This is a genomic window from Microlunatus endophyticus (genome assembly GCF_014646195.1).
GTDB classification, from domain to species: Bacteria; Actinomycetota; Actinomycetes; order Propionibacteriales; family Propionibacteriaceae; genus Microlunatus; species Microlunatus endophyticus.
The window spans coordinates 114337-226417 of record NZ_BMMZ01000008.1 but is presented as its reverse complement, the minus strand read 5'-3'; the positions used below and the strand labels follow the sequence as shown (position 1 = coordinate 226417).

General features: G+C 67.4%; 112 protein-coding genes and 1 pseudogene (2 of these 113 running past the window's edge). 55 read left to right on the top strand and 58 right to left on the bottom strand.

Annotated elements, in window-relative coordinates; genetic code table 11:
- On the bottom strand, positions 1–1097 hold the 5' portion of the coding sequence (locus tag IEY07_RS16545) for an FAD-dependent oxidoreductase (RefSeq protein WP_188896487.1). 61 nt of this gene lie to the left of the window's left edge; the window shows 1097 of its 1158 coding nt (coding positions 1–1097); the start codon lies at positions 1095–1097; the stop codon falls past the left edge of the window.
- Positions 1098–1201: 104 nt separating this feature from the next.
- Between IEY07_RS16545 and IEY07_RS16540 the strand changes: the two genes are divergently transcribed.
- Together IEY07_RS16540 and IEY07_RS16535 are read left to right on the top strand one after the other, a co-directional pair.
- Positions 1202–1879, top strand: coding sequence for a TetR/AcrR family transcriptional regulator (locus tag IEY07_RS16540; RefSeq protein ID WP_188896486.1), 678 nt, complete (start codon positions 1202–1204; stop codon positions 1877–1879).
- A 10-nt stretch (positions 1880–1889) separates the two neighbouring features.
- Positions 1890–2372, top strand: coding sequence for a hypothetical protein (locus IEY07_RS16535; RefSeq protein WP_188896485.1), 483 nt, complete (start codon positions 1890–1892; stop codon positions 2370–2372).
- Between the two features lie 322 nt (positions 2373–2694).
- Here IEY07_RS16535 and IEY07_RS16530 read toward each other — a convergent pair whose 3' ends face one another.
- Entirely contained in the window at positions 2695–3069 is a 375-nt protein-coding gene (locus IEY07_RS16530) for a VOC family protein (RefSeq protein ID WP_188896484.1), read from the bottom strand.
- Between the two features lie 137 nt (positions 3070–3206).
- Entirely contained in the window at positions 3207–3671 is a 465-nt protein-coding gene (locus IEY07_RS16525; RefSeq protein WP_188896483.1) for an NUDIX domain-containing protein, read from the bottom strand.
- Between the two features lie 231 nt (positions 3672–3902).
- On the opposite strand from IEY07_RS16525, the gene IEY07_RS16520 reads away from it, so the two are divergent.
- The 4 genes from IEY07_RS16520 (at position 3903) to IEY07_RS16505 (ending at position 8159) form a co-directional block, all read left to right on the top strand.
- Positions 3903–4748 carry an alpha/beta fold hydrolase gene (locus IEY07_RS16520; RefSeq protein WP_268239233.1) on the top strand — a complete coding sequence of 282 codons (846 nt, stop codon included), beginning with the start codon at positions 3903–3905 and terminating at the stop codon, positions 4746–4748.
- 411 nt (positions 4749–5159) lie between these two features.
- Complete coding sequence (locus IEY07_RS16515) at positions 5160–6137, top strand: aldo/keto reductase (RefSeq protein WP_188896481.1); 978 nt, start codon at positions 5160–5162, stop codon at positions 6135–6137.
- A gap of 50 nt (positions 6138–6187) precedes the next feature.
- A complete protein-coding gene (locus tag IEY07_RS16510; protein ID WP_188896480.1) occupies positions 6188–6658 on the top strand; it encodes an NUDIX hydrolase in 471 nt (156 codons plus the stop codon).
- A 37-nt stretch (positions 6659–6695) separates the two neighbouring features.
- Complete coding sequence (locus tag IEY07_RS16505) at positions 6696–8159, top strand: amidase family protein (protein WP_188896479.1); 1464 nt, start codon at positions 6696–6698, stop codon at positions 8157–8159.
- Between the two features lie 27 nt (positions 8160–8186).
- On the opposite strand, the gene IEY07_RS16500 is transcribed toward IEY07_RS16505, so the two are convergent.
- The 13 genes from IEY07_RS16500 to IEY07_RS16440 all read right to left on the bottom strand — a co-directional run bounded on the left by IEY07_RS16500 (position 8187) and on the right by IEY07_RS16440 (position 23874).
- Positions 8187–8723: an NUDIX hydrolase gene (locus IEY07_RS16500; protein ID WP_229670186.1), complete on the bottom strand. Its 537-nt coding sequence runs from the start codon at positions 8721–8723 to the stop codon at positions 8187–8189.
- Between the two features lie 7 nt (positions 8724–8730).
- Complete coding sequence (locus IEY07_RS16495; RefSeq protein WP_188896478.1) at positions 8731–9129, bottom strand: ankyrin repeat domain-containing protein; 399 nt, start codon at positions 9127–9129, stop codon at positions 8731–8733.
- Positions 9130–9131: 2 nt separating this feature from the next.
- Entirely contained in the window at positions 9132–10643 is a 1512-nt protein-coding gene (gene lysS / locus IEY07_RS16490; protein ID WP_188896477.1) for a lysine--tRNA ligase, read from the bottom strand.
- Positions 10644–10676: 33 nt separating this feature from the next.
- Complete coding sequence (locus IEY07_RS16485) at positions 10677–11342, bottom strand: HAD family hydrolase (RefSeq protein WP_229670185.1); 666 nt, start codon at positions 11340–11342, stop codon at positions 10677–10679.
- Positions 11339–13387 (bottom strand): CDP-alcohol phosphatidyltransferase family protein, encoded by a 2049-nt coding sequence (locus tag IEY07_RS16480; RefSeq protein ID WP_188896476.1) that lies wholly within the window; start codon positions 13385–13387, stop codon positions 11339–11341. The genes IEY07_RS16485 and IEY07_RS16480 overlap by 4 nt, the downstream gene beginning before the upstream one ends.
- Before the next feature lie 99 nt (positions 13388–13486).
- Complete coding sequence (locus IEY07_RS16475) at positions 13487–14092, bottom strand: hypothetical protein (protein WP_188896475.1); 606 nt, start codon at positions 14090–14092, stop codon at positions 13487–13489.
- Entirely contained in the window at positions 14092–14460 is a 369-nt protein-coding gene (locus IEY07_RS16470; protein ID WP_188896474.1) for a hypothetical protein, read from the bottom strand. The genes IEY07_RS16475 and IEY07_RS16470 overlap by 1 nt, the downstream gene beginning before the upstream one ends.
- Positions 14450–18511 carry a type VII secretion protein EccCa gene (gene eccCa, locus IEY07_RS16465; protein ID WP_188896473.1) on the bottom strand — a complete coding sequence of 1354 codons (4062 nt, stop codon included), beginning with the start codon at positions 18509–18511 and terminating at the stop codon, positions 14450–14452. Before eccCa ends, IEY07_RS16470 begins: the two co-directional genes overlap by 11 nt.
- Positions 18508–19461, bottom strand: coding sequence for a hypothetical protein (locus IEY07_RS16460; RefSeq protein ID WP_188896472.1), 954 nt, complete (start codon positions 19459–19461; stop codon positions 18508–18510). The genes eccCa and IEY07_RS16460 overlap by 4 nt, the downstream gene beginning before the upstream one ends.
- Positions 19458–20780, bottom strand: a complete 1323-nt coding sequence (locus IEY07_RS16455; RefSeq protein WP_188896471.1) for an EsaB/YukD family protein — start codon at positions 20778–20780, stop codon at positions 19458–19460. The genes IEY07_RS16460 and IEY07_RS16455 overlap by 4 nt, the downstream gene beginning before the upstream one ends.
- The gene (locus tag IEY07_RS16450) at positions 20777–21709 is read right to left on the bottom strand and encodes a hypothetical protein (RefSeq protein WP_188896470.1); all 933 of its coding nucleotides are present in this window, start codon (positions 21707–21709) and stop codon (positions 20777–20779) included. Before IEY07_RS16450 ends, IEY07_RS16455 begins: the two co-directional genes overlap by 4 nt.
- Positions 21702–22895 (bottom strand): DUF6177 family protein, encoded by a 1194-nt coding sequence (locus IEY07_RS16445; protein ID WP_188896469.1) that lies wholly within the window; start codon positions 22893–22895, stop codon positions 21702–21704. The genes IEY07_RS16450 and IEY07_RS16445 overlap by 8 nt, the downstream gene beginning before the upstream one ends.
- Positions 22888–23874, bottom strand: a complete 987-nt coding sequence (locus tag IEY07_RS16440; RefSeq protein ID WP_188896468.1) for an RDD family protein — start codon at positions 23872–23874, stop codon at positions 22888–22890. Before IEY07_RS16440 ends, IEY07_RS16445 begins: the two co-directional genes overlap by 8 nt.
- 180 nt (positions 23875–24054) lie before the next feature.
- Here IEY07_RS16440 and IEY07_RS16435 point away from each other — a divergent pair, with 180 nt between their 5' ends.
- From IEY07_RS16435 to IEY07_RS16415, 5 genes are read left to right on the top strand one after another with little or no spacing between them, the layout of a single operon-like run.
- On the top strand, positions 24055–24384 hold the full coding sequence (locus IEY07_RS16435) for a hypothetical protein (RefSeq protein WP_188896504.1): 330 nt from the start codon (positions 24055–24057) through the stop codon (positions 24382–24384).
- A gap of 43 nt (positions 24385–24427) precedes the next feature.
- Positions 24428–24742, top strand: coding sequence for a pore-forming ESAT-6 family protein (locus tag IEY07_RS16430; protein ID WP_188896396.1), 315 nt, complete (start codon positions 24428–24430; stop codon positions 24740–24742).
- Positions 24743–24759: 17 nt separating this feature from the next.
- Positions 24760–25098 carry a DUF6507 family protein gene (locus IEY07_RS16425; protein ID WP_188896466.1) on the top strand — a complete coding sequence of 113 codons (339 nt, stop codon included), beginning with the start codon at positions 24760–24762 and terminating at the stop codon, positions 25096–25098.
- Positions 25099–25131: 33 nt separating this feature from the next.
- On the top strand, positions 25132–27183 hold the full coding sequence (locus IEY07_RS16420; protein ID WP_188896465.1) for a hypothetical protein: 2052 nt from the start codon (positions 25132–25134) through the stop codon (positions 27181–27183).
- Positions 27184–27213: 30 nt separating this feature from the next.
- Positions 27214–27858, top strand: coding sequence for a hypothetical protein (locus IEY07_RS16415; RefSeq protein WP_188896464.1), 645 nt, complete (start codon positions 27214–27216; stop codon positions 27856–27858).
- Positions 27859–27883: 25 nt separating this feature from the next.
- Here IEY07_RS16415 and IEY07_RS16410 read toward each other — a convergent pair whose 3' ends face one another.
- Positions 27884–28771, bottom strand: a complete 888-nt coding sequence (locus IEY07_RS16410) for a hypothetical protein (RefSeq protein WP_188896463.1) — start codon at positions 28769–28771, stop codon at positions 27884–27886.
- 130 nt (positions 28772–28901) lie between these two features.
- On the opposite strand from IEY07_RS16410, the gene IEY07_RS16405 reads away from it, so the two are divergent.
- From IEY07_RS16405 to IEY07_RS16370, 8 genes are all read left to right on the top strand, one after another.
- Entirely contained in the window at positions 28902–31001 is a 2100-nt protein-coding gene (locus tag IEY07_RS16405) for an ICP22 family protein (protein WP_188896462.1), read from the top strand.
- 24 nt (positions 31002–31025) lie between these two features.
- A complete protein-coding gene (locus IEY07_RS16400; protein ID WP_188896461.1) occupies positions 31026–31553 on the top strand; it encodes a hypothetical protein in 528 nt (175 codons plus the stop codon).
- A gap of 181 nt (positions 31554–31734) precedes the next feature.
- Positions 31735–32433: a TetR/AcrR family transcriptional regulator gene (locus IEY07_RS16395; RefSeq protein WP_268239230.1), complete on the top strand. Its 699-nt coding sequence runs from the start codon at positions 31735–31737 to the stop codon at positions 32431–32433.
- 10 nt (positions 32434–32443) lie between these two features.
- Complete coding sequence (locus IEY07_RS16390; RefSeq protein WP_188896459.1) at positions 32444–34186, top strand: ABC transporter ATP-binding protein; 1743 nt, start codon at positions 32444–32446, stop codon at positions 34184–34186.
- The gene (locus IEY07_RS16385) at positions 34183–36279 is read left to right on the top strand and encodes an ABC transporter ATP-binding protein (protein ID WP_188896458.1); all 2097 of its coding nucleotides are present in this window, start codon (positions 34183–34185) and stop codon (positions 36277–36279) included. The genes IEY07_RS16390 and IEY07_RS16385 overlap by 4 nt, the downstream gene beginning before the upstream one ends.
- Before the next feature lie 250 nt (positions 36280–36529).
- Positions 36530–36751, top strand: a complete 222-nt coding sequence (locus tag IEY07_RS16380; protein WP_188896457.1) for a hypothetical protein — start codon at positions 36530–36532, stop codon at positions 36749–36751.
- Between the two features lie 37 nt (positions 36752–36788).
- Positions 36789–37169 carry a YciI family protein gene (locus IEY07_RS16375; protein WP_188896456.1) on the top strand — a complete coding sequence of 127 codons (381 nt, stop codon included), beginning with the start codon at positions 36789–36791 and terminating at the stop codon, positions 37167–37169.
- Positions 37170–37186: 17 nt separating this feature from the next.
- Positions 37187–38422 (top strand): RNA polymerase sigma factor, encoded by a 1236-nt coding sequence (locus tag IEY07_RS16370; protein WP_229670184.1) that lies wholly within the window; start codon positions 37187–37189, stop codon positions 38420–38422.
- Here IEY07_RS16370 and IEY07_RS16365 read toward each other — a convergent pair.
- Genes IEY07_RS16365 through IEY07_RS16350 form a run of 4 tightly spaced genes read right to left on the bottom strand, consistent with a single transcriptional unit; the run spans position 38403 to position 43356 of the window.
- Complete coding sequence (locus IEY07_RS16365) at positions 38403–39539, bottom strand: pyridoxal-phosphate dependent enzyme (protein ID WP_188896455.1); 1137 nt, start codon at positions 39537–39539, stop codon at positions 38403–38405. The genes IEY07_RS16370 and IEY07_RS16365 overlap by 20 nt on opposite strands.
- Positions 39539–40435: an NAD-dependent epimerase/dehydratase family protein gene (locus IEY07_RS16360; protein WP_188896454.1), complete on the bottom strand. Its 897-nt coding sequence runs from the start codon at positions 40433–40435 to the stop codon at positions 39539–39541. Before IEY07_RS16360 ends, IEY07_RS16365 begins: the two co-directional genes overlap by 1 nt.
- 45 nt (positions 40436–40480) lie before the next feature.
- Complete coding sequence (locus IEY07_RS16355) at positions 40481–42754, bottom strand: glycoside hydrolase family 3 C-terminal domain-containing protein (protein ID WP_229670183.1); 2274 nt, start codon at positions 42752–42754, stop codon at positions 40481–40483.
- Between the two features lie 44 nt (positions 42755–42798).
- Entirely contained in the window at positions 42799–43356 is a 558-nt protein-coding gene (locus tag IEY07_RS16350; protein WP_188896452.1) for an alpha-ketoglutarate-dependent dioxygenase AlkB family protein, read from the bottom strand.
- Positions 43357–43463: 107 nt separating this feature from the next.
- On the opposite strand from IEY07_RS16350, the gene IEY07_RS16345 reads away from it, so the two are divergent.
- On the top strand, positions 43464–45077 hold the full coding sequence (locus IEY07_RS16345; protein WP_188896451.1) for a molybdopterin-dependent oxidoreductase: 1614 nt from the start codon (positions 43464–43466) through the stop codon (positions 45075–45077).
- A gap of 63 nt (positions 45078–45140) precedes the next feature.
- Here the strand turns inward: IEY07_RS16345 and IEY07_RS16340 are convergent, their stop codons facing one another.
- Entirely contained in the window at positions 45141–45353 is a 213-nt protein-coding gene (locus IEY07_RS16340; RefSeq protein WP_188896512.1) for a CsbD family protein, read from the bottom strand.
- Between the two features lie 227 nt (positions 45354–45580).
- On the opposite strand from IEY07_RS16340, the gene IEY07_RS16335 reads away from it, so the two are divergent.
- Both IEY07_RS16335 and IEY07_RS16330 read left to right on the top strand, forming a co-directional pair.
- Positions 45581–47536, top strand: a complete 1956-nt coding sequence (locus tag IEY07_RS16335; protein WP_188896450.1) for an elongation factor G — start codon at positions 45581–45583, stop codon at positions 47534–47536.
- Between the two features lie 10 nt (positions 47537–47546).
- Positions 47547–48329 (top strand): MgtC/SapB family protein, encoded by a 783-nt coding sequence (locus tag IEY07_RS16330; RefSeq protein ID WP_229670182.1) that lies wholly within the window; start codon positions 47547–47549, stop codon positions 48327–48329.
- 138 nt (positions 48330–48467) lie between these two features.
- Here IEY07_RS16330 and IEY07_RS16325 read toward each other — a convergent pair whose 3' ends face one another.
- The gene (locus IEY07_RS16325) at positions 48468–49625 is read right to left on the bottom strand and encodes a cation:proton antiporter (RefSeq protein WP_188896448.1); all 1158 of its coding nucleotides are present in this window, start codon (positions 49623–49625) and stop codon (positions 48468–48470) included.
- Positions 49626–49649: 24 nt separating this feature from the next.
- The gene (locus IEY07_RS16320) at positions 49650–50666 is read right to left on the bottom strand and encodes an NAD(P)-dependent oxidoreductase (RefSeq protein WP_188896447.1); all 1017 of its coding nucleotides are present in this window, start codon (positions 50664–50666) and stop codon (positions 49650–49652) included.
- A 129-nt stretch (positions 50667–50795) separates the two neighbouring features.
- Between IEY07_RS16320 and IEY07_RS24255 the strand changes: the two genes are divergently transcribed.
- On the top strand, positions 50796–51029 hold the full coding sequence (locus tag IEY07_RS24255; protein ID WP_229670181.1) for a cysteine hydrolase family protein: 234 nt from the start codon (positions 50796–50798) through the stop codon (positions 51027–51029).
- Entirely contained in the window at positions 50996–51223 is a 228-nt protein-coding gene (locus tag IEY07_RS24250; protein ID WP_308422953.1) for a cysteine hydrolase family protein, read from the top strand. The genes IEY07_RS24255 and IEY07_RS24250 overlap by 34 nt, the downstream gene beginning before the upstream one ends.
- A gap of 45 nt (positions 51224–51268) precedes the next feature.
- On the opposite strand, the gene IEY07_RS16310 is transcribed toward IEY07_RS24250, so the two are convergent.
- Positions 51269–52183, bottom strand: a complete 915-nt coding sequence (locus IEY07_RS16310; protein WP_188896446.1) for a M56 family metallopeptidase — start codon at positions 52181–52183, stop codon at positions 51269–51271.
- A 21-nt stretch (positions 52184–52204) separates the two neighbouring features.
- The gene (locus IEY07_RS16305; protein ID WP_308422951.1) at positions 52205–52591 is read right to left on the bottom strand and encodes a BlaI/MecI/CopY family transcriptional regulator; all 387 of its coding nucleotides are present in this window, start codon (positions 52589–52591) and stop codon (positions 52205–52207) included.
- Positions 52592–52781: 190 nt separating this feature from the next.
- Between IEY07_RS16305 and IEY07_RS16300 the strand changes: the two genes are divergently transcribed.
- Genes IEY07_RS16300 through cydC form a run of 4 tightly spaced genes read left to right on the top strand, consistent with a single transcriptional unit; the run spans position 52782 to position 58708 of the window.
- Complete coding sequence (locus tag IEY07_RS16300) at positions 52782–54275, top strand: cytochrome ubiquinol oxidase subunit I (protein WP_188896445.1); 1494 nt, start codon at positions 52782–52784, stop codon at positions 54273–54275.
- A gap of 18 nt (positions 54276–54293) precedes the next feature.
- Entirely contained in the window at positions 54294–55340 is a 1047-nt protein-coding gene (gene cydB / locus IEY07_RS16295) for a cytochrome d ubiquinol oxidase subunit II (protein WP_188896444.1), read from the top strand.
- A gap of 6 nt (positions 55341–55346) precedes the next feature.
- Positions 55347–57110 (top strand): thiol reductant ABC exporter subunit CydD, encoded by a 1764-nt coding sequence (gene cydD, locus IEY07_RS16290; RefSeq protein ID WP_188896443.1) that lies wholly within the window; start codon positions 55347–55349, stop codon positions 57108–57110.
- On the top strand, positions 57107–58708 hold the full coding sequence (cydC, locus tag IEY07_RS16285; RefSeq protein WP_188896442.1) for a thiol reductant ABC exporter subunit CydC: 1602 nt from the start codon (positions 57107–57109) through the stop codon (positions 58706–58708). The genes cydD and cydC overlap by 4 nt, the downstream gene beginning before the upstream one ends.
- Here the strand turns inward: cydC and map are convergent.
- On the bottom strand, positions 58692–59459 hold the full coding sequence (map, locus tag IEY07_RS16280) for a type I methionyl aminopeptidase (protein ID WP_188896441.1): 768 nt from the start codon (positions 59457–59459) through the stop codon (positions 58692–58694). The genes cydC and map overlap by 17 nt on opposite strands.
- Before the next feature lie 267 nt (positions 59460–59726).
- Between map and IEY07_RS16275 the strand changes: the two genes are divergently transcribed.
- The 3 genes from IEY07_RS16275 to IEY07_RS16265 all read left to right on the top strand — a co-directional run bounded on the left by IEY07_RS16275 (position 59727) and on the right by IEY07_RS16265 (position 61576).
- Positions 59727–60095: a VOC family protein gene (locus IEY07_RS16275; RefSeq protein WP_188896440.1), complete on the top strand. Its 369-nt coding sequence runs from the start codon at positions 59727–59729 to the stop codon at positions 60093–60095.
- A 6-nt stretch (positions 60096–60101) separates the two neighbouring features.
- Positions 60102–61271 (top strand): hypothetical protein, encoded by a 1170-nt coding sequence (locus tag IEY07_RS16270; RefSeq protein ID WP_188896439.1) that lies wholly within the window; start codon positions 60102–60104, stop codon positions 61269–61271.
- 110 nt (positions 61272–61381) lie between these two features.
- Positions 61382–61576 carry a hypothetical protein gene (locus IEY07_RS16265; RefSeq protein ID WP_188896516.1) on the top strand — a complete coding sequence of 65 codons (195 nt, stop codon included), beginning with the start codon at positions 61382–61384 and terminating at the stop codon, positions 61574–61576.
- A gap of 14 nt (positions 61577–61590) precedes the next feature.
- Here the strand turns inward: IEY07_RS16265 and IEY07_RS16260 are convergent, their stop codons facing one another.
- The 4 genes from IEY07_RS16260 to IEY07_RS16245 form a co-directional block, all read right to left on the bottom strand.
- Positions 61591–62652 carry an alcohol dehydrogenase catalytic domain-containing protein gene (locus tag IEY07_RS16260; protein ID WP_373288871.1) on the bottom strand — a complete coding sequence of 354 codons (1062 nt, stop codon included), beginning with the start codon at positions 62650–62652 and terminating at the stop codon, positions 61591–61593.
- A 105-nt stretch (positions 62653–62757) separates the two neighbouring features.
- A complete protein-coding gene (locus IEY07_RS16255) occupies positions 62758–63819 on the bottom strand; it encodes a branched-chain amino acid aminotransferase (protein ID WP_188896438.1) in 1062 nt (353 codons plus the stop codon).
- A 27-nt stretch (positions 63820–63846) separates the two neighbouring features.
- Positions 63847–64989, bottom strand: a complete 1143-nt coding sequence (locus tag IEY07_RS16250) for a L,D-transpeptidase family protein (protein ID WP_188896509.1) — start codon at positions 64987–64989, stop codon at positions 63847–63849.
- Positions 64990–65122: 133 nt separating this feature from the next.
- Entirely contained in the window at positions 65123–66421 is a 1299-nt protein-coding gene (locus IEY07_RS16245) for an MFS transporter (RefSeq protein ID WP_188896437.1), read from the bottom strand.
- A gap of 119 nt (positions 66422–66540) precedes the next feature.
- On the opposite strand from IEY07_RS16245, the gene IEY07_RS16240 reads away from it, so the two are divergent.
- On the top strand, positions 66541–67122 hold the full coding sequence (locus IEY07_RS16240; RefSeq protein ID WP_188896436.1) for an LOG family protein: 582 nt from the start codon (positions 66541–66543) through the stop codon (positions 67120–67122).
- Here the strand turns inward: IEY07_RS16240 and IEY07_RS16235 are convergent.
- The 3 genes from IEY07_RS16235 to IEY07_RS16225 are packed head-to-tail and all read right to left on the bottom strand — an operon-like array spanning position 67111 to position 69395.
- Positions 67111–68148: an AF_0692 family protein gene (locus tag IEY07_RS16235; protein ID WP_188896435.1), complete on the bottom strand. Its 1038-nt coding sequence runs from the start codon at positions 68146–68148 to the stop codon at positions 67111–67113. The two genes, IEY07_RS16240 and IEY07_RS16235, sit on opposite strands and share 12 nt — an antisense overlap.
- A gap of 3 nt (positions 68149–68151) precedes the next feature.
- On the bottom strand, positions 68152–68739 hold the full coding sequence (locus IEY07_RS16230) for a TetR/AcrR family transcriptional regulator (RefSeq protein ID WP_188896434.1): 588 nt from the start codon (positions 68737–68739) through the stop codon (positions 68152–68154).
- A gap of 41 nt (positions 68740–68780) precedes the next feature.
- Complete coding sequence (locus tag IEY07_RS16225) at positions 68781–69395, bottom strand: TetR/AcrR family transcriptional regulator (protein WP_188896433.1); 615 nt, start codon at positions 69393–69395, stop codon at positions 68781–68783.
- A gap of 128 nt (positions 69396–69523) precedes the next feature.
- Between IEY07_RS16225 and IEY07_RS16220 the strand changes: the two are divergent.
- Together IEY07_RS16220 and IEY07_RS16215 are read left to right on the top strand one after the other, a co-directional pair.
- Positions 69524–70276 (top strand): annotated as a pseudogene (locus tag IEY07_RS16220) (SDR family oxidoreductase).
- Between the two features lie 34 nt (positions 70277–70310).
- On the top strand, positions 70311–71636 hold the full coding sequence (locus IEY07_RS16215; RefSeq protein ID WP_188896432.1) for an MFS transporter: 1326 nt from the start codon (positions 70311–70313) through the stop codon (positions 71634–71636).
- A 30-nt stretch (positions 71637–71666) separates the two neighbouring features.
- Here the strand turns inward: IEY07_RS16215 and IEY07_RS16210 are convergent, their stop codons facing one another.
- The 3 genes from IEY07_RS16210 to IEY07_RS16200 form a co-directional block, all read right to left on the bottom strand.
- Positions 71667–72125 (bottom strand): DUF6069 family protein, encoded by a 459-nt coding sequence (locus IEY07_RS16210; protein WP_188896431.1) that lies wholly within the window; start codon positions 72123–72125, stop codon positions 71667–71669.
- A gap of 142 nt (positions 72126–72267) precedes the next feature.
- Positions 72268–73071 carry an SDR family NAD(P)-dependent oxidoreductase gene (locus IEY07_RS16205; RefSeq protein WP_188896430.1) on the bottom strand — a complete coding sequence of 268 codons (804 nt, stop codon included), beginning with the start codon at positions 73069–73071 and terminating at the stop codon, positions 72268–72270.
- Between the two features lie 2 nt (positions 73072–73073).
- Positions 73074–74540: an aldehyde dehydrogenase family protein gene (locus IEY07_RS16200; RefSeq protein WP_188896429.1), complete on the bottom strand. Its 1467-nt coding sequence runs from the start codon at positions 74538–74540 to the stop codon at positions 73074–73076.
- 258 nt (positions 74541–74798) lie between these two features.
- Here IEY07_RS16200 and IEY07_RS16195 point away from each other — a divergent pair, with 258 nt between their 5' ends.
- Positions 74799–76154, top strand: coding sequence for an MFS transporter (locus IEY07_RS16195; RefSeq protein ID WP_188896428.1), 1356 nt, complete (start codon positions 74799–74801; stop codon positions 76152–76154).
- 32 nt (positions 76155–76186) lie between these two features.
- Here IEY07_RS16195 and IEY07_RS16190 read toward each other — a convergent pair whose 3' ends face one another.
- Together IEY07_RS16190 and IEY07_RS16185 are read right to left on the bottom strand one after the other, a co-directional pair.
- Complete coding sequence (locus IEY07_RS16190) at positions 76187–77320, bottom strand: MerR family transcriptional regulator (protein WP_188896427.1); 1134 nt, start codon at positions 77318–77320, stop codon at positions 76187–76189.
- Between the two features lie 77 nt (positions 77321–77397).
- Complete coding sequence (locus IEY07_RS16185; protein WP_188896426.1) at positions 77398–78132, bottom strand: IclR family transcriptional regulator; 735 nt, start codon at positions 78130–78132, stop codon at positions 77398–77400.
- 146 nt (positions 78133–78278) lie between these two features.
- Here IEY07_RS16185 and IEY07_RS16180 point away from each other — a divergent pair, with 146 nt between their 5' ends.
- The gene (locus IEY07_RS16180; RefSeq protein WP_188896425.1) at positions 78279–79121 is read left to right on the top strand and encodes an RraA family protein; all 843 of its coding nucleotides are present in this window, start codon (positions 78279–78281) and stop codon (positions 79119–79121) included.
- 40 nt (positions 79122–79161) lie between these two features.
- Complete coding sequence (locus tag IEY07_RS16175; RefSeq protein WP_188896424.1) at positions 79162–80445, top strand: mandelate racemase/muconate lactonizing enzyme family protein; 1284 nt, start codon at positions 79162–79164, stop codon at positions 80443–80445.
- Positions 80446–80452: 7 nt separating this feature from the next.
- On the opposite strand, the gene IEY07_RS16170 is transcribed toward IEY07_RS16175, so the two are convergent.
- Both IEY07_RS16170 and IEY07_RS16165 read right to left on the bottom strand, forming a co-directional pair.
- Complete coding sequence (locus IEY07_RS16170) at positions 80453–80860, bottom strand: hypothetical protein (protein ID WP_188896423.1); 408 nt, start codon at positions 80858–80860, stop codon at positions 80453–80455.
- Between the two features lie 355 nt (positions 80861–81215).
- Entirely contained in the window at positions 81216–81413 is a 198-nt protein-coding gene (locus tag IEY07_RS16165; RefSeq protein WP_188896422.1) for a hypothetical protein, read from the bottom strand.
- A 34-nt stretch (positions 81414–81447) separates the two neighbouring features.
- Between IEY07_RS16165 and IEY07_RS16160 the strand changes: the two genes are divergently transcribed.
- Positions 81448–81693, top strand: a complete 246-nt coding sequence (locus IEY07_RS16160) for a hypothetical protein (protein WP_188896421.1) — start codon at positions 81448–81450, stop codon at positions 81691–81693.
- Between the two features lie 731 nt (positions 81694–82424).
- On the opposite strand, the gene IEY07_RS16155 is transcribed toward IEY07_RS16160, so the two are convergent.
- The 4 genes from IEY07_RS16155 to IEY07_RS16140 all read right to left on the bottom strand — a co-directional run bounded on the left by IEY07_RS16155 (position 82425) and on the right by IEY07_RS16140 (position 87039).
- A complete protein-coding gene (locus IEY07_RS16155) occupies positions 82425–82985 on the bottom strand; it encodes a hypothetical protein (protein WP_188896420.1) in 561 nt (186 codons plus the stop codon).
- Positions 82986–83387 (bottom strand): hypothetical protein, encoded by a 402-nt coding sequence (locus IEY07_RS16150; RefSeq protein ID WP_188896419.1) that lies wholly within the window; start codon positions 83385–83387, stop codon positions 82986–82988.
- A gap of 204 nt (positions 83388–83591) precedes the next feature.
- Positions 83592–84785, bottom strand: coding sequence for a mandelate racemase/muconate lactonizing enzyme family protein (locus tag IEY07_RS16145; protein WP_188896418.1), 1194 nt, complete (start codon positions 84783–84785; stop codon positions 83592–83594).
- Between the two features lie 145 nt (positions 84786–84930).
- The gene (locus IEY07_RS16140) at positions 84931–87039 is read right to left on the bottom strand and encodes a S53 family peptidase (protein ID WP_188896417.1); all 2109 of its coding nucleotides are present in this window, start codon (positions 87037–87039) and stop codon (positions 84931–84933) included.
- A 174-nt stretch (positions 87040–87213) separates the two neighbouring features.
- Between IEY07_RS16140 and IEY07_RS16135 the strand changes: the two genes are divergently transcribed.
- On the top strand, positions 87214–87711 hold the full coding sequence (locus IEY07_RS16135) for a GNAT family N-acetyltransferase (RefSeq protein WP_229670180.1): 498 nt from the start codon (positions 87214–87216) through the stop codon (positions 87709–87711).
- A 58-nt stretch (positions 87712–87769) separates the two neighbouring features.
- Positions 87770–88516 carry an SDR family oxidoreductase gene (locus IEY07_RS16130; RefSeq protein WP_188896415.1) on the top strand — a complete coding sequence of 249 codons (747 nt, stop codon included), beginning with the start codon at positions 87770–87772 and terminating at the stop codon, positions 88514–88516.
- 36 nt (positions 88517–88552) lie between these two features.
- Here the strand turns inward: IEY07_RS16130 and IEY07_RS16125 are convergent, their stop codons facing one another.
- Entirely contained in the window at positions 88553–89119 is a 567-nt protein-coding gene (locus IEY07_RS16125; protein ID WP_229670179.1) for a DinB family protein, read from the bottom strand.
- 57 nt (positions 89120–89176) lie between these two features.
- On the opposite strand from IEY07_RS16125, the gene IEY07_RS16120 reads away from it, so the two are divergent.
- Together IEY07_RS16120 and IEY07_RS16115 are read left to right on the top strand one after the other, a co-directional pair.
- Positions 89177–90160, top strand: a complete 984-nt coding sequence (locus IEY07_RS16120) for a helix-turn-helix transcriptional regulator (RefSeq protein WP_188896414.1) — start codon at positions 89177–89179, stop codon at positions 90158–90160.
- Between the two features lie 4 nt (positions 90161–90164).
- Positions 90165–91040 carry an LLM class flavin-dependent oxidoreductase gene (locus tag IEY07_RS16115; RefSeq protein ID WP_188896413.1) on the top strand — a complete coding sequence of 292 codons (876 nt, stop codon included), beginning with the start codon at positions 90165–90167 and terminating at the stop codon, positions 91038–91040.
- 65 nt (positions 91041–91105) lie between these two features.
- On the opposite strand, the gene IEY07_RS16110 is transcribed toward IEY07_RS16115, so the two are convergent.
- Complete coding sequence (locus IEY07_RS16110; RefSeq protein ID WP_188896412.1) at positions 91106–92026, bottom strand: RNA polymerase subunit sigma-70; 921 nt, start codon at positions 92024–92026, stop codon at positions 91106–91108.
- A gap of 105 nt (positions 92027–92131) precedes the next feature.
- Between IEY07_RS16110 and IEY07_RS16105 the strand changes: the two genes are divergently transcribed.
- Positions 92132–92485 carry a nuclear transport factor 2 family protein gene (locus IEY07_RS16105; protein ID WP_188896411.1) on the top strand — a complete coding sequence of 118 codons (354 nt, stop codon included), beginning with the start codon at positions 92132–92134 and terminating at the stop codon, positions 92483–92485.
- Here the strand turns inward: IEY07_RS16105 and IEY07_RS16100 are convergent.
- A complete protein-coding gene (locus tag IEY07_RS16100) occupies positions 92442–93269 on the bottom strand; it encodes an SGNH/GDSL hydrolase family protein (protein WP_188896410.1) in 828 nt (275 codons plus the stop codon). The genes IEY07_RS16105 and IEY07_RS16100 overlap by 44 nt on opposite strands.
- Positions 93270–93405: 136 nt before the next feature.
- Between IEY07_RS16100 and IEY07_RS16095 the strand changes: the two genes are divergently transcribed.
- The 3 genes from IEY07_RS16095 to IEY07_RS16085 all read left to right on the top strand — a co-directional run bounded on the left by IEY07_RS16095 (position 93406) and on the right by IEY07_RS16085 (position 97019).
- On the top strand, positions 93406–95094 hold the full coding sequence (locus tag IEY07_RS16095; protein ID WP_188896409.1) for a sodium:solute symporter family protein: 1689 nt from the start codon (positions 93406–93408) through the stop codon (positions 95092–95094).
- A gap of 16 nt (positions 95095–95110) precedes the next feature.
- Positions 95111–95506 (top strand): hypothetical protein, encoded by a 396-nt coding sequence (locus IEY07_RS16090; RefSeq protein WP_229670178.1) that lies wholly within the window; start codon positions 95111–95113, stop codon positions 95504–95506.
- A gap of 82 nt (positions 95507–95588) precedes the next feature.
- Positions 95589–97019: a sugar porter family MFS transporter gene (locus IEY07_RS16085; RefSeq protein WP_188896408.1), complete on the top strand. Its 1431-nt coding sequence runs from the start codon at positions 95589–95591 to the stop codon at positions 97017–97019.
- Here IEY07_RS16085 and IEY07_RS16080 read toward each other — a convergent pair.
- Positions 97007–97963 carry an aldo/keto reductase gene (locus IEY07_RS16080; RefSeq protein WP_188896407.1) on the bottom strand — a complete coding sequence of 319 codons (957 nt, stop codon included), beginning with the start codon at positions 97961–97963 and terminating at the stop codon, positions 97007–97009. The two genes, IEY07_RS16085 and IEY07_RS16080, sit on opposite strands and share 13 nt — an antisense overlap.
- A gap of 74 nt (positions 97964–98037) precedes the next feature.
- Here IEY07_RS16080 and IEY07_RS16075 point away from each other — a divergent pair, with 74 nt between their 5' ends.
- From IEY07_RS16075 to IEY07_RS16065, 3 genes are all read left to right on the top strand, one after another.
- Positions 98038–98649, top strand: a complete 612-nt coding sequence (locus IEY07_RS16075) for a TetR/AcrR family transcriptional regulator (RefSeq protein WP_229670177.1) — start codon at positions 98038–98040, stop codon at positions 98647–98649.
- Positions 98650–98870: 221 nt separating this feature from the next.
- A complete protein-coding gene (locus IEY07_RS16070) occupies positions 98871–99365 on the top strand; it encodes a DUF2087 domain-containing protein (RefSeq protein ID WP_188896405.1) in 495 nt (164 codons plus the stop codon).
- Positions 99366–99420: 55 nt separating this feature from the next.
- On the top strand, positions 99421–99744 hold the full coding sequence (locus tag IEY07_RS16065; RefSeq protein WP_188896404.1) for a DUF2087 domain-containing protein: 324 nt from the start codon (positions 99421–99423) through the stop codon (positions 99742–99744).
- Here the strand turns inward: IEY07_RS16065 and IEY07_RS16060 are convergent.
- Positions 99741–100322, bottom strand: a complete 582-nt coding sequence (locus tag IEY07_RS16060; protein WP_188896403.1) for an NADPH-dependent FMN reductase — start codon at positions 100320–100322, stop codon at positions 99741–99743. The genes IEY07_RS16065 and IEY07_RS16060 overlap by 4 nt on opposite strands.
- Before the next feature lie 149 nt (positions 100323–100471).
- On the opposite strand from IEY07_RS16060, the gene sigJ reads away from it, so the two are divergent.
- Both sigJ and IEY07_RS16050 read left to right on the top strand, forming a co-directional pair.
- Positions 100472–101431 (top strand): RNA polymerase sigma factor SigJ, encoded by a 960-nt coding sequence (gene sigJ, locus IEY07_RS16055; RefSeq protein WP_188896506.1) that lies wholly within the window; start codon positions 100472–100474, stop codon positions 101429–101431.
- A gap of 12 nt (positions 101432–101443) precedes the next feature.
- Positions 101444–101869, top strand: a complete 426-nt coding sequence (locus IEY07_RS16050; RefSeq protein ID WP_229670176.1) for a MarR family winged helix-turn-helix transcriptional regulator — start codon at positions 101444–101446, stop codon at positions 101867–101869.
- 12 nt (positions 101870–101881) lie between these two features.
- On the opposite strand, the gene IEY07_RS16045 is transcribed toward IEY07_RS16050, so the two are convergent.
- Positions 101882–102769 (bottom strand): SDR family oxidoreductase, encoded by an 888-nt coding sequence (locus tag IEY07_RS16045; protein ID WP_188896402.1) that lies wholly within the window; start codon positions 102767–102769, stop codon positions 101882–101884.
- 102 nt (positions 102770–102871) lie between these two features.
- Between IEY07_RS16045 and IEY07_RS16040 the strand changes: the two genes are divergently transcribed.
- The gene (locus tag IEY07_RS16040; RefSeq protein ID WP_188896401.1) at positions 102872–103432 is read left to right on the top strand and encodes a TetR/AcrR family transcriptional regulator; all 561 of its coding nucleotides are present in this window, start codon (positions 102872–102874) and stop codon (positions 103430–103432) included.
- A gap of 397 nt (positions 103433–103829) precedes the next feature.
- On the opposite strand, the gene IEY07_RS16035 is transcribed toward IEY07_RS16040, so the two are convergent.
- From IEY07_RS16035 to IEY07_RS16010, 6 genes are all read right to left on the bottom strand, one after another.
- Positions 103830–104588 carry a DUF6572 domain-containing protein gene (locus tag IEY07_RS16035; RefSeq protein ID WP_188896400.1) on the bottom strand — a complete coding sequence of 253 codons (759 nt, stop codon included), beginning with the start codon at positions 104586–104588 and terminating at the stop codon, positions 103830–103832.
- A gap of 80 nt (positions 104589–104668) precedes the next feature.
- Complete coding sequence (locus IEY07_RS16030; RefSeq protein WP_188896399.1) at positions 104669–105133, bottom strand: hypothetical protein; 465 nt, start codon at positions 105131–105133, stop codon at positions 104669–104671.
- Between the two features lie 250 nt (positions 105134–105383).
- Positions 105384–107291: an NERD domain-containing protein gene (locus IEY07_RS16025; RefSeq protein WP_188896398.1), complete on the bottom strand. Its 1908-nt coding sequence runs from the start codon at positions 107289–107291 to the stop codon at positions 105384–105386.
- A gap of 32 nt (positions 107292–107323) precedes the next feature.
- Positions 107324–107674, bottom strand: a complete 351-nt coding sequence (locus IEY07_RS16020) for a DUF6507 family protein (protein WP_188896397.1) — start codon at positions 107672–107674, stop codon at positions 107324–107326.
- A gap of 37 nt (positions 107675–107711) precedes the next feature.
- The gene (locus IEY07_RS16015) at positions 107712–108026 is read right to left on the bottom strand and encodes a pore-forming ESAT-6 family protein (protein WP_188896396.1); all 315 of its coding nucleotides are present in this window, start codon (positions 108024–108026) and stop codon (positions 107712–107714) included.
- 43 nt (positions 108027–108069) lie between these two features.
- Positions 108070–108414 (bottom strand): hypothetical protein, encoded by a 345-nt coding sequence (locus IEY07_RS16010; RefSeq protein ID WP_229670175.1) that lies wholly within the window; start codon positions 108412–108414, stop codon positions 108070–108072.
- Positions 108415–108674: 260 nt separating this feature from the next.
- Between IEY07_RS16010 and corA the strand changes: the two genes are divergently transcribed.
- The 3 genes from corA to IEY07_RS15995 all read left to right on the top strand — a co-directional run bounded on the left by corA (position 108675) and on the right by IEY07_RS15995 (position 111526).
- On the top strand, positions 108675–109634 hold the full coding sequence (gene corA, locus IEY07_RS16005) for a magnesium/cobalt transporter CorA (RefSeq protein ID WP_188896395.1): 960 nt from the start codon (positions 108675–108677) through the stop codon (positions 109632–109634).
- A 100-nt stretch (positions 109635–109734) separates the two neighbouring features.
- Complete coding sequence (locus tag IEY07_RS16000) at positions 109735–110865, top strand: esterase-like activity of phytase family protein (RefSeq protein ID WP_188896394.1); 1131 nt, start codon at positions 109735–109737, stop codon at positions 110863–110865.
- Between the two features lie 388 nt (positions 110866–111253).
- Positions 111254–111526 (top strand): hypothetical protein, encoded by a 273-nt coding sequence (locus IEY07_RS15995; protein WP_188896393.1) that lies wholly within the window; start codon positions 111254–111256, stop codon positions 111524–111526.
- Between the two features lie 74 nt (positions 111527–111600).
- Here the strand turns inward: IEY07_RS15995 and IEY07_RS15990 are convergent, their stop codons facing one another.
- On the bottom strand, positions 111601–112081 hold the final stretch of the coding sequence (locus IEY07_RS15990; RefSeq protein WP_188896392.1) for an aldo/keto reductase. It continues 566 nt past the right edge of the window; 481 of the gene's 1047 nt are visible here — the last part of the coding sequence; its start codon lies beyond the right edge, outside the window; its stop codon occupies positions 111601–111603.

The window sequence follows — 112081 nt, the reverse complement described above, 5'->3', positions numbered from 1 at the left end:
CTGGTGGGCGCGTGGTCGCCGAACAGGAGCTCTTGGTTGCGATCTGAGTCAGCCGCCATTTCCTCGCTCCTGGGGAACAGCGCCTGCTCGTACTCATAGAGGGCGGCTTCGGTGTCGTCGGGGTGGGCGGCGATAGCTTTGCCGAGTTCGGAGCTGTCGAACATGGCCAGGTTTGCACCCTCGCCAGCGAACGGTGACATCAGGTGCGCGGCGTCTCCGAGAAGCGTGACGCCGGGAACGCGGTCCCAGCGGATCCCTACTGGGAGGATGTTAATCGCGCGGAGCACGGGCGGGGTATCGGTATCGGTGACGAGCGCGGTCAGCTCAGGGGCCCAGCCATCGAACTCGGCGACTGTGCGAGCGATGACTTCGGTTTGGTCTGTGGCATCGAAGCTGCTGATCCAGTCGTCGGGCTTACGTAGGCCGACGTAGGTGTGGATCACATTTCCGGGCTCGCGTTGCGCCATGAGCCCGCGGCCGGGTTCGAGTGCTGTCATTGCCCCCTCGCCGACCACGGCGGCGGTGGGAGCGTGGCGGGCATCAACGTCGTGGAGGTAGGTTTCCACGAATGAAATGCCCGTGTAGTAGGGCTTGACGTCGGTGATGAGCGGACGAACCTTGGACCAGGCTCCGTCCGCTCCGATGAGAAGATCGATCGTGATGGTGTTGCCGTTGGCGAATTGCAGTTCGTGACGGCCGCCGCCGATAGGCCTGATGGCGGTGACCTTGTGACCCCACTTGATGGTGCCCTCTGGGAGCGATTCGAGCAGGATGCGCCGGAGATCACCACGGAGCACTTCGGGTCGGCTGCCGGTCCCGTCGTCGGGTTCCTCCAGCAGCGGTGTCACGTGACGATCCACAACACGGGATGCTTCGCCGCCGGCGTGGATGATGGTGTGGAACTGCTGGGTCAGGGCAGCTGCTTCGAGCGCGAGCTGGCCGTTGTATTCGTGCATGTCGAGTTGACCGCCCTGGGTGCGTGCCTGCGCGGAGGGCTCAGCCTCGAAGATCGTCGCTTCGATTCCGTTCAGGTGAAGGACGCGCGCAAGGGTTAGACCACCAAGGCCAGCACCAATGATTGCGATAGACGAAGACATGCCCTTCCCTTCTCTTCCCAGGACCGGATGCCAGACGCTAGATTCCCTGGTACGGCGTACCAGGGATTGTGGTACGCGGTACCAGGATGTGTCAAGGTTGAGGTATGGGAGATGCGAGTGTTGCAGAACCGTCTGAATCAAGAGCAGTCCCGCGGGACCGGATCGCAGCCGCTGCAGTCGAACTGCTAGATGCACACGGCGAGAGCGGGCTCACCTTCAGAGCATTGGCTCGCCGCCTCCAGACCGGTCCTGGTGTCATCCAATGGCATCTGGCGAACAAAGCCGGGTTGCTGCAGGCCGCAACAGCTGCCGTGCTCCCAGACGCCATGCTGGATGAGGATGCCGGCACACCTCGGGAGACAATTCGAGCGATCGCTGTCGACGTATACGACGCGATCGATGCTCATCCGTGGCTGGGTGCACAGTTAGCGAAGCCGCCGTGGCAAGACACAATGCTGCGCATCTTCGAGCACATCGGCCGGAGCATACAGGCGCTCACCCCGCAGTTCGCAGCGCAGTTCTCCGCCACATCGACGTTGCTGAACTACATCATCGGAGCCGGCAGCCAGCAGGCGCGCACCTCGCGGTCGGAGACGGCAACCACTGGACGAGCTGGCGCCCTGGCCGCGCTCAGTGCGCAATGGGAGTGCCTCAACCCGCAGGAATGGCCCTTCACCAGGAGCATGGCTACTCAACTCCGATCCCACGGTGACCGGGACGAATTTCTGGCAGGCGTTGACCTCATCCTCGATGGCCTCAACGCCACCCGGCGGGAAGAGTAGACGAGCGCAGATGTCCGTAGCGATTCGCTGGCTCGGATTCCTCGGCGCATGGTTGCTCGTCGCCGGCCCGCTCTACCAGGGCGTGTTGGAACTCCTCGAACAAGACGTAGACCGGGCCGGCCTACAATCCACGATCGAGGGGCTACAACCGCCCGGACCCCTGGACCGCAGGTGGTGGCTGCTGCCCCCAGTGATGATCGTCTTGCGCCGGAGGCGAGACGCCGAGTTCCACCAGCAGGTCCTCTCCCGCATGACGCCAGAACAGCTCGCAGAGCGATCGAGCCTGATCCAAAAAGCGACGGGTTGGTTCATCGTCGCCGCCGGTGCCCTGCTCCTGGCAACCAAGGAAACTTGGGAGCTTGCAGAACCGAACGAATGGCCCATCTGGGCATTCGTCGCCGCTCTCATCGTCATGGCCTGCCTCGCCGGAGGCTGCGCCCTCCTGGCCTTCACTCACCACCAGACCCTGCGCCGCACGCTCCCACCCGAGTGACGACGAGGCACCTGACGGCCCGGGCCGGGCATCGGGCAAGCGAACGAGACTGAAGCTGCGCAAGTCATCATCGATGACACGATCCCAGCACACGGCGAACACGCTCGTCATGCGAAGTTGTCGCCGTCCACATTCGACCACTCCATCAGGTTCTGCACTGCCCCTCAGAAGCTGTTCGCGATACAGCACGACAGGCGACCGCTGAGCAAGCTCCAAGCCATCTCGTTAGAGGTTCCAATACCAGCGGCCTCGCTGCTGCCCCATCCTCCGCCGGGCAGTTCTCGAGACCGTCCGTTCCCCCAGCTCCCAGAGGTACTGCTCGCTACTCCAAGCAGAGACAGATGGGATTGCCTTCAGGATCGATAACAACACGATGCTCGTTCGGTTGTGATTGAAGCTCAGCAACAACTGCACCGCACTCGACCGCCCATGCGACGGCAACATCAAGATCATCAACCGTGACGTCCAGATGCATCGTCGGAATTTGCTCGCCAGGCACCGTTGGCCAGACGGGCCGACGATGGTCGACCTGGTAGTCGAAGTTCAGCGCCGGCTCGATGACGCCTTCAGGAGGGCACACAAGGGCATAGCCCGCCTCGGCTGGTTCACCCTGTGCGGGTTCCTCTTCTCTGATGTAGGGCCAGCCCAGCAACCTGGAGTAAAAACGGCCCAGCTCCCGTGGGCGGGCAGCCATCATCGTGAGCGCTCCAACCCGCACCCTTGGGGCCATACTCGTCACCTCTCAACCCTCGCCACGTGACGCCGAGATCGACCATCGCCTGGCAACTGCCAACTGAGCTAGCGTGGCATCATCCTGCTCCGCCGAAGTCGCCGTCAGAACTCCACGAGCTCGTTGGCTGCAAGTGCTTCGAGGCCGCCACGGATTCGGTCAGCGCTCCCGTTTGGAGTGAACCGATCTAAGTCGTCGGGAGCAATGAAGGCGAGCCCGTGAAGCTCGTCCGGCGGGACGACGAACTGCCGGATTGTGTCGGCATCTACGACGCCACCGTCGTAGACAAGAATCATTGAGCCGTGCTCGTCGGCAGGAAGTGTGGGCGGCACCCACCGCATGGTCAGTAAACGGCCGATGGCCAGACGAACACCCAGCTCCTCGTGCACCTCGCGACCGCACCCGTCGCGGGGAGCCTCATTGGCTTCGACGGTGCCACCCGGCAGGATCATGCCGTCGCGATAGGTCGGATCGACCAGACACACGCTGCCCTGCTCGTCACGGATAAGCGCGCAAGCGGCAATCCGGCGTCGAGGCAAGCCCGCTAAATAGTCTGACTGCATTGCCATACCCCGATCTTCACACGAAGCAATGGTTAGGGTTGGCCTCCGTCTCGGGCGTCAACGCGATCGGTGCCGATCGGCTGACAAGTAGCTGGTGCACAAACTCGCACCGGCACCGGCACGAGATCACAACCACGGCCCTAGACGGTTCCCCGGCCACGGCCGATCGCTGTGTCAAATGGGACGTCGTGTGAGACGCGAGACGCTCCCGGGTGTGTGCCGCGAGCTGGTGGTGTGATGGCTCCAAGATGCTGGCGATCGTGGCTACGACCTGGCGAAGGAGATCTACCGGTGCAAAGTGGGCTGATCGCTCGTGACGGGGTCCGTTTGGCATGGCAACGTCGTGGTCAACCGCCGGGGAACAGCCCGACTGTGGTGTTGGCTCACGGTTTGACTGATGCCGCCAATACCTGGGGCGAGGTCGAGACCCGGTTAGCCACCTCCTTTGACGTGCTCAGCTACGACGCGCGCGGACACGGGCGGTCGGACCGAGCAGGCGACTATTCCGTTGCGGCGCATACCGCAGATTTGATTGAGCTCGTCCGGGCGTTGCATGTGCTGGATCCGGTGCTGATGGGCCATTCCATGGGCGGGGTGCACTCCGCTCTTGCCGCTGCCCAGCTGGCCCCGCGAGCAGTCGTCCTGGAGGAGCCCGCCTGGCCTGAGGTCGCCGACGACGGCACGAAGGACATCGCCGCGAGCCGCCGGTCGGTTGTCGAGATTGCCGACTTGACCGAGTCGCAGCGGGCGGACCGATGCCGAAATGAACACCCCACCTGGTCGGATCGCGACATCTCTGCATGGGTGGAGGCGCGGGGACAAGTCGACCCCGATGCCGTCAGCTGGTTCGATTCGTGGGCTATCACCAATCGGTGGCGCGAGCACATCAGTCAGCTCTGCTGTCCTGGCTTGTTGGTCACCGGGGACGTCAACCCGACCGTGACCACGACCGCGGCTGCCGAAGCGACCCGGCTATGGCCCAAAGTCCAAGTGCGCCGGATCCACGGCGCGGGACACAACGCGAGGCGAGATCAGTTCGAACCGTTCTGGCGGATCCTCGCAGACTTCCTCAAACAGCTCTGACAAGCGCCGGGAAACCATCCAGTCCGACAGACCCTGCCCACCCGTGAGAGATTCCCTGCCCGGTGATGGTTCCGCTTGTGAGACAACCTCAAGCGCCACGTCACGTGGGAATGCGGCCGCCCGATAGATCCGCCCGGCTTCCTGCCGGTCAACGGGCGACGTACGGGTCGTTCGTGATCTTCACAGCGAAGGACCCATGCGCCGGGATGCCGGATCATCTCGCCCCGCCGGTCGAGAATCGCAGATCGCACCCAACGCGATCACGCGGGTCGGCCTGCTCGTGCCGGCGCGTCACCGGCCGGACGCGTCCCAGCACCTGGCGGCGGCATTGCGGCGCACACCGATCGGGCGAAGGATGGAGAAAGATCCGCCCGGGAGGGCGGCGACGACGCGACTGAGGAGTGGCGAGATATGACGGTGGATGTGGTCCGACTCGGCGACAGTGGCTTGAAGGTTTCGGAGATCACCCTGGGATGTATGAGCTTCGGCGGTGGTTCCGGTCGTCACAACTGGGCGATCGACGAGGACGCGAGCCGGGTGATCATCAAGCAGGCCCTGGACGCCGGCATCACCACCTTCGACACCGCCAATGTGTATTCGACCGGGCGCTCGGAGGAGATCACCGGCAAGATCCTCGGTGAGCTCGCCTCCCGCGACGACATCGTGGTTGCCACGAAGGTGCACGGCGAGATGCGCCCCGGCCCGTACGGACACGGCCAGTCCCGCAAGGCGATCCTGGCGGAGATCGACAACAGCCTGCGCCGGCTCAACATGGATTACGTCGACCTCTACCAGATCCACCGCTACGACGCGGAGGTGCCGATGGAGGAGACGATGGAGGCGCTGCACGACGTCGTCAAAGCCGGCAAGGCCCGCTATATCGGCGCCTCGTCGATGTGGACCTGGCAGTTCCAGGCGTTGCAAGATGTCGCCGAGGTCAACGGCTGGACGCCGTTCATCTCGATGCAGAACCACTACAACCTGCTCTACCGCGAGGAAGAGCGGGAGATGATGCCCTACTGCGCCGCGACCGGCGTCGGCGTCATCCCGTGGAGCCCCCTGGCCGGCGGTCGGCTGGTCCGCGACTGGGGCGTACGCGGCACCGCCCGTTCCGAGAAGAGCGAGCGCCAGCCGTCACCGAACGACCCCGGTGACAAGTCCATCGTCGAGGCGGTCACCAAGATCGCCAAGGAGCGGGGTGTGCCACGCGCCGGCGTGGCGCTCGCCTGGATGCTGGCCAAGCCGTACGTCCACTCGCCGATCGTCGGCGCGACCAAGCCCGAGCAGTTCACCGAAGCGCTCACCAGTGTGGACATCACCCTCGATGATCATGAGATTGAGGAGCTGGAAGCGGCCTACACCCCCCACGAGATCCAGGGCCACCAGTAAGACCTATCCGCGGGACGGGCCGGGCTACCCAGCCCGTAGAGTTCTTGATCATGGCGGCCGGAGAGACCATCGTCGACGTTGTATCGGACGCGCCGTGGCTGCCCGCCGGAGGGCGAGCCGAGACCGTACGGAGCCGGATCGCCCCGATACCCGCAGGCCTGGTGCGGCTCCTCGTGCTCGACGGCAAGCGCATCTACTGCCAGCCTCGCTCCGACTCGGGGAAGATCGACCTCCCCACGGGCTCAGTGTCGGTCGACGATCCGGACGGGAGCCGGGCGGCGGCCGCGCTCGCGCAGCGGGTGTTCGGTGAGCCCGTCCATGTCACGCCGATCGGATTCGTCCGCAACATCGTCCCTACCGGCGCGGACGACTATCTCTGGCCGACACCGGTCGCCCACTTCACCGTCTGGACCGCTGCCGGCGAGCCGTGCATCCCGGGCACCTGGATCGACACCAGCCTCGCAGACAACCCGCTCGAGTCCCGGCACTGGTGGCCGCTCATCGACGAGCGACATCACTGACAACTGGAAGCCACATGTCCAAGCTAAGGAGTGCCGCGTGACCGACGGGACCGAACTCATCGACCGGGACGCCACCGATCTGGCCCGGATGCTCCGCGAGGAAGCGGTCAGTGCGACCGAGGTGATGCAGGCCCACTTGGAGCGGATCGAGCGGCTCAATCCGTACCTCAACGCGATTGTCGACCTGCAGTCCGAGCGGGCCCTGGAGGGCGCCAGGGCGCTGGATCACCACCATGATCAAAACGACCGCGGGCCGCTGTACGGACTCCCGACCGCGCACAAGGATCTCGTGCCGGCGCGCGGCTTCCGCTTCACCGAGGGCTCGCCGATCTTCGCGGACCGGATCGCCGACGAGGACGATCTGATAGTCACGCGGATGGCCGCCGCAGGCGCGATCGCGATCGGCAAGACCAATGTGCCGGAGTTCGGGCTGGGCTCGCACTCCTTCAATCCGGTCTACGGCGTGACTCGCAATCCGTACGATCTGAGCCGGACGGCGGGTGGCAGCAGTGGCGGCGCGGCCGCTGCGCTCGCGGCCCGGCTGCTGCCGATCGCCGACGGCAGCGACACCGGCGGATCGCTGCGCAACCCGGCCTCCTTCTGCAATGTCACGTCAATTCGTCCGTCACCCGGCACCGTGCCGTCCGGCCCGGGATCCTTCCCGTACGGCACGTTGGCAGTGAAAGGGCCGATGGGACGCAGCGTCGCGGACGTGGCGCTGCTGCTGTCGGTGCTGTCCGGCAGCGACGAGCGCAGTCCGCTGTCAGTCGGCCTGGATGCGACGGAGTTGATCAAGCCGACGGGCCGCGCGATCCGGGTCGCCTGGTCGGCCGACCTCAACGGACTCGCGACCGTCGATCCGGTGGTGATCACCTCACTCGAGCCGGTGATCACCGACATCGCGGAACGACTCGGGTGGCAGCTCGACGCAACGTGTCCTGATCTTGGTCCGGCTCTGGACTACTTCCGGGTGATCCGGGCAATGCAACTGGAGCAGGCGCTCGGACCGCTCGTCGACCAGCACCCGGACCTGATCAAGCCCGACGCGATCTGGAACGTCGAGATCGGACGACGGCTCCAAGGCCCGGAGATCGGCCGGGCCTTGCACCAGGCGGCCGAGATCCACCAGGCCATGACCGACTTCTTCCAGACCTACGACCTGCTGATCACGCCGACCTGCCAGGTGCCGCCGTTCCCGGTCGGGATCCGTTACCCGGATGAGATCGCGGGCACCACCATGCAGGACTACCTCGAGTGGATGCGGATCCCCTCGGCGATCACCGGAACCGCGTGTCCGGCGATGTCCTTGCCCGCCACCTTCACGCCGGAGGGGCTGCCGATCGGCCTGCAGGTGGTGGCGCCGTTCCGACGTGAGGGCCAACTGCTCGGCTACGCATCGCTGCTCGAGTCTGCCTTGCGCGATCGGACGCCCACACTGCTGGACGAGCCGGTCATCGACACCAACCAGCCCCCGCCGGACCCGTTCGAGCGGGTCGGGTGACCTGGGTCGATCGATCGGGAGACCGCTTCACCAGCCGTGGGTCATGATCGGCGGCACCGTGCCGTTGCCGTGCAACTGGGCGCGCAGCGCCATCAGCACTTGCAACTCGTGCGGCACCACCGGATCCGGTAGCGCATCCAGCGGGAACCAGTCGAGATCGGATGCCTTCTCCGGCTCCATGATCCGGGGCTTGCCCTTCCAATGCGTTGTGGTGAAGAAGAAGTCCACTCGTTCGTCCAGCCCGTCAGCCTGCCGATCGGCGCCGTGGTTGGTCCGGTGCAGGGTCGTCAGTCCCTTCAGATTGGACTCCTCGACCTCGATGCCGAGCTCTTCGAACGCCTCCCGGCAGGCCGCGCGGTGCACGGGCTCGCCCTCCTCGACGTGCCCCGCGGCACCGGTCGCCCAGTGCCCGTCGCGATAGCCGGTGTTGCTGCGCAGCTGCAGCAACACGTGATCATCCCGGCGAAGGATCAGATAGGCGGCCGGGACCACTCGGAAGCGGTCCTTGTTGACCTCCTCCCGGTGAACCGAGCTGAGTTGGTCTTTGCGCACCGTTGCGGCCACTTGGCACCTACCTTGTGATCTTGTTTCGGAGGATCTCCAACAATTCGGGACGGTCGAAGAAGGTCGCCGTGTCCCAGGCCGAGGGCGTACCGGCCCGCGGATCCGCGCCGTTGGCGACCAGCAGCCGTACGACGTCCTCGTAGCCCTTGAAGACCGCACCGGCCAGCGGGGTCTGGCCGCGGTCGTTCAGTGCATCGACGGTCGCACCATGATCGACCAGCACCCTGACCGCATGCGCATGGCCGTGGTAGGCCGCGAGCATCAGCAGCGTGTTCCCGCTGGCGTCGGTGAGGTTAGCCGGCATCCCGGCCTCGATGTGACCGGCCAGCCGATCGGCATCGCCGGCCCGTGCCAGGTCGAAGAGTTCGCGAGCGACCCCAGCCGGATCCGGTTGATCACCGACCATGATCAGGTCCCGGGCTTGAGCAACGGGAACAGGGTGGTCTCACGCAGACCGACATCGAAGAACAGCGCCAGCACCCGGTCGATCCCCAGGCCGACGCCGCCCATCGGCGGTGCGCCGAATTCCAGCGCATACAGGAAATCCTCGTCCAGCTGCATGGCCTCCGGGTCACCCTTGGCTGCTTCCAGCGATTGGGCGACCAGACGCTCACGCTGGATCACCGGGTCGATCAATTCGGAGAATCCGGTGCCACGCTCGACACCACCGATGATCAGGTCCCAGGCCTCGATCAGATTCGGATCACTGCGATGCGGCCGCGCCAACGGCTGGGCGATCGGTGGGTAGTCGCAGACGAAGGTCGGCTGCAGCAGTGTCGGCTCGACCAGTTCGCTGAACAACTCCATGACCAGCTTCTGGGCATCCCACTGCTGATCGAATTCAAGATCATTCGCCTCGGCGTACTTGATCAAGGTGTCCCGATCGGTCCGCGGCGTGACCTCCCCGCCGACCGCGGCCGAGACCGCCGGATAGACCGAGAGCCAGGTCCATTCGCCATCAAGATCGATCACGCCGTTCGGAGTCTCGATCTGGTGCCGACCCAGCGCATCGGCGCAGTCCAGGATGATCTGCTTGGTCAGCTCGGCGACTGTGGTCTGGTCACCCCACGCCTCGTAGAACTCCAGCATGGTGAATTCGGCGTTGTGGGTGTGGTCGATGCCTTCGTTACGGAAGATCCGGCCGATCTCGTACACCTTCTCCACCCCGCCGACGACCGCCCGCTTGAGAAAGAGCTCGAGCGCGATCCGCAACGTCATGTCGATGTCGAAGGCGTTCAAGTGGGTATTGAACGGGCGCGCGTGGGCGCCGCCGTGCACCAACTGCAGGACCGGCGTCTCGACCTCGACGAATCCCGCCCGGTGCAGGGTCTCCCGTACGCTCCGGGTGACGGTGGCTCGGTTGCGGACCATGTCGCGGGCCGCCTCGCGGATGGTCAGGTCGGCATACCGCTGCCGGACCCGGGTCTCGTCGGACAGCTCGGAATGCAGATTCGGCATCGGCCGCAGCGCCTTGGACGCCAGCTGCCAGTCGGTCGCCATCACCGACAGCTCGCCTCGCTTGGACGAGATCACCCGGCCGGTCACGAAGACGTAGTCGCCGAGGTCGACGTCGGCCTTCCAACGGGCCAGCGACTCCTCGCCCACCTCGGCCAGCGACAGCATCACCTGCAGCCGGGCGACCGAGGTCTCCTGGTCCAGCCCTTCCTGCAGGGTGGCGAAACACAGCTTGCCGGTATTGCGGATGAAGACCACGCGGCCGGTGACTCCGACGACCTCGTCGGTCTCCTCACCTGCCTCCAGGTGTCCCCAGCTGGCGCGCACCTGACGCAAGGTGTGGGTACGGGGAACCGAGACCGGATACGACTGCCGCCCCTCCGCGAGCAGCCGGTCACGCTTCTCCCGCCGGACCCGGCTCTGCTCGGGTACGTCGGTTCCGAAGTCGTCTGGCTGGTCGCTCACAGCGCGCTAGCTTATGCGAAGTCGCTTCCGGACTCAGTCCGGTTTCACCCGGACGCGGCCGGTCGCGGGGTCGGTGATCCACGTCAGACGGGACAGGTTGTCGACCACCAGGTCGGCCAGCAGTTCCTTCCGCGGGGTGGTCGTCACCACGGCGAGCGTCGCGCAGCCCGCGGCCCGGGCGGCCTGCAGCCCCTTCACCGCGTCCTCGACCACCAGGCAGTCCTGCGGCGGGTGGCCGAGCCGTTCGACGGCCTTCAGGTACGGGTCCGGTGCAGGCTTGCCGCGGGTCACGTCGTCGACGGTCACCAGCACCGCGGGCGGCGTCAGGCCCGCCGCGTCGAGCCGGGCACGGGCCAGCACTGCGGTGCACGAGGTGGCGATCCCGACCCGGTCGGCCGGCAGCGTACGGAAGGCTTCAGTCGCGCCGGGCAGCGGCAGGACGCCGTCCAGGTCGGACAGCTCGAGCTCGTTGATCCGGTCGATCGCCCACTGCTGGCGCTTCGGCGGCACCAACTCCCGGACCGTCGCCTCGGCCGGCACGCCGTGATAGCCGAGCAGCCGTTCCAGCGGGATGCCCAGTTCGCCGGCCCAGGTGGTCCAGGACCTGATCACTGCTGGGGTGGAGTCGATCAACGTGCCATCCATGTCGAACACCACGGCCGCGAAGTCGCGCTCGGTCACACTGGGCCCATCGGTCACGCCCCCCAGTCTTCCTCACCGGCCGTCGGGCCGCCCGGGCGGCGCCAGCGGATCGCGGTGGCCAGCACCGCCTCGGCCAGGGTCTCCAGGGCCACGGCCAGCAGGCCCCAGGTGATCACGCCGGGCGTCCCGGTCAGTTGCGCGAGGCTGAAGAGCACCCCGACGACCAGGATCCGGCCGTCGGCGCCGAGCAGCGACCGCGGTCCGGGCACCCCCTTGATCCGGATCGAATAGATCAACTCGTACCGGCGGTAGGCGATCGCCGCCAGTGCGACGAAGATCAACGAGCCGTCGATTCCCCGGACCAGGAGGCTGCCGATCACCGCCGACTCGCCGATCCAGACCAGCGGCAGCGCCAGCCAGCCGAGCCGATGGGTCACCGGGGTCCGCAGGACGCAGCCGACGATGACCACCGAGACGACCGCCCAGGCCCAGGCGATCGCCGGGCTGTCCAACCCGATGCTGGCGATCAGGCCGAGCCAGCTGATGATCAACGCCAGCAGCCCCGGCAGGAAGCCGACCCGGACCCGGCCGGCCAATCCGGCCAGCAGACCGAGGTCGAGCTGCTGGGCCAGGCTCGGGGTGGCGTACGGTCCGGCGGGCCGCAGCGCGCGCAGCAGCCGGCCGCCGACGGTCCACACCAGCGCGAACCCCGACACGGCGATGGCCGCGACCAGCACCCACAGCGGCCGCAGGGTGAGCAGTGCCAGTGACAGCACCAGATAGCGCTCGGCGATCGGCACGTGGGCGATCTTCCTGACCCAGAAGGCGATCCGGGCCGGTCGGGACGGTTGCGGCCGCAGGGTGGTCGGGGCTCCGTCGGCGGACCCGTCACCTGCTAGGGAGAGCGGGACCAGCGCCGGCCGGCCGACCCGCCCCGGCGCCTGGCGATCGGTGTAGGCGTAGTCCTCCAGATGCCGCGCGGTCACCACCACCATCGCGATCGCAGCCAGTAACCAACCGTAGTGGTGGTGGTCACGGACCGCGACCACCGCGACAGCTGCGAATGCCAGATATTCCTTGACCCGATCGCCGATCCCGTCGAGCCAACCGCCGAAATCCGAATACCGGCGGGTGAAGCGAGCCACCTCGCCGTCCATGCAGTCGATGATCAACGAGAGCTGCAGCAGCACCGCTGCGGCGATCCAGGCCGCCGGGCGGCCGGTGAAGATCAACAGACCGGCCAGGATCCCGATCGCGAGGCTGATCGCGGTGATCTGGTTCGGCGTCACCCGGGTGCGGAGCGCCAGCCAGGTGCCCAGCCGCGACAGCCGGCGTACGACTGCGGCCGAGTAGGCGCCGTCCCCGAGCCGGGACGCCGACCGCAGCCGCTGGCCCCAGCCCGTGGCGCCCAGGCCGTCCTGGCCGACACCTCGGCCGTCGCCGTTGCGGTCGCGGGACCAGCGGTAGTAGCCGAGCGGCTGTCCGACGACGGCCAGTCCACCGCGGACCAGCGCCAGCAGTGCCAGATCGAACGGGTCCTCGGAGTCAGCTGCAGACCCCTCGGCTGCAGACCCCTCGGCTGCGGCGCTGCGCCACAGCTCGGCCGCCCGGCAGCGGTCGGCCTCGCGGATCCGCAGCAGCCCGACGACGACCCGGTTCGGGTTGCCGGCCTGGTGGGCGGCGGTCCCGATCGACTCCACCGTCCGGTCGGCCGCGACCCGCGCCAGCGTCGCACGCTCCAGCCCGTACGCGTGCTGCCGGGGCGCCTCGATGTTGCGAGGGTCGGCGAGCAGGACCGCGGTCCGATCGCCGCGTGAGTCCAACAGGTCCAAGGTGGCCGGCAGGCCGAGGTCGAGTCCGCCGGCGATCACCACCAACGGGCCGTGGCCGTCCTCGGCCCGCTCCGCCAGCTGAGCAAGATCAGCAACCTGGTGCACCGCAGCCCCGGCACAGACCTGCCCGAGCGCCGTCTCCAGCTCCGTCCCGATCGCACCGGTCGCCACGCACTGGGCACCGGCGCCGTATCCCCGGACCGCTCGTGCGGCGGCGTTCCCGGGTGCGGGCCTGGCCTGCGAGTCGGACGAGCCGGACGAGTCGGACACCGGCGCATGGTATCCGGTGCGCCCCAGTCAGCGAGCGAGATCCGGTCAGCGAGCGAGATCCGGTCAGCGAGCGAGATCCAGTCAGCGAGCGAGATCCAGTCAGCGAGCGAGATCCGGGCGGACGACGGCGATCAGCCGGCGGACGGCCTGCCGCGTCGGCCGGGCCAGCCGGTTGTACGGGATCCGGCCGCCGGCCGCGAGTACGTCGTCGACGGGCAGCAGCACCTGGCCTCGGATGGCCGGCTGCGGATCGACGGTTCCCCGCTCGGTGGGGACAGACCGCCGTGGCCGCCGGCCGAAGGACTCGACCTGGACGACGACGACCTGCTGGCCACCGGTGTTGATCATCCGCAGGTGCTCGGCCGCCAGCGTCCGGCCTAGCGGGGTCGCCGCGGTGACCATGATCAAAGTCGTGCCGGGATCGGCCAGTTCGCCTGCCGCAGCGGCCACGTTGCGTCCCAGGTCGTGCAGCCGGAACCGGTGGTCGACCGCCGGCACCTCGTCGCCGCCGGGGATCCGGGGCCCCAGGCCCCCGCCGGTGTGGTCGATCAGGAACGGGGCGTTGCCGGCCTGTCGCAACTCGGCGAACAGCAGCGCGGCGACTGTCGTGGTGCCGACACCGCCGGCCGTTCCGGCGATCAGCAGTCGGCGCAGCCCGGGGATCGGGTCGGCCGAGCCGTAACTCACGGGGGTCGGAATACTCATCAGCCCTCCTCGGCGATGAACCGAGCTGAGATCGACGCGGCGATCCGCCGGGCCAACCGGGCGCCGGGTTCGCCGTACGGCCCCCAGGGCGCGGACGCCTCGGTCCACCACAGCGGGCCGTCCGGCGGGTGATCCAGCAGGTCCTGTTCGGAATCGGACTCCAGCAACTGCTCGGCCTGGCCGACGTCGTCCAGCCGCCGCGACGCCTCGATCGTGAGCACCGCGATGTCCTCGTCGTCGAGCAGCTGGACCGCCCAACCGCCGAAGAGCAGCCGCGGCCGCAGCCCGGGGTCGACCTCGCGCGCGGCGTCCAGCACCCGGGTCAGATCGGCCGGCTCGGCCGACAACATCCGATACTCACGAGGCATCGCGCTCCCCCTCCTGGCTCCGGGCACGGGCGTTGGCGACCTGGATCATTCGCGGCGGCTCACCGCGTCGGACCAGCCGGCCGCGCCCGGCCACCATCGGCTCGGCGTACAGGCCCGGCAGGATCGGTCCTTCGGCGCGTTCGCCGGACATCAGCAGGATGTTGCCGCCGGACTCCCGAAGGGTCTGCATCACGATCCCGTACATCGCCCGGCCGATGCCGGCGACCGGACGGCTCAGCAGCACGTGCAGCCGCAGGTCCCGGGCCGAGGCCAGGTACGGCATCAGCGGGTCGAGCGGATCGGTGCCGCCCGCGTCCAGGATGTCGAAATCGTCGGCCACCACCACGATCCGCGGGCCACGGCGCAGCGCAGTGGCCGCCTCCGCGGTCGGTCGCCCGTCCGGCCCGGTCTGGTTGGCCGCTGCCACCCGCTCGGACAGCTCCTGGGCGATCGCCGACGACAGTCCGTGCGCCAGGCCCGGTGTCGTCGCATGCCCGCCGAGATACTCGTCGGGCACCTCGGCCGCCACCTCGCCGCGCAGGTCCATCACCGCGATCACCAACTCCTCGGCGGTGTAGCGCTCCAGCAGCCCGCGGACCAGCTGCCGCAGCGCGGTGGTCTTGCCCGCGCCCGGGTCGCCGAAGATCAGCAGGTGCTGGTCGTTGCGGTCCAGTTCCACCAGCGCCGGCTCCATGGTGTCCTGGCGCAGGCCGAGCGGGAGTGCGTCGGGTTCGGTGAACGCATCCGGCAGCAGGGCCGGATCCAGGTCGGTCGGCAGCAGCCGGATCGGGGCCGCGGCCGGGCCGTGCCAGCTCTCCGCCGACTGCTCGGCCAGCCGCTGCACCGCCAGGCCGAGGTCGGATTCGCCCCGCCCGTCCAGATCCAGCTGGTCGTCCAGCACCGGCAGCGCGATCTGGGCGAAATGCTCGTCGTCGGTGAGCACCCGCCCGGGCTGGTCGGCCTTGAGCACCGCATTCAGCTTGCGGCCGATGGTCGAATCCAGCGGATCATTCAACCGCAGCTCGTACCGGCTGCCGATCATCGGCTGGTGGACGATCCGCAGCTCGTTCCAGCGGGTCATGGTGAAGACCAGGTGGATGCCGAAGCTGCCGCCGCGCTGGAGCAGGTCCATCAGCGACTCCTCCAGATCCTCGAAATCGTTGCGCAGCGCGCCGATCCCGTCGACCAGAACCACGATCTCGGTAGCGACGAGCTCCGGTACCCGACCGGCCGCGTGCTCAGCACGCAACGCGGCCAGCGACTCGATGCCGCGATCACGGAAGACCTGCTCGCGGACCGCGAGCATGCCGTGCAACTCCTCCAGCAGCCGGCGCAACTGGTCCGCATGGGCGCGCGTGGCGACGCCGCCGACGTGCGGGAAGGCCTCGATCCGGCGCAGTCCGGCGCCGGTCAGATCCATCCCGTAGATGCTCACCTCGCGCGGGGTCCGGGTGAGGGCGAGTGCGACGGCCACCGTCCGCAGGAAGGTGCTGCGGCCGGTGCCAGGGGCGCCGATAATCGCGTGGTGGCCGCCGGCCCGGCCGAGGTCGATCAGCCACGGCCGCTGGGACTGCCGCGCTGGATCGTCGATCAGGCCGATCGCCACCCGCAGGCCGTCCCGCTCGGTCTCCCCGGCGCCGGTCTCGTGGCCGATCACGCGCGAAAGCGCCAGCCGGTTCGGCAGCGGCGGCAGCCAGACCGGGGCTACGGTCCGGTCGGCGGCACCGACCCGGAGCCGGTCGACGCATTCGGCGACCAGCGGCCTGCCGACCATCGGCGCGACCAGCTCGGTCTCGGCCTCGGAGCCGGCGGTTCCGAGCGAGCGCTGCAGGGTGTTGTAGGTCGGCAGCAGCATCGGCTCGGCACGTTGCTCGTCCTCGACCGCCAGCGGTTCCTCCGGTGCGGCGGCGGGGCCGGAGACGTACCCGGACCGGAAGCGGCGGTAGATCGAGGTGTCCACCTTGAGATAGCCATAGCCAGGGATGGCCGGCAGGTGGAAGGCGTCGCCAGTGTCCAGGACGACGCTGCTCTCGGCCTCGGAGAAGGTCCGCAGCCCGATCCGGTACGACAGATAAGTGTCCAGACCGCGCAGCTTGCCGGCCTCGATCCGCTGACTGGACAGCAGCAGATGCACCCCGATCGAGCGGCCGATCCGGCCGATCTGGATCAGCAGGTCGATGAAATCCGGTTCGGCGGTCAGCAACTCGCCGAACTCGTCGATCACCACGAACAGGTGCGGCATCGGCGGCAGCGCCGGACCGCCGGTCCGGGCCCGCTCGGCCCGCAATTCGCGGTAGTGGCTGATCGAGGACGAGCCGGCATCGCGCAACCGTTCCTGGCGGCGTACGACCTCACCGGAGATGCTGGCCCGGGCGCGCTCGATCAGCTGCGGGTCGTCGGCCAGGTTGTCCATGATCCCGGCGATGTGCGGCATCCCGGTGAACGGGTCGAACGCCGCGCCGCCCTTGTAGTCGACCAGGATCATGCTCAGATCCTCGGGCGCGTGCGACAGCCCCAGAGCGAGGACCAGGGTGCGCAGCATCTCGCTCTTGCCGGAGCCAGTGGCACCGATGCAGATGCCGTGCGGGCCCATGCCCAGCTCGGCGGACTCCTTCAGATCCAGCAGGACCGGGGCGCCGTAGTCGTCGAGGCCGATCGGCACCCGCAGGAAATCCCGGGACGAGCGCGGCTTCCACAGCTGCGGTCCGACGGCGGCCACCCCGGGGATGCCGAGCAGTTCGGTGATCTCGATGGAGCGTCCGGATTCGGCCTGCTCGGCCTCGGTCAGGCTGAGCCGTAGCGGCGCCAGCGAGCGCGCCACCGAGCCGAACAGCTCGGGCGACGGCCGGTCGACGGTGGCCGTCCGAGTCGGGGTCGGGACCTGATCATCGCCGACCAGCCGAGAATCGGTGATCGTGGCGACGTGGTCATCGTCGATGGTGATCCGGACCTGGACGTCGGACGGCTCGTCCAGCCGGTCGCTGAGCAGGTGCACGGTGGTGATCTGCAGGTCTGCCGGTCGCAGGTCGGCGTCCGGGATGGTCACCTGGGCGGCGTGCTGGCCGTAGTCGTCGCTGAAGATCACCAGCCGGCCGATCGGCAGCGAGTCGGCGGTGACCACGTTGCGACGTGCGGTCGCGGCCAGCTGGGCGCGGTCGGCCAGCTCGGCGCCGAGCACCCGGGACAACTCGGCGGCACTGGGTGCCACCCGGCGGGCGCGGACCCCGGCGTCGGAGAGCTGCTCGTCCTGGGCATGCGGCAGCAGGTCGAAACCCCGCCAGTCGTCGGCCCGGACGTCCTCGAAGACGGCGGCCAGCACCAGGTCCTCCGGCGAGTGCAGGGCGGCCAGTTGCATGATCATCGAGCGGGCGACCGCGAGCACGTCGGCCCGACTGCCGATCACCGCGACCGAGCCGGCACCGTCGAGCCGAGCCGTCACGGGGACGCCGAGCACGGTGCCGTAATGATCGACGACCGCCTTGGCCTCGGCCGCCATGATCGGGTCGTGCGGGCGGACCGGATTCTCCTCCCGCGGCACCTCCAGTCCGAACCAGCCGACGTCGCCCTGGCCAATGCGCACCCGCAGGAAATCCGGGTCCGTACGCCGCCGCTCCCACAGCCGTCCCGGGTCGCGGATCAGCTCCGGCAACGCGGCCGGCTCCGGGTCCAGGGTGCCGGCCTGTTCGCGGACGCCGCGGACCCGGTCGCGCATGTCGGCGCGGAAGCGTTCCAGGTAGTCCAGGTAGAGCTCACGCTGGGTGCGCCGGCTGCGGGCCGCCTGGCCACGGGAGCTGATCGCGAAGCCGACGCCGCCCAGCAACGCGACAACCAGCAGCACCGCACCGGCGACCAGATACAGCGGGTTGCTGTTGCGCATCACCACGATCATCACGACCGAACTCAGGGCGCCGGCGACTGGGATCAGGGTGTGCAGAGCCTGGCCGCCGACCTGCCCGTCAGGCAGCGCGGGCGGCGCGGCAAGCTTCTCCGGCTCCGGTTCGGTGAGCGGTTCGGTGATCCGGGTCGGGCGGTGGACCAGTCGCTGGGTCATGCCGGCCGCACCGCCCCGGGAGCCGCCGCGGCGGGCACAGCAGCCGCCGGGATCCGGGCAGAAGCCCGCAGCCCGGCTGCCTCGGTCACCAGTCCCGCAGCCAGCCGGGCGACTGCCTGCCGGGATCTGATGCTGCGCCGGCCGGTCGCGTACAACCAGTCGGAGCCGACGGCGGGATCGTAGGGAAGCCCGAAGACCGGCAGGTCGAGTGCGTCGGACAGGTCTGCCGTCAGCCGGGACAGGGCCGCTGTGCGGGCGATGTCGGTGAGCACGAGGACCAGCCGGGGCGACTCCGGCAGTTCCCGCAGCCCGGCCAGGGTGTCAGCGGCGGCCGAGGGTTGGTCGGCCCTGGCGACAAGCACCAGCACATGGCCGGTGGCCGCGACCTGTTCCAGGTCCTCGGCGGCGGGACGGATGCCCCAGTCGGTCAGCACCAGGTCGAAGAACCGGGCGATCGGACCCAGTTGGCCGGTCCACTCGGCGACCGACCGCTGACCGGCGACGGGCGCGCCGGCGACGGGCGCACCGGCGCCGACCGGGTCGTTCAGGTCCAGCAGCGGAAGCCGGCCCACCACGGGCAGCCCACTGCGGGCGTCCTCGATGGTCCGGGCCGTACGCCGTCGGTCGGCCGCCGCGGTGCCGGCCTCGGGTGTGGTCTGTTCCGATCGCCGCGGGCGGACCTCGATCAGGTGCCGTCCGAGCCCGGACCGGCCGCCGTCCGCGTCGACCGCGAGGATCGATCCGCTCCGGCGAGCCGCCAGGGTCGCGGCGACCGAGGCGACAGTGGTCGTCGTACCGGCGCCGCCGGCGATCGAGACGAAGCCGATCCGGCGGCTGAGCGGCAGCCCGGCCCGGATTCCGGCGTCGGTGGCCCGCAGCGAGTCGACCGCCGAGCCAGCGCTGCCGAAGATCATCCGCAGGGCGGTTCGTACGCCGTCTGCCGCGGTCACCGGAATGCTCCCATCAGGTCGGAGAAGACACCGAAGGCACCCATCACCAGGACCGGCAGGGCGATCACCGCGATCGCCTCGACCAGGTTGCCGAGCCGGCGCAGCCGGGCCCGGTGGTGCTCGGCCAACTCGACGCCGGCCGCGACGGCGACCACGGCAGCGATGATGATCAACGCCGCAGTGCGACCGGAGGCGCCGATCAGATACTGGTGCGCGATCACGCCTGCGACGGCGACGACCAGGGCAGCTGTCCACAGCGGCACCCGCTGGCCGATCAGCGGGAAGACCCGGGTCCGCAGCGCGGTCACCAGCAGGGCGGCCAGACCGAGGCCGGCGGTCCACCGGTCGTGAGTGGTGATCAGCACCGCCGCGCCGACGGCGAGCGGGGCCGAGACCGCCCAGGCGGACCAGGTCAGCGACCGGTACGCGTCGTCGACGGTCCGCAGCACCTGCCCGCGACGGCCGGGGGCACCGGACATCACCTGATCATCGAGCCCGGTCAGTCCGGAAGCCGCCAACGCATACCAGGGCAGCAGTCCGCATGCGATTGCGGCGAGCACGGTGTCGACCGCGATCGCATGCCCCGCTGTCATCCCGGCCGCGGCGAGCAGGACCGGAAGGATCGCCAGGACCGCGCCGAGCACGGCGGCCGGCGCCGCGGAGCGGATCCGCAGGCCGGCGCCGAATCCGAGGCCGAGCAGCGCCCACACCACTGCCGCGCCGACGGCGACCGGGGCGAGCTGGAAGTGCCAGCCGTGGCCGAGCAGGTCGGCGCCCACCGGTTCCTGGTGCACCGCACCGACGGCCAGGCCGATCGCCGCCGACGTCAGCGCGAGCGCGGGCCAGGCCCGGCGCAACCGTCCGGTAAGCACGGCGACGGCGATCAGGACGGCGACAGCGACGGCACGGGCGCCCAGCGGCACCGGGTGGACCAGTTCGGCGGCACCGACCAGGGCGCCGATCGCGACCGCAGCCGCGCAGCGCCGGGCAGCCGGGGTCCAGCGGCCGCGACGGTCGGCGAAGGTGCTGCCGACCACATCGGTGACATCGGCGACCTCGGGTGGCGGCGGCGCCTCGTCGGCCCGGACCAGCCGCAGGATCTCACCGTCCAGCAGCTGCTGCTGACCGGGTGACAGGGCCGCATCGAGCTGCTCACCGGTGGACCGGACGACGGTCAGCGGACGCGCGGCCGGACCCGACGGCTCGTCGAGCAGATCGAGCAGCCGGGGCAGCAGGCCTCCCAGCGGCTCGTCGTCGGGCACCACCAACTCGGCACGACGCAGGCTTCCGACGACGGTCAGCCGGGTGAAGTCGGTCATGGAGCGGTCCTCGCGATCAGATCGGTGAGTCTCAGATCGGACAGCGTGTCCCGACCACCACCGTCGGCGGCCAGCAGCCCGATCGTGCCCGGACGCTGCAGGTCCTGGGTGCTGTCACTGCCGGTGACAGTCCAGTCCGACGGCTCGCTCCCGCCGGTCCAGACCTTCGCCCGGATCGTGGTCGGGTTGGTGCCGATCACCTGCATCCGGATCGAGACCGGGATCGGCTGGTCACCGGCGTCGGTGCTGCCCGGCTGGCCGACCGTGGTGGAGATCTGCTGGACCGGACCGTCGCCCTGGTCGATGGTCGAGACCCGCACCAGCGAGACCGCGGTGCCCCCTCCCGGGGTCAGCCGGACCTCGGTCCGGTAGTCCTGGTTGGAGCTGACCCGTCGGCCCAGCAGGTCGACGGTGACGCTGCCGCCGGACTTCAGCGCCGGTGACGGTTCGACCGTGACGGTGACGTCGGACCGATCCTGTTCGATACCCGGTAGGTAGCCACCGAGCCGGTCCGAACCGGCCCCGGAGGCAGCGGGGACGGAGGCGAGTTTCAACACCGCGGCTCCATCACTGACGGAGTATCCCGTCGCCGGGTCGCCCAGCCGCCAGGTGCCGCCGCGATCGGCCGTGCCCCAGCCGTTGCCGACCGTCCGGTCGAAGGTGTCGGAGGCGAAGACCGGGCCGGTGGCTGGGCCAAGGCCCTGCTGCTGCTTCTGCTGTTCGGCCTGGTTGCCGAGTTGGGCCGAGACGAAGGAGAATCCGACACAGACCGCGCTGAGGACGGCCGCCAGCACGATGCCGCCCACCAGCCGGCGCAGGTTGTCGTTGATCAGCCGGCGTTCGGCCAGTTCTCCGGACAGGAAGGCCGAGACCAGCCGGGCGCGGTGGGTCTTGACCGTCTCCAGCAGGACGAGATCGCGGTCAGGCATCGGGACCTCCTTCCTGGTCGGGGGTGTCGGGATGGGGGGCGTCGGGGTCCGGTTCGGACGGCGCTTCGCTGCGGATCCTGGACAACGATCCGGCTGCCATTCCCAGCGCCTCCTCCAGCAGTGTCGGATTGAATGCGGCGAGGATCCGGTCCAGGCGTTGCCACGCCTCGAGACCGACCGGGCCGAGCTCGAACAACAGCGCCGGCAACCGCGGCCGGCCGACGACCTCGGCACCGTGCCGTTCTCGCATCAGGGCCACGTCCAGGCCGAAACTTCGTACGGCCGGTGCACCGACGAACAGTGCCAACGGCAACGGCGGCGGCAACAGATAGGGCGGGACCGCAAGGTCGCGGCGACCGGGATGCACCAACTGCAGCCCGACCAGCGGCATGCCGGTCTCGGCGACGCGTCGGAAGACGTCGGCCAACCGGGAGCGTACGGCTGCGAAGGTCGCTTCGTCCGGTGCACCGATCCCAGTCACCAGGTGGTCGATCTCCTCGACCCCGAATTCGGTCCGCTGGGCGCCGATCGTGGCCGACAGGCCCGGACCGGCGGCCACGACGGTCGTCAGCCGGGGCATCTCGGCCCGGATCACATCGGTGGCCCGCCGCCGGTCCCACGGCTCCCCCACGGGCTCATGGGTGCCCCAGGCCAACCCGGCTGTGCTGTCCATGCGCTTGGCGAGGACGTCCAGCGGCTCGCCGAGCAGGGTCCGTTCCCGGGCCGGATGCCGCAGCCCGACGAGGGTGGTCACCTGCAGGATGTCGGCGCCTTCGGGGATCCGCAGGTAGCCGATCGAGTAGTCGTCGACCGATTGCGGCCGGGGCTGGGTCCAGGACTCCTCGAGCCGGGACAGCCGCCGGCCGTCGAATCCATTGCGGAGCGCACCATCGGCCTGCCGCACCACCCAGGTCCCACCGGAGTCCCGCCAGATCCGGGCGAACGCGGGCGTGAGCGAACTCAGCTCGTCGCTGATCAGCACCGGGCGCCGCTCGTCACGGGCAGCCAGCGCCAGCAGGTTGGCCCGGGCAGCGCTCAGGTGCACGATCCGGCTGCGCGTCTCGGTGGCCACCCATCGGGTGCCGTCGTCTGCCTGCCCGACCCGGTCGGCGAGCGGGTGCGGAGCGCCCGGGTCCGGCTCCGGCGCGGGCTGTGGGGCGAACTGCGGCCCGAACGGATCAGCCATCGGCCAGCACCACCAACCGCCGGCCTCCGGCCTCGATGGTCGCTCCGATCGGCACCGCCGAACGGACCTCGGCCGCCAGCGGGGTCCGTACGCCATCGGTCCGGACGACCGCCGTGCCGGTGGCCGAATCCAGATCGGTCACCCAGACCGTCGACTCGGACCGCTCGATGAGCAGGTGGGTCTTGTCCAGCCGCCGGGACAGGTCCGGTAGGGCCAGCGCATCGACACCGTCCCGGCCGTCGGTGTCCGGATCACGGCCGATCACGGCCGGTCGGTTGAGGATCCAGCGGGAGCCGTCCTCGAAGGCGATCCACACCAGGCTGCCCGCGGTGAGGAATCGCATCCTGGGCGCGGGCTGCGGTGCGGCAGCACCGAATCCGCCGGCGACGGACTGGTCGCCGGAAGCCGCCGGTGCACTGCCACCGATCGCGACCGGCATCGGCTGCGGCTGCATCGGATCACGGCCGTTCCGCAGATCCGCGGTCAGCAACCGGCCGCGTACGGCCCCGGCCAGCTGGCGACGGAAGCGGGCGAACCGGATCGGGGTGCCGGTCAGGTCATCGACCGTACGCAGACCGACCAGCAATCGCCCCGGGCTGCGGCCGGTGGCCAGCAGCCAGCCGAGCTCGACTACTGCGACAGCGACCGCAACGCCCAGCAGCAGCCAGCCCAGGGCGTGTTCCGGGGTCGTCATGAACGCCACGATCGCGGCCGCAGCAAGGGCGACCGGAATCACCAGATCGATCAGATCCGCGAGGTAACGCCGACCCAGCGACGCTCGGACGACTCCGGTCAGCCCGGCGTCGGCGACAGCCGTCGTACTCGCAGCGGCAGGGGACCAGACCGCGCCGCAGGCGGCGCAGACGCCGGCCTGCGAACGGAACGAGCCGCAGCGACGGCAACTCCCGTTTCCCAACAGCGCCCGTGGCACAGATTCCTCCAGCTTCGCGGGCGGATAGGCCGCGGCCCGCCTGAACATGGTACGGACCCAGGGTTCCATGAACTGGTGATCTGCACCCCTGGCGTTCTACTGTCGTGTCTGTCGGAAACTCTTCGACCCCCGATGGAACCAACAGGGAACCAACGACCCGGCGGCCGCGTCCTAACGCCATTGCTCGACCAGCCGTCGTGAAAGGGAGAGATGATGGCACGTTATGTGATGGGTGATACGACCCTGTCGACGTTGACTCGTCAGACGTCGACGAATAGTGATGATCTTGGTGCTTTGGTGCGTCAGTTGGCGCAGGCTGCGGAGCCGATCCGGCAGGATTTCCAGGGTGCGGGTCGGACGGCGTTCAACACGTTCGAGGGTCATACCGATGAGATCGCTACTGGTTTGAATGCTGCGTTGCGGTCGGTGTTGGCTGGTGTGGGTGGTCAGGATTCGGCGTTCGCGCAGGGTGTGGCGCAGCAGTATGAGCAGACCAGTGCGTTGATGGGGTCGGCGAATTTTGATGCGGCCCGGTTCTCCGGTGTGACCGGCGCCTGAGATCTCGGAACTTTCGGACAACTGAGCACGGAAGGATTTGATCATGGTTACGGCAGCTCCGGGTGATCGTGCGTTCAACACTGATAGTTCGGGTGAGGCGCAGGCGAATTTCAATCGGGTGGCGAATCAGTTGGAGGCGTTGTTGACGCTTCGTGATCAGCAGGTGAAGGCTGCGATGGCCAACTATCTGGCTGATGGTGTGTCGGCTGAGTATGCGGGCAAGGAGCAGCAGTGGAACGCGAAGGCGTCTGAGGTGCGGTCGATCATCAATCTGCTGCGGCAGTCGTTGCAGCAGAACGACGAGACTGCGCTGGCTGCGTTGAAGAAGGCCGGTTCCGCCGTCGCCAACATCGCCTGAACGGATCGGACTGACCTATGGCGCTCTATGACATTTCGACCGGTGACGTCTCGTCGACGCTCAAGGCGACCGAGAAGCAGGCGGACGGTTTCAGCAGTGACCTGAAGCCGCTGTCCGGGTATGTCAGCTCACTCGCCACCGCGTGCGGCGAGAGCGGCGCGATCGTGCCGGCCCTGAACGGTCTGTTCGATCATGAGACAACCACGCTGACCAACATGGCGACGCACATCAAGGCGTGCCTGACCGGCGCAGCGGCGGCGACCACGGCCTATGTCGAAGGGGACCTCGACATGGTGAAGACCTATCAGAAGAATGCCGCCCAAGGGAAGATCAGCAAGATCCCGACGCACAAGTAACAAACCCCCCAGCTCGCCGAGGAAACCTCGCTCATGGCCGATCCGATCAACCCGTACGTCAGCACCTGGCCCGCGGACAACATGGTCCCCGACGACATCGACTACAACGCCGGGCAGCTCCGTGGTGTCGGCGGCAACGTCTCGAGCACGTGCAGCGGGGTCGAGACGACCTGGGCCGGTTTGAGCAAGGGGTATCACGCCCCCGAGGCGCAGACCCTCTTCGGTGCGATGAAACCGGCGGGCACGTTGGCCAGCGATTTCGCCTCCGATCTCAACACGGTGGCTACAGCGCTCGAGGTCTTCGCCAACGACGTCCGGGCAGTCCAATCGACGGTGGCCGGCATCCGCTCCGACTCGTACAAACTGCTGGACAAGATCCATGACGGCAAAGTCACTGTGGACACCTCCCTCTGGAACAAGGGCACCGAGCTCCTGACGCTCCACAAACCGAGCGGTACCAAGGATGTCGACTGGCAGTCTGACGACTCAACCCGTAATGCCAACAACGCTCTGTTGCGGCGGCTCAGTGACGCTGAGGACCAGTTGACCGCTGCAGAGCGCAAGTGTGCGAATGCGATCCGTGATGTGTACGGCGCACCGCACCTGAACCCGGCCAGCGCGTCGAATCCGAACGGGTACGGATTCACCCACACTCCCGACGATGCACCGACTCCCTGGGGGCCGCCGGTCTCGGCGAAGGAAAGCTGTGGCGAGAAGGTCGTATCCGGCACCGGTGGCTTCTTCAAGAACGTCGGCGAGGGCGTCGGCGATTTCGGCTACGGCATGTTCACCGGCGTCAGCGGCCTCCTCGGATACAAATGGGACGGCGACTTCCAACACCATTTCGACCTCGCCACATTCGAGAACAGCTGGAAGGGTCTCAGCGAGGTGGCGACCGGTCTCGTACTGGGCGACAAATCGCCGAACGTCGCGAAATACATGCCCGGCCCGATCGCCAACTACATCCTCGATTCCCAGAAGGCCGCCCAGCAGGCGGTCGGTGGCCTCATCGGAGTCGACCCGTACTCCAAGGATCCGGCGAGCCAGTGGAAGCAGAATCCGGTCCGGACGTTCACCTCATCGCTGCTGAACGTCGGCAGCTTCTTCATCAGCGATGGCGCCGGCGCCGGCGTGAAGACTGCGAGTGCCGCCGGAAAGGCGTCCGAGGTCGCCGGTGACCTCGGCAAGGGCAGCAAGGCCGCAGATGCCATCGGGGACGCCGGCAAACTCGGCGATGCCGGCAAACTCAGCGATGCCGCGGAGCTCAGCAAGGCCGTCGAGCTGGAGACCAAGGCTGACCTGGCGGGTGCGTCCAAGCTCGGCGAGACCAGCACCCACGTCGGTGACGGGGTGAGCGACCTCGGAAAGACCGACATCGACATCCCCAACGTTCCCCATGATCATGTCGGCGTCGATCACCCCAACGCCGGCGATCATGGACCGTCGGACGCACCCGGTCCGCGCGATCCAGGGCACGCCGGCACAGGGCACACCGGTGACGGGCACACGGGCGACGGGCACACCGGCGACGGGCACAATCCACCGGCTACGCACAGCCAACCCGCCGATCACACGCCAGACGTCGACCCATCAGTTCCGAAGGATGACCCGCGGGTCAAGGCCGAGGTCTCCAGGATCACCAACGAGATCCGACCCGGCATCCAACGTGACGTCGACGCCGCGTGGCAGGAGGCCAGGATTCGCGCCGCGGAAAACGGCATCACCAATCCGTCCGCCCAGCGACTCGGCACCTACGCGCACACGGCGCTCAATCACATGTTCACCGAAGGTGACGGAAGTCGATTGGTGCACGACCACCCCGGCTATCGGATCGAGAGCGAGAAGTCGTTCAACAGCGAGGGCCAAGAGGTGGCGGCGGGTACCAAGGGCTCCATCCGACCTGATCTGGTGCTCGAGCGCAAGGACGCGGCCGGCAACTACCAGGTCGTTCAGGCCTATGACTTGAAGACCGGCAACGCCACGATTGCACCTGCCTGGGAGCAGAAGGTTCAGGCCTCGCTGAAGCCCGTCAATCCCACCGAGACGCTCAGGCCGAATATCCCCGCCGCTACCCCGGGCGGCTGACAATGCGGCCGACAATGACAAGATCATCCAGTGGCTGACGAGACCGTGAAGGCATGGCAGAAGATCGCCAAGCAGCTGCGTGGCACCCTTCCGGGTGAGTGGTCCGTCGCTCGATCAGGCGTCCGGACGCTGCTCGTCAGGCAGCCGATCGATTGGGTGGTGGTCTGGGTCGGGATCAGCCGCGTTCGGCGCGACGACATGCCGGGTCTGATCGGCGGGCTGACGTCCCTGGCCGGATACTTCAACGACGTCAACGCCAGTCACGGTTTGTCCACGCCGGTCGGGCCGGATTCTCCTCGAACCGTCGATCTGACGACTCCCGGTGCGCTGGATGAGGTTTCCAGCTTCGCCACCGCGGTTCTGGACAAAGTCGCGGATTGGACACCGGAGAGACTCGCGGCCGAAGCCGAGGAGCAGTTGGCGCAGGCCCCCGACACCCGCGGCCGGCCGCTCACCTTCCAGCATGCGTCAGGGTGGCGCGCCATCCTCGGCACCGCGGACGGTTTCGAGCCAGCCAAGGAAGCCGCAGAGTGGTTCGCGAAGGCGTTGGCACCCGAGTACGCGACGTGGTACGAAGATCTCGCGACGGCGTGGCAGAGCGGCGGACGAGCGGCCGCGCTCCAGTTCCTTCAGGACAGTCGCACAGCTGCGATCGACAGCCTGAAGCTCCGCTAGTCGGGAGTCCCCTGCGGCTCGCCGGTCACCCGTGCAGCCGGTCGGCGAGCGACTGCAATTCCGGTGCCAACACCAGCCGGTCTCCTCCGCTCTCGTCGGGTTCAGTTCCTACCGGGAACGCGTCATCCCCAGTGAACCAGTAGATCTGTGCCGAGCATGGGTCGGAGGCACCGCGGTATTGCGCTTCGACGAAATCCGCCAGGGCCGGAACAGCTCCCAATGAGGCCCAGCTTCGCACCGGCAGGATGAGGATCACGGAGTGCCGCGGCACGGCGAACAGGGCGCCGTACGGGAGGTCGACTCCGGCCAGCTGTGGGATCGAGGTCACTCCAGCGGAGACATAGGGGACGCCATCGGCGCCGGCCAGCAGAACCGATTCGCCGTTGGGAAGCGGGTGCGGCCGAACATCCAGATGCACCAGGACCTCGCTGATCGTCTGGTCCAGCGCCATCCGAAGGGCGCCCTCTGCACTGATGCCCATCGCATCGAGATCGGCCTGCTGCAGCAGCTGTACGGAGCTCTCGCGATCCTCGACGGCGACCAGATCGAATGCCGAGTTCAAAGGGGAACTCAGCCCCGGCGGTGCCTCCGGGCCTTTCGGAACCGCCTGGGCCCGGAGCCGAGAGATATCCCTACTCGGCCCAGTGGCAATGGCCGAATCGACCTGGGCCCGGATCTCGGCCAGCCACTGCCGCGCGATCTCCGGCCAGGTCGATGCCGGCACGCCCCGACAGGCGGTCTGCAGGGACCGGGTCGAGACACGCGCCCGGTCAGCGCCGAGTGGCACCAGGATCTCGCCGGCCTCTGTGTCGATGACCGCGCCCGGCAATACCGAGGGCAGCACCTCGGCCAGCACGGCGTGGATGTCGGTGGGCGGCGGCCCGACCGGCGAATCCGCTGAAGACGACGTCATGGCGACTGTCTACCAGACCTGGAGTCGAGCATCCTGGCACTGACCCGTCGGCCACGTAGGGTGTTCGGACACTGGAACGTGATCCGGGACCGATGCGTCGAAGCAATCATGGGGATGAGAGCGACTAGCGATGGCTGATCCGATCAACATCAAGGTCATGCCCGGCGACAACATGAACGCCGACAACATCGAGACGGCCGCCGGGCAACTGCGCGGAGTGGGCACGAACGTGTCCACCACGAGCGGTGATGTCGCGACCGCCTGGTCCGGCCTGCGCAAGTCCTACCACGCACCCGAACAGGAGACGCTGTTCGGCGCGATCCGCCCGGCGTCCCAGCTGGCCGGCGACTTCGACACCGACATGGGCAAGGTTGCCACGGCACTGGAGACCTTTGCGGGCACGCTCCGTACGATCCAGCGGTCGGTCGCCAGCATCCGGGCCGACGCCCGTACCTTCCTCGCGACGATCCACGACGGCAAGGTCAGCACTCAGCAGACCCACGTCTACGCCGGCGGCTACGGTGTCGGCGGCGCCGTCACCGACACCGAGGACGTCGACTGGGACTCCGACCAGGACAGCGTCGATGCCAACAACAAACTGATACACCGGACCAATGATCAACAGGAGCAGTTGTGGGCCGCGGAACGCAAGTGCGCCAACGCGATCCGCGATGTGTACGGCGCCCCGCACATCGCCGCGGCGAGCCAGTCCAATCCCGGTGGCTACGGAGTCGATCAGATCCCGGACAACGCGCAGACACCGTGGGGCCACACGGTCTCCCGCAAGGAGAGCTGCGGCGAGAAGGTCGGCAAGAGCGTCGTCGGCGGATTCGGCGATTTCCTCGGTGGCATGGGCAAGGGGATCACCTCGCTGGTCGGCGTCAGCTGGGACGGGTGGAGCCCCAGCTGGAGCATCTCCACCGCCGGCAAGTCCTGGTGGAATCTGAGCAAGATCGCCAATGGGCTCAACCCCACCACCCCGGTCTTGGCGTTGATTCCCGGTCCGCTGGGCAGCTACTACCGCGACTCCGAGAAGACCACTGTCCAAGCGGTCGGTGGGCTGGTCGGTATCGACCCGTTCGCCAAGGATCCCCTTGCGGCCTGGAAGAACGATCCGGTGCGGACCGGCACGTCGTCGGTGCTCAATGTCGGTTCATTCTTCATCCCGGGCGCTGGGGAAGCAGGTGGCGCGGCGAAAGGCGCTTCTGCCGCCGGCAAGGCTGCCGACGTCACGGGTGACGCGAGCAAGGTCGCCAAGGGTGCGGATCTCCTGGGTGATGCGGGCAAGGCCGGCGACGCACTCAAGCTGAGCGATGTCGCCAAGGGAGCGGGCAAAGCCGACCTCGGCGATCTCGGCAGGACCACCGCCGATCTCGGCGACGGCCTGGACGGCCTCGGCAAGACCGATATCGACATCCCGAACGTCCCCCATGATCACGTCGGCGTCGACCATCCGAATGTCGGCGACCACAATCCGGCCAACGCGCCGGAGCCCCGCGAGCCGGCCCATGCCGGCGCAGGTGATCATCCGGCTCCCGCCCACGATCCGGGCACGGGCGGGCACGACGGGAGTTCCGGACACGACGGCAACTCCGGACACGACGGCAACTCCGGACACGACGGCAACTCCGGGCACGACGGCAACTCCGGGCACGACGGCAACTCCGGACACGACGGGTTGGGCAACGGCACCAAGGAGTCGCCGCGGAAGTACGAGTACTCCAATCCGGCCGAGGATCTGAAGGGATCGCATCAGCCGACGGCCAGCGAACTGGACCACATCGGTCCGTCGAAGGACTACCCCGCGGGCAGCCACGAGCACATGGTCGCGCGCTGGCACGAGTATGGGGGCAAATGGTCCTGGGACCGCTGGCGGGACACCTACATCCGCAACCAGGGACACCATGCGCGCGGGGTCGCGTACGAGCAGGCCTACGCCGACACGAAGCACCTGTCCGGCGACGACTGGACCCGTAACACCCCGGTGAAGGCACAGACCGGCGTCGACCGGAACTACGACTTCGTCTCCAAGACCCAGCACGAGGCGATCGAGATGAAGTCCGGCGACACGATCGATCCCAAGCAGCTGGCGAAGGACGAGAAACTGATCCGGGCCGGTTGGGACGTCAAGTACGTCTTCGGCCGGGAACCCTCGGCGACGACGATCAAGGCGATCGAGGATGCCGGCGGGACGTACGAGGTCTTCTACGGCCAGCCGGTCCTGAAATGATCTTGCGAGATAGGGTACGGGACCATGACGGACGCCACTGACGACCAGGTTTTCGCCGACTGGCTGGAGGCGATGCACCCCCGACTCAGCCGGTTCGAGGACTTCCTGCTCCCCGCCAACGTCATCCACGAGGACGGGACGCAAGAGCCATTCCTGCGTGACTACAGCCGCGAGTCCCTCGAACAGCTCGAGCAGTTCATTCTGGACCGGTGGCCGACCCAGGCCGCCTTCCTCGAGGAGTCCGACACCGACTTCATCGACGGGGCGACCCGGTATATCGGCGAGACGCTGCTGCGGGCGTACGGCGGCGGTTGGCACCTCAATGACGTGCCGACGTTCGACTCGTCCGGGCGTCCGTTCGTGCTGCTCGACACGCTGGACAAGACTCCGATCACGCCGTTCTTCCTGCTGACCGCATTGCTCAAACGGCGGACCGGCCGGGAACTGACCCGGGTCTACGACGGCCAGGCACTCAACATCGCCGAACGCCGGGAGCAGGAAGGCCCGGACTGGCAGCCGCGGCGCGATCCGGTGCCCGGCATCACGTCCTGACTCGCACCGATTCCGCCTGGCAGGACAACGAGCGGGGTTTCTCGAATCGTCCGGTCGAGCTCTCAGAGCGCCTCGGAGCGCGATAACGGCGTGACGGGGATCCCGTGACGACTGTCATGGATTACCCTGATTCCAGGAAATTCCTGAGTGAGTGAGTGCTCACTCATGTAGAGTGACCCGCATGGCTCGTGCTGCTGCCCTTCCGCCCGAGGAACGTCGCGCCCAGATCCTGGACGCCGTCGCCCCGGTGATCAAGGCGCACGGACGCCAGGCGAGCACCCGTCAACTCGCGGAGGCTGCGGGTGTCGCCGAGGGCACCCTGTTCCGGGTCTTCGCCAGCAAGGAGGAGTTGATCGGCGCGCTCGTCGAGCGCTACTTGGGCGCCGGTCTGACGCTGGAGCGTATCGACGTGATCGACCCGACTCTCCCGCTGGCCGAGCGCTTGACCGAGATCGTCCGGATCCTGATCAGCCGGTCGGCTGAGACGTTCGAGATCCTGCATGCGATCGGCCCGCCCAAGGAGCCAAGCACCGAGGAGCGGCTCGCCTTCCGCGATCACATGCTGGAGCAGGCAAAACGCATTGACCGCGCTGTCACCGCTTTGATAGAACCGGATGCCGGCCTGCTGGTCGTCTCGCCTGCCCAACTCGCCGAACTGGTGGGCGGCATGGTGTTCGCCATCTCCAATCCGATGCTCAGACACTTCCGCGCCGAGGAACCGGCGCGCATCTCCGAAGAGCCCGAATCCATCGTCGACCTGCTGCTGCACGGCAGCTTGATCAACAGCACTCGCAGCACTCCCGGCTTTGATCACCTCGAGGCTGAAGCCTCCCAATTGTCCACTCGAATCAGCGATACCGAACTGGCACCAGCCAACTGAAGGACGTCTCGTGCTCATCTCACTGCTCCGCCGATATCTGGCGCCGTACAAGGGATTTCTCGCCCTTGTCGTGCTGTTCCAGTTGATCGGCACGCTGGCCAATCTCTACCTGCCGAGTCTGAACGCCCGGATCATCGACAACGGCGTCGCCAAGCTCGACATCGACTACATCTGGCGCACCGGCGGGATCATGCTGGCGATCAGCCTGGTCCAGGTCGTCGCCACTATCACGGCCGTCTACTTCGGCGCCCGGACGGCGATGGCGTACGGGCGTGACCTGCGCGCGGCGATCTTCGACCGGGTGCTGCAGTTCTCGGCCCGCGAGGTCAACCACTTCGGCGCACCCTCGCTGATCACCCGAAACACCAACGACGTCCAGCAGGTACAGATGCTGGTGCTGATGACCTGCACGATGCTGATCGCGGCGCCGATCACCATGATCGGCGGCGTGATCATGGCATTGCGGGAGAATGCCGGACTGGCCTGGCTGATCGTCGTCTGCGTGCCGGTGCTCGGCATCTCGGTCAGCTTGATCGTGCTGAATCTCGGGCCGCTGTTCCGCCAGATGCAGAAGAAGATCGACACCGTCAACCGGGTGCTGCGGGAGCAGATCACCGGCATCCGCGTGGTTCGTGCCTTCGTCCGGGAGCCGTACGAGACCGAGCGGTTCGCCGCGGCCAACGAGGACCTGACCGACATCGCGCTGCGGGTCGGCCGGCTCTTCGCGCTGATGTTCCCGGTCGTGATGTTGATCATGAATCTGTCCAGCGCTGCGGTGATCTGGTTCGGAGGCCACCGCATCGACGCCGGCACGATGCAGGTCGGCGAGATGACAGCCTTCCTGACCTATCTGATCCAGATCCTGATGTCGGTGATGATGGCCACCTTCCTGCTGATGATCGCGCCGCGGTCTGCGGTCTCGGCAGAGCGGATCAGTGAGGTGCTCAATACCGAGTCCAGCGTGGTGCTGGCCAAGGAACCGATCACGTCGACCGATGCCTCGGCCCGTGGTGTGGTGCGGCTGGAGAATGCCGAATTCACCTACCCTGGTGCGGATTCCCCGGTCCTGCACGACATCACCTTGACTGCCAAGGCGGGTCAGACGACGGCGGTGATCGGATCGACCGGCGCCGGTAAGACGACACTGATCTCGCTGATCCCGCGGTTGTTCGACCTGACCGGCGGCTCGATCACCGTCGACGGTGTCGAGGTTCGCGATCTGGATGCCGAGCTGCTGTGGAGCAAGGTCGGCCTGGTGCCTCAACGGCCGTTCTTGTTCTCCGGCACGGTCGCCAGCAACCTCCGCTACGGCAATCCGGATGCGACCGACGAGGAGCTCTGGCACGCACTGCGCGTCGCCCAGGCAGCTGACTTCGTGGCCGAGATGCCCGGTGGACTGGGCGCCCCGATCGCCCAGGGCGGCACCAACGTCTCGGGCGGTCAGCGCCAACGGCTGTCGATCGCCCGGGCGCTGGTGAAGAAGCCGGAGATCTACATCTTCGACGATTCGTTCTCGGCCCTGGACGTAGCGACCGATGCGCGGCTGCGGGCCGCGCTCAAGCCGGAGACCGCCGACGCTGCGGTGATCATCGTGGGCCAGCGAGTGTCGACCATCGCCGACGCCGACCAGATCATCGTCCTCGAGGACGGCCGGATCGTCGGGATCGGTACCCATGATCAATTACTGGAGACGAGCCCGACCTACGCGGAGATCGTCGACTCCCAGCTCAGCGCCGAGGAGGCAGCAGCATGAGCGAAACGAGCCGTACCGAAGAAGCGGGTCGCACAGATGAGGTTGTGGCATCCGACCAGCAGAAGGCTGCCGAAGCCAACAAGCCCAAGGCCGCCGAGCGACCGGACTACGCCAAGAACGCACCCCGTGGGCCGATGGCGGCGCAGGTGCACGAGAAGGCGATGAATTTCTGGCCGTCGCTGCGACGGTTGCTGGGCCACCTGGCGCCCGAACGCGTACGCCTGGTGCTGGTGATCATCCTGGCGATCGCCGGCATCGTGATGAGCGTCGTCGGACCGAAGATCCTGGGGCGCGGCACCGACGTGCTGTTCGCCGGCATCCTCGGCCGGCAACTCGGGTCCCGGTTCCCACCGGGCACCACCAAGGAGCAGGTGGTCCAGGCACTGCGGCACGCGGGCCAGAACCAGCTGGCCGATCTGGTCAGCGGCCTGCGGGACTTCGTACCAGGCCAGGGCATCAACTTCGATCACCTGGCACAGATCCTCGGTCTGGCCATCGTGCTCTTCGTGCTCAGCTCCGTCGCGCTGGCGGTCCAGGCCCGGATCCTCAACGTCGTGGTGCAGCGGTCCATCTACCGCCTGCGTGGTGAGGTCGAGTCCAAGATCAACAGGCTGCCGCTGAGCTACTTCGACCGGCAGACCCGCGGTGAGCTGCTGAGCCGGGTCACCAACGACATCGACAACATCTCCCAATCCCTGCAGCAGACGCTGAGCCAGTTGCTCACCTCGTTGCTGACGGTGATCGGTGTGGTCGTGCTGATGTTCACGATCTCGCCGCTGCTGTCGGTGATCGCGCTGGTGACGATCCCGGTCGCGCTGGGCGTCACGACCCTGATCGGCAAGCGGTCCCAGAAGCGTTTCGTGCAGATGTGGCGCAGCACCGGCCAGCTCAACAGCCAGGTCGAGGAGGCCTACACCGGCCACTCACTGGTGAAGGTCTTCGGTCGCCGGCACGAGGTCGAGGCCGCATTCGCGGAGCGGAACGAGGAGCTCTACAAGTCAGGCTTCGGTGCCCAGTTCATCTCCGGGATGATGATGCCGATCATGATGTTCGTCGGCAATCTCAACTACGTGATCATCGCGGTCGTCGGCGGTCTGCGGGTCGCCTCCGGTCACATCACCCTCGGTGACGTGCAGGCCTTCATCCAGTACTCCCGGCAGTTCACCCAGCCGCTGACCCAGCTGGCCTCGATGGCCAATCTGCTGCAGTCGGGTGTTGCGTCGGCAGAGCGGGTGTTCGAGGTGTTGGACGAGGTCGAGCAGACCCCGGAATCGACCGGCTCACTGCCGGCGACCGAGGGCCGCGTGGCCTTCGAACACGTCAACTTCTCCTACGACCCGGACAAGCCGTTGATCACCGACCTGTCCCTGGTGGCCGAGCCCGGGCAGACCGTGGCGATCGTCGGGCCGACCGGTGCGGGCAAGACCACGCTGGTGAATCTGATCATGCGGTTCTACGAGCTCGACGGTGGTCGGATCACGCTGGACGGGGTCGACATCGCCAGCGTTCCGCGATCGGAGTTGCGGTCGCGGCTCGGCATGGTGCTGCAGGACACCTGGCTCTTCCACGGCACCATCCGGGACAACATCGCCTACGGCCGTCCGAGTGCCAGCGAGGAGGAGATCCTCGCTGCCGCCGAGGCGACCTATGTCGACCGGTTCGTGCACTCGCTGCCCGACGGGTATGACACCGTGATCGATGAGGAGGGCAGCAACGTGTCCGCCGGTGAGAAGCAGTTGCTCACCATCGCCCGGGCATTCCTGGCCGATCCGGCCCTGCTGATCCTGGACGAGGCGACCAGCTCGGTCGACACCCGGACCGAGTTGCTGGTCCAGCAGGCGATGAACCGGTTGCGCAGTGACCGGACCAGCTTCGTCATCGCGCACCGGCTGTCGACGATCCGCGACGCCGACGTGATCCTGGTGATGCAGCACGGCAAGATCGTCGAGCAGGGCAACCACGACCAGCTGCTGGAAGCCAAGGGCGCCTACTACGACCTCTACAACAGCCAGTTCAAGAATGCTCCGGAGGAGTTGGACGAGGCCGCTGTCCCGGTTCCCGCACTACCAGGCGGTGCTCCGGCCCGCACCTAGTCCGAGCGTCAGCAGACCCCGAGCAAACTCATGCATCCGAGACTGGAATTCTGAGTCTGCTCGGGGTTTGTCACGCGTAGTGCCTACCGTGCGGCCCCGAACGGGCACGCACTCGTCGTTTGAATGCTCGATTCTCGGTCACTGCACCGAAATCGGGCCGATTTGGTGCTCCGGCTCGGAATTTGTCGCACCGCGGTCAGCGGGTTGACCCAGGCGTCATCGGGAATCGACCGAAGTCGGTGTCGTTGGAGTGGACCGTGCCACCCTGCTCGATGGCATATGCCGCCAACTGCGCGCCGGTCGGCTGGTTGCCAGCGGCACTGCTCTCGTCCAAGAGCCCGACGACGCGATCAAGATGATCGACTCCTGGTCGAAGCACATCTACGTTGGGCTGGCCGATCCATTCATGGCCATCCGGATGGCGCCACGATGTCGCCATGTCGAGAACGCCCCGGCGGCCCCGACACAATAGTGACGGCGCCACAGGGGAGCCGCAGAAGGGGAATCTGATGAAGTATCTCATCCTGATCCACAGCAACCCGAGCGTGATCGAGTTGTTCGCCGCTATGACCGACGTCCAGCGCCGGGAGGCGTTCCAGACCTACTTCGAGATCGAGTCCGAGCTCGAGAAGTCGGGAGAACTCCTGGAATCGAAGGCGCTGGAGGAGAAGGTGCAGCACTACGTGCAGCGTGGCGCCGAGGGTCCGATCGTGACGGATGCACCGCTGGCCGAGGTGACCGAGATCGTCACCGGCTTCTATCTGGTGGATGTCCGGGACGAGGCCCGTGCGTTCGAGATCGCGGCTCGGTTCCCCGAAGCGGTGACCGAACGCGGCGTCCGCGTCGTACGGGTATGGACCCAGGACGACTTCGAGCAGGCGATGTCCTGACCCGAGGTCCTGACCAGATGACCGGGCACGGTGCGCCCACCGGCGCGATGACGGCGGCACTGCGCCACGCGATCCCGCGTGCGGTTGCCGTGGTCGCGCGCCGGTGGGGCGATTTCGACGACGCCGAGGACGCGGTGCAGGAGGCTGCGCTGGCCGCGGCCGCGCGTTGGGCACAGGACGGACTGCCGGATCACCCGGTCGGCTGGCTGGTCTCGGTCGCCGCACGACGTCGGATCGACGCGCTCCGATCCGACGCCGCCCGCCTGGAGCGCGAGATCGGCTGGGTGACCCGTGCATCGACGGGCCTGGAGGTGATCGACCGCGACGATACGCTCACGGTGTTCCTGATGTGCTGCCATCCGGCGCTGGATCGGGCCGGTCAGGTCGCGCTCACGCTCCGGGCCGCCGGCGGCCTCACGACACGCGAGATCGCCCGTGGGCTGATGCTGCGGGAGACGACGGCCGCGCAGCGGATCTCCCGCTCGAAAGCGACGATCCGGCGTGCTGGTGCCGGATTCTCGCTCCCGGATGCGGATCAGCTGGAAGGCAGGGTGCACAGCGTTCTCGACGTCCTCGGGCTCATCCACACCGAGTCCCATTCGGCCACCGAGGGCGAGGAGATCGTACGACCCGGCCTGGCGGCCGAGGCGCTCCGGATCGCGCGGGAGTTGCTGGGACAGACCCCCGCCGAGGCGCCCTGGCGCGGGGAGGTCCTCGGCCTGATCGCATTGATGCTCATGACGAACGCCCGTGAGCCCGCACGGATCGACGCGGGGCACCTGCTCGTCCCGCTCGCCGAGCAGGATCGCTCACTGTGGCGGGCGGACCTCATCGCCGAGGGCGACCGGATGCTGCGCGAGGCGATCACCCGATATCCGATCGGCGTGTTCCAGATCCGCGCAGCGATAGCGGCGGCACACAGCACCGCTCGGTCCTATGCGAGCACCGATTGGCGCGAGATCCTCGGCCTCTACGACCTGCTCCGGCTGCTGTCCCCCGGCCCACTCACGGAACTGGCCCGGCTCGTTGCGTGGGCGGAGGTCCACGGGACTGACGAGGCGCTCGATGACCTCGACCGGATAGCCGACGGTGCGCCCGCAGCCCGGGTCGCCGCCGTCCGCGCCCACCTGCTGCAGCGCTGTGGACGGGATCCGTCCGAGGCGCTGAGGGCAGCTGCTGCGGCCACCACGAATCTCGCCGAGCGCCGATGGTTCGAAGCGCGCGCCGACGACCTCATGCCAGGCCCGTCTTGAGGCCGGCGCCGCAGAGTGGCACGACCAACTCCCGCTCGCGAAGCAGTGCCCAGCCGAGTCGATCATCGGGCTCGGCCTCGGCATGCCGGACCGCCGCCCAACAGGCGGCGGCGGTCGCCTCCACATAGAAACCGCGCCCGGCGAGATCGCGTTGGGCGGCACGCACCTCCGAATCGGTCACGGTCACGATGTCGCCGCCGGAGTTGTGGATCGCGGCCAGGATCTGGGCCGACCGGGCCGGTTCGGCGATCGCGATGCCCTCGGTGATCGTTTCGGCCGAGGTGGCATAACCCGGCGACACCTCCGCCAGGCCTTCCGCATGGGCCCGCGCCAGCGGGGACACCGCCTCGGCCTGGACCGCGACGATCGGCGGCGTACGGTCGATCAGACCATGATCAACAAGTTCGGCCACGGCCAGGGCGACACCGAGCACCAGAGTGCCGTTGCCCGCCGGTACGACGATCACCTCCGGCAGCCGTCGGCCCAGATCCTCCCAGATCTCGTAGGCATAGGTCTTGGTGCCGTGCAGGAAGTACGGGTTGTAGACGTGGCTGGCATAGAAGGTGCCGGGCCGGTCGGCTGCTTGCTTCGCCGCGCGCGCCGTTGCTTCCCGGTCGCCGTCGATGATCATCACCTCGGCGCCGTGGGCCCTGACCTGTTCGACCTTCTTGGCCGACGTCGCAGCGGGAACGAAGATCGCGCAGGGCAGGCCGGCGCGGGCCGCGTACGCCGCCACCGCGGTTCCGGCATTGCCACTGCTGTCGGCGATCACCCGCTCAGGTTCGGCGCGACGAGCGGCCTCCAGCAGCATCACCGCGCCACGGTCCTTGAAGGACAGCGTCGGCATCAGGAAATCCAGCTTGACCGACACCCTGCCGGTGATCGGGACCAGTGGCGTACGGCCCTCGCCGAAGCTGATCATCGGATCGGCCAGCGGCAGCGCCTCGGCGTAACGCCACAGGGACAACACCCGCGCCGGCAGCGTCTCATGATCAACTCCGGCGGCCGTGAATGCCAGATCCCAGGGTGATCCGCAGTCCGGGCAGCGCCAGGCCAGCTCGGCGACAGCACTGGACCGGCCGTCCCGCGGGCAGATGTAGCCGGGGAGATCGGCCATCAGGGCAGCGGGAGCGTCGGCAGGTCCAACTGGTGCTCGGCCCGGAAGCCCAGTAGTTCCCTGGCCCGGGTCAGATCCAGCGGCACCTCCCGGCCGACGAACCGACGGTTACGCAACACCCCGGGGGCGTACCGATCCAGAAGCTCGTCGGTCGCGTACGGCTGCAGCGTCGTGTCCGCAGCGACATAGACCGGTACCGACCCGGCCAACGGGACGGTCAACGCCAGCTCGACAGCCAGGGCCGCGTCCCGGACGTCCAGATACGACCAGCCCTCGCGCGCGCCGTGGGTCGGATTCTTCGCCGAATTCTCCGCGTGGTGGTGGATCCGCTCGACCGGGCCGACGAACGGGAAGCGGAACCCGATCGAATCCAGCCCCCAGTGCCGGTGGATCATCCTGGCGCTGATCTCGTCCACGTACTTGCTCAGCGCGTAGCCGTCGTCCAGGTCCGACGGCAGCGAGGTGTCGATCGGGTAATACGCCGGCAGCACGTCGTGGGAGTTGAACGGCAGCCCGGTGTGGTTGATACTGCTGGCGAAGACGGCCCTTCGGATGCCCCGCTCGGCGGCCTGGGACAACACGTTGAAGGTCGAATTCACATTGGTCCGGAAGACCGTGTACGGCGGATGTCCGCCCGGGCTGGGGATGGCCGCCAAGTGCACCACCAACTCGACCCCCTCGAGGGCGTCGCCGACGGTGTCGACATCGGTGGTGTCGCCGTGCAGGACCCGGTCCATCGGCGGCTCATCCCGTCCGGCCTCGGCCGCTGTCACCAGCGACAGGCCGGTGATCACCGCACCGTGGCCGGCCAGCCGTTCGCAGACCGCGCTCCCGATGTTGCCTTCGGCTCCTGTCACCAGGATCCGCTTGCCGGCCAGGGGGTGAGGCTCAGACATCAGACTCCTTCTCGGGATTCGGTTCTGCAGATTCAGTTCTGGGGTTCAGCTCTGGAGATTCAGCTTGTCGATCATTGCATCCAGTGCTGTGGTGTCGAAGCCGAGGAAGCCGAAGCCTGCGACCGTCGAGGCCGGCATGTCGCCGAACATCGCCCGCATCGGCTCATCCATTGCCGCCAACGCGCCGGCCACCCGCGGGTCGGCGGTCAGCAGAACCGCAGCGGCCGGGTCGGCCAGCAACTCCGACATCGTCGAGTCCCGGGTGATCGGGCCGGTCACCGACGGCGCATCGAGGGTGATCGCCGTGCTGCCGGCAAGATCGCGCGACGACGCCCCGACGCTGATCATGAAGTCACCGGCCTCGACCGCCCAGCGATCGAGCCGCTCCGACCAGAAGGCGAAGGCACGCTCGTCGAGCGTGACAGTGACCTCTTCGGTCTGGCCGGGCTGCAATTCGATCTTGGTGAAGCCTTTGAGCTCGCGGACCGGCCGCGGCACGATCGACGCCGGATCGCCGACGTAGACCTGGACGACCTCGGCACCGGCACGGTCACCGGTGTTGGTCACCGAGGCCGTCACCGTCACCGCAAGATCACCGCCGGCGACGCTGCCGGCAACCGTCACCGACGGCTCGGAGATCTCGAACGACGTGTAGGAAAGCCCGTGACCGAAGGGAAAACTCACCTCCAGCCCCGAGGCGTCGTAGCCGCGGTAGCCGATGAAGACGCCCTCGCCGTAGCGGACGATGCCGTCCCCGCCGGGGAAATTCAGATAGGAGCTGTTGTCCTGCAGCCGGACCGGAATGGTCTCAGCCAGCTTCCCGGACGGATTGACCGCGCCGACCAGAAGGTCCGCGGCCGCACCACCGGCGGCCTGTCCCGACAACCAGCACTCCAGAATCGCCGCCGCATTCTGCTGCCAGGTCGAAGTTGCGACGGCCGACCCGTTAGCCAGCACGACGGCGATCTTGTCCCGATGATCACCCAGGTCCTGCAGCAGTGCGCGTTGATTGCCGGGCAGCTCGATGTCGGTCCGGTCGAAACCCTCGGATTCCGAAGCAGCCGGCAGGCCGAGGAAGGCGATGATCACGTCGGCCGCTTCGGCGGCGGCCACGGCCTCGTTGCGCAGCCCCTCGTCGGCGGTCGCATCGTCGAGGCTGAAGCCGGGTGCGAAGTCGACGCTCACCTGGTCGCCGACCAGAGCAGTCAGCTCGGTGAGCGGCACGTCGGTCCTGGTCGGGTTGACCTGTGAGGATCCGGCGCCCTGGAATCGCGGGGTGCGGGCGAATTCGCCGATCACCAGGATCCGCCGGACGCCGGGGCCGATCGGCAACAGATCGCCGTCATTCTTCAGCAGCACCGCTGATTCCGCGGCCGCCTGCCGGGCCAGGCTGTGGTGTTCGGCCTCGTCGAAACCATGCTCGGCCGCACGCGCCGACCGGGACTTCGCCACCAGATCGAGCAGGCGGCCCACGGTGCGGTCGAGGTCAGCCTCCGCCAGCGCCCCGGAGCGTACGGCCTCCACAACGGCGACATCACTGCGGCCCTTCACAGGCGGCATCTCCAGATCCAGCCCTGCGGTCAGCGAGACCGGACGATCATGGACCGCACCCCAGTCCGACACGACCAACCCCTCGAATCCCCACTCGCCGCGGAGCAGATCGGTGAGCAGCCAGCGGTGCTCGGAGGCGTACGTCCCGTTGATCTTGTTGTAGGAGCACATCACCGTCCACGGTGCAGCTTCTTTGACAACGCGTTCGAAGGCCGGAAGGTAGATCTCCCGCAGGGTGCGCTGGTCGATCTCGGCGCTGACCCGCATCCGGTCGGTCTCCTGGTTGTTCGCCGCGAAGTGCTTCAGCGAGGTGCCGACACCCTGGCCCTGGATCCCCTGCACCAGCGCGGCGGCCAGCACCCCGGCCAGCAGGGGATCCTCCGACAGGTATTCGAAGTTGCGACCGCACAGCGGCGAACGCTTCATGTTCACGCCCGGTCCGAGGACCACGGAGACCTGCCACCGCAGCGCTTCCCGACCGATCGCCTCACCGACCCGGCGGGCAAGATCAGGATTCCAGGACGAGGCCAATGCCGAGGCCGTCGGGAAGCACGTGGCCGGCACGCTGTCACCGATCCCGACATGGTCACCGGTGTCGAACTGGGCCCGCAAGCCGTGCGGGCCGTCGGAGACCATGATCGGCTCGATGCCCAGACGGTCGATGCCGGCGGTGTGCCAGATGTCCCCGCCGATCGAGAGCGCGGCCTTCTCGTCCAAGGTCAACTCGGCAATGACTGCCTCATTGTTTGCCGCCTCATTGTCTGCCACGGGTGATCCTCCTTGATCGGTTGCAGTCGGCATCCTGCCACTGATCAGGCGAAGAACTGCCGGAAGGTGAGATTCAGCCGCGGCCCCACAGGGCGTACGGTCTTGGGCACGCTGTGCCGATAGCCCGATTGCGAATCGCCGGCCATGATCAACAGATCGCCCTCGCCCAGCTCGAATGCCCACCGCTGGCCCGAGGCCGCCTGCTTGACGTGGAATGTCCGCCGGCTACCCAGGCTGACCGAAGCGATCGTCGGCCGATCGCCCAGCTCGCGCTCGTTGTCGCTGTGATAGCCGATGGAGTCCGAGCCGTCACGGTAGAGATTGGCCAGACAGGAGTTGTACGCCGCCCCGGACTCGGCCGAGATCCGGTCCTGCAGCCGGGCCAGAACCGGCGGCAACGGTCTGGGCTCGTTGCGGACCCCCGAGTAGGTGTAGGCGGCATCGCCCATCCAGCAGGTCAACCGAGGTGTCGGGGTGGTCCGGCCGGCGATGGTGATGTCCTTCTGTTCCCAGTCCAGACCGTCCACCAGTTCGGCGAACAGCTGATCCGGTGCGTCGACCCAGGCCGGAAAATAGCGGAAACACTCCGGAAGTCTGGTCACCGGACAACCCTACTGGGCGGCTGCTGCGTGTGGATCGGGTGATTACAGATCGCATACGGATGGGTCCCGCTGTTGGATCCGCTCGGGCTCGGGAGGACCATGAAGAAATGGCACTCACGGCCTCCCGCGGGAGTGGCGTCACCAGTCCCACGGACGGGGACCACAGCGCGAGCAACAGGCACGCCGGCTGGGCCTGGCTGGCCGGCGTCGTCGCCGGCCTCGCGGGACTGGCATCGACGCAGGTGATCGCGTGGCTGCTGACACCGCTGGGCGACCCGGTCAGCGCGGTCAGCGAATTCCTGCTCGGGCTGTTTCCCAGCGGACTGATCAACTTCGGCAAGGACACCCTGCGGTTCGCCGACAAGCCGGTGCTGTTGATCATCGTGGCATTGCTGGCGCTGGCGATCACCGGACTGTCCGGGCGGCTGGAGTACGGCCGCCGCTGGGCCGGGGCGATCGGGCCGGCCGTCCTGTGCGTGCTGGCGGTGGTCGCGATAGCCACCCGGCAGGACGCAGGTTTCGATGCGTTCCCGCCGGCGATCATCGGCACCGTCGGGGTCTGCTATCCGCTGCTGCGGCTGCTGATCGGCAGGCTGCGCTACTGGGCCGAACCCTCGGTCTTCCTGCGCGCTCCCCGTCCGAGGGCGCAGGTCCGAGAGGCCCGGCGGAATTTCATGATCACCAGTGTGGCGATCGGGGCCGCCTCGATCGTGGTCGGGACGGCGACCCGGGCGGCTGCGGGCGGCAAGTCGATGGCGCTGAAGGCCCGATCGCTGGTGACGTTGCCGAAACCGGCAACTCCGGCGCCGCCGGTGCCGGCCGGGGCGGATCTCAAGCTCGACGGGCTGACGCCGTACGTGACCGGCAACGGCGTCTTCTACCGGATCGACACCGCCTTCCAGGTCCCGATCGTCGATCCCGACACCTGGTCGCTGACGATCACCGGACTGGTCGAGCACGAGGTCACGATCTCCTGGAAGGAACTGCTGGCACTGCCGCTGACTGAGCACTACGTGACGCTGACCTGCGTGTCCAACGAGGTTGGCGGCGGTCTGGCGGGCAACGCCCGCTGGCTGGGGTATCCGGTCCGCGAACTGCTCAAACGTGCGGTGCCACGCGCCGACGCGGACATGGTGCTGTCGGCCAGCGTGGACGGTTTCACCGCCGGTACGCCGTTGGACGCCCTCACCGATCCCCACCGGGAGGCGATCATCGCCGTCGGGATGAACGGCCAACCGCTCCCGGCCGAGCATGGCTTCCCGGCCAGGATGGTGGTGCCCGGCCTGTACGGCTATGTCTCGGCCACCAAGTGGATCCACTCGCTCAAGGTGACCACCTATGCCGGCGACCAGGGCTACTGGACGCCGCTCGGCTGGTCAGCGCGCGGCCCGATCAAGCTCGCCTCGCGGATCGACACTCCCACCGGACAGGTGAAACCCGGCAAGGTCCCGGTTGCGGGGGTCGCGTGGGCCCAGCACACGGGCATCAGCAGGGTCGAGGTCCGGGTGGACGACAAACCATGGCAGACCGCCAAGCTCGCCGAGACCACGGGGCCCGATACCTGGCGGCAGTGGGTCTGGATCTGGGACGCCGAGCCCGGACATCACACACTGACCGTCCGGGCAACAGACGCCGACGGCCGCGTCCAGACGTCCCAGCAGGCGCCGCCGGCACCGAACGGCGCCACCGGCTGGGACAGCAAGGACGTCACCGTGGGCTGACTGGGTCAGCGCGTCGGGTCAGTCATCGGTTGAGTTGTCGGTCACTCATCGATCGGTTGTCGGTCACTTGTCGTCGCCGGACACCCGGTCCTTCAGCTTGCCGGCCGCATCCTTGAGATCCTCGCCGGCCTGCTTGGCCTTGCCCGACGCCTGATCGGTCTGGCCCTGACGCTCCAGACGCTCGTCGCCCGTGGCCTTGCCGATGCCTTCCTTGACCTTGCCGCGCAATTCCTCGCCCTTGTTCTCGGCCTTGTTGTCATCGCGATCGCCGACCATCTGACTCACACCCTCTCTGCAACACCAGCTCTGGTGAACAACTGCGCCCCGAGTCGTGGACGCTGCGCACTCTGCGCTCCCCCATCGCTTACCCAGTTGACAGGATCTGCATCGCAGGCTGTACTCATCGGGTCGGCGCGGTGCCGGCACGAGCGTGACCGAGTGAAGGGAGCCGGCGATGCGGGCCCTCGTGTATCTGACCATGACACTGGCGAACACGAGGACAGATGCAACACCGCACACCTTCACCGGGGCGTCCCCCACACCCTGACGCCCAGCCGGGCACCGATCGGCGCCGTTGGCTCAACCTCGGCGTCCTGGCCCACGTCGACGCGGGCAAGACCAGCCTGACCGAGGCGCTGCTGCTGGCCGGCGGGGCGGTCCGGCAACTCGGCAGCGTCGACGCCGGAACCACCCGCACGGACACGCTCGACCTGGAGCGGCGCCGCGGCATCACGATCCGGACCGCTGTCGCGAGCTTCGCCGTCGGTGATGTGACGATCAACCTGATCGACACCCCCGGCCACCCGGACTTCATCGCCGAAGTCGACCGCTCGCTGGCGGTGCTCGACGGCGCGATCCTGGTGCTGTCGGCGGTCGAGGGCGTCCAGGCGCAGACCATCGTGCTGTACCGGGCGCTGCGCCGGCTGGGTATCCCGATCGTCTTCTTCATCAACAAGATCGATCGTTCCGGCGCCGACCCGGATCGGGTGATCTCCGCGATCACCCGGCGGCTCACTCCGACCGCGATCGCCCTGGAGTCGGTTCGCGATGCCGGTTCCGCTGCCGCGACCGTGATTCCGTACGACCTGACCGACGATGCTGCGGCCGAGGCGCTGACCGTACAGCTGGCCGACCAGGACGAGGCGGTCCTGCAGGCCTGGATCGACCAAGGGGCCACGATCTCCGAAACCGGTCTCTGGAAGACCTTGGGCGGTCTGGCCCGGGGTGGACTGGTCCAGCCGCTGATCATGGGATCGGCGATCACCGGCGCCGGCGTCGATCGGCTGATCAGGACGGTCACGGCGCTGCTGCCGCCACCGTGGGCGGACCGCGACCGGCCGCTGCGGGCCCAGGTGTTCAAGATCGAACGGTCCGGTGCCGGCGACCGAGTCTGTTTCGTACGCATCCGGGAGGGAACGGTCAGCGTCCGCGATCAGATCTTCGCCGCCGGTACCGAGGCCGGGAAGATCACCGCCATCGAGGTCTGCGAACCGGCCGGTTTCGTACCCCGGGACCACGCCGTTGCCGGGCAAGTCGTACGGCTGCACGGCGTGCGGGCCCGGCTTGGTGACCACCTGGGCAGCGAACCCGGATCGACGACTGCCGGGGAAGGGCTGCACTTCCCTCCTCCGGCGTTGGAGACGACAATTGCCGCCCGCGACCCACGGCAGCAGGTCGCACTCCACCAGGCGCTCACCGAGATCGCCGACTACGACCCGCTGATCAGACTGCGGCCTGCTGCCGATCCCGGCGATCTGCGGATCACCATCTACGGCGAGGTCCAGCACCAGGTGATCGCCGACACCCTGGCGCTCGACCATGACATCGACGTGACCTTCCGGTCGACCAAGATCATCTGTGTCGAGCGGCCTGTCGGGCCCGGAGCTGCCGTCCGGCGGATCGGTGACCCGGAGCATTTCTTCGGCTCGACACTCGGGGCCAAGATCGAGCCCAACACACCGGGGGCCGGAGTCGATCTGGTCATCGCCGTCCCACGGCTGAGCATTCCGTTGCATGTCTACTCGACGATCGACGGCTTCCGGGCCGCACTGTCGGACTATCTGCACGATCCGCTGGCAGCGGGCCCACACGGATGGCAGGTGGTTGACATCCGGATCACGATCACCGAGAGCGATTACAACCCTCCGGGGCCTACACCGGCCGATGTCCGGCACACACTCGGAATCGTTGTGTCCGAGGCGATCCGCAGGGCCGGCACCGTCGTCTGCAAGCCGATCGACCGCTTCCGGCTCGAGACATCGACGACGACGCTGGCCGGTGCACTCGGACTGCTCGGCCGACACCGCGCGGTGCCCGACACACCCCGGCTCGAGGCTGATCTTGCAGTCGTGACCGGCACGATCCCGTCCGCGGAGCTTGATCATCTCCGTCGCGCCCTCTCCAGCGCGACCCACGGTGAGGGGCTCTTCGAATCCCAGCTCGATCACTATGCGCCGTAGAGTTGTCGAAGTGACGACTCTTGAGGCGTGGTGGGGCGAACCGATCGGTCAAGGGTGGCTGCAGATCGCTGAGCTGGGAATAGCGTGGATCCTGTCCGCCTTGATCGGATTCGAACGAGAGCTCAAACAGAAGGCGGCCGGCATCCGGACCTACACCGTCGTCGGCTTCGGCTCGGCGCTGTTCATGCTGGTCAGCAAGTACGGCTTCACCGACGTGCTGATGCCCGGTCAGGTCGTCCTGGACCCGTCCCGCGTGGCGGCCCAGATCGTGTCCGGTCTCGGATTCATCGGCGGCGGCATCATCTTCGTCAAACGTGACTCGGTCCGGGGCCTGACGACCGCCGCCAGCATCTGGCTGACGGCCGCTGTCGGCGCCGCGGCAGGGGCCGGGCTGCCGATCCTCGCTGCCGTCAGCACGGCCGTCTACTTCCTGACCGTGCTGGGACTCCGGCCGGCAGCTGCGGTGTTGAGTCGCCGCTTCGGCAGTGCCCTGCCCGCCATCCAGGTGCAATATCTGGACGGCCGCGGCATCCTCCGCGACATCCTGAGCGTCGTCACCGACTCCGGCTTCCTCGTCGCCGGCGTCACCACCACGCGCCGAAGGCGGTCGGGCCAGGAACGCCGGCGCCATGCCGACGGTGAGGACCGGGGCGCGGAGGCCCACCCGTCGGTGCTGTTGCGCGTCCAACTCAGCGGCAAGGGCGACCTCGGTTCCCTGATCACGGCGGTGTCGGACCTCTCGGGGGTGCTCGGCGTCACCACCACCGGTGACCGAGACGACGAAACGATCTAGCCCCGTACGCCACCGGTCGGCTTTCCGCCGGGACATATCGATGGTGCTGCCGGATTCCACGCCGCTCCTCGCCCGAACCTCACACTTTGAGGGTGCGCATGCGCGCATCGGTTCCTGGTGGAGCGGGAGTGCCGGAGGTCAAGGTTTGAGGTTCGGTGAGACCCGCGCAGAGCCCGGCCCGCGGGTGGCGAACCGACCGGCAACCGTCGATGTCGCGATGGTCAGCAATGCCCCGAGCAGCAGGGCGGCGGCCTCGCCGGGCAACAACACCCGGAGCTGGGTTCCCAGCGTCGCGGCAGCGACCGGGACGCCGAGCTGGGCCGCGGCGAGCACGGCGTACGGGATCGGCTGACCGATCAGCGCCGCCGCTGCATGGGCCAGGACTGCACCGAAGCCGAGCACGACGCCGAGGATGATCATCGACGGATGCGCCGCCAGCTCGCGCAGATCCAGCGAGGCGCCGAGCCAGACGAAGAAGATCGGACTGAAGAGGCCTTCGGTCAACCCGAAAAGCTGCCGGGCCAGTCGACGCGGTTCGCCGATGGCCGCGACGGCGAGGCCGAGACAGAAGCCGGCCAACATGATCGACACCCTGGTCTCGGTCGCCAGTGCCGCGAGCAGCAACAGTGCCAGCAGACTGATCCGTAGTTCGAGGGCGAATCCGCGCCGTTCCGACTTGCGATGCATGGCCTTGCGCCAACCGCGCCGCTCGCCCTGCCAGAGCACGGCGAAGATCACTGCGCTTGCTGCGACGACCACCACCACACCCAACCCGGCGCGCCCGACGTGGGCCCGATCGAGCACCAGCGGTAATGCGACGATGCACGCGGCGTCGGCGATGGCGACCTGGGGGAGGGTCATCAACATCCCCGGACCGGACAGCTGCAGCGATGCGACGATCGGCAGGATCACGGCGGCCGAGGAGGAGGCGAACAGGACCGCATACAGCGCACCGTGGCCGGTCCCGAAGGCGTACGAGACCAGCAGGCCGAGCACGATCGCGGCGGCGATCACGACCGTCAGCCGGAGCAACGCCGACCGCGCCCCGGACAGCAACCGCCGATCACGGACCGGAACGTGCGAGCCGGCGACGAACATCACCAGCGCGAAGCCGACGTCGGCCAGGAAGGTGAGGGTCGCGCCGCCCGGGTCGACCCAGCGGGTACCGGTGTCGCCGATCAGGACGCCGACCGCCAACTCACCGACCACGACAGGGATGCGCAGCGAGTCCGACCACGCCAGGAGCGGGCCGAACAGCGCGACCGCCGTGATCAGGGCCAGGATCTGCAGACTCATCGTCGGAGACCGATCGCGCCGAACTCAGCCGCGGAGCCGTACGAATTCGGGCTGGGCGACCTGCATCATCCGCGGGACGCGGCCGGTACAGAGTGCCTCCAGGTCATCGGCGACCAGCCGGCCGACGCTCCGCAGCGCCTCGGTGTTGGCACCGGCGCGATGGGACGACAACACCGCGTGCTCCGCCCGCCGGATCGGATGATCCTGGCCGATCGGCTCTTCCGGATAGACATCGATCGCCGCCCGGAATCGGCCGGCCAGCAGTCGATCGGTCAGGGCGTCGAAGTCGATCACGTGCGCACGACTGAGCAGCACGAGGACCGCATCGGAGCCGATCAGGTCGAGCTTCTCGGCCGTGATCAACGCCCGGTTGGACGAGCTCGGCGTAGCCAGCACGAAGATCACCCGGGAGGTCGCCAACAGCGTGTCGAGATCGAGCGGTTCGACTCCCTGCCGGCGCAGGAAGGTGTCGGTGATCCAGGGGTCGTAGACGCCGATGCGGCAGCCGAACGGTGCCAGCAGCGGCCGCAGCGATTGCGCCAGCCCGCCGAATCCGATCAGCCCGACCTGCTTGCCGTAGAGGGTGAAGGTGTCGCCGATCTCGGTGGCGAACGAGGTGTGGCTCCAATTCGGCTCACCGGTCCGGAAGGCCCGGTCGGTCCAGCCGATCTGCCGGGCGCTCGCCAGTGCCAGGCCCAGGCCGAGCTCGGCGACCGCGGGGCCGAACGCCGGCGCGCACCCCAGCACCCGGATCCCGTGGGAGGAGCAGTAGTCGTAGTCCAGATCCTCCTGTGGCGGCAGGTGGCCGCCGACCTCGAGGATCGCCCGCAGGCGCGGAAAGCGCGACGGGTGTCCATGACGCCAGGCACCCGTCACGATGATGTCCAGCTCGGGGGCGACCGCGGCCAGTTGATCTTCGTCGATCGGTTCGTCCCGACCCCACACCACATCGGCGACCGCGTGGATCCGTTGCAGGTCGTCCTCGGCGAAGATCGTCTCGGTCAGCCGGAAACTCGGGTCGAGCAGGACCTTCACAGCCATTGGGAAAGCTCCTTCTTCTGGATCGGCGAGATCCATAGTGACAGCGACCGGGCGAATCGTCGGCCGCCGCCCGGGTAACGCAACCCGGCAAGCCAGATTCCGCACGACCGACGACGAAGGATCCTTGGGATGACAACCGCACTTCTGGTGGTCGACATGCTCAGCCGCTATGAGCACGACGACGCGGAACTGCTGGCCGAGTCAGCCCTGGAGGCCGTGCCGAACATCCGCCGGATGCTCGACGCGGCCGGCGAGCAGGGCAGTCCCCGTCGTCTAGTCAACGACAACCACGGCACTCGGCGTTCTACGCCACCCAGCTCGACTATTTCCTGCGCAGCCACGCCATCGATCGGATCGTCCTGACCGGCCAGGTGACCGAGCAATGCATCCTCTACTCCGCCCTGGACGCCTACGTACGCCATTTCGACGTCGCGGTGCCACGTGATGCCGTCGCCCACATCCACGAAGACCTGAGCGAGGCCGCGCTGACGATGATGCAGCGCAATATGCGCGCCCACATCGGGACGACCGCGGAGTTGATCACAACGCTCAGGTGAGACCGGCTGCTCCGGTGGGCTACCGCACGTGGGCTGCCCAAGCCGTCAGTACCAGCCGAGGTTGACCGAACTGCCGAGCCAGTTCAGGATCTGCTGGGCGCCCAGCAGGAGCACCGGCAGGGCGACCAGGCCGAGTGCCAGCAGGTAGATGCCGGCGCTGAGGAGCCGATGAGGGCGTACGTCATCGGCGAGCCGGGAGACGCGTACGACGGTGCCGTAGCTGACGCCCATCGCAAACCGCGGCACCGGGGCCGCGGCGAGCGCGACCAGTGCCCTGGCCAGCGGCACCGCCCCGGTCCGCCGCCGGGCGGCGTCGTCGGCCAGCATCTCGACCAGCAGCCGGGCCTCGTTGAGCGGGACCTCGCTGCGGACTGCGATGGGGAAGGCCCGATGAAGGGCGGTGAAGGTGTCCAGCACCAGGTCGTGCCGGGCCCGCAGATGGGCCTCTTCGTGGGCGAGCACGGCAGCGACCTCGTCGGGGGCCAACGCGCGCAGGGCACCGTCGCTGAGCACCACCCGGGACTTCCGCAGGGCCGGCAGGCAGTACGCGACCGGGACCGGTTCGCTCATCACCCGCAGTCCGGGCGGGCCAGCCAGCTCGGCCCGCCGGCTCACCTGGTCGAGCAGGTCAACAGCCCGGCGGTGGCGGCTCCGCCGGGAGCCGGTCTTGCGAACGACGATCAGCAGCGACCAGATCAGCCGGCCGACCACCACAAGAGTGAAGATCAGGATGATCGAGTAGACGATCACCTCGGCGACCGATGGATCGGGATTGTGGAAGAGTCCGAGGCTGAGCGCGAGGCCCGAGCCGACCACCGATAGCAGGGCCGCGACGGAACCTGCCTGCCACAGGGCGACCGCCGGGCGGGGCGCACGGTGCAGGAACGACCAGCGGCCGACCCAGATCGAGCCCGGGCCGACCAGGATCACTGCCAGGATCCCGAGTGCTACGCCGATCACGGTGTCAAAACCCGGTCGCCGTCAGTTCGGCGAGGGCGTCGGGTTCTTGGCCTCGAGCCGGGCCAAGGCCTCTCGCATCGTCGCGGCCTCCTCGGGCGTGACCCGGCCGACGAAAGCGACCAGCGCCGCCGTACGGTCCTGCTCGCTGCCGTCGAGCGCGTCGTGCATCACCTCGGCGACCATCTCCTCGCGGGTGTGCACGGCCGCGTAGAGGTAGGCGCGACCTGCGCTCTCGCGGACCACCAAGCCCTTCTTGGCCAGTCGGTCCAGAACCGTCATCACCGTCGTGTACGCCAGATCCCGGTCCCGGATCAGGGCGGCGTGGACCTCGCGCACGGAGCGGGGCGCCGCGGACGACCACAGCTCCTCCATCACCCGGCGCTCGAGATCGCCCAGAGAATTCACCACGGCACCATTCTAGCCAGTCGTACTACCGAAACGCGTACTACCTTGAGTCGTACTACGTCGCGTAGTAGTTTACGGGATATGTCCACACGTCCCACCGGACCCCTGACTTTTGGCCCATCCGGATCCAGCTCAACGTCAATAGCGTCTCGGCCCATGTACACCGTCAACAGAAGTCGTTAGCGTCGCGAATATGGACACCGAGCTGTTGTCCCGATTCCAGTTCGGGATCACCACCGTTTATCACTTCTTCTTCGTGCCGACCAGCATCGGACTGTCCGGCCTGGTCGCAGGGTTCCAGACCGCGTGGGTCCGGACCGGCAAGGACCGCTACCTGCGGCTCACCCGCCTCTACGGCAAGCTCTTCTTGATCAACTTCGCTGTCGGCGTCGTCACCGGCATCGTCCAGGAATTCCAGTTCGGCATGAACTGGAGCCAGTTCTCCCGCTTCGTCGGCGACATCTTCGGCGCCCCGCTGGCGCTGGAGGGCCTGCTCGCCTTCTTCCTGGAGTCGACCTTCCTCGGACTGTGGATCTTCGGCTGGGACAAACTTCCCAGGAAGGTGCACCTGGCCTGCATCTGGATCGTCGCGGTCGCCACCGTGCTGAGCGCCTGGTGGATCCTGGCGGCCAACTCCTGGATGCAGCATCCGGTCGGCTACACGATCAACCACCAACTCAACCGTGCTGAGTTGACCAACTTCGGTGCGGTGCTGACCAATCCGGTGCTGCTGGCTACGATGCCGCACCAGATCTTCGCCTGCTACATGGTCGGAGCGGCGATCGTGATCGCGGTCGCGGCCTGGCACCTGGTCCGGATCGCCCGCGCCGACCGGGCCGCCGAGGCTGCTCTGGTGTCGGCCAGCGATCCCGCGAGCGACTACGTCCGCGATAGCGCCGTCAGTGAGGACCGCTCGACCTTCCGTACGGCGCTGCGTGTCGGCGCGGTCGCGTTGCTGATCTCCGGCGCTGGGACGTTCATCTCCGGCGACACCCAGGGCAAGGTGATGACCTCGGTCCAGCCGATGAAGATGGCGGCCGCCGAGGCGCTCTACTACACCGAACAACCGGCCGCGTTCTCGATCTTCACGATCGGCTCGCTGGACGGCAAGTCCGAGGTCTGGTCGATCCGGATCCCTGGACTGCTGAGCTTCCTGGCCCACGGCAACTTCCACGACGAGGTGCTGGGGATCAACAATCTGCAAGCCAAGTACAACCAACAGTTCGGGCCCGGTGACTATGCGCCGATCATCCCGGTCACCTATTGGTCCTTCCGGATCATGATGGGCCTGGGCATCGTGGCCTTCGTCGGTGGCGCGCTGATCCTGTGGCTGACCAGGAAGGGGCGGGATCCGTCGACCCGGGGATTCTGGGGAGTCGTCTGGAGATTCGCGCCGATCCTGCTGCCGTTCCTGCCCCTGTTCGGCAACTCGTTCGGCTGGATCTTCACCGAGATGGGCCGACAACCCTGGCTTGTGTTCGGCCTCTTGCCGACAGCGTCCGGAGTGTCGACCAACCTCACCCCGGCCGAGGTCTGGATCTCCTTGTCCGTCTTCACCCTGGTGTACGGGGTGATGGCCGTGGTCGGCCTGCGCCTGTTCATCCACACCGTTAAGGACGGCCTCCCCGACCTGAACGCCGAACCCGAGCCCGACACCGGCGACAAACCGTTGTCGTACGCGTTCTGAGAGCGAGCAGAAACGATCATGTCTTTGCCTACACTCTGGTTCCTGCTCCAGATCGTGCTCTGGTGCGGCTATCTGACCCTTGAGGGTTTCGACTTCGGTGTCGGGCTCTGCTTGGCGCTGATCGGCCGGAAGGAACGCGAACGCCATGCGATCCTGTCCACGATCACCCCGATCTGGGACGGCAACGAGGTCTGGGTGATCACCGCCGGCGGTGCGATGTTCGCTGCCTTTCCCGGGTGGTACGCGACCACCTTCAGCACCTTCTATCTCCCGTTGCTGGCCATCCTCTTCGGATTGATCATCCGCAACGTCGCCTTCGAGTACCGGGAGCATCACGACACACCGGCCTGGCGGCGGAACTGGGACCTGTGCATCATCGTCGGGTCGTTCCTACCCGCGCTGTTGTGGGGAGTCGCGTTCGGCAACATCGTCCGCGGGCTGCCGATCGATGCCGATCACGAATTCACCGGATCGTTGCTGACGCTGCTGAATCCGTTCGCCCTGCTGGCCGGCCTGGTCACGCTGTCCCTGTTCATCACCCACGGCGCGGTCTTCCTGGCACTGAAGACGACCGACGACCTGCGGCTACGGGCCAAGCGGGTGGCGACCATCGCCGGGGCGATCACCGCCGTGCTGGCGATCGTCTTCCTGGTCTGGCTGAATCTGCTGGACGGGATCAACAACAACGCCCTGGTGCTGATCTTCTCGGTGATCACCGCGTTGGCGTTGGTGTTCGGCCTCGGGATGCATCTGCTCAACCGGGACGGCTGGTCATTCATCGGGACGGCGGTCACGGTGACCGCGGCCGTGGTGACGCTGTTCAGCTCGCTGTATCCGCGGCTCTTCCCCAGCACCACCAATCCCGCCTACAGCCTGACGATCCACAACTCATCGGCCAGCCACTACACCCTGACGATCATGACCTGGTCGGCGGTGATCCTGGTGCCGATCATCCTCGCCTACCAGGCCTGGAGCTACTGGATCTTCCGCAAGCGGATCACGCTGCCTCCGCTCGACGTGGATGCAGCGGCCGCCCGGCCCGTCACCGCCGCGCCGGCGAAGTAGCCGATCATGGCGATCCGGGAGAACATCCCTGAACTTGGCGACCCGAAGAGCCCTGCGCTTGGCGACCCGAAGGGCCCTGCGCTTGTCAAAGGGCGCGAAGCCGACCCGTCGGCAGGCTCAGGGACAGACAAGGGCGACTCGGGCACCAGGCGGAGCGGAGCGCTGGATCCCCGTCTGGTCCGCCGTGCCGCCGCCGTCCGTTGGCACCTGGTGACGACCTCGGTGATCGGCACCCTGACCGCGGTCAGCATCGTGGCGATCGCCTGGTGCATCGCGTACGGCGTCGGTGCCGCCTTCGACCAGCGCAGCGTGGCACCGATCCTCGCGGTCACACCGTGGTTGGCCGGAGCGTTCGTCGTCCGCGGTCTGCTGTCCTGGCTCGGTGATCTGGTCGCGGTCCGGACCTCGGCTGCGGTCAAGTCGCAGCTGCGGCGCGAGGTCGCCCAGGCCTACCTACGCCCGGGCCGGGACCAGCCGGACCGGGGCACGGTGATCACGTTGATGACCACCGGACTTGATGATCTTGACGGCTACTTCGCCCGATACCTTCCTCAACTGGTGTTGTCCGTAGCCGTACCCGCGGTGATCGTCGTGGCTGTCGGTGTCAGGGACCTGCTCAGTGCGGTGATCATCGTGAGCACGCTGCCGCTGATCCCGGTCTTCATGGCGCTGGTCGGCTGGGCCACGGAGAAGATCACCGGGCGGCGCTGGCGGGTTCAGGCGCGACTCGCGCACCACTTCGTCGACCTGGTCGCCGGCCTGCCGACGTTGCGCGCCTTCGGCCGGGCCAAGGGGCAGGCCGAAGGCCTGCGCCGGTCCGGCGAGGCCAATCGGGTCGAGACGATGGCCACGCTCCGGGTCGCATTGCTGTCGGCGCTGGTGCTCGAACTGTTGGCCACCCTGTCGGTTGCCATTGTTGCGGTGGTGATCGGGCTTCGGGTGATCGCCGGTCACGTCGATCTGACCACATCGCTGTTCGTCCTGATCCTTGCGCCCGAGGCGTACCTGCCGCTGCGCAAAGTCGGAGTGCACTATCACGATGCAGCGACCGGCGCCGCGGCCGCGCGAGCTGCTCTGGACCTGATCGAGCAGCAACCCTGTGATGGGACCCGCCGCAACCGGCCGCTCCCGGAGGGTCCGTTGGAGGTCAGCGTGCACGGTGTCGGCTACCGCTATCCGGGACAGTCGGTGCCGGCGCTCGATGAGGTTGACTTCCTGGCTCCGGTCGGCAGCGTCACGGCACTCCGGGGTCCCAGCGGCGGGGGCAAGTCGACGCTGCTGCGGATGATCACCGGCTGGACGCGGCCCGCGGCCGGTCGGATCCTGATCAACGGCACCGATCTCTGCGAGATCGACCAGGCAGCGCTCCAGGACGCCGTTGCCTGGGTGGGCCAGGACCCGACGCTGATCCGCGGGACCGTCGCGGACAACGTCCGCCTGGGACGGGCGGACGCCTCCGATGCGGAGGTGGCGCACGCTCTGTTCGCTGCCGGCGTCACCCTCGACCCGGACCGGGCGGTGGACGAGGGTCTGGGGCTGTCGGCCGGCGAGCTGCGCCGGGTCGCGTTGGCCCGGGCGTGGTTACGGGTCCGGTACGGGACCGGACGGCTGATGCTGCTCGACGAGCCGACCGCCGGGCTCGACGAGGAGACCGAGTTGGACGCCATCGCGGCGATCAAGGAACTCGGCGTCACGGCGATCGTCGTATCCCATCGACCGGCGGTGCTGGCCGCCGCCGATCGGGTGATCGGGATCGGAACCCGGTCATGATCACGACGCTGCTGAGACTCAGCAGTACGCCGCGGCGTTCCTTGATCGCCCTGCTGCGCCCGATCTCCTGGGGCGTGATCGCGCAAGTATCGGCGGTGGGACTGATGGCGGTCTCCGGATGGCTGCTGTCCCGGGCCGCACAGCATCCCCCGGTGCTCTACCTGATGGTCGCGATCGTCGGTGTCCGGACGCTCGGTCTGGCCCGCGGGGTGTTCCGCTACTGGGAGCGGCTGGCCGGGCACGACATCGCCCTGGATCTGCAGGCGAAGGTCCGGGTCCGCGCCTACCGGCAACTCACCGATGGCCGTCCGCTGCACGGTAGCGGTGATCTGCTCAGCCGGGTGACCGCCGATCTGGACGCGCTGGGTGACCTGGTGGTCCGGGTGATCGTCCCGGTCGTCTCTACGGCGTTCGTGATCATCGCCGCCGGCGTCGCGCTGTCTGCGATCGCGCCCGCCGCCGGAATCCTGCTGCTGGCCGGCTCGTTCGTCGCGGCGGTCATACTGCCGTGGTGGGCCGGACGGCTGGCCGGGCGTTCGGCCGATCGCCTCGTCGGGCTGCGGTCCCGGCTGGCCGACGAACTGGCCGAGGTCGGCAGGACCAGAGAGGACCTGGTCGCCTACGGCGCGGACCGCGCCGCTCTCGGCCGGCTGGCCGGTGTCGATGCCGACCTCGCCGTCGCCGAGCGTGGCACCGCCTGGACCGCCGGGCTGATGGTCGGTCTGCAATGGATCTGCACCGGTGCGGTGATCGTCGGGTCCTTGATCGTCGGCAGTAGGGCGGTCGCGGCCGGTTCGCTGGATCCGGTGTTCCTGGCGGTGCTTGCCCTGACTCCCCTCGCGTTGCACGAAGTGGTCTCGGCACTGCCCGCGGCGGCGCTCACCTGGCGGCGTACAGCGTCCGCTCTGCGGCGGGTGGCTGAGTTGATCAAGCCTTCCGCCGGTCAAGCCACAGCCCGGAACCCCGCCGCACCGGGAGTCCCACTGGCGGCCTACGGATTGGCGGTCGGCTGGCCCGGAGGCAGGCCGCTGATCACCGGCCTGGACCTGGAGCTCCGGCCGGGCGAGCGGGTGGCATTGGTCGGCCCGAGCGGAATCGGCAAGTCGACGATCGCCGAGACTCTGATGGGATCCGTCCCACCGCTGGCCGGGACGATCGCGATCGCGGACCGGGTCGGCTATCTGGCCCAGGATGCGCACGTGTTCGACACCACCGTCGCCGAGAACGTACGGATCGGCGCCCGTGGTGCCGATGACGACCAGGTACGCCGGGCGCTCAGTTCGGTTGATCTTGATTTCGGGGCGGACCGTCTGGTCGGCGAGTTCGGGGCCGCGGTCTCGGGCGGTGAAGCGCGACGGCTGGCGATCTCCCGGCTCGCAGTGGCCAGGCTGGTGGACGGTGACCATGATCTGCTGATCCTGGACGAGCCGACCGAGCATCTGGACCGGGACACAGCCGATCATGTACTGCAGATCATCCGGCGCCTGGACGAGGATGCCGCGGTCCTGGTGATCACCCACGACCCGCGGGTGATGGACAGCTGCGATCGGGTGGTTCGCCTGGAACCGGCGGAACGGCTCGTCAGTCCCGGGCGGTGAGGATGATCGGGTCGCTCTCGGTGATCGCTACCGTGTGCTCGGCGTGGGCACCGCGGGAACCGTCGACGCTGCGCAGCGTCCAGCCGTCCGGATCGGTGTAGATCCGATCGGTGGTGTGCAGGAACCACGGTTCGACCGCCAGCACCAGCCCGGGGCGCAGCGGCAGGCCCTTCCCGCGGCGCCCGTTGTTGGGCACATGCGGATCACCGTGCATGGTGTGACCGACGCCGTGGCCGCCGAACTCGAGATTGACCTTGAGACGGTTCTGCTTGGCCACCGCCCCGATCGCGGCCGACACGTCACCGAGCCGGTTGCCGGAGCGGGCCTGGGCGATCCCGGCGGCGAGCGCCTCGTTGGTGATCTCGATCAGTCGCTGGTCGGCGGGCCGGGGTTCGCCGACGATCACCGTCAGCGCCGAGTCGGCAACCCAGCCGTCCACCGAGGCGGCGAAGTCGAAGCTGACCAGATCGCCGTCGGCGAGGTCGTAGTCGTGGGGCAGCCCGTGTAGCACGGCGTCGTTGACCGAGATGCACAGCACCTTGCCGAAGGGCATCGCGCCGAAGGACGGGTGGTAGTCGATGTAGCAGGACTCGGCTCCACGCTTCTTGATCATGTCGTGCGCCAGGGCGTCCAGGTCGAGCAGATTGCTGCCCACCTTCGCCTCGTCTGCGAGCGCGGTCAGGACGTCGGCCACGAAGCGGCCGGCGGGGCGCATCTCCTCCAGCTCGGCCGGAGTCCGGTATTCGATCACCCCGGCACTGTAGCTCGGCTTCCCTGTGTCAGCCGCCGGTCCACCGCGACCGACCGTGAACATCTGCCGCCTCGTCGGGACGAACCGGCCCCGGTCCGCAGGGTTCGCGCGACTGGACGGCAGGAATGCACGACCAGGAACGTGCATTCCTGCGGTCCAGATCGCGCCCAGGTGTCCGAACCGGCCTGATCAGCGATCTGGACCGCGATTGTGCACGAGACCAATCGACCCGCGCCCGGCTTGACCAGGTGCTGCGATGATGCAGCCATGAGCTCGATCAACGCGGTGACCCTGATCGTCGAGGAGCCGAGTGCGGTGGCAGGGCGGCTCGCCGCTGCCCTCGGCTGGGAGGTCAGCCAGGACTACGGCGCCTTCGCCGAGGTGAAGGCTGGCGACGGAGCGCTGCTGTGGCTGAATGAACCAGGTGAGCCGGCGGCCGAGTCCCAGCAGGGTGTGATCATCCACTGCTGGGTCGACGATGTGTCCGCGGCAGCCGCGGGCGCACGTGCGGCGGGCGCTGAGATCCTCCGGGAACCGACGGTGATGGACTTCGGGATGGAATCGGCGTGGGTGCGGGTCGAGGGTGGCCCGATCGTCGATCTCACCCGGCCCGTCGACTCCGAGCCGACGAAGTAGCACTCGATGGCGCGCTGGTCGCCCACTGATCTGACGGCGATCGTCGACCAAGCATGCACCCGGCTGCGCGCGGACGACGGCCGGCTGTGGGGCCACCAGCCCGCACCACGGTGGATCCTCGTCGATGAGGACGTCTGGTGGCTGACGGAGCCCGAGGGGGGAGCCACTGCTTCCGGCCGGATGTGGGCCCACGACGCCGATCCCCATGCAGCCGTCGCCAACACCGCGGTCGAGTGGCACGGCCGGGACTGGGCGATGATCGAGCTCGGAACTGATCTTCCCACCGTGCCGCTGCTGCTGCACGAAGCGTTCCACGCCTTCTGGCAGCCGGAGTGGGGGTGGGTGACGCCGGCTGGAGGTGGTGACACGTCGTTGTCTCAGCCGGTCGGTCGTGCGGCGGTGATCACCGAACTGCGGGCCTGGGGCTCCTATCTGGAGACCGGAGATCCGGCGGTCGGTCGTGGGGCCCGGTCCATCCGGGACTGGAGACTTGATCAACTGTCGGATGCCGAGCGAGAGCGGCAGGACTACTTCGACCTGTGGGAAGGAATCCCCGAGTACAGCGCACTCCGCTGGGACCGTACGCCGACGGGCGAGGTCGCCGACCTGGCACGCAGCGGACCTCGGGGCGGATCCTGGTTCCGGAGTCTGTGCTACACGACCGGACCGGTGCTCGGCTATGTCCTCGATCATTTCGATCCGGGCTGGCGGCTCGGTCTTCGAGCGGCCGGGTCACTCAGTTCCATGATCAACAGTGCCGTACCGCCCACCGAGTCAGGTGCCGCGGATCTGCTGGATGCGTACGGCTATGCCGAGACTTTGCATGCCGAGGAGTCAGCGCATGTCGCGTGGTCGATCGAGGATCGGGTGCTGCGCGACCGGTTCGCGACAATGCTCTGGATTCCCAACCCTGGGAGCGTCACCTTCGACCCGCGTGAGGTCCGGCACTGGGATCTCGGCACCTTCTACCGGATCCTCTCCGTCCACACCGATGATCTACGCCTGATCGTCGAGGACGGCGCCATCGTGACCGCGAACTGGTCCTGGATCGGACTACCCGCACCCGAGTCGTACGACGGCTCTGCTCTCACCGTCACGGGTCCAGGGTGGCGAATGGAATCGATGTCACCAGTCCACGAACACGGGGTGGTCTTGAGTTCCGAAGCACCGGAATAGCCCCTGCGTCGGCTGCCCGTGGACCGCTGGTCTCGGGCAACGCCGAAGGCTTCGCCCGAGAGGCTCACCAGCAGCACGAACGCGAGCAACTCGATGATCTTCATCGCCGGTTGCGAACGAACCGGTGGCCGGACGCGCCGGAGGATGCCGGCTGGTCCCTGGGCACCGACCTCGACCATCTGCGCGAACTGGAGTGCGGCCGAGGGTGCGTACGGCGCGATGCGCAGATCCCGATCAACCCCTACCAGGACCCGGAGCTGTACGCCGAGGAGTTGCGGACCTTCGTCCGGCGCTATCGGGAGTGATCAGTCCGGATCGGTCAGGGGATCAGTGAGACCTTGACCGAATTGGCGCCATCGGCGACCATGTCGAGGCCCTCTTGGAACTTCTCCAGCGGGAACTGGTGCGTGCAGATCCGATCCATCGGCAGGGTCTTCGCCTCGAGCATCTTGATCGCGGCGGGCCAGGTGTGCGGGCCGAGGTGGGCGCCCAGGACGTTCAGCTCCTTGTCGTCGGAGATGATCGACCAGTCCACGGTCACGTCCGAGCCGAAGACGCTGTATTCGACGTACGTCCCCAGCTTGCGCAGCAGGTTCAGGCCCTGCGGAACCGCCGACGGATGACCGGTGCCTTCGATATAGACGTCCGCTCCGTACCCGTCGGTCAGCTTCTTGATCTCGGAGACCGCGTCGACCTCGGTGATGTTGAAGGTAACGTCCGCGCCGCAGGCTTTGGCCAGGTCGAGCTTGTTCGGCGCGATGTCGAGCGCGATCAGCAGCTTGGGGCTCTTGGCCTTCGCCCCGGCGATCATGCCGAGGCCGATCGGGCCGGCGCCGGCCACCACGACGACATCGTCGAATCGGATATCGGCCCGCTCGACCGCGTGCAGCGAGCAGGACAGCGGCTCGACGAAGGCGGCCTGGTGGGCCGGCAGATCCCTGCTGATCTTGTGCACCAGTGCGTTGGTGGAATAGATCATGTATTCGGCCATTGCGCCGGGGTTGGCCCGCTTGAAGCCGTGCATGTCATGCGGGCCGCACATCCAGTACTCGCCGCGCAGGCAGTAGCGGCACTTCCAGCACGGCACGATCTGTTCAGTGGTGACCCGGTCGCCGATCTCGACGCCACGGACCTGGCGCGCCCGGTCATCGAGTTGGACGACGACGCCGACGGACTCGTGTCCGGGCACCACCTCGGTCTCGGCCCAGGCGGGCCGGTTGGCATCGCCCCAGAATTTCGCCGCACCGTGGTAGCACTTCAGGTCGCTGGCGCAGATGCCGACTGCCTCGACCTTGACCAGAATCTCGCCGGGACCGGGTGTGGGGACCGGAATCTCTTCCAGGGTGTAGTTCTCCGGCCCGTGACAGATGACTGCCTTCATGGTGCCGGGGATCGTTTCCGGGATCGCTGTACCCACTGCAGCCACGGTGCTCTCCTGTAGTTCGGCGTTCTTCCGGACACGGTAACCGGTGGCCCGACAATCCGATCAACCGGGGATGCGGATGATCCAATCAGGTTCCGGCTCCAGTTGACCGTGGGTCACCGCGACATAGTCGGCGGCCAGCTGCGCGGTCAGCGGGCCCGGCTGATCGCCGATGATCCGCTCCCGGCCGGTGTCGGTGAGGATGCGGTGGACCGGCGCGACCCCGGCCGCGGTGCCGCAGGCGAACACCTCACTGACCGGCCCGCCGTCGTCAAGGACCTGACCCAGCTCGATCGGTTCCTGGAGAACCGTCAGGCCGCGTCGGCCAGCCAACGTGATCACCGTCGCCCGGGTGTGGCCGGGCAGGATCGTGCCGGCCAGCGGCGGTGTGATCAACTCGGCGCGCTCTCCGCTGCCTCGCACGACGAAGCAGTTCATCGCGCCGAATTCCTCGACGTAGTGGTGTTCCCGGGCGTCGAGCCACAGCACCTCGTCACAGTCGTGGCGCTGCGCGTCGGCCTTGGCCGCCATCGCACCGGCGTAGTTGCCCGAGCACTTGACGTCGCCGGTTCCGCCGAGGGCGGCGCGGATGTGACTGCTCTGGGCGTACGCGTCGATCATGGTCCGACCACTGGCGAAGAAGCTGTCGACCGGCGAGGCGAGCACCAGGAAACTGAATTCGGTGGACGGGCGTACGGCCAGCGACGGTTCGTCGGCGAACATCACCGGCCGGATGTAGAGCGAACTACCCGGTACCGAGGGCACCTCGGCGACGTCGACACCGACCAGCGTCCGTACGGCGTCGAGAAACATCCCGGCAGGCAGTGGTGGCATGGCCATCCGCGCCGCGCTGCGGTCGAAGCGGCGCGCACAGTCTGCGGCCCGGAAGATCAGCACTTCGTCGGAGTCGGTCGCCCGGAACGCCTTGAGCCCCTCGAAGATCGCCTGGCCGTAATGCATCACCATCGCCGCAGGCGAGAACCGGAGATCCTCGAAATCGCGCACCTCCAAGCCGGACCAAGCGCCTGCGACATAGCGTGCGCTGATCACGTGCTTGCTGAAGAGGGCCCCGAACCCGAGCCCGGTGCCCGCCTGTGTCTGCCTCGTCTGTGTCCGCTCCGTCACATTCCCAACGTACGCCCCTGGCCTGTATCAACTGCGGTAGACGATCACCTTGTCCCCGACCCGGACCTGCCCGAAGAGCTCCTGGATACCGGCGTAGTCGCGAACATTCACGCAGCCGTGGGAGGCCCCCGCATAGCCACGCGCCGCGAAGTCGGAGGAGTAGTGCACCGCCTGTCCACCGGAGAAGAACATCGAGAACGGCATCTCAGAGTGGTAGAGCGTCGAGGTCCAGTCGCGGGCCTTCCAGCCGACCGAGAACGCGCCCTCGCGGGTCGGCGTGGTGTCGGCGCCGAAGCGTACGTCGAAGTGCAGTCGCGGCTTGCCGTCGATCACCCAGACGAGCTGATCGGTGCTCTTGTCGATGCAGAGCGTCCGCCCGGTCAAGCAACGACTGTCCAGTCCGGCGGTCGACCCGCCGGTGGCGGAGCTCTTGCCGGAGAGTTCTCCGGCGGTCGGCCGCCGCGTCATCGAGACCAGCTGGGTCCAGGTTGCCTGATCGACCGCACCGGTTGCCGGTAGCCCGTGCTTGTCCTGGAAACCGCGCACCGCCTCGGCCGTGACCGACCCGTAGAAGCCGGTCACCTCCTCGGAGAACCAGTTGAGCTGCTTCAGGCGGGCCTGCAGCTCGCGGACCCGCTGGGTCTGATCATCCTGTTTCATGATCGCCGGGCCCGCGTGGACGACGTTGTGCAGTTGATCATCGGTCGGCTGCAGGGTCATCGCGACCAGTTTCGCCCACGTCGTCGTGTCGACCGTGCCGGTGGCTGGCAGATCGCGCTTGGCCTGGAACCCTCGTACGGCGGTGGCCGTCTGGTCGCCGTAATGCTCGGTGACATCGCCGCTGTACCAGGCCAGTTGCTTCAGCCGGGCCTGCAGCTCTCGGACCTTGGCGCCGTCGTCACCGCGCTTGAAGATCAACTTCGCCGGCTTCGTGCTACTCGGCGCCGAGGACTCTGCCTTGCTCGAGGCCGATCTGCTCGACTTCGGCTGGCTCGCGGTGGGGGACGGGGCCGCCGGCGGGGCCGGCGACCGTGTGCCCGCCACCGACGGGCCTGCGGTCAGCTGTGGCTCGGCGGAACCGCTCTGGTCCGGGATGACACCGCAGCCGACAAGAGCCGCGCTGATCGCCGTCGCGGCGATCGGGAGCAGCAGTCTTCGGCGCGCGGGCATGGCGGTCACAGCGTCTCCTTGTGTCGGGGAAGTAGAGACCGCACAACGCTAACCCGGGCGGGCGCTGCAACCTGTGGTCGACACCGACCGTTATAGGCCTGAGACATCACGACGCCAGGCATATTGCAGAGGGTCAAGCCGTTCCGCGCTGGGCTTCGATCTCCTCCAGCGTCAGGCCGACCGTACGCGGCATGAAGAAGAAGCCGATCACCCCGCTGATCGCCAGGAACAGCGCCAGCATGCCGCCGATCACGGTCACGCCGCTGTGCTCGCCCAGGGTCGGGACGAACAGGCTCCAGATGCCCAGGCAGAGCCGCGCCAGTCCGAAGGTGAGACCCTGCGCCGTACCACGGTGCATGGTCGGGAACAGTTCCTGGGAGAAGACCTTGTAGACGGCCTCACCGGCCAGGGCGCCGCCCACACCGGACATGAAGGCGTTGAAGATCACCGTCGGGATGGTGAATGGGACCACGATGAAGATGCCCCAGGCGATCACCTGCATGATCGCCCCGATCCCCCACATCACCTTGCGCGTTCTGAAGGATCTGTCGAAGAGCGGCATGAAGATGAAGACGGTCGCCAGGATGCCGATCACGAACCCGGCCAGCGACAGCCCGACGCTGACCGCCTGACCGCCGCCGCCGATGGTGCGGACCATGTACGGAGTGAAGATCCCGTTGGTGCCGGCGGCGATGTTCCAGAACAGGTAGATCCCGGTTGTCCATGCGATCGCCCGGAAGTTCGGTCCTCTGAGCAACGCCTTCAGCTTGTGGGTCTCCTGCTTGCGCTCGCTGGCGGTCTTCCAGCGCATCGACTCCGACATCCCACGACGCAGGAACCAGGTGAGCAAGGCGACCGCGGCCAGGTGGAAGAACACCACCCGGATTCCGATCAACCCGGTCGACGACAGGATCAGCGCCAGGAGGAGCACGATCGACGGGCCACTGTTCCAGGCGATCTGGCTGAAACCCAGCAGTTTGCCGCGGGCCTTGGCCGGGGAGAACTCTCCCACCAGGGCCAGCGATGTCGGCACGTCCGCGCCGACAGTCAGGCCGACGATGAAGGTGCCGATGTAGAGCATCGCCGGATTGCCCGCGAAGCCGATGATCAGCACGCCGAGGGCGTAGATCAGCAGATCCCACTGATAGATCCGTTTACGGCCCAGAACATCGCCCAGCCGGCCGCCGATCAACGCGCCGATCGCGCAGCCGATGGCGTTGGGCCCGATCGCGGCCAGCAGTCCGAGATCGCCGGCCGACAGCCCGAGGTCGGTACGGAACAGCGCCAGCCCTGACGCCAGGGCGACGATCGAGCCGGCATCCAGATAGGACGCCATGCCGGCGAGCACGGTCCATTTCCACTGCTGCCGGGTGACCGTCGAATGGTCGGTCGCCTCGCCGGAGACGGCGCCGGTCTCTGCTTGGTTGCTCATTCCTCGTCCCTGTCGACTACGTCGTCATTCGGCGGTCTGCTGCTTCCAAGATCGTTTTGAATCGTATCAATCGACCGTACGCTGTCAACCCCCACCGTTCGTACGGCTAGCGTTGCCCCGTGCGCATCTGTGTCTTCTGTGGTTCCTCCCCCGGCCGGATCCCGGCCTATGCCGACGCGGCAGCCGGCCTCGGCCGGATTCTCGCCGGGCGCGGCATCGGTCTGGTCTACGGCGGGGCGACGGTGGGCACGATGGGAGTGATCGCCGACGCCGTGCTCGAGGCCGGCGGCGAGGTCCACGGCGTCATCCCGACCCAGCTGTTCGAGCGCGAGATCGCGCACACCGGCCTGACCCAGCTCCACGAGGTCGGGAACATGCATCAGCGCAAGGCGCTGATGGCCGAACTCGCCGACGGCTTCATCGCGCTGCCGGGCGGCGCCGGCACGCTGGAGGAGCTGTTCGAGGTTTGGACCTGGTCCCAACTCGGGCTGCACAGCAAGCCGATCGGCCTGCTGGACGTCGAGGGTTTCTACAGCCGGATGACGCCCTTCCTGGACCACATCGTTGCCGAGGGTTTCTTGCGCAGCCGCTACCGCGACGCGATCCAGATCGACGCCGATGCGACCCGACTGTTGGACAAGCTGGCTGGCGTGCGACCGCCCGAGCCGAAATGGTCCGGCGCGGCGGCGTCATCGGTCTGACTCCGGTGACTCCCCGCTGGATCGCAGGATCCTGCGATCCAGCCAGATGATCCCGACGACGGTCAGCAGGGCGATGACGAACAACCCGATCCGGTCGACCCATTGGCTCGCCATGGCCACCGCACCCGCGACGGTGTGGCCGATCGACGCACCGCCGGCCACCGCCAACGTGTGCCGGGCGGTCCACGCCGACGATCGGGTGTACCGGGCCAGCACCAGACAGCCCGCGACCCCACCGGCGACCGCGAGGACGAGCGGCACCAGGACCACCAGCCCGTGCGTGTAGGCGGGCTGGGTGGCGCCGGGCGCCGGGAAGGCCAGGAACATCACGATCATGATCGCCAGAGCTGACGCCGGGTAGAGCATCCCGAGGCCGGGGACGGCGATCTCCTCCGCAACGCGTGTCCGCACCCGCGGCAGGATCCGCAACGCGACAACGCCCAACAGGCCGACGATCACCAGGACGGCGATCACGAACGGCAGCGGCGCCTGGTAGCCGGGATCCTGGGAGAGCGGCACCGTCACGCGCAGGATCAGCACGCCGATGCCGCCCACGACCGCGGCGATCACCACACCGCCGCGTTTCAGATACGGCCGACCCCGATGGCCCGGGAAGATCAGATTGACGACAGTGATCGGGACCGCGATCGTGAAGATCGCGTGGTAGATCGCATTGGCGACCCAGTAGGGCAGGTTGAAACCGAGGATCCTGGCGCCCCACTCGGCGGCCCCGTAGAGATGCGGACTGGTCAGTGCTTGCAGACCGATCCCGTCCTCCAGCAACTCGTAGCCGACGGCCAGCATGATCAGACTCGGCCAACCACGGCCCGCCCGCATCACCAGTTCCCTGATCAATAGCGCCAGGGATCCGTAGACCGGGATCCACAACAGGACAAGGAATCCGTACGAGACCGGTGTCGAGCCGAGCGCGAGTTCGGCGATCAATGGGGTGAGCACGACCAGTAGCCAGGCCGCCCGCCGGTTTCCGGTCCGCGCCGGTTTGCCCGTTCGTACTGCGCTGGTCATGACTCACCCCGCCTTGGTCGCGTTCTCGAAAAGCATGATCAACTCGTCCCCGCAGTGGTCGAGGTCAAGATCAGGATCGGCGGCCCGGGCACCGAGGGTCGCGTCCAGTGCACCGCGGACCGACCGCGCCATCACATACGGATCGAAGTCGCGGAACTCGCCGGCCCGCTGGCCGTCGCGGAACAAGAGCGCGACGGCCTCGAGCTCGGTCGAGACGTGTTCGGCGACCGGCCGGAAGTCGCCCTTCTGGGTGCCGGCGATGATCTCGGTCAGGGCGGCGATGTGCTGGGGCGACTGTAGGTAGAAGTTGACACTGCCGCGGATGAAGGCGCGAAGCTGGCCGGACGCCGTCGTCTCGGCGTCCATGCCCGGACGGACGGCGCGGTAGCCGGTCGCGTACACCTCGGTGACGACGGCCTCGATCAACGCTTCCCGGTTCCGGAAGTGGTAGTTGAGCAGCGCCCGGCTGACCCCGATCCGGTCGGCGATCCGGCCCATCGAGGCGGCCGAGTAGCCGTGCTCGGCGATCACCTCGATCGCTGCACTGACGATCTGGATACCCCGGGCCTGCTCGGTGAAGGTGCCGCGCATGCTTCGAGGCTAACACCAATGCCAGGAAACTGACAGAGGTGTCAGTCGGCTGCCGCCGGCGCGACCCTGGCCGCATAGGCGAGCTCGAGTCCGTCGGTCACACTCGTCTTCGCGGTGTCGAAAGCGTCACCCAGACCAGATTTGCGGATGAACTCCAACCCCTGCATCGCGGCGAGCAGGGCGTACGCGATCTGCCGGGCTTCGACATCGTCCCGGATCTCACCGGCCGCCTGGCCGTCGACGACGGTCTCGGTGAACAGGTCCAGGATGCGCTCGTAGGTCTTCTGCGATGCGAGCTGGACGTCGTCGTCGATGCGGCACAGCGCCGCTGTGGACCCCGACAGGTAGCAGCCGTCACTGGACAGCCCGATCCGGCCGCCGTCGTCGAACGTCACCGCGGCCAACAGCCACTGCCACGGGGATCCGGCGGCACGGCGACCGGCGTCCAGTCCGGCGATCTGCTCGGTGCAGTAGTCGTCGAGGGTCCGGACGAAGAGGTCGTGCTTACTGCCGAATGCGCCGTACAGGCTCTGGGACGCAACGCCGGTCGCCTCACAAAGGTCGGTCAGGCTCGTCGACTCATATCCCCGGTGCCAGAACTGGGTGCGCGCGGCGAGCAGAACGTCGCGCTCCACGAATTTCCTCGGTCGTGCCATGGTCACAGCGTACCCCGTTATTGAATGCCCGACCAGAAACGAGGTACGGTTGCACCCGTTCTTGGTCAATCGACCAGTAATTCTCGAGCGGATCCTCCGGGACAGCCGACCGAAGCAAAGGAAAAGTTGTGGCACGTCTGAACGGCAAGCGCGCGCTCGTGACCGGAGGGTCGAGCGGGATCGGTCTGGCCACTGCACGGCGCTTCCTCGAAGAGGGGGCCGCTGTGATCGTGAGCGCGAGCAGCCAGGCCTCGGCTGATGCCGCGGCAGGTGAGCTCGGTCCCGGTGCAACAGGGATCGGCGCGAACGCCCTCTCGATCAGCGACCAGCAGGCACTGGCCGAGGCCGCCCGGGAGCGGTTCGGCCGGCTGGATGTCGCCTTCCTGAATGCGGGCGTATCGGATTTCCGCCCCTTCGACCAACACGACGAGAAGAGCTTCGACCAGCTTTTCGACATCAACGTCAAGGGACTGTTCTTCCTCGTCCAGTCGCTGGCTCCGGTGCTCGCGGATGGCGCGTCGGTGATCGTCACCTCCTCCAACGTCGCGCACGGCGGTCACGGCTAAGCCAACGTCTATGCCGCGACGAAGGCCGCGACCTCGTCGCTGGTGCACTCGTGGAATGCCGAGCTGCTGCGTCCGCGAGGCATCCGCTTCAACGCAATCAGCCCCGGACCGACCGACACACCGCTGTTCGACAAGCCCGGCTCTCCGTTCCCTGACGGGAAAGCCGCCCGGGCGGCGCTGACGCCGGATATCCCCGTCGGTCGTTTCGGCACGGCGCGCGAGATCGCCGACCTGGTCGTCCATCTCGCCTCCGACGAATCCGCCTACACCGTCGACCAGGACATCCTCGCCGACGGCGGCCGGCACATCCTCTGACCCGATTCCCCAGTTCCCAGGAGATCACTCGCCCATGACCACCACTCTGCTCACCCGGCGACGAGTGTCACCGGTCGCCCTCCCCACGCTGCTGCTGGGCGTGTTCCTGGTTCCGATCAGCATCGCCGGTGTCGCCACCGCGCTGCCGTCGATCGCCCGCGACCTCGGCTCCGACCCCGTGCAACTCCAGTGGGTCGTCAACGGCTTCAACGCGACCTTCGCCGTTTTCACCCTGGTGTGGGGCGTGATCTCCGACCACGTCGGCTACAAGATCACCTGGCTGATCGGTGTGACGGGCTCGATCGCTGCTCTTCTGTTCTGCGCCGTGACGCCCGACCTGGCGCTGCTGGACCTCGGGCGGATTCTTGCCGGCCTGTTCGCCGCGGCCATCGGCACGTCGACACCGGCGATCATCTCGGGCGCCTACGAGGGTGTGGCCCGGACCCGCGGGTTCGCTCTCTTCGGCACTGCCCTCGGCCTTGGGCTCGCGATCGGCCCGAGCATCTCCGGCGGCCTGACCGCCGCCTTCGGCTGGCGGGGCGTCTTCGTCGCGTTCGCCGTCCTGATCGCCGTCTCACTCGTCCTCAGCGGCTTCGTGCCGGCCGTCAGGCACGAACGCGATCCCGGAGCCAAGATCATCGACTTCCGGTTGCTCCGCAATCCCCGGTTCCTGTCCGCGGTGTTGATGCCGGTCATCCAGGCCTTCGGCTACATCACCCTGCTGACCTATCTGCCGGTCGCCCTCAGCTCGGTATACGGACTCACCGCCGGTCAGCTCGCACTCGTCATGATCGGCTTGACGCTCGGCGCACTCGTCGGCCCTGTGGTCGGCGTCCGGCTGGTCAACAGTGGCCGAGGGATCAGCGTGCACGCGATGTTCTACACATCGATCGCACTGATGCTGCTGGGGAACGCCGGCATGCTCCTGATCGCTGCCGCGGTGCCGCTGTGGGTACTGCTCATCCCGATGGCCCTGCTCGGCCTGTCCTTCGGGCTCCCGCTCGGGCTCATCGACGGTGCTGCGATGGCCGCGGTCCCGCCCACCAGCAGCGGATCCGCCTCCGGTCTGGTCCAGTTCGCACGGCTGGGCAGTGAGGCGATCGTCATCGGCTTCTACGCGGCGATCATCTCCGCCCTTGTCGCTACCCGGGTGGCGGACCCGCGGCTCGCCCAGGAAGTCGCCTCAGGTCTCCCCGGTCACGCCGCCGACTACATCCCGGCGTTCGTCATCGGCCAGATCGCGATCCTGGTCGCGGTCGTCCTGGGCCTGATCGCGACGATCGTCCTGCACCGGGTCGTACGACGCAGCGAGCGCCGTCCTGGCGATGCGCCGCGGAGAGTGTCCGCAACCTTGGACTGATTCGTCTCCAACCGGGCTGCTGCGCCGTGCTCACCGCATGGCCCGCGACATCGCCAGCGACACCGCCCCGGCGATCACGGCGTGCATCGTCATCAGCGCAGCGAAGCCCAGCGCATCGTTGGTACCGGGAGCGGCGGTCAGCGCGACGAGGAGGTCCGGAACGAAGGACACCACCAGGAGCGCGGGCACCAGGATCCGCAGCACCCGGGCCGGCCGCTGCACCAGGCGCCAGATGATCAACCAGCCGACAGCGGCCAGCAGGCTCATCACCGCCGTCGCCGGCAGGTAGACCTGCGGAGTCAGATAGGGAAATGCCGGCGAGACACCGATCGCCTGTGCTGCCTGGCCGATGCCGGCGTTGATCACCACCGCTGCACCGGCGCCGATGATCATGGCCGCCGCCGGCCGAAAACGCGACTGCGCCTGCGGACGTGGGTCGGGAATCGCGGGCATGGCGGTCGGCACCACGGACTCGGACGGATTGCTCATGGTCAACTCCTCGAAGACTGCAACCGGAGTTCCGCCACCACGGCGGAACATGGATCAGTCTTCGCAACAGCGGCCGAGCTGTCATACCCTCCCGGGCGACACTTCTGCTACGTCGCCTGACGTAGCGGCGTGATCAACGGCGTCAGTTCGGCGGGGTGTAGCGACCGTCGATTGCGGTCCAGCCGCCGTCGACCAGCAACTGGCTGCCCGTGACGAAGCTCGCGGCGTCCGAGGCGAGGTAGACGACCGCGCCGGCAAGCTCGTCGGGACGGGCCCACCGCCCCAGCGCACTCTTGGAGGCGTACGCGTCATACCACTGGGGGTTGTCGCGGATCTGGCTGGTGAGCGGCGTCTCGACCACTCCGGGCGCGATCACGTTGAACCGGACGCCCTGGGGTCCGAGTTCGGCTGCCGCGGTCCGCATCAGTTGCAGCAGGCCCGCCTTGGTGGCGGCGTACACGCCCTGGCCTGGCTCGACTGCGACCGCACGGATCGAGGTGAAGCCGATCACGCTACCCCGGCCCCGCTCGGCCATCCCTGGGGAGAACGCCCGGACAAGATCGAATGAGGCGCGCAGGTTGAGCGAGACGACCCGGTCGAATTCCTCGCCGCTGTAGTCCAACAGCCGTTTGCGGACGTTGGTCGCCGCGGTGAAGATCAGCACGTCGACTTCCCCGAGATCGCCGGCAGCCTGCTGGATCGCTGCTTGATCAAGAACATCCAGCTCGTACGCCGCCAGTCCTGCCTCGGATCCGGCGCCCAGATCGGCGGTCTGCTGCGCGGCGGCAAGATCACGATCGGCGCAGATCACCTCGGCGCCGTGTGCGGCCAGAGCGAGCGCGCTCTCCCGACCGATTCCACTGCCGGCACCGACGACGACCGCCTTGCGACCGTCCAGCCGGAACAGGTCCTGATACCGATTCTCGTGCTCGGTGTGATCGGTCATGGTCATCGCCCCTTCGCACTCGGCCGGATGACAGCCATCCGGGTCACCGTCAACTCCTCAATCGCAAACCGTGGTCCCTCGCGGCCGGTGCCGGAGTCCTTCACCCCGCCGTACGGCATCACGTCCGAGCGGAAGCCCGGCACCTCGTTGATCACGACGCCGCCGGCCTCTATTGACTCGATCGCTGCGAAGGCGGCACCGAGGGATTCCGTGTAGACGCTGACGTGCAACCCGTAGCGGGAGTCGTTCACGGTGCGGAACGCGGCATTGAGATCGGTCACCGACCGGACAGCGACGACCGGGCCGAAGATCTCCTCGCGCCAGGCGGACAGACCTTCCGGCACATCCAGCAGTACGGTCGGCTCGATCACGTTGTCGGCAGTCCGACCGCCGCCGGTGATGATCTTGGCACCGCCCTTGGCGGCCTCGGCGATCCAATCCAGCACCCGGTCGGTGCCGGCGGAGTTGATCAACGTCGACACCCGGGTTGCCTCGTCGCGGGGATCGCCGACGACGACCTCGCCCATCCGGGCGGCGAGCCGATCAAGGAACTCGTCGCGTACGGATTCGACCACGATCACCCGCTGCACGCTGATGCAGGCCTGACCGGACGCGTAATAGCCGCCGCGGACGACCGCCCCGACCGCGGCATCAAGATCAGCGTCAGCGGCCACCACCAGGGCGGCATTGGATCCCAGTTCGAGAAGCACCTTGGTCGGCGCAGCATCCTGGGCGATCCGATGGCCGACGCCGGCCGAACCGGTGAAGGACACAGCGCCGATCCGACGGTCCGTCGTGAGCGTGGCTCCGACATCGGCGCCACCGGTGATCAACTGCACGGCCGCGGCCGGACCGCCGGCGGCGACCAGCGCCTCCCGGACCAGATGCACCAGCCACAGCGTCGCCAGCGGCGTCTGCGGCGCTGGCTTGATGATCACCGGACAGCCGGCGGCCAGAGCCGGTGCCAGTTTGTGCGAGGACAGCAGCAGCGGATAGTTGAAGCCCGCGATCCCGATCACCACGCCGACCGGCCGCCGGGTCCAGAAACCGACCAGGCCGTCACCGCTCGGCAACAGGTCAAGCGGCACCGTTTCGCCGTGCAGCCGGGCGACCTCCTCGGCCGCGGTCTGCAGCGTCAACAGCGTGCGATCCACCTCGACCCTGCAGTCGACCAGCGGCTTGCCGGTCTCCAGCACCAGTAACTGCTCGAAGTCGTCGCGCTGTTCGGTGATCAGCCGGTGGGTCTGCTGCAGGGCGGCCCTCCGGACGTGGGACGGCAGTCGCCCGACCTGGCCGCGGATCGCGAGCGCCTCCTCAACAGCGCGCTTGGCCAGCGACACGTCGCCGACCGGCGCCTGGGCGACCTCCGACCCGTCGTAGGGGAAGGTCACCGGCTCCGTCGCGGGCGCCGGTACCCACTCGTCACCGATCGGAAGACCGTCGGGCACCTTGGGTTCGAAGATCGCCATCTGTCACCACCTCGTGTCGTCTCGGCCGCTGGCCGACATCGCTGCCGTTGGCCGACATTACGGCCACGACCCCCACCGACGTCCGCCGGGTTCGGCCGGTCAGCGTGACCGGACACCTCAGGACTCGCCCGCCGTGCAGCGCCGGGTTCGATAGTCCGGCGATGGATATTGGCTATGGTGTGCCGATGACAACCGGGGGGTTCCCGCACAACGGGGACAGGAGATGCCCGCCCTTGGCGGCTTGACCGAAGGACGCTGATGTCCACAACCCAACCCAACGCGGCCGCATCCGTCGCCGACGACCAGTTCGGCAGCCGGGTCGTCCGCAAGGTCACTCTGCGACTGGTGCCCTTCATGGGGCTGCTCTACTTCGTCAACTACCTGGACCGGACCAATATCGGCTTCGCCAAGCTGACCATGGACCATGATCTTGGTCTGAGCGAGACCGCCTACGGTCTGGCATCCGGGCTGTTCTTCATTGGCTACCTGATCCTCGAGGTGCCGAGCAACCTGATCCTGCACCGGGTCGGTGCCCGGCGCTGGATCGCCCGGATCATGGTGTCCTGGGGCATCATCGCCGCCCTCACCACCTTCGTTCCCAATGCTGGAACCCTTTATGTGATGCGGATCCTGCTTGGTATCGCCGAGGCCGGCTTCTTCCCGGGGATGATCTTGTTCCTGACCTTCTGGTTCCCCGAGCGGGAGCGTGCCAAGGTCACCGGCCTGTTCATGATGGCGATCCCGCTGTCGTCCGCGCTCGGTTCGCCGATCTCCGGGGCCCTGCTGCAATACGCCGAGGGCGCATTCGGTCTGGCGGGTTGGCGATCGATGTTCCTCTTCGAGGGCATCCCCGCGATCATCCTCGGCGTGATCTGCTGGTTCTTCCTGACCGATCGGCCGGCCGATGCCAAGTGGTTGACACCGCAGGAGCGCGACTGGCTGAGCAGCGAGATCGCCGGCGAGGTCAAGCAGGCCGACGAGGAGTACGGCTGGACGTTGCGCAGGTCCTTGACCAGCCCGCGGATTCTGGCGCTGGCGTTCGTCTACTTCGGCGTGGTCTACGGTCTGTACGCGGTGAGCTTCTTCCTGCCGTCCATCGTCGCCGGTTTCGCCCAGCGCTTCGGCACCGACTTCTCGCTGGTGCAGACCGGTCTGATCACCGCGATCCCGTACGTGATCGGCGCGATCGCGATGGTGTTGTGGACCCGGCACGCCGACAAGACGCGCGAGCGCGTCTGGCATCTGGCCATCCCGGCGATCCTGGGCGCGGTCGCCATCCCGATCGCGCTGTATCTGAATTCGCCGTTCCTGGTGATGGTGATGGTGAGCATCGCCGCGATCGGCATCTACAGCGCGCTGCCCGTCTTTTGGCCGCTGCCGAGCTTCTTCCTGACCGGTGCGGCAGCCGCCGGCGGTATCGCGTTGATCAACGGACTGGGCAATCTGGCCGGATTCCTGGCACCGTTCGTCACCGGCTGGACCACCGACCTGACCGGCTCGGAGAAGGCCGGACTGTGGATCGTCGGCGTCCTGATGCTCGGCTCGGCGGCGACCGTCGTCGGCCTGGGCAAGGCGCCGAAGCGCAGGAACCCTGAGCCTGTCGAAGGGCACTGAGCGCGCTTCGACAAGCTCAGCGATCGGGTGGCTCAGCGATCGGGTGACTCAGCGATCGGGGTGTCCGGGTCCAACCGGACCGGCATCACCAGGGTGGTGAAACTGCCCTGGTCGGCCGATCTGATCACGGCTGCATGACCGGCCGCCGCATCGATCAGGACATCCGGCCCGACGCTGCTCTGCAACGCCGACGCCAACAGTCCGGGGTTGAAGGCGATCCGATGCAACTCACCGGACTGGACGGCAGGCAGCGTGAGGGACTTCGCACCATGGCGTCGGCTGATCGTGATCATGTCGACGTCGGGATCCGGGTCGATGACAACGGTGATCTGCTGATCGGCGGAGACCACCTGAAGCAGCCGCACCCGATCGATGATCAATCGCATCCCGTCAGCGGATTCGGACAGCTGGTCGACCAGGAGTCGGTAGTCGGGGAAGTGATCGTCACCGATCTCCAGTTCCTGGTAATCCGGGCCTGATCCGTCATCGTGATCATGGTCTGAGATGATCATGCTCCGGCCGACGGCCGACAACTCGACCGAGCGGCGTCGGCGCAGCCAGTCCGACAGCCCGGTCAATTGATCAACCGCGACCGTGATCCGGCGCAGCGGTCCGGCCTGATCGGTGACCGGCAGCGTTCGCGCGGCCATCCGATAGCGATCGGTGGCGACCACAGTCACTTCACCATCGGTGATGTCGAGGAGCAGGTGGTCGAGTGTCGCACCGTCGTCGGTATCGGCAGTGAAGGGGGCGACCTGACGGATCGCCGCTGCCAGCTCCGGGCCGCCGACGGACAGCCGGACGGGCTGACTGTATTCAGGTTCGGTCACGCCACGCAGGGACTGGACGATGTCGCGTACGGCGTTGCGCGCCCGGTCGGCGTGATCAGCCAGCCGGGCGGCGTGGGCCTCCAGCAGTTCCTGGGCACGTTCGGGTGCTGCTTCCAGAACCGCCTTCATGGTGATCAACGGGACATCGAATTCGCGCATCTGCCGGACCACGACGGCCGTGCGCCGCTGGCTGTCGGCGTAGTAGCGGTAGCCGGTGCGGTCGTCGACGCTGGCCGGTGCCAGCAGTCCGGCATCGTCGTAGAACCGCAGGGCACTCGGCGTCAGCCCGACAGTCCGGGCGAACGCGCTGATGGTCAACAGGCTCGGTGTGCTCACCCGATCATCGTGGGCCTTGGAGCAGGTCGAAGGTCAACCAGCACGCGCTTGGACAAGCTCAGCGATCTGATCACCGATCACACCCGCAGCGCGGCGCCGATGTCCTTGGCCGCCGCGATCGTGTCGGCCGCGATCACGTCGATCTGCGGGTCGATCCGGTAGCCCGGACCGGACACCGTGATGGCGCCGACCGGGCGGCCCGAGCTGTCGATCAGCGCCGCGGCGACCCGGGTGACGTCGTCATGGGCGTCGATCGTGGCCCAGCCGCGCTCCTGGGCTCGGCCGACCTCTGCCCGCAACTCCGCACGCTCCTCGGCGGTCGGGCGATGATCGGCGGCGGCCATCGACTCCTTCATCAGCTGGGCGCGTTCGTCATGATCGACTGCTGCCAGCACGGCGATCCCGACGGCCACCTCGTGCAGCGGCCGCGGAAACATCGGGGTCTCGGTCCGGACCGCCTTGGTGGTCTGCAGGTAGTCCAGGAAGAGCATCTCGCCGCCGTTGACCACGGCCAGGTGGATCGCCTCGTCGTGCAGCGCATGCAGCTCTTCCAGCCGCTCGCGTGCCAGGGCGGCGACGTCCTGCGCGCCAGGGCGGCGATGGGCGAGCTTGCCCAGCCGGGCCGTGGAGAGATAGCGCCGGTTGATGTCCTGGCGGACGTAGCCGAGCTCGCGCAGCGTGGCCAGGATCCGGGACACCGTCGACTTGTCCAACTCGACCTGGACCGCGACCTCAGTGACCGCTACACCGTCCTTGCCGGCCTGCGCGACGAGTTCCAGGACGGCCAGACCGTGTTTCAGCGAAGCGGGCATCCGATCACTCCCACCAGGCAAGAGACCGGCGGCGGGGTGGTTGACAACCCGCCGCGGAAGCAACAACCATGAAGAACCGCTGCACAGTCAACACTGTTGCATGCTGTGCAACATGTTCGCCACTCGTCAACCTCCGAGGACCGCTGATGCTCCTGAACCGCGAACAGATCATTGCCCTCACACCCCTGTGGGACGGACCACGATCCGACGACGGCCGGCCGCTCGCCGACCAGTCCGATCTTGAGGCACTCGCCGGCGCAACGGCCGAGCATGCCTGGTCGGTCCTGGACAAGGCCGGGTACAAAGCCCAGTACGTCGGGCATTGGACCCAGTCGAACCCGGGCCGGAATTTCGTCGGCCGGGCGGTGACCTGCCAGTTCATGCCGTTCCGGCAGGACTTCCACGAGTCCGTGGTGCAGGAGGGCCTAGCGATCGGCCAGACCGTCGGAGGCCGGCAGAACACCTGGGTGATCGAAGCCCTCGGCCCGGGCGACGTGCTGGTGGCCGACATCTTCGGCAAGATCGTCAACGGCACCGTCGTCGGCGACAACCTGGGCACCGCCGTCGCGTCCCGGACCGGGGTCGGTGCGGTGATCGACGGCGGCGTACGCGATCTTGACGGGTTGCGCGAACTCGAGGCGAACTTCTATTTCCGGGACACCGATCCCACACCGATCCGCGATGTCGTGCTGAGCTCGATGAACGGGCCGGTGATGATCGGCGGCACCACCGTGCTGCCGGGCGATGTGGTGCTGGGCACCGAGCGAGGCGTGACCTTCATCCCGCCGCAGCTGGTCTCCGAGGTCGCGGCGGTCAGCCTGCGGACCGCGCACCGCGACCTGTTCGGCAAACAACGGCTCGCCGAGCGCGTCTACACCACGACCGAGATCGACACCGGGGAATGGGCGCCACATATCCAGGCCGATTACGACGAATGGACCAAGACCCATCCGGTACGGCTGCCGCAACCCAGCGGCACCACCGAGTGAGCACGCAGAAGTCGATACGGAACTCGATGAGGAGTCGATCATGAGCGCAACCCAGACACCGGTCCTGTCCGAGGAGAACGTCAGCACCGGATCCAGACCGAGCCAGCTGCGGATCACCGATCTGAAGATCGCCAACCTGGTCGGGGTGCCGTTCAGGTCCTCGATCATCCGGCTGGAGACCAACCAGGGCCTGGTCGGCTACGGCGAGGTCCGCGACGGCGCGAGTGCGGCGTACGCGTTGATGTTGAAGAGCAGGATCGTCGGGGAGAATCCGTGCAACCTGGACAAGATCTTCCGCAAGATCAAGCAGTTCGGTTTCCACGGCCGGCAGGGCGGCGGCGTCTGCGGCATCGAGATGGCGCTGATGGATCTGGCCGGCAAGGCGTACGGCGTCCCGGCCTATGCGCTGATCGGCGGCCAGTTCCGGGACAAGGTGCGCTGCTATGCCGACACCCCGTCGGAGCAGACCGCCTCCGCGATGGGGCAGCGGCTGGTGGGCAGACGCGAGCTCGGTTACACGATGCTCAAGATGGATATCGGCATCAACCTGCTCAAGGACATCCCCGGCACGGTGATCGCCCACGAGGGCGCGCTCGCCGATTACGACACCATGCACCCCTTCACCGGGATCCAGGTCACCCAGAAGGGGGTCGAGACGCTGGCCGCCTACGTCGCCGAGGTGCGCTCGATCGTCGGCTACGACATCGCGCTGGCCGCTGATCATTTCGGCCACATCGCGCTGGACTCCTGCATCCGGATCGGCCGGGCGCTGGAGCCGTACACGCTGGCCTGGATCGAGGATCTGATCCCCTGGCAGTTCACCGACCAATGGCGGCAGCTGACCGAAGCGGTGGCGGTCCCGACCTGCACGGGCGAGGACGTCTACCTGACCGAGAATTTCAAGCCGCTGCTGGACGCCGGCGCGATCCGCGTCGTGCACCCGGATCCGGCGACTTCCGGCGGGATCGCCGAGACCAAGCGGCTCGGCGACTATGCCGAGGACAAGGGCATCGCGATGGCGCTGCACATGGCAGCATCTCCGATCGCGACGATGGCCAGCGTGCATCTGGCCGCGGCCACCCACAACTTCCTGGCGCTGGAACACCATGCCGCCGATGTCGAGTTCTGGAACGAACTGGTCACCGGACTGCCGGGTCCGATCATCGCTGACGGCTACATCCAGGTGCCGGAGACGCCGGGGCTCGGCTTCGAAGGAATCAACGAGGAACTGTTTGCCCAGCATCTTGATCCCAAGGCACCGGTGCTCTTCGAGGACACCGCCTTCTGGGACGGCGAGTACGCCAACGACCGGCTCTGGAGTTGATCGATCGTCAGCGGCCGAGTCGCCCGCGCTCCTGGCCGATCAGGCTCTGCAAGTAGGTCGTTCGCCCGAACACTTCGGCGCGGGCCGGGCCGCTCGCCACGGGCACCTGCTCGACATAGGACTGGCCCCAACGCGTCGTGACGCTGACCGCGATGTATCCCTGGATTCGCGTCTCGCGGACCAGCAGGAACAGCAGGCTGAGCAGGAAGAACCAGACCAGCACGATGGCGAGCACGATCGCCCAGGTGGCGGTCTTCGTATAGGTCTGGGTCTGGTCGGTCGTGGCGACGTTGATATCGGCGATCGGCCAGGTCCCCGCCGGCGTGACGATGTGGTGCGCGGTCGCGTGGATGTTCCCGATGGAGACGAGATACGGCTCCGCGGGACCTCCTGGATACGCGGGCTGGATACTCACAGGCCGACGCTAGCGGAATCCGGGCTCACCCGGACCTACTGCTGCCGGCGGCCGACGGATCTATGAACCCGACCGGAACATCGGACTCGAGCCCGGTCATCCCGCCGGGACGCATCGGTAGATGCCTCTCTAGGGGCGAGGAGAACCGCCATCTGTCGGTGGGTCTTGACCGAACAGCCTTATGCGGGGCCGACGTCAGGTTCGCAGCATGATGTTCGACCGTAGGAGGTCCCAAGTCACCACCCGCTCCGCTCGATCAGCTGGCCGCAAGCGCTCAACTCAGAGCTTGGGTGGCACTCCGGAGGACTAGATTCCAACCTTCAGCCAAGCAGAGGAGTCATTGTATGAGGAAGCCCTACGCGAGTGTCCTTCTCCTGGCCGTGGTGGCGACGCTGAGCGTAGCTTGCGGCTCGAACGACTCCTCCGGCAACAGCCACGCAGCGTCTGCGCAGACGCCTCCGTCCACGCCCGCGGTCTCGTCGGCGCCGAGCGCTCCCGCCACCACGAGCACTCCCGCCACTACGAGTTCGACAGCCAGCTTCTGTGAGCACATAGCCCCTGGAGGCAAGGGGCCGGCCAACGCCTTCATGGAGATCCCGATCTGGGACTCAGGCACCGCGCGCAGTGCTGCGCTGGAGGAACAGAAGCTGATGAAGGGCGCTGTCCCGCCGAAGGAGATCGCCCGAGACTGGAAGACCTGGAACACCTACGTCAGTGCCGTGGTCCGCGCGACGAATGCGGGTGGATCGCTCGAGTCTGTCACCGGACTGGAGAAGAAGTCCAGGGGTGCCCAGGAGCGGCTCACCAAGTACGCCTTCGCCCACTGCTCCTGACAAACCCCGACCGGTTGTCGCCATCCGGGTCACCGGCTCTCGAAACCACCGCCACATCCGGTAGCCCGAACAAATTCATCGGGAGTGTCCTTGTCGCGCCGCGAGGGCGACCTAGCCTGGACGCGAGGTCGGTCCAACTCTGTCTCGATGTGCCTCACGATGCAGCCTGAGCTGCGGTCACAAGGCCGTACGACTCGTCTGCCGGAGCGCCCCGGACTGCTGGCTGCCGGCGCCCTGGTGGTGGCACTCGGCGGATCCCAGGGCCTCGCGATGAACCAGGTCCCGACCTCACAGAGCGATCTGTACCCCGGCTTGACCAGGACTGCGGCACCACGTATCCAGCGATCTGTCCCCGCCCTGCCGACGGGCTCGATCGATGGCGGCTCGCCTCCGCTCGGCGGCAGTCAGCGACCGGTCACCAGTGGACGCAGCCGTCGCATCCGGGGACCTCACCCTCCCCGACGACCGGTCCGACCGCTGGTCCATCGGGTGGTGCCGCGACGCCGGTCGTGGGCGGCGTCCGCGTACCGGGCACGGTGCTCGCCGCCTACGTCGAGGCGCACCGTCGGCTCGCCGCCTGCAATTCATTCCGTCGACGTGGGCCATCTGGGGCGGACGGCAACGGCGAACCCGCAGAATGTCTGCGACGCGACCCTGGCGGCAGCCGACTACCTTTGCTCAGGTGGCCGGGATCTGCGCAACCCCGCAGATCTGGACCGGGCGATTCTCGGCTACAACGGCACCCAGGCGTACCTGGCGGATGTGCTGGCCTGGATGCACTTCTTCCAGCACACCGGCGCCCAGCCCGGGCCGGCGGCCGCGCAACCAGCACCGGCCGGAGCCAGCCCGACGGCCGCTGACGTCCGGTCCACACCCGACGATGCACCCGAGCCCGACCTCGAGCCGTTCACCGAAGCCGACCACACAGCCGAAGCAGTCGCCGTCTGCCTCCCCGACGTCCGCTCCCCTGACCTCGACGCTCCGACCTCGACCTCTCCGACGAGCACGGCGACTCCGTCGGCCACACCGACGACACCTCGTCCCACGGGACCGAGCAGCAGCGCGACGTCCCCTTCGGCATCTCCGACGAGTTCGGCCTCCACATCCCCGTCGCCGTCCGGATCTCCGTCGCTCACCGACTCACCGTCGCCGTCGATCTCGGGGTCTCCGACCTGCCCGGCCTCACCCACGCCGCCTGCCCCGACCAGCGATACCCCATCGCCCTCCGCATCAACATCTCCGACCGCCTCGCCGACCTGCGGCTGACGCCGGGCGATCCGACGAGGCCACACCTACAGTCGCGCCCGCTCACGGCCGATCAGATTCTGCAGGTAGCTCACCCGGTTGAAGACCTCGTAGCGCGCCTTGCCGTTGGCCACCGGCACCTGCTCGACATAGGACTGCCCGCGCGGCGTGGTCACCGTCACGGCGATGTAGCCCTGCAGCCTGCTCTCCTTGGCGAGCAGGAACAACAGGCTCAACAAGAAGAACCAGACCAATGCGATGGCCAGCACGACAGCCCACGTCGGGGTGCGCGTGCTCATCGAGGTCTGGTCGACGCTGGCGATATTGACGTCGGCGATCGGCCACGCGCCCGCAGGCGTGACGACGTGGCGTTCGGTTGCGTGGATGTTGCCGATGGAGACCAGGAACGGCTCCGCGGAGCCGCCGGGGGTCGATGGCTGGATGCTCATGCGATCGACGCTAATGAACTCCGCGTCCGGATTGGGGTTGTGTTCCCGGAGCGCCTGTGGATAACCGGCCGGGTCCGATCCAGGCGCCCTCAGCCGCACGATCCGCACCAGCTACAGAGGTCCGCACCTGCTGCAGCTGGTGCGGACCTCGGCACGTAGTGCGGCTGTGCGCGTTCGGACCGGGACGCCTCGATCGAGACCGGATCAGTCGAAGAAGGCGGCGTCCTCCGCGGCGAGATAGTGCTTGGCCTCGTCGACCCGGAAGGTGACGCCGAGCCCCGGGGCGTCGCCGACCGCGATGTGACCGTCGACGACGATCGGATCCGGCAGTCCGTCGATGATCGAGTACCACCAGTCGGGTTTGCCGATCGGATACTCGAAGGCGATGTAGTTGGCCGGCAGGGTCGCACTGACCTGGATCAGCGCCGCCAGGCCGAGCACGCCGTCGCCGGTGCCATGTGGTGCCATTCCGATCCCGTGCAGGTCGGCATATTCGGCGATCCACTTCAGTTCCGCGAGCCCGCCCACGTCCGCCGGGTCGGGCCCGATCACCCGGACTGCCTGCTGTTCGATCAGCTGGACGAAATTCTGCCGGAGATAGAGCTGTTCGCCGGTGTGGATCGGCGTCGAGGTCGAGGTGGTCAGGTCCCGGTAGGTCGAGGCATCGACGTACGGGGTGTAGTCGCCGGTGAGCAGATCCTCCAGCCACATCAGATTCAACGGTTCGACGGCGCGGGCGAACCGGATGGCGTCCGGCAGGGTCCAGCCCGGGCCGCAGTCCAGTGCCAGCCCGACATCATCGCCGAGCACGTCCTTCATCGCCTCGGCACAGGCGACGGCGTGCTTGAAGCCGCGCTCGGTCAGCGGTCCGCGATCACGGTTGCCGTGCCCCTGGGCAACAGGGTCACCGTAGTAGAAATTCGGCACCGTCCGTGCCATCGAGCTGTGGAAGGCGATCGAGTCCTTGATGATCGTGAAGCCCTCGGCGGCGTCCTTCATCTGCTGCATCGTCTCGGCATAGGCCTCCGGCGAGTCGTCGCGCCGCTGGGGGCGTACGGCTCCGTTGTAGATCCGGACGCGATCGCGGACCTTGCCGCCCAGCAGCCGGTGCACCGGCAGTCCGGCCGCCTTGCCCGCCAGGTCCCACAACGCGATCTCGATCGCGCTCACCGCAGCACCCCAGGGCTTGAACGATCCCCGGTGTCTGATCTTGAGCATCACCCGCTCGACCAACCTCGGATCCTCGCCGATCAGATACTCGCGATAGTGCAGCACATGCCATTTCAGGTACGGCTTGTAGGACTCGACCGGGCCGTAGCCGTCGATCCCTTCGTCGGTCACGATCCGGACCACGGGATAGTCGCCGATCACGGCGCATCGGACATCAATGATCTTCATGGCACCATCGCCTCGCTCTGATCATGGGAACTGTGATCATGGGAACTGCTGGCCATGAGGTTAGCGGGCCGGAAATGATGATGGGCGGCAGCACCCGGCCGGGTGCTGCCGCCCATGATCGATTCAGTTGATCACGCGATCATGATCAGTGCTTGTGTCGGAAGTACTTCCCCGGACCGCCGTGGCCGTAGCCATGGAACCACGGATCGGGCTTCTTGTGACCCTTGCCCGAGGTGGCGACACCCTTCGACAGCTGCGGAACGTTCAGCGTTCCGATGCCGGTGAAGTCGTCATAGCCCTTGGTCAGCTGCAGGCTCAGACCCTGGTTCTGGGTCAGCAGATAGGTCTTTCCGGAGGTGATGCCGGTGTAGGCCATGGCCAGCGTCGTCGACGGGTTGGTGACGTCGTTGAAGCCCTTGGCGCCAGACTTCGCCTGCTGGTAGAGCAGCGGGTTGGCGAAGCCGATCTTGCGGTGCGAGGCCTGCTGGACCAGCGCCATCTTGCCCGCCACCAGCGGCGATGCGAGGCTGGTACCACCCCAGGTCTGGTACTCCAGCGGGCCGGTGGCCAGCGTGGTGTCGTCAGTGATCGGGCTGACCGCGATCTGGAAGCCGGTGTAGGCATCGGCCAGGTCGGAGACATCGGGGATCACCCGGGCCGCCGCAGTGCCGATACCGGACAGCGAGGTCGGAACAACGCCCTTCTGGTAGGCCGGCTGGGCGAACAGGGTGCTGATGCCGCCACCGCCGCCACCGCCGTACAGGTCGCCCGGCAGGGACGCGGTGTAAGCGCCGCCGACGACCTGGTCGAGGATGTCGCCCCAACCGGCCACCGTGGTGTCCTTGCCGCGAGCGTTGATGTATTCGGTGGTGCCGCCGACCGCAGTCACGAACGGCGACGTGGCGTAGAAATTCGCCGCCGGGTAGCCGAAGTCGATCGAGTCGTCGCCGTCATCGCCACTGGAGAAGTAGAGGCCGATGCCTTCACCGGCGGCCTGGATCTGGATGTTCAGCGAACCCTGGACCACATCGGACGGGACGTTCTCACCAGTACCGCCGTAGCTGTTGCTGACCAGATCGGCCAGTCCATGATCGACGATCTTGGACAGCGCCAGATCGAGGCCGGCGCCACAGTTGTAGCCGCCCGAGTAGACGATCTTGGCTCCTGGCGCGACTGAATGCGCGGCCTGGATGTCCATCGTCTGCTCGGTCTGCCAGCCGGACGGCTCCTGACACGCGGCCTGATCGCTGAAAGCACTCGCCGGGTAGCTGATGTCGGTGTATTTCAGCCGGGCCGTGCCGGTCTGCTTCATGTAAGTGTTGGTGTCACTGAGCGCGGTCGGCGAGTCGTAGGCGTCGACGATGCCGATCGTCACGCCCTTGCCGTCGACACCGGCGCGAGCCAGTCCGTTGACTCCGGCGGCCGAGCGCAGCTGACCCGGAAGGTATCCGCAGATGAACGTCGGGAACGAGGTCTTCCCGTACGCCTCCGGCCGGGTCGCCTGGTACTGGCCGTAGTAGGTGGAGCACTGCTCGGTGCTCGTCGTCGACTGGCTGGCCTTCTTGACCTCGCCGGACGAATCGACCGCTGAACCCTTCAGCTTCTTGCTGGTGGCGGCCTTGACGCCGGCGGCGCCCTGACCGGGGTGCGAGTGGTAGGTCTGGGTGAGCTTGACCCGAGAGTTGCCGAGGTCCAGACCGAGGACCTTGGAGGCGATCGAATTCGGCAGCGACGGCGCTGTGCTGGGCGCGGAGACCGTCGTACCCGCCACCTTGTAATTACGCAGCTCGGTGCCGAAGGCGTCACCGAAGAGATCAGGCGTGCCACGGAAGGCCACGTACTCCCGGCTGGCCGGGGTGTCGGTGATCGTGAAGCCTTGGTCGGTCAGATACTTCTCGACCGCCGCGAGATCGGACCGGCTCGGCGCGTACTTCTTGATCCAGGCCTGCGGGCTGAGGTACTTGCCGTAGGACTTGTTGCCCGGGGTTGAGACCGCGGTGGCCAGCTGCTGGGCGCCCAGCTCGTCCTTGAGGTTCAGATAGATCTCGCCCTCTTCGGTCGTGTCGGCCGGAGTGCCGCTGTCGTTGGCCGACGAGACGAAGGCGGGAACGGAGCCGGGGAAGGCGGTACGTGAGCTCGGGGCCGCGCTCGCGGTAGCGGCACCGAACCCTACGAGCGCCAGGCTCAGCGCCGAAGCGCCGGCAATGACGAGGCGGCCTCTGGCCCGCTTCGTCGAACGGGTGATGGTTCGCATCAGTGGGGAGATCCCTTCGTAGCTGCGGAGATACTGATCCGTAACTTAGAGGGATTCAGGCGTCGGGCGATAGTGCCTGGCCCGATTCAGTTGCCTCGTATCCTCCTAACCTGACGGATTACTCAGCTATTCAGTTGGCAATCCGGTGCCGGTGCGCGCGACTACAGTCGAATGGTGAGTTCGACAGAAGTTGATCAGAGCCAACGGCCAGAGGTGCTGTTGCAGACCGTCGATCCCGACGCCCCCGCAGCGGTGGCGACCGTGGCGCGCTACTTCGCCGAGTTGAACGAGCGCCTCCCCGGGGGCTTCGACGCCATGGGTCCGGGCTACGGCAGTGGCGCGGCTGAGTTGCGGCCTCCGAACGGCGCGTTCGTGGTCGGCCTGGTGGACGGCCAACCAGCGGCCTGCGGTGGCGTCCGCACCATCGGCGACGGCATCGGGGAGATCAAGCGGATGTGGATCGACCCGCAGCGTCGCGGCCTCGGTCTCGGGTCCCGGCTGCTGGCCCATCTCGAGGCCCTGTCCGCCGGGCTCAATCACCGCATCGTCAGGCTCGACACCAACGACAACCTGACCGAAGCGCTCAGGCTCTACCGGCGCCGCGGCTACCGCGAGATCGAGCCCTACAACGACAACCCGTACGCCCGCTGCTGGTTCGAGAAGCAGCTCTGACCGGAGCGGCCGGGCGGCCGGCCGTTCGGTCGGATGGGCCGGTTGGTTGGATGGAGCCATGACCCGTCGGCTGACCCTGATCACCGGTGGCACCCGCGGTATCGGTGCCGCCACCGCAGAGCTACTGGCGCGGATCGGACACGATCTGGTGCTCGGCTACCGCAATGACGACCAGGCGGCAGAGTCCACGGCCGAGACCGTGCGCAGCCTCGGCGCTCGGTGCACACTCGTCCGGGCCGACGTAGCGGACCCGGACGGGATCGACGAGTTGTTCGCCGCCGCGACCCAGGCCGGCACCCCGACCGCAGTGATCAACAACGCCGGCTCCACCCGGAAACTCGCGCCACTGGCCGAGACGCCCGTCGAATTGATCACCGACAGCATCCAGGTCAATCTGACCGCCGCGATCCTGGTCGCCCGGGCTGCCGTACGGACGCTGGGCCGGTCCTACGGCGGCAGCGGCGGCGTGATCATCAACGTCTCATCCGCCGCGGCGACCCTGGGCTCACCCGGTGAGTACGTCTACTACGCCGCCGCCAAGGCAGGACTGGACGCACTCACCCTCGGCCTGGGCAAGGAGGTCGCAGGCCAGGGCGTCCGCGTCGTCGGCGTTGCTCCGGGCCTGGTGCGGACCGAGATCCACGCGTCCGCCGGCGAACCGGGCCGGATCGACCGGATCGCCCCGAGCATCCCGATGCAGCGGGCCGGCGAACCCGACGAGGTCGCCCAGGCGATCGCCTGGCTGATCAGCGATGCCGCGTCGTATGTCACCGGGACCACCCTGCGGGTCTCCGGGGGTCGCTGACGACCGCCCGCGGTTCGGGCTAGCCAGGCAGCCGGGCTAGTCGGGCGGATCCTCGCCGACCACACCGTCGATGGATTCGCGGATCAGATCCGCATGGCCGGTGTGCCGGCCGTACTCCTCGATCAGGTCGGTGATGATCGCGCGCAGCGTCTGGGAGCGGCCGTCCGGCCAGACGAGGCCGCCCATCGTGTCCAAGCCCTGCTCGCCGGCCAGCGCCTCCGCGACGATCTCCCGGGACCGCTGTGTGGCCTGCTGCCAGCCTGCCAGCAGCACGTCCGGAGTCTGCTCCGACGTTGGCCTGAAGTACCACTCCTCATGCGGTCGGCTGTCCGGCGGCGCCGGCGGCGGGACGTGCAGGAAGCGGCCCATGAAGCAGTCGTATTCGCAGTGGGTCAGGTGTTTCATCAATCCGCTGAGCGTCAGGGTCGAGGTGCCGACGGTCACGGTGCGGGACTGCTCGTCAGGCACTCCCGAGGCCTTCCAGATGAAGGTGCGGCGCATCCGTTCCAGCGAGCCGAGCAGGATCTCCACGTCGTTGCCGGCCGGCGGCGGGTATTTCAACTCGGCGATCTGCTCTGCGGTCAGGATCGTATGCATGGTCATGACTGGGACGCTAGGGTCGGTTCCGGACGGTCTGGTTCCGGATTCGAACGGGGAACAATGACAACGCCAGCCAAACGCGAGGACAGTCCGCTCTCCCGGGCGCTGTTGCTGTTGGAGCTGGTGCAGAACAACCCCGGCATCACCGCCGACAAGCTCGGCCAGCGGCTCCGGGTCTCCGAACGGGCCGCCCGGCGCTACGTCGCGATCCTGCGCGAGGCGGGCGTGCCGATCGAGTCGGTCCGCGGTCCCTACGGCGGCTATCGAGTCGGCCGCGGACTCCGGCTGCCGCCGCTGATGTTCTCCGCGACCGAGGCACTCGGGCTGGTGATGGCCGTGCTGGACGGGCACCATCCGGTCCACGATGAGCGAGAGCCCATCGGCAACGCCGTCCGCAAGATCATCCGCGCACTCCCGGAGGCGGTCGGCGCCCCCGCCGAAACCGTACGCCGCTCGATCAGTACGGCGCCGGACCGGTCGGCCGTCCGACCGGACCTGGACACGACCGCGACGCTGGTCCGGGCCTGCGAGGCACGGCACCGGATCATGATCGACTACGGCGAGCCGCCACGAAGCTGGCGGACGCTGGTCGACCCGTGGGCGGTGGTCGTCCGTCACGGCCGCTGGTATCTGGTCTGCTGGTCCCACGATGCCGACGCCGTACGCACTCTGCGGGTCGATCGCGTCCTCGGCATCGAGTCCCGTCCGGAGACCTTCACGCCTCCTGATGATCTTGATCCGGTGCAGACCCTCGAGGATCATCTGCACCAGGGCTGGGACCATCGGGTGGAAGTGATCATCGACACCGGGATCGACGTCGTCCGGCACTGGATCGGCGGCGGATTCGGGCATTGCGAGGCGATCGATGATCACCACACCAGGCTGGTCGCCACCACCAACGAACCCGACTGGTACGCCGCCGAGCTGACGATGCTGCCCGTCGACTTCCACATCGTCGACTCCCCGGCGCTGGCCGCCGCGGCCGAGAAGATCGGCCGCCGACTGCTCCGGGCGGTGGCCGACGCACCACAGGTGGGAGCATGATCAGGTGAGGTACTCGATCAACATCCCCAACTTCGGCGACTTCGCCGACGTGGACAAGATCATCACGCTGGCTCGGGCGGCCGAGCAGGCCGGCTGGGACGGACTCTTCGTCTGGGACCACGTCGTGCACGACAAAGCACGGCGCCGGGGCGTGCCGTTTGCCGACCCGTGGATCGCGTTGACCGCGGTGGCACTGTCGACCGAGACACTGCGCTTCGGGCCGCTGCTGACACCGGTCGCACGCCGGCGTCCCGAGCAACTGGCCCGCGAGGTCGCGACCCTGGACGGCCTCAGCGGCGGCCGGCTGATCTTCGCCGCCGGCCTCGGAGCGCCGATCGAGGACGAGTTCGGCAGCTTCGGTGATCATGCCGACGCCAAGCAGATCGCCGGCCGGCTGGACGAGGGGCTGGAGTTGATCAACCGCTACTGGTCCGGCGAGCGCATCGATCATGACGGCCGCTACTACCAGGTGCACGACGTGGAGCTGCTGCCGGCGCCGGTGCAGCGGCCGCGACCACCGGTGTGGATCGGCGGCTACTGGCCGACCAAAGCACCGATGCGCCGGGCCGCCCGCTGGGACGGCGCCGTCCCGCTCTTCCACAGCGCCCGGCACGGTGTGGCACCCGACCCGGCCGAGGTTGCCGACCTGGTTGCCTTCATCGCCGGGCAGCGACACGGGCAGGGGGAATCGATGGACGGTTACGAGATCGTCGTCGGCGGCACGACTCCGGGCGATCCGGTGCAGGCGCGGGCGATCATCGGACCCCTGGCCGAGGCGGGCGCCACCTGGTGGGACGAACGGATGCCCCAGACCGGCGAGGACTTCATGCGCTTCGAGCCGATCCTGGCCCGGGTCGAGCAGGGTCCGCCGCGGCTGTAACCCTTCGACGAGCTCAGGGACCCTCGACAGGCTCAGGGCTCCGGGTCCTGAGCCTGTCGAAGGACTCAGAACCGCCGGTTCAACCCCGGATCCAGGAACCGGGTGATGCCGGTGATCTTGTCGTTGCAGACCGTGATCACCACGACACCCACCGGCGCACCGCCCAGATAGCAGCCGAACGCCGGCTGCCGGTTGGCGCCGGTCGGCACCAGTGTGATGCCGGCACCGTGCGCAGTCGCACTGGCCCGCAGGAATCCGGCGATCGGTCCGGGCCCGGCGTAGATGTGGGGCGCCGGCGGCATCGCCAGCCAGGCATCGTCGGTGAGCAGCGCGACCACCCCGTCCACATCATCGGCGGCGTACGCCTCCGCGAACCGCGCGGCCAACCTGGCCCGTCCGGCATCAGGTTCCGGGCTCGTCGGCAGCCCGCCCGTGGCGGCGCGCGCCCGCTGCAACAGGCCCTTGGCGGCTGTCGGTCCGAGGTCGAGCATCGTCGCGGCGCCGGCGGTGTCGTAGCCGAGGACGTCGACCAGCAGCAGTGCTGCCGCCTGCCGCGGCGGCAAGCGCTGCAGCGCGGCCACGAACGCCAGTTCGATCGACTCCCGCGACTCCAGGCGGTCCTGCGGATCGAGCGTCCGGTCCGGATAGGGCTGCAACCAGGTCACCTCCGACCGGCTACTCGGCTCCGGCGGATCGAACGGTGGAACAGGCTCCGACGGCGGCCTGCGCCGGCCGTCCCGGATGGCGTTCAGGCAGCGATTCGTGGCGATCCGGTAGAGCCAGGTCGACACCGAGGAGCGCCCGTCGAAGCCGGCCATCCCCCGCCAGGCCGCGAGCAACGTCTCCTGGACGAGATCGTCGGCATCGTCGAGCGAACCGAGCATCCGGTAGCAGTGCCGGTGCAGTCCGCCGCGGTGACCCTCGACCAGCTCCGCGAACGCAGTCCCGCTGCCGGCGCGGGCGGCCTCGAGGGCATCGGTGGTCACATCGCCATCCTGGCACTCCGGATTCCGACGCAGGGGCAACCGTTCCGATCGCTGCCCCCTCGGTGTCCATACCTGTAAGAGCCGGAACCCTACCTGAGGAGCAGCATGACCACCGCAGTGGAAACCACCCTGGCCCACTTCAACGCCTGGACCGGCGGTGACTTCGAGGAAGCCCTGCGCCACGTCTCGCCCGACGTCGTCTGCGACACCCCGAACGGCACTCTCACCGGACCGGAGGCCTACCGCGGCTTCATGGGGCCGTTTGCTGCATCGTTGCGGTCGTCGAAGTTGCTGGCGGCCTTCGGCGACGACCATCAGGCATTGATCATGTACGACGCCGAGACCGCGCTGGTGGCCGACGCTCCGGGGGCCGAGTTGCACACCGTCCGGGACGGCCTGATCACCTCGATCAAGATCATCTTCGATCGGCAGCCGTTCGTCGAGGCCCGTCGGTCCTGAGCAGCGCCAGGACGGCATCGGCCAGCGCCCGGTGCCCGGCCGCATTGGGATGCAGCGCCGCGCCGTCGCCGGGAACGCCGCGGATCCCGTTGACCCACGGCTCCGCCGAGCCGGCGGCATGACCATGGCTGAATTCCCAGGTCTTGATCAACTCCGCTCCGGTGCGCTCGGCGGCCAGTTCGTACGCCTGGTCCAGCCGCCTGCCGATCTCCTTGATCGCGGCCAGGTCCGCGGGCCTGATCCGTTCCTGCGGATCGGTCAGGCTGTCGGCGCCGAAGAGCACCGGGTAGCCGACCAGGACGACCCGTGCGCCGGGTGCCCGGTCGCGTACGGCCCGGACCACCTGGGTGAGGCCGGATGCCGCCACCTCCGCGTCCTTGCCCTCGGGCGTGCCGAAGATCAACCGGGTCGCCAGCGCCAACGGCCGGGTGATCACGCTACCGTCGAACCGGCCCGCCATCGCGGCCGGCATGATCGACTGCAGGTAGCCGAGATCGTTCCCGCCCCCGGTGATCATGACCAGCTCGACGTCATCCGGCAGCTGCGGCACCTGCGGCGGGAACCGGCGTCGGCCGAAGCGTTGGACGGTGGAGAGCATGTTCGCCGTGGTGGCGCCGGAGACAGCGAGATCGGCGATCGTGGCGCCCAGGTGGCGGGCGACGATCTCGCCGTAGTTGTTGCCGGACCGGCCGGCCGTCGCCTCGATGATCGGGTCGATGTCCGGCCCGGCGGCGAACGAGCTTCCGATCAACGCGACGCGCCGGATCGCATGCGCGGGATTCATGTCCCCATGGTCTCATCCGGGCCTTCGCACGCCAGCCCGCAGTGTGGTTCGTTGACGCGATGGTGTCGAAGCGGTTGAATGACAGCAAGTCACGTTGCCGGGTGCAGGTTTCGGTCACGACCCAAAGGAGGGTCTCGTGGACAAACTGGACGTCAACTGGTTCGACTACGGGCTGTTGATCATCTACTTCGTGTTGGTGATCGCAATCGGATTGCTGGCCAGGCGCGCGGTAGCTACCAGCGAGGATTTCCTGCTGTCCGGTCGATCTCTGCCCGCCTGGGTCACAGGCCTGGCTTTTATCTCCGCCAACCTGGGCGCGATCGAGATCCTCGGCATGGCTGCCAATGGCGCTGAGTACGGGATCTCCACCGTGCACTACTACTGGATCGGCGCCGTGCCGGCGATGGTCTTCCTGGGCATCGTGATGATGCCCTTCTACTACGGCTCGCGCGTCAGATCGGTGCCGGAATACCTGCTCCGCAGATTCAACCAGCCCACCCATCTCTTCAACGGCCTCACCTTCGCCGTCGCCGCGCTGCTCAACGCCGGCGTCAATCTGTACGCGATGGCCGTGATCATCCAGGCATTGCTCGGCTGGCCGGTCTGGCTGTCCATCGTCGTCGCCGCCGGCTTCGTGCTGGTCTACATCACCCTCGGCGGCCTGTCCGGCGCGATCTACAACGAAGTGCTGCAGTTCTTCGTCATCCTGGCCGGTCTGATACCGCTCGTGATCGTCGGCCTGCACAGCGTCGGCGGCTGGGGCGCCCTGGAGGACCGGGTCAGGCAGACCGCACTCGGCGCGCCCGGTCTGTCCACCTGGCACGGCACCAACGTCGGCAACTGGACCAACCCGCTCGGTGACTGGATCGGCATCGTGATGGGCCTGGGATTCGTGCTGTCCTTCGGCTATTGGACAACCAACTTCGCCGAGGTACAGCGCGCCCTCTCCGCAAAGGATCTCTCCGCGGCCCAGCGAACCCCTCTGATCGGCGCCTTTCCCAAGATCTTCATCCCGGCCCTGACCGTGATCCCCGGTCTGCTGGCGATCGTGCTGATCCCGCACCTGGGCACCACCGGCGGGGCGTACAACACCGCCATCCCGCAGTTGATGGGACGGTTTCTGCCCAACGGGTCACTCGGCGTCGCGCTGGCAGGCCTGCTGGCCGCCTTCATGGCAGGGATGGCGGCCAACGTCAGTTCGTTCAACACGGTCTTCACCTATGACATCTGGCAGGGCTACGTCCGCCGTCAGCGCGATGACAAGTACTACTTGAATGTCGGCCGGATCGTCACCGTTCTCGGTGTGCTGGCGGGCATCGGGACCGCGTTCATCGCATCCGGTTTCAGCAACATCATGAACTACATCCAGTTGCTGTTCGGCTTCTTCAATGCACCGGTGTTCGCGACCTTCATCATCGCGATGTTCTGGAAACGTGCGACGCCCTGGGCCGGCATCAGTGGCCTGGCCGCCGGGACGGCCGGAGCGGCGGCCTTCCAGTTCCTGATCGCGCCGCACTGGGGCTACATGTTCCCGGGCCAGACCATCCACCTGAACCCCGACGGCTCGGCCGGGGTCAACGCCCAGATCGTCAATTTCTATGCTGCGATCACCGCTTTCGTGGCCGACGCCGTGGTAACCGTGATCGTCACCCTGCTGACCACGCCCAAGCCGGTCGCTCAACTGGCCGGCCTGGTCTGGGGCGTCGCGGATCCGAATGCTCCCGACCCGTCGACGGTGAAGAAGCCGCCGCTGTGGGAGTCGCCCAAACTGCTTGGCGGCCTGGCGATCCTGATCGTCCTGGTCCTGTCAATCATCTTCCTGTAGAGGTTGGGAGGCACTGATGTCCGAACCCACATCCCCATCCGGCCGATCGGAATCGTCCGGCCGATCGGAGTCGGAGGACGAACGGGCCCGGCGCCGCTCGCTCGGCATCGGGCACCAGTTCGAGCCGCCCCGCGATCCCGAGCACACAGCGAAGGAGAGCTCGGCCGCGAGCCGGCTGTTCGACCTGCGGTTGATGATCGGCGGTCTCTTCGGTGTGTACGGGATCCTGCTGACGATCTACAGCTTCTTCGACTCCCCTGCCGAGATCGCCAGGGCAGCCGGTATCCACCTCAACCTGTGGCTCGGACTCTCGATGATCGTGGTTTGCCTGATCTTCTTCCTGTGGGCCCGGCTGTCACCCCAGAAGCCGCCGGAGCCGAGCGAACCGACCGAGCCGCCGCTTCGGGAGTAGCTCTCAACACCTGCTCAGACCCCTGTTTTGCGCCCCGTCCCTCCGGGTACGCGCTGGCTAAACGCATAACAGGAGGTTCCCCATGGCCGCGGAGCAGGAGCGGCACAACGAAGCCGTCGGCGTACTACAGACCCTCGACGGACGGAAAGCCAGCGGCTTCTACTGGTATCTCACCGTCCTGGCCTGCGTCGGCGGCTTCCTCTTCGGCTACGACACCTCGGTGGTCGGATCGGTGCTCAACTTCATTCCCTACAACCTCAGCGATCTGGCCACCGGCTATCTGGTCGCCGGTGCGTCCCTCGGTGCGGCGGCCGGCGCGATCTGCGCCGGGCCGTTGACCGACCGGTTCGGCCGGAAGTCGCTCCTGATCATCGATGCGCTGATCTTCGCGATCGGCGCCCTGTTGTCGGCCTTCACGGTCAACGCGGCGATGCTGATCATTTCCCGGACCCTGGTCGGCCTGGCGGTTGGAGCCGACTCCGCCATCGCCACCGCCTATATCGCCGAATTCGCACCCGCCAACAAGCGCGGCAGCTTGAGCATCGTCCAGCAGTGGATGATCACCGTCGGCATCCTGGTCTCCTATCTGATCGCGTTGTTGATCTTCGCCGTCGCGCCCGGTGCGGTGCGGACCGCTGACTGGCGGCTGGTCTTCGGCCTCGGCGCGGTGCCCGCGATCATCGCCATGCTGCTGCGCGCCCGGATGCCGGAATCGCCGCGCTGGCTGCTGCATCGCGGCCGGTACGCCGAGACCCGGGACGCCTTCGGGAAACTGGGCATCGAGGTCTCCGAGGACGAGGTCCGTGAGACTGCCGATGAACTCGAGCGGCAGGCTGCGGAGCAGCAGGACAAGCGCCGCTGGACGCCCGGCGTGATCAGGGCGTTCGTGATCGTGTGCGTCTTCTTCATCTTCCAGCAGATCACCGGTATCAACGTGCCCTTTTATTACGGTCCGAAGCTGCTCGCCGGCCTCTTCCAGTCCGGCGGTGCCGTGGACTCGGCGATGTCAGGACTGGAGACCGCCGCGATCCTCGGTGCCGTCAACGTGATCGCCACCTTCTTCGCCTTCAAATACATCGATCGGGTCGGCCGCCGCAAACTCGCGCTCGGAGGTTTCGCCGGGATGGTGATTTTCATGGTGATCGCCGCCGGCGGCGTCGCCTTCCTGTCGGGTGGGGCCAAGATCGTCGTGGTGATGGTGGGCTTCGGACTGTTCATCGCCTCGTTCGCGATCGGCGTCGGCGGCACCGGCTGGCTGATTCAGGGCGAGGTCTTCCCGACCTCGGTCCGTGGTCAGGCGGCGGCCGGAGCCGCGACGGTCAACTGGCTCTCCAATTTCGCCATCGTGGTGCTCTTCCCGACCATGAACACCGCGTTCGGGTTGAGCTGGGTGATGTTGATCCTCGCCTTCCTGGCGCTGCTCGCGGTGGCCTTCGTCGCGCGGTACCTGCCGGAGACGAAGAACCTGTCCGTCGAGCAGGTGGTCAGCGTGTTCGAACGTCAGCGGGCCTGATCGGTCACGATCGGCACCAACTCGTCCAGGACCGCAAGGGCCGCCTGGTCGAGCTGCACCGATCCGACCCGGAGATTGGCCTCGAGGTGTTCGATGTTCGAGGTGCCGGAGATCAGCAGGATGTTCGGAGCATGCACCAGCAGCCAGGCCAGCCCGACGGCCGATGTCGTCACGCCGAGCCGGGTGGCGATCTCTTGGACCGCAGGCTGGTCGGAGACCTTCGGATGGCCCGGCCAGGAGCCGCCGAGCGGGAAGTACGGCACCCAGGCGATGTCCAGTTCCTGACATGCCGCCAGCGCCGGCTCGTCATCCCGGGCAACCAGGCTGTACGCATTCTGGACGGCCGCGATGCCGGCGGGCGCAGCGTGGCGGATCGTCTCCGCAGTCACGTTGCCGAGCCCGATCGCGCCGACCGTTCCGGCGTCGCGCAGAGAGATCAACTCGGCCAGCTGGTCATCAACCGGCACCAGCTGATCGCCTTCGGCGATGATGCCCGGCGGGATGTCGGTGCGCCGCAGGTAGACCAGGGACAGGTGGTCGGTGCCTAGCGAGCGGAGATTGTCCTCGACACTCTGCCGCAGTTCCTCGGGCTTCTGGGCCGTCGCCAGGCCGATCGGGCTGCCCGGATCCAGCCTGGCGCCGATCTTGGTCGCCACCACCACGTCGTCGTAGGGGGCCAGCGCCGTACGAATCAGCTGGTTGACCCGACCGCCGCCGTAGAAGTCGGCAGTGTCGATGTGATCGACACCCAACTCGACGGCCCGCCGGAGCAGCCGAACGGCGCCCTCGTCCGGTTGGCCGGACCAGTCGAGGTCGGACGACCGGTCGTCGGCGACCAGGCGCATAGCGCCATAGCCGATCCGGGCGACCCGGTGACCGGCCAGGGATCCGGTCCCGCCCGGCACGGCCGGGCTGCTCGGGGAGTGCTGTTGGGACTCACTCATGGATGTTCCTCGCTAGGATGGAGTTGTTACGGAGGTACCTCCGTTTAATCCCAGTATCCGGAGGTACCTCCGTTTTGGCAAGTGCAGTGTCCCGGGACTCCCCCGGACGCAGGCCACGAGCGGACAGCCTGCGCAACCGCGATCGGCTGCTGACAGCTGCGCGGAAGGCGTTCCTGTCGTTGGGAGATGAGGCGTCGCTCGAAGCGATCGCCCGTGACGCGGGTGTGGGGATCGGCACGCTCTACCGGCACTTCCCGAGCCGGGAGTCACTGGTCGCCGCCGTCTACGAGGGCGAACTGGAGACGGTCACGGCCCCGGGGCTCGTCGATGAGATGGTGGCCCGGGAGGGGAGCGCGGCGCAGGCCCTGCGCTCCTGGATGAACCAGTACGCCGCGTTCGTCGCGACCAAGCACGGGATGTCGGACGCACTCCGCGCCGGGATGGCGAGCGGTGACGTACAGGCCGGACGGACCCGTCAGCTGGTCAACGGCATCGTCGGCGGATTCCTGGCCGCCGGTGCGGCGGACGGGTCACTGCGGGCCGATCTCGCGGCGGACGTGGTCACCACCGCGCTCGTCGGCGTGCTCTGGTCCCTGGGCCGTACCGATCCCGATCAGCAGCCCGAGCAGGTCAGGCAACTGCTCGATCTGATCGTCTCAGGCCTGCGAACCGCGCCGCCGCACTGACTGGTGGCGAAGATCGCGCCGCGATGTCCCGGCGCAAATTTCCCCACGCGCATGACATCGCTGTGCCATTCTGGGTGCAGCGGCGCCGCCCAGCGCCCAGCCCGTGCAGCGCCCCAGCACCTGCACACCGGCGAAGGGGAGCAGATCCTCGGGCGGCGTAGTCGTGTTCACGTCGACGCACGCGGGCTGGGGACGGATGTGCGGGCGAGGTGGGCTGATCCATGACCCGGGACAAGGACTTCAAGGCGCTGGTCCGCAGCAGGATGCGCCGGCACAACGAGAGCTATACGACGGCGCGTGCTGCGTTGCTCGTCGGACCACCATCGGAAGACCGGCGGTGGCGCGCGGCCCGGCGGGAACAGCAGCTGATCGTCGCCCGGTGGTTCGACGATGATCAACTCCGCGCGCTGCCCGCGCGGCGCAAGATCCGCGCGGCGGTGTTGCTCGAGGTGCTGTCCCACTTCGTCCCTGGCAGCGACTATCCGGAATCCCAGGTCAGCAGGCGACTGCGTCGGATCCATCCGGATTTCGCCTGTCTGCGCAGGGAACTGGTCGGCCTCGGATATCTGGAACGCAGCGCCTCGGTCTACTGGGTCTGCCGTACGCCGCCGGTCCGGACCGAACTGGAACGCCGCGAACTTCCTGCCTGGGAAGCGATCTGGCTGCCCGCATTCGTCGCCGGGGGAACCGATCGGATCGATCGGGAGGCGTCCTGATGACCGAGCGGATGGCCGAACCGATGATCTGCTGCGACGCGGCGCCGAGGGCCTGATGGTCGATCATGATCTACTCGATCGTGTCGTCGACGGCTGGACCGCCGACAGCCCGCTCAATCCGATCATGGTCGACCATCCGCGGCTGCGGTCCTTCGTGCAGTGGGGCCGGATCACCCGGATGCCGACCGAGCGCGCCCTGATCGACGAGTTGTACGCGATGCTCGGTCAGCTGTTCAGCACCGGCGAGACCATGATCGAGAGTGAGGTCAACGCCCGGCTCGCCACCGTCCATGATGATCCGGCCGAGGCCCGTCGGGCGCTGGTCGATCGCGGACTCCTGGCCCGCGCGCCGGGCAGCGGGATCTATGTGCGCCCCTAGGCCACCTGCGATGGTGCAACGGACGCCCGCAGCGGTGTCAGTGCGGTGCTCCAGGCCTCCACCTGGTCGAGGACCAGGTTGAGCTCACCGGTGTGGGCCTCGGTCGGGTGGAAGACGCTGTAGTTCTCGAATTCGAAGCGCAGATTCAGCGCGACCTGGCGGGAGACGTCGGCGACGCCCAGCTGACCGCAGATCTGCCGCAACTGGAAGGCCGCGCCGTTACCGCCGGCGATGCCGTAGGAGACGAGCCCCGCGGCCTTGTTGCCCCACTCGTGGAAGAGGTAGTCGATCGCGTCCTTCAGCGCGCCCGGGATCCCGTGGTTGTATTCCGCGGTGACGAAGACGAAGCCGTCCAGCCGGTCGATGATCTTGGACCACTGCCAGGTGTGATCATGCTGGTACTGGCGGAACAGCGGCGAGTTGGGTTCGTCCAGGTGTGGCAGGTTCTGATCGGCCAGATCGATCAGCGAGTAGTGGGCGCCGGTCCGGGCCGACGCCGTCGCGGCGACCCAGTCAGCCACTTGCCTGCCGACACGATTGGGTCGGGTGCTGCCGAGGATGATGCCGATGTTGATCATGATTGCCGTCCTTCGAGATGCGGTCGTTCCGGTTCGCCAGCCCGACGACGGCTGGTCGCGAAGTGTCAGGCACGACAACCCGGGTCACAATCCGGACGGCTGCGGCGTCGGAGAAGGTCGAGGACGATCACGAGCAGAGGCAGGCAACCATGGATGAACCGGCGGAGTCGGATCCGGCGGAGCTGCGGACGAGTGTGCTGACCAGCGAACGTCCGGCACTGATCAATCTCTCCTACCGGATGCTCGGTTCGCTGGCCGAGGCGGAGGATGCGGTGCAGGAGGCGTACACCCGCTGGCTGGCGCTGACGCCGGACGAGCGCCGGACGATCAAGTCCCCGGGTGCCTGGCTGAGTACCGTGGTCAGTCGGATCTGCCTTGATCTGTTGGGATCGGCAAGGATCCGCCGCGAACGCTACGTCGGCGAATGGCTGCCCGAGCCGGTGCCGGATCCGCACGAATGGTCGCCCCTGACCTCCACGCCGGCCGATCCCGCGGACCGGATCACGCTCGACGAGTCGGTCGACATGGCGTTCCTGGTGGTGCTGGACGCGATGACTCCGGCCGAGCGTGTCAGCTTCCTCCTGCATGACGTCTTCGGCTACCCGTTCGCCGAGATCGCCGGCATCGTCGGCCGGACCCCGGCGGCCTGCCGGCAACTCGCGTCCTCGGCACGCCGGCGGCTGCGCGGGGCGAGGCCGGTGGAGACCCCGCTGGCCGAACGGGCCGAGGTCGTACGGAAGTTCAAACAGGCCTGGCAGGCAGCCGACATCGAGGCGTTGATCACGTTGCTCGATCCGGCGGTCTCCGCTGTCGCCGACGGCGGCGGACGCGCTCCGGCGCTCAGCCATCCGGTCCACGGGGCCGACGAGGTGGCGCGGTTCCTGGTCGCGCTCGGCGACCGGGTCAGCCGGATGGAGCTGATGGAGCGGACCGTCAACGGCCAACCGGGACTGGTCGCCTGGGAGCACGGACACCCGGTAGCGGTCTACGCCTTCGACCTGTCACCGGCTGCCGGACTCGGTCCGTCCCGGCCCCGGATCGTACGGATGTGGGCCGTCACCAATCCCGAGAAGCTGCGCAGCTGGACCGGTCGTCCCCCTCGCGATTGATAATTTGGACGGGTGTCGATCGATCGTCCCGAGTTGGGGTTCCTGCTCAACCGGCTGCTCCGTGAGGTGATCGAGCGCGAGCAGCCGATCCTGGACCAGCATGATCTCCAGATGTGGGACTACGTGATCATCGCCGCCCTGGGCAGCGGCCCGAGCCCGACCCAGAACGAGCTGGCGGGGATGACCGGCCGTGACAAGACCCGGCTGATCCGCAACCTGGACCGGCTCGAGGAACGCGGGCTGCTGTCCCGGACGCCCGACCCCGGCGATCGACGCAACCGGATCGTCACCCTGACCGCCGACGGACGGCAGGTCCTCGACAGCTGCCGGGCCGGTATCCGCGCCATGGAAGAGGATTTGCTAGCGGGCGCGGATGCCCGTGACCGGGCCGGGTTCGAGAGCGCTCTCGTGGCGCTCACCCGGCCGCCGTCCCGGTAGCTGCCGGGCTCCTCAGCCCAGTACCGGATAGTCTCCGGCAGCCAGGTCCTCGAGCAGGCTCGGGTGCTCGGGCTGCCAGCCGAACCGTTCCCGCGTGACCGCGCTCGACGACGGCTGGTCGAAGGCAAAGACCTGGCCCAGCACGCCGAACTGCTCCGCCGGCACCGCGGCGGCAGGCAGGTCGAGGGCCGTGCCGATCGCCTGGGCCAGGGACAGCATCGTGTCGCCCTCGTCCGCGACGGCGTGCAGCACGGTTCCGGGCTCGGCGTCCTCGAGGGCGATCCGGAAGAGCCGGGCCGCGTCGAGCCGGTTGACCGCCGGCCAGCGCTGCGACCCGTCGCCGACGTAGGCGGAGACGCCGCTCTGCCGGGCGGCGCCGATGAGCATCGAGCAGAAGCCGTACGCCTCCCCGCGCAAGTGCACCGACCGCGGCAGCCGGACGACCGAGGACCGTACGCCCAGGTCCGCCAGGGCGATGACGGCGTTGGCGTTGTGGCCGCGGCCGCCGACCGGGCCCTCGGTGTTGTTGGGATCGGCTTCGGTGGATGGCCGGCCCGGGACCACCGGGGTGCCACCGGCGTGCACGAACGGCTTGCCGGTGCCGGCCAGCACCTCGCCGATGACCCGAACGGCCTGTGCCTCGTCGGCGATGCCCTGCTCGAGATTGCTGAAGTCGTTGCTGAAGGCGAGGTTGATGACGCCGTCGACCTGTTCGGCACCCGCCCGGAGGACGGCCGGGTCGGAGAAGTCGCCGCGCAGCGGCGTGGCGCCGGCGTCGGTGATCCGCTGGGCGGAGGCGTCGGAACGAGCGAGGCCGAGGACCTGATGACCGGCGGCGATCAGCTCGGCGGTGACGGCGGAGCCGATCCCGCCGCTGGCGCCGGTGACGAAGACACGCATGGAAACTCCTGGATGTGATGCGATAGTTGTCCCATCGTAACTCGCGATGGGATAGAAGTCGCATCATGATGGGACAAAGGTCGCATCTCGTAGACTGGCCGCATGCCTCGCTGGGAACCGGACGCACGGGAGCGGCTCGTCGGAGCCGCCCTGATGCTGTTCTCCGAGCAGGGTTACGACGACACCACCGTGGCCCAGATCGCCGAACGCGCCGGGCTGACGAAGAGCACCTTCCACCGGCACTTCCCGGACAAGCGCGATGTGCTGGCCGCCGGTCAGGCGACCTTGTCGAAACTGCTCGCCGAGGGCATCGCGGACGCACCGGCTGACGCGTCGCCGCTTGATGCCGTGGCCGAAGGGCTCCGGCGCGCCGCGGCGGCGTTCCGGCCGGAGATCGCCGCCCAGATCACCGCGGTCGTCGCGACCAGCACTGAGTTGCAGGAGCGCGCCGCCCTCAAACAGGTCGGCATGGCGGCTGCCATGGCCGAGGCCCTCGTTGCCCGCGGAGTCCCGGATCCGGTGGCCAGGCTCGCCGCGGAAATGGGCTCACTGGCCCTCAAGGCGGGATTCGCGGAGTGGGCGCCGAACGCCGACAAGAAGGACATCGGCGCTCTGATGACGGAGCACCTGGAGCGGCTGCGGAAGTCGGCCGCCCAGCTCTGACCCTCGGTCAGCGAAGATCGTCAGTTTGTCGGTGTAATCAGTTGTCGGTGTAATCGGCCAGCGCACGATGAAACCATCCCGGGCCAGCGTCTCAAGGAGTGCGCCCATCGTGAGGATCGGCCGCAACAGCCGCCTCGCCGATATAGCGGTCCGCGCCGTCGATGAAATGAGTGTCGGGGTTCGCCTCGAAGGACTGGTAATCCGGCCACCGGATCCAACAACAGGGCCTCGAACTGTTCGAGTGGTCGGCGACTGTAGTCACTGAGGAACGGCTCTTCCGTCCCATCGGCGTACACGATCTTCTCGGGCAGAGCGAACGCCTCGAAGCCGGCCAACCTGGGCTGCATCGCCTCCAACCACTCCTGGAACATGGCGCCACCGCTCGAGTCGTGGTCGCTCAGGACCGGCTCGAACTCATCCGCGCACGCCACCAATCCGGCACCGACTGCCGCGGATACCGCCGAAGCTCCTCCGCCCAATCCTCAGCCGGAAACTCCTCCGGACCATTGGGCGGCGGCCGGTCAACCGTGAAATCAGGAAACAGCTGCTCACCCTCGATCCGCCCGTAGAACGTGATCCACGTTCCCTCCTCCGGCGTCCAACACGCCGCCTTCAGACTCTGCAACGCACCGATCAACGACTCCGCCGGCTGCAACGGCTCCACCTCACCCGACGGCATCGTCGCCGTGAAACTGCCCGCCAACCCAGCCCCGACCAAACTCGCATGCAGCACCACACTCGCCCACCCCGCCGGCGCCAACTCAGACATCAAGACGGCAACCTCACGCAGGACCTCGTCAGTCGTTGGAGCGTGCACGCTCCAATCCACGACGACGCCCTCCGCAGCCAAGTCGTCGTTGGCGAGCCGGATCATCTCCAACACCCGCGGCGGCGGCTCATCCATGCAAAACAGCTGAATCTGAACGCCACGATCCACTGCCGACCCGGCCATCTGCCGCAACTGCCCCGACCGGATCGCATACACGTAACCGTTCAGCTTCCGCCGGAAATCCTCGACCATCGCCGCCTGATCGCCTCCGGCATACCGACGCTCCTCCGACATCGCCATCACCAAACGACCATCAGGCCCCTCAGCAATCGTGTCCACACTCGACGCATCCGAAACCGCCACCCGACCGTCCTCCCACACCTGCATCGGCAAACCTCTGCATCGGCAAAACCCCTGCCCAAGTCAACCCCGACAGAGTGTCACCCAGCGCCGACACCGGCCGATGTTCAGCTGCGTTGCAGTGCACCGTATTCAGGAAACCGATGCGCCAACTCGCGCTCGAACCGTGCAATCCGCGGTTCGGTGTCGTCGTAAGGATCAGCCTCATGCCCAGCCACCAGGGACCGTGCAATGTCCACGAAGCCCTCCATCAGGGCCAGCACCGTCGTGGAACGGAAGGCCAGACCAGTTGGCCGATGCTCGGGCCCTTCAGCACAATGCTGGAGGAATTCGGTGGGGCTGCGTCGTAGCCGTATCCAGTCGGCCAGGGGCCCATCAACCATCGCGGCGAATTCCTCTGCAGCGGTCCCGAGTGTCGCGTCGTCAGTGACGAGCCAGCTGTGGAAATCTCCGCGCGGACCAAGTAGCGCGCCCTGGCTGACCGTGTCCAGCTCCGACAGCACCCGGTGTCGCCACGTGGGCTCCTCGAACTCCAGCACAGACGAATCGAGCGCATCCTCGGGGAAATGCATGAGAGTGTCGCCTGCCTCACCGCAGAATACGTTTCCGATGCCCGTGACGCTTGCCCCGCCGTATGTGTCCGAGTCGACGGTCAGGGTCCATTCCACGGACATGGGTGGCGCAACGCACGAGCCGGGTGCGACAAACACGTCCTGGAACCCTCGATTCGGACTCCACCCGCGCCTGACGAGCTCCGCCGTGAGCGCGGTCTTCACCTGGGCCTTCAACCGCTTTGTCGGTGTTCTAGCCATCAACACAAATCTACGGGACACCTGCTCGTGCTCGCAGCCCGGCATCCGGCACGATCTCGGTGTTCCATCGGTAGACCTGGACACCGGACACGGGCTGATTGGGCCGCACGCCGTGCTGGCGCAGCAGATCGCGGAGCGCGGCCTGACCCCTCGGGCCGTAGCCAGCAAGAGGCTGTCCCTTGGCATAGTGGTCGTACCCCACCAGCTGGTTGGCTGTGAACTTCGCTCCAGCGTTCATCTTGGACTCGATCAAGACGAGATTCCCGTGCGGATCGACCGCGATGAAGTCGGGCTTGAAGTAGACGTGCGTTCCCGGGATCTTGATCCTCGTCTGCGTACTGATGATCCGGTAGCCACGGTCAATCAGATCCTGCCTCGTCAGCTTCTCGCCGATGCGACCGACGTCGTTCGAGTCCTTGCCGAAGTTGACTTCCGGATGCTTCGCGTCGATCGCATGGGTCCCAGGACCGTAGCCGTGAGCGCTCTCCCATGCGCGGTGGGCCAGACCTTTCGCCAAATGAACGCCGTGGCCGATCCCGCGTGGAGCCGGCGCGGGACTCGGCGTGTGCCCGCCGGCGTTGGGCTGATCAGTACTGAGCTTGTCATCGGGGACATTCGGGATATCGATGTCGGTCTTGTCCAGACCTTTCGTCTCTGCACCGAGGTTCTTGACGGTCGTGCCGAGATCGCCGAGCTCAGTCTTCGTCGCATCGGCGGCGAGTTTGCTGACGTCGGACCCCTTGCCCGCTAGCTCGCCGAGCCGTGCTGCGTCCTCAGCGGTGCGAGCAGCATTGGCTGCCTCCCCGGACTCTTCGGCCGCTTCACTCGCCTTACCTGCTTTCCCGAGCGCCCCGAGCCCTTTTGGTCCGGGAATTGCGAACGTGACAGCATTGGCCAGGACCGAGCCAGCCGTCTGCCATGGATTGTTCTTCCACTTGTCGAATGCGCCGCCGTTCAGGTCGGTGAGCCAGTTCTTGGATGGGTCGTGCTTGAACGGGTCAATGCCGAGCAGCCCGGGTGCGAAGCCGGCGGCGGCCTCGGCACTGGCCGTGAACGACTGACCGACCGGCCCAGGAATCAGGTTCAGGATTGGAGTGAGCGGATCCTCCAGACCCTGGGCGAGGTCCCCCATGCCCTTCCAGGTGTTGAAGAAGGTGGATCCCGAGAAATCCATCGACCAAGCGGTGCTGGCCGAGGTCTGCGTCCAGTGAAACCCGATGAGTGCGCCGAAGCCGTTGATGATGGTGTCGTCGAAGCCGCTCGCCAGTTTCTGGCTCCAAGTTTCCTTTACGTCGACCGTGTTGCCCCACGCCAGGCCGGAGTCATTGTCGGGGATCTCCGTGACGCCGAATCCTCCGGGATTGGACCCGCTCGCGGGAGCGATGTGCTTCGCCCCGTAGATGTCGTAGATAGCGTTGGCGCAGGTACGCTCGGCGGCCAACAACTGCTCTTCCTGGTCGTTGGTCCGGCGGATCAGGTTGTTGTTCTTCTCGACGGTATCCGGGTCGGAATCCCAGTCGACATCCTCGGTGTCAGTTGTGGCGCCACCTACGCCGTAACCACCCGCGTAGGTGTGAGTCTTCTCGACGCTGACTTTGCCGCCATGGATGCCCGCCAGGAACGTCGTGGCGTCGGCCCGGATCTGGACGACCGACTTCTTAACCTTCCGGACATCCTCGGCAAAAGCAGTCAACGCGCGACAGACCGAGCCCAGATCCGTATCGAAGTTGCCGGCAGCCTGCGTCGCAGGATGCATCGCCCCGTACAAAGTCTCCTGCTCCGGAGCCTGGTACGCATTCTTCAACCCCGCCCACTGCTTGGCCACATTGCCAGTGGTGTAGGTGACACTCGAACCAATGCCAGCGATATTGGACGCCGCCGCCTCGATGGCGTCGGGGTCCATGTCATCGCCCGGCATGGTCTTGGTGCTGATCGGACGTGTCATGGCGACTACTTGTTGTTCTTGGTGATCTTGGGAATCTTGCTGATCTTCCCTTGGGCGGCGTTCTTCTGGTACGTCGTCATCATGTCGAGGTCGCCCTCGACATAGGCGGCTGTGGCCGCCGCCGCCCCAGTCAGACAAGCCTCGATATGAGTGATCAGATTGGTCACCGACGTCGACTCATGATCGAACAGCCCCTGCAGCGCCGGCACGATCGCACCGCTCTTGCCACACGCGTTCACAGCGTTGGTTACCTCGCCAGAGAGCGGCTTCAGATCAGTCGACAAACCGTCGGCCGTCGACCCCGTCGACTTCAACACCTTCGCGACCGCATCAGGACGAACATTGTAATGAACCATCGGTCCGCCTCTGTTGAGCTGGCTGGTCTGTTGTTGATCAGGCGATGTTGGCGACGGCGGAACCGGCCTTCTTCAACGCAGCCAGCGCAGTCTCGTCGTTCTGCTGCAACGACTGCCGCAGCAGATTGATGATCGACCGCACCTCAGACGCCTTCGCGTTCCACTGCTGCTCCTTGCCCGCATACTCAGCCGACACACCATCAGCCAGATAGTTGGCCATCGCAGCCTTCACCTGCTGATCCCGAAGCGTCAACAACGCCTCCAACTGATTCGCCACCCGATTGAAATTCGCCTGCGCCTCACCCGAACTATCAGTGTTGAACGCACGATCACCCGGAGCTGCCGTAACCATGATCAAATCCTTCCGTGCTCAGTTGTCCGAAAGTTCCGAGATCTCAGGCGCCGGTCACACCGGAGAACCGGGCCGCATCAAAATTCGCCGACCCCATCAACGCACTGGTCTGCTCATACTGCTGCGCCACACCCTGCGCGAACGCCGAATCCTGACCACCCACACCAGCCAACACCGACCGCAACGCAGCATTCAAACCAGTAGCGATCTCATCGGTATGACCCTCGAACGTGTTGAACGCCGTCCGACCTGCACCCTGGAAATCCTGCCGGATCGGCTCCGCAGCCTGCGCCAACTGACGCACCAAAGCACCGAGATCATCACTATTCGTCGACGTCTGACGAGTCAACGTCGACAGGGTCGTATCACCCATCACATAACGTGCCATCACCACTCCTCACAGACTGGGCTCACAGGTGAGCTATGGACGGACGATAGGACGAAGATGTGCCAACTATCCATACTTGGGCAGCAGATATATGCGAAATACATTCGGCGTTTAGGTATCGATATTTCTATAACTGCACGCCTCAACTGGGCACCGGGACTCGGCGGGAACTGACTTCCTGAACGGAACTTGAGACTGCTATAGACATTTCTATTTCGGTTGCCGACCCCCGCGACCGCCCGCCTTGGTACCGTCTCGCCGTGGAGATCCTGACCAACATCGACGAGCCGGCGCTCACCGATCATTGCGCGCGCAAAGAGTTCTTCTGGCTCGACCTGATCGGCCCGTCAGACGACGACGTCCAGCGGCTCGGCAAGATCCTTGGACTGCATCCGTTGGCGGTGGAGGACACGCTCGCCTTCGGCCAGCGACCGAAGCTGGACGTCTACGACGACCAGGCATTACTCGTCCTGCAGGGCGGCACCGAGGCCGATCCCGAGGAGGACAACCCGCACCCGCTGGAGGAGATCCACTGCTACATCAGCGGAGACTTCGTCGTCACCATCCGCCGCAACGAGTTCGAGGACCTGAGCCGGCTGCGGACGCAGCTGAAGGCGTCCAGCACGACGCACTCCGAGCAGTACTACGTGTATCGCATCATCGACACCATCGTGGACACGTTCTTCCCCGTCCTAGCCGGCCTCGACGATGAGATCAACGATCTCGAGGATGCGATCGTCGCCCGACCCAGCAAGGCCGAGCTCGTCAAGATCTTCGGCCTGAAGCGGCTGCTGCTGAAGATGCGCAAGGCCGTCACACCGATGCGGGACCTGTTCGCCCGGGAGATCGAGACGATCGCCGATCTTGCCGGGCTGGACAAGGACAGCCACGACTACTTCCGCGATGTCTACGACCACCTGATCCGGATCACCGATCTGCTCGACACCTACCACGACCTGGTCAGCGGCTGTACCGACCTGTATATGTCCAATGTCGCGAACCGGCAGGGTGAGGTGGGCAAACAACTCACGGTTGTGGCCAGCGTCTTCCTGCCGTTAAGCTTCCTGACCGGATTCTTCGGAATGAATTTCGACTGGATCGCCGGCAACCTGCTGCACGGCGCTGCGACCTTCTTCATCTTCGGGCTCGGCACCATGGTCCTGTCGGCTGTCGCGATGTGGGCCTGGTTCAAGCACAAGGGCTGGATCGGCGAGGACTGACCGGAGGGGCCCGATCGCCCGGCGCCGTACGTTCTTCGGCAACCCGCAGTTCACGTGCGCCGGTGAGGATGGCGCAGGCTCTCGACCCGAAGGGATGATCATGCGCACGACCCGTGCTTTCGCCGGCACCGCTGCTGCGGCCGCCGTCCTGTTGCTCGCCCCGCCCGCCGCGGCCTTCGCCCACGGCGGCCCGTCCCATCACCACAAACACCCGGCGCTGGACCCGGCCGCCTGCTCGGCGCGCGTCGACGCGGTGAGCTACAGCGACGCGCTCGATAAGAAGCAGGCCTTCGGCGCCGAGGTCAGCGGGCTGTCGTCGCTGGCCTGGGACGCCCGTCAGCACGCCTGGGTCTCGGCGCTGGACAACGACTCGACCACTCCCGAATACCTGTGGACGCTGCGCAACCTGTCCGATCCTGTCGTCGCCCACGCGCCACTGGTGTTCAAGAAGCCCGACGGGGCGCCGTACGACGGGACGACCGCCGACAACGAGGGCCTCGCGGTGCTGCCCGACGGCGACTACCTGGTCAGCTCCGAGGTCGAGCCGTCGATCCGGATCTACAGCCGCAGCGGTCTGCAGAAGGCCTCGCTCCCGGTGCCGGCCCGCTTCGCCGTGACCGGGACGACACCGGCCGGTGAGGCAACCTCCAATGCGACCCTCGAGGGCCTGACGATCACACCGAACGGCAGGACGATCGTCGCCTCCATGGAGGGTGCGCTGTCCGGGGACGTCTCGGCCGACGGCAGCGATGCCACCGCTCACCGCCTGCTCGTCTACACCCAGACCCAGCGTGATCACTACCGGCTGGCCAAGCAGATCGAGTACAAGACCGATCCCGGCATGCGGATCCCGGAGGTCGCCGCCTATTCCAACGACGCGATCGTCGTCGAGGAGGCGGCCTGGACCGCCACCACCGGCAACGAGGTCAACCTGTTCGCCGTCACCGGCCTGGACCGGGCCAAGGACGTCTCCCGGGTCAGCAACTTGAGCGACGCCTCGCCGCGACTGGCTGTCAAGAAGACACCGCTGGCCGACCTGGTCAACTGCCCGACCCTGGGCGCGACCGAGCTGGAGACCCAGACAAATCCGTTGCTGGACAACTTCGAGGGCATGGCCGTCACCGGCAGGCTGCGGGGGCGGGACACCTACGGGCTGTCTCTGATCAGCGACGACAACAACAGCGCCACACAGCGGACCCGGATCCTCAACCTGACGGTCAAGCTGCCCTGACGCCGTGGGCCAGCAGACTTTCGGCCGTGTCCTGGATCGTGTCCTCGATCGGGCGCGGCCAGAAGCCAGCAGCCGTTCGGCTTCGGCGCTGGTGGCCTCGAGATTCAGACCGAGCTGGGGCCGTAGCAGCCGCAGCTGCGGGTTGAGCCGGGCCATCAGCCGGGCGAGCGGCAGCGGCAGTTCGCGGATCGGTGCCTTGGCCGCCCGGTCTCCGAGCCGGTCGCACAGAATCCGGGCGACCTCGACGATGCGCAGGCTACGACCGGCCGAGGCGATCCACTGCTGACCGGCGGCCGCCGGATCGGTCATGGCGCGCAGGTGCAGATCGGCTACATCGCCTACGTCGACCCAACTGGAGCCGAACGGCGGGCAGACCGGCATATCGCCGGTGAGCATGGTCCGGATCGTCCGCAACGACGGCGGATCGTCGGGGCCGAGGACCGAGCCGAGCACCCCGACCGGAGTGGCAACCGGCGACCGCGTCCGCCCGGCCGTCGTCTGTCTGCAGGTCGGCTTCGACGACGCTCAGCCGCGCGTCGTCGAACTCCTCGGCGGCATGCAGTTGTTCCCGCAGCGCCGCTTCGCGGCCGAGACTTCAGACCGTGGTGCGGACGTCGTAGCCGGCCTGCAGCAGAGCGAGCACACACCAGCTTCCAGATGAATCCGGACCCGCCGGTGACGAGTACCTGTTATGCCATCACTTCCTCCTTGAACTGTTCTTGATTGCTCGGCGGGTCAGAGCGACATGCCCGGGACGCGGCGCCGGATGGCTTCGAGCTCGGCCTCGTCGGAGACGCCCTGCCAGTCGTAACGGGGTGTGTACGGGGCCTCGAGGGCGCGCACGTCGTCCTCGGTGAGCTCGACGTCGAGTGAGGCGACGGCGTCGTCGATCTGCTCGATCGACCCGGCGCCGACCAGCGGAGCGGTGACGACGGGCTGGTTGCGCAGCCAGGCCAGCGCAATCTGCGCGCGGCTGACGCCGTGGGCGGCGGCGACCTGTCCGACGGCGTCGATGATGGCCCGGTTGGAGGCCTCCTCGGCCGGCGAGTAGAGCAGGTCGGCGTAGTCGCCGTCGGTCTCCGACCGCGTGGTCGAGCGGGCGTCGTCCCAGGCGCGGGCGAGGCGACCGCGGGCGAGCGGGCTCCAGATGATCGTGCCGACGCCGTTGTCCAGCGCCAGCGGGATCATCTCCCGCTCCTCCTCACGCGCGAGCAGG

Excerpts from the sequence above, each read along its gene's own strand:
- IEY07_RS16540 (WP_188896486.1), top strand. The coding sequence starts at position 1,202 with ATGGGAGATGCGAGTGTTGCAGAACCGTCTGAATCAAGAGCAGTCCCG.
- IEY07_RS16535 (WP_188896485.1), top strand. The coding sequence starts at position 1,890 with ATGTCCGTAGCGATTCGCTGGCTCGGATTCCTCGGCGCATGGTTGCTC.
- IEY07_RS16530 (WP_188896484.1), bottom strand. The coding sequence starts at position 3,069 with ATGATGGCTGCCCGCCCACGGGAGCTGGGCCGTTTTTACTCCAGGTTG.
- IEY07_RS16525 (WP_188896483.1), bottom strand. The coding sequence starts at position 3,671 with ATGGCAATGCAGTCAGACTATTTAGCGGGCTTGCCTCGACGCCGGATT.
- IEY07_RS16520 (WP_268239233.1), top strand. The coding sequence starts at position 3,903 with ATGGCTCCAAGATGCTGGCGATCGTGGCTACGACCTGGCGAAGGAGAT.
- IEY07_RS16515 (WP_188896481.1), top strand. The coding sequence starts at position 5,160 with ATGACGGTGGATGTGGTCCGACTCGGCGACAGTGGCTTGAAGGTTTCG.
- IEY07_RS16510 (WP_188896480.1), top strand. The coding sequence starts at position 6,188 with ATGGCGGCCGGAGAGACCATCGTCGACGTTGTATCGGACGCGCCGTGG.
- IEY07_RS16495 (WP_188896478.1), bottom strand. The coding sequence starts at position 9,129 with ATGGTCGGTGATCAACCGGATCCGGCTGGGGTCGCTCGCGAACTCTTC.
- IEY07_RS16475 (WP_188896475.1), bottom strand. The coding sequence starts at position 14,092 with ATGAGTATTCCGACCCCCGTGAGTTACGGCTCGGCCGACCCGATCCCC.
- IEY07_RS16470 (WP_188896474.1), bottom strand. The coding sequence starts at position 14,460 with ATGCCTCGTGAGTATCGGATGTTGTCGGCCGAGCCGGCCGATCTGACC.
- eccCa (WP_188896473.1), bottom strand. The coding sequence starts at position 18,511 with ATGACCCAGCGACTGGTCCACCGCCCGACCCGGATCACCGAACCGCTC.
- IEY07_RS16455 (WP_188896471.1), bottom strand. The coding sequence starts at position 20,780 with ATGACCGACTTCACCCGGCTGACCGTCGTCGGAAGCCTGCGTCGTGCC.
- IEY07_RS16450 (WP_188896470.1), bottom strand. The coding sequence starts at position 21,709 with ATGCCTGACCGCGATCTCGTCCTGCTGGAGACGGTCAAGACCCACCGC.
- IEY07_RS16445 (WP_188896469.1), bottom strand. The coding sequence starts at position 22,895 with ATGGCTGATCCGTTCGGGCCGCAGTTCGCCCCACAGCCCGCGCCGGAG.
- IEY07_RS16440 (WP_188896468.1), bottom strand. The coding sequence starts at position 23,874 with ATGTTCAGGCGGGCCGCGGCCTATCCGCCCGCGAAGCTGGAGGAATCT.
- IEY07_RS16435 (WP_188896504.1), top strand. The coding sequence starts at position 24,055 with ATGGGTGATACGACCCTGTCGACGTTGACTCGTCAGACGTCGACGAAT.
- IEY07_RS16430 (WP_188896396.1), top strand. The coding sequence starts at position 24,428 with ATGGTTACGGCAGCTCCGGGTGATCGTGCGTTCAACACTGATAGTTCG.
- IEY07_RS16425 (WP_188896466.1), top strand. The coding sequence starts at position 24,760 with ATGGCGCTCTATGACATTTCGACCGGTGACGTCTCGTCGACGCTCAAG.
- IEY07_RS16420 (WP_188896465.1), top strand. The coding sequence starts at position 25,132 with ATGGCCGATCCGATCAACCCGTACGTCAGCACCTGGCCCGCGGACAAC.
- IEY07_RS16410 (WP_188896463.1), bottom strand. The coding sequence starts at position 28,771 with ATGACGTCGTCTTCAGCGGATTCGCCGGTCGGGCCGCCGCCCACCGAC.
- IEY07_RS16405 (WP_188896462.1), top strand. The coding sequence starts at position 28,902 with ATGGCTGATCCGATCAACATCAAGGTCATGCCCGGCGACAACATGAAC.
- IEY07_RS16400 (WP_188896461.1), top strand. The coding sequence starts at position 31,026 with ATGACGGACGCCACTGACGACCAGGTTTTCGCCGACTGGCTGGAGGCG.
- IEY07_RS16395 (WP_268239230.1), top strand. The coding sequence starts at position 31,735 with ATGGCTCGTGCTGCTGCCCTTCCGCCCGAGGAACGTCGCGCCCAGATC.
- IEY07_RS16385 (WP_188896458.1), top strand. The coding sequence starts at position 34,183 with ATGAGCGAAACGAGCCGTACCGAAGAAGCGGGTCGCACAGATGAGGTT.
- IEY07_RS16375 (WP_188896456.1), top strand. The coding sequence starts at position 36,789 with ATGAAGTATCTCATCCTGATCCACAGCAACCCGAGCGTGATCGAGTTG.
- IEY07_RS16370 (WP_229670184.1), top strand. The coding sequence starts at position 37,187 with ATGACCGGGCACGGTGCGCCCACCGGCGCGATGACGGCGGCACTGCGC.
- IEY07_RS16365 (WP_188896455.1), bottom strand. The coding sequence starts at position 39,539 with ATGGCCGATCTCCCCGGCTACATCTGCCCGCGGGACGGCCGGTCCAGT.
- IEY07_RS16360 (WP_188896454.1), bottom strand. The coding sequence starts at position 40,435 with ATGTCTGAGCCTCACCCCCTGGCCGGCAAGCGGATCCTGGTGACAGGA.
- IEY07_RS16345 (WP_188896451.1), top strand. The coding sequence starts at position 43,464 with ATGGCACTCACGGCCTCCCGCGGGAGTGGCGTCACCAGTCCCACGGAC.
- IEY07_RS16340 (WP_188896512.1), bottom strand. The coding sequence starts at position 45,353 with ATGGTCGGCGATCGCGATGACAACAAGGCCGAGAACAAGGGCGAGGAA.
- IEY07_RS16335 (WP_188896450.1), top strand. The coding sequence starts at position 45,581 with ATGCAACACCGCACACCTTCACCGGGGCGTCCCCCACACCCTGACGCC.
- IEY07_RS16325 (WP_188896448.1), bottom strand. The coding sequence starts at position 49,625 with ATGAGTCTGCAGATCCTGGCCCTGATCACGGCGGTCGCGCTGTTCGGC.
- IEY07_RS16320 (WP_188896447.1), bottom strand. The coding sequence starts at position 50,666 with ATGGCTGTGAAGGTCCTGCTCGACCCGAGTTTCCGGCTGACCGAGACG.
- IEY07_RS24255 (WP_229670181.1), top strand. The coding sequence starts at position 50,796 with ATGACAACCGCACTTCTGGTGGTCGACATGCTCAGCCGCTATGAGCAC.
- IEY07_RS16300 (WP_188896445.1), top strand. The coding sequence starts at position 52,782 with ATGGACACCGAGCTGTTGTCCCGATTCCAGTTCGGGATCACCACCGTT.
- cydB (WP_188896444.1), top strand. The coding sequence starts at position 54,294 with ATGTCTTTGCCTACACTCTGGTTCCTGCTCCAGATCGTGCTCTGGTGC.
- cydD (WP_188896443.1), top strand. The coding sequence starts at position 55,347 with ATGGCGATCCGGGAGAACATCCCTGAACTTGGCGACCCGAAGAGCCCT.
- cydC (WP_188896442.1), top strand. The coding sequence starts at position 57,107 with ATGATCACGACGCTGCTGAGACTCAGCAGTACGCCGCGGCGTTCCTTG.
- IEY07_RS16275 (WP_188896440.1), top strand. The coding sequence starts at position 59,727 with ATGAGCTCGATCAACGCGGTGACCCTGATCGTCGAGGAGCCGAGTGCG.
- IEY07_RS16270 (WP_188896439.1), top strand. The coding sequence starts at position 60,102 with ATGGCGCGCTGGTCGCCCACTGATCTGACGGCGATCGTCGACCAAGCA.
- IEY07_RS16260 (WP_373288871.1), bottom strand. The coding sequence starts at position 62,652 with ATGAAGGCAGTCATCTGTCACGGGCCGGAGAACTACACCCTGGAAGAG.
- IEY07_RS16250 (WP_188896509.1), bottom strand. The coding sequence starts at position 64,989 with ATGCCCGCGCGCCGAAGACTGCTGCTCCCGATCGCCGCGACGGCGATC.
- IEY07_RS16245 (WP_188896437.1), bottom strand. The coding sequence starts at position 66,421 with ATGAGCAACCAAGCAGAGACCGGCGCCGTCTCCGGCGAGGCGACCGAC.
- IEY07_RS16235 (WP_188896435.1), bottom strand. The coding sequence starts at position 68,148 with ATGACCAGCGCAGTACGAACGGGCAAACCGGCGCGGACCGGAAACCGG.
- IEY07_RS16230 (WP_188896434.1), bottom strand. The coding sequence starts at position 68,739 with ATGCGCGGCACCTTCACCGAGCAGGCCCGGGGTATCCAGATCGTCAGT.
- IEY07_RS16225 (WP_188896433.1), bottom strand. The coding sequence starts at position 69,395 with ATGGCACGACCGAGGAAATTCGTGGAGCGCGACGTTCTGCTCGCCGCG.
- IEY07_RS16215 (WP_188896432.1), top strand. The coding sequence starts at position 70,311 with ATGACCACCACTCTGCTCACCCGGCGACGAGTGTCACCGGTCGCCCTC.
- IEY07_RS16210 (WP_188896431.1), bottom strand. The coding sequence starts at position 72,125 with ATGAGCAATCCGTCCGAGTCCGTGGTGCCGACCGCCATGCCCGCGATT.
- IEY07_RS16205 (WP_188896430.1), bottom strand. The coding sequence starts at position 73,071 with ATGACCGATCACACCGAGCACGAGAATCGGTATCAGGACCTGTTCCGG.
- IEY07_RS16200 (WP_188896429.1), bottom strand. The coding sequence starts at position 74,540 with ATGGCGATCTTCGAACCCAAGGTGCCCGACGGTCTTCCGATCGGTGAC.
- IEY07_RS16195 (WP_188896428.1), top strand. The coding sequence starts at position 74,799 with ATGTCCACAACCCAACCCAACGCGGCCGCATCCGTCGCCGACGACCAG.
- IEY07_RS16185 (WP_188896426.1), bottom strand. The coding sequence starts at position 78,132 with ATGCCCGCTTCGCTGAAACACGGTCTGGCCGTCCTGGAACTCGTCGCG.
- IEY07_RS16180 (WP_188896425.1), top strand. The coding sequence starts at position 78,279 with ATGCTCCTGAACCGCGAACAGATCATTGCCCTCACACCCCTGTGGGAC.
- IEY07_RS16175 (WP_188896424.1), top strand. The coding sequence starts at position 79,162 with ATGAGCGCAACCCAGACACCGGTCCTGTCCGAGGAGAACGTCAGCACC.
- IEY07_RS16165 (WP_188896422.1), bottom strand. The coding sequence starts at position 81,413 with ATGTGCTCACAGAAGCTGGCTGTCGAACTCGTAGTGGCGGGAGTGCTC.
- IEY07_RS16160 (WP_188896421.1), top strand. The coding sequence starts at position 81,448 with ATGGAGATCCCGATCTGGGACTCAGGCACCGCGCGCAGTGCTGCGCTG.
- IEY07_RS16150 (WP_188896419.1), bottom strand. The coding sequence starts at position 83,387 with ATGAGCATCCAGCCATCGACCCCCGGCGGCTCCGCGGAGCCGTTCCTG.
- IEY07_RS16145 (WP_188896418.1), bottom strand. The coding sequence starts at position 84,785 with ATGAAGATCATTGATGTCCGATGCGCCGTGATCGGCGACTATCCCGTG.
- IEY07_RS16140 (WP_188896417.1), bottom strand. The coding sequence starts at position 87,039 with ATGCGAACCATCACCCGTTCGACGAAGCGGGCCAGAGGCCGCCTCGTC.
- IEY07_RS16130 (WP_188896415.1), top strand. The coding sequence starts at position 87,770 with ATGACCCGTCGGCTGACCCTGATCACCGGTGGCACCCGCGGTATCGGT.
- IEY07_RS16125 (WP_229670179.1), bottom strand. The coding sequence starts at position 89,119 with ATGACCATGCATACGATCCTGACCGCAGAGCAGATCGCCGAGTTGAAA.
- IEY07_RS16120 (WP_188896414.1), top strand. The coding sequence starts at position 89,177 with ATGACAACGCCAGCCAAACGCGAGGACAGTCCGCTCTCCCGGGCGCTG.
- IEY07_RS16105 (WP_188896411.1), top strand. The coding sequence starts at position 92,132 with ATGACCACCGCAGTGGAAACCACCCTGGCCCACTTCAACGCCTGGACC.
- IEY07_RS16100 (WP_188896410.1), bottom strand. The coding sequence starts at position 93,269 with ATGAATCCCGCGCATGCGATCCGGCGCGTCGCGTTGATCGGAAGCTCG.
- IEY07_RS16090 (WP_229670178.1), top strand. The coding sequence starts at position 95,111 with ATGTCCGAACCCACATCCCCATCCGGCCGATCGGAATCGTCCGGCCGA.
- IEY07_RS16085 (WP_188896408.1), top strand. The coding sequence starts at position 95,589 with ATGGCCGCGGAGCAGGAGCGGCACAACGAAGCCGTCGGCGTACTACAG.
- IEY07_RS16080 (WP_188896407.1), bottom strand. The coding sequence starts at position 97,963 with ATGAGTGAGTCCCAACAGCACTCCCCGAGCAGCCCGGCCGTGCCGGGC.
- IEY07_RS16070 (WP_188896405.1), top strand. The coding sequence starts at position 98,871 with ATGACCCGGGACAAGGACTTCAAGGCGCTGGTCCGCAGCAGGATGCGC.
- IEY07_RS16065 (WP_188896404.1), top strand. The coding sequence starts at position 99,421 with ATGGTCGATCATGATCTACTCGATCGTGTCGTCGACGGCTGGACCGCC.
- IEY07_RS16060 (WP_188896403.1), bottom strand. The coding sequence starts at position 100,322 with ATGATCAACATCGGCATCATCCTCGGCAGCACCCGACCCAATCGTGTC.
- sigJ (WP_188896506.1), top strand. The coding sequence starts at position 100,472 with ATGGATGAACCGGCGGAGTCGGATCCGGCGGAGCTGCGGACGAGTGTG.
- IEY07_RS16045 (WP_188896402.1), bottom strand. The coding sequence starts at position 102,769 with ATGCGTGTCTTCGTCACCGGCGCCAGCGGCGGGATCGGCTCCGCCGTC.
- IEY07_RS16040 (WP_188896401.1), top strand. The coding sequence starts at position 102,872 with ATGCCTCGCTGGGAACCGGACGCACGGGAGCGGCTCGTCGGAGCCGCC.
- IEY07_RS16035 (WP_188896400.1), bottom strand. The coding sequence starts at position 104,588 with ATGCAGGTGTGGGAGGACGGTCGGGTGGCGGTTTCGGATGCGTCGAGT.
- IEY07_RS16030 (WP_188896399.1), bottom strand. The coding sequence starts at position 105,133 with ATGCATTTCCCCGAGGATGCGCTCGATTCGTCTGTGCTGGAGTTCGAG.
- IEY07_RS16025 (WP_188896398.1), bottom strand. The coding sequence starts at position 107,291 with ATGCCGGGCGATGACATGGACCCCGACGCCATCGAGGCGGCGGCGTCC.
- IEY07_RS16020 (WP_188896397.1), bottom strand. The coding sequence starts at position 107,674 with ATGGTTCATTACAATGTTCGTCCTGATGCGGTCGCGAAGGTGTTGAAG.
- IEY07_RS16015 (WP_188896396.1), bottom strand. The coding sequence starts at position 108,026 with ATGGTTACGGCAGCTCCGGGTGATCGTGCGTTCAACACTGATAGTTCG.
- IEY07_RS16010 (WP_229670175.1), bottom strand. The coding sequence starts at position 108,414 with ATGGCACGTTATGTGATGGGTGATACGACCCTGTCGACGTTGACTCGT.
- IEY07_RS16000 (WP_188896394.1), top strand. The coding sequence starts at position 109,735 with ATGCGCACGACCCGTGCTTTCGCCGGCACCGCTGCTGCGGCCGCCGTC.